This window comes from Cohnella rhizosphaerae (genome assembly GCF_029525575.1).
Classification (GTDB): Bacteria; Bacillota; Bacilli; order Paenibacillales; family Paenibacillaceae; genus Cohnella; species Cohnella rhizosphaerae.
On record NZ_JAPDIA010000001.1, the window covers coordinates 634386 to 747835 of the forward strand.

The 113450-nt window shown below is 56.5% G+C and carries 91 protein-coding genes, 15 tRNA genes, 3 rRNA genes and 11 pseudogenes (1 of these 120 only partly in view); 15 read left to right on the top strand and 105 right to left on the bottom strand.

Going from position 1 to position 113450, the window contains the following annotated elements; translation table 11 throughout:
- From ltrA to OMP40_RS03035, 5 genes are all read right to left on the bottom strand, one after another.
- Positions 1 to 615 carry the 5' end (the start) of a group II intron reverse transcriptase/maturase gene (gene ltrA / locus OMP40_RS03015; protein WP_277529006.1) on the bottom strand. The gene continues 690 nt to the left of window position 1, outside the view, so 615 of the gene's 1305 nt are visible here — the first part of the coding sequence; its start codon is at positions 613 to 615; its stop codon lies beyond the left edge, outside the window.
- Positions 616 to 1261: 646 nt separating this feature from the next.
- Positions 1262 to 1843 (bottom strand): hypothetical protein, encoded by a 582-nt coding sequence (locus OMP40_RS03020; RefSeq protein WP_277529007.1) that lies wholly within the window; start codon positions 1841 to 1843, stop codon positions 1262 to 1264.
- Positions 1840 to 2667 carry a hypothetical protein gene (locus tag OMP40_RS03025; RefSeq protein ID WP_277529009.1) on the bottom strand — a complete coding sequence of 276 codons (828 nt, stop codon included), beginning with the start codon at positions 2665 to 2667 and terminating at the stop codon, positions 1840 to 1842. Before OMP40_RS03025 ends, OMP40_RS03020 begins: the two co-directional genes overlap by 4 nt.
- A gap of 51 nt (positions 2668 to 2718) precedes the next feature.
- The gene (locus OMP40_RS03030; protein WP_277529011.1) at positions 2719 to 3570 is read right to left on the bottom strand and encodes a GNAT family N-acetyltransferase; all 852 of its coding nucleotides are present in this window, start codon (positions 3568 to 3570) and stop codon (positions 2719 to 2721) included.
- Positions 3571 to 3889: 319 nt separating this feature from the next.
- Positions 3890 to 4249: a winged helix-turn-helix transcriptional regulator gene (locus tag OMP40_RS03035; protein WP_277529013.1), complete on the bottom strand. Its 360-nt coding sequence runs from the start codon at positions 4247 to 4249 to the stop codon at positions 3890 to 3892.
- 134 nt (positions 4250 to 4383) lie between these two features.
- Between OMP40_RS03035 and OMP40_RS03040 the strand changes: the two genes are divergently transcribed.
- Positions 4384 to 5016, top strand: coding sequence for an FMN-dependent NADH-azoreductase (locus OMP40_RS03040; RefSeq protein WP_277529015.1), 633 nt, complete (start codon positions 4384 to 4386; stop codon positions 5014 to 5016).
- Positions 5017 to 5139: 123 nt separating this feature from the next.
- Here the strand turns inward: OMP40_RS03040 and OMP40_RS03045 are convergent, their stop codons facing one another.
- From OMP40_RS03045 to OMP40_RS03145, 22 genes and pseudogenes are all read right to left on the bottom strand, one after another.
- On the bottom strand, positions 5140 to 6258 hold the full coding sequence (locus OMP40_RS03045) for a GerAB/ArcD/ProY family transporter (protein ID WP_277529016.1): 1119 nt from the start codon (positions 6256 to 6258) through the stop codon (positions 5140 to 5142).
- Between the two features lie 20 nt (positions 6259 to 6278).
- Positions 6279 to 6755, bottom strand: coding sequence for a Ger(x)C family spore germination C-terminal domain-containing protein (locus tag OMP40_RS03050; protein WP_277529019.1), 477 nt, complete (start codon positions 6753 to 6755; stop codon positions 6279 to 6281).
- On the bottom strand, positions 6752 to 7378 hold the full coding sequence (locus OMP40_RS03055) for a Ger(x)C family spore germination protein (RefSeq protein WP_277529021.1): 627 nt from the start codon (positions 7376 to 7378) through the stop codon (positions 6752 to 6754). Before OMP40_RS03055 ends, OMP40_RS03050 begins: the two co-directional genes overlap by 4 nt.
- Before the next feature lie 6 nt (positions 7379 to 7384).
- The gene (locus OMP40_RS03060) at positions 7385 to 8029 is read right to left on the bottom strand and encodes a spore germination protein (RefSeq protein WP_277529233.1); all 645 of its coding nucleotides are present in this window, start codon (positions 8027 to 8029) and stop codon (positions 7385 to 7387) included.
- Positions 8030 to 8093: 64 nt separating this feature from the next.
- Positions 8094 to 9323, bottom strand: a pseudogene (locus OMP40_RS39705) (spore germination protein); the annotation flags it as partial.
- 559 nt (positions 9324 to 9882) lie between these two features.
- Positions 9883 to 11625, bottom strand: a complete 1743-nt coding sequence (locus OMP40_RS03070) for an S-layer homology domain-containing protein (RefSeq protein WP_277529023.1) — start codon at positions 11623 to 11625, stop codon at positions 9883 to 9885.
- Positions 11507 to 14692, bottom strand: a complete 3186-nt coding sequence (locus OMP40_RS03075; protein ID WP_277529025.1) for an Ig-like domain-containing protein — start codon at positions 14690 to 14692, stop codon at positions 11507 to 11509. The genes OMP40_RS03070 and OMP40_RS03075 overlap by 119 nt, the downstream gene beginning before the upstream one ends.
- A 91-nt stretch (positions 14693 to 14783) precedes the next feature.
- A complete protein-coding gene (locus OMP40_RS03080; protein WP_277529027.1) occupies positions 14784 to 15263 on the bottom strand; it encodes a hypothetical protein in 480 nt (159 codons plus the stop codon).
- A 552-nt stretch (positions 15264 to 15815) separates the two neighbouring features.
- Positions 15816 to 18230, bottom strand: coding sequence for a glycoside hydrolase family 31 protein (locus OMP40_RS03085; protein WP_277529029.1), 2415 nt, complete (start codon positions 18228 to 18230; stop codon positions 15816 to 15818).
- A gap of 85 nt (positions 18231 to 18315) precedes the next feature.
- Positions 18316 to 19200 carry a carbohydrate ABC transporter permease gene (locus tag OMP40_RS03090; protein ID WP_277529234.1) on the bottom strand — a complete coding sequence of 295 codons (885 nt, stop codon included), beginning with the start codon at positions 19198 to 19200 and terminating at the stop codon, positions 18316 to 18318.
- Positions 19201 to 19218: 18 nt separating this feature from the next.
- Positions 19219 to 20110: pseudogene (locus OMP40_RS03095) on the bottom strand (ABC transporter permease).
- Between the two features lie 63 nt (positions 20111 to 20173).
- The gene (locus OMP40_RS03100) at positions 20174 to 20365 is read right to left on the bottom strand and encodes a hypothetical protein (protein WP_277529030.1); all 192 of its coding nucleotides are present in this window, start codon (positions 20363 to 20365) and stop codon (positions 20174 to 20176) included.
- A gap of 100 nt (positions 20366 to 20465) precedes the next feature.
- On the bottom strand, positions 20466 to 21878 hold the full coding sequence (locus tag OMP40_RS03105; RefSeq protein WP_277529031.1) for an extracellular solute-binding protein: 1413 nt from the start codon (positions 21876 to 21878) through the stop codon (positions 20466 to 20468).
- Positions 21879 to 22079: 201 nt separating this feature from the next.
- Entirely contained in the window at positions 22080 to 22724 is a 645-nt protein-coding gene (locus tag OMP40_RS41135; RefSeq protein ID WP_420871891.1) for a helix-turn-helix domain-containing protein, read from the bottom strand.
- A 46-nt stretch (positions 22725 to 22770) separates the two neighbouring features.
- A complete protein-coding gene (locus OMP40_RS41140) occupies positions 22771 to 23436 on the bottom strand; it encodes a response regulator (RefSeq protein ID WP_420871877.1) in 666 nt (221 codons plus the stop codon).
- The gene (locus tag OMP40_RS03115) at positions 23433 to 24362 is read right to left on the bottom strand and encodes a sensor histidine kinase (RefSeq protein ID WP_277529033.1); all 930 of its coding nucleotides are present in this window, start codon (positions 24360 to 24362) and stop codon (positions 23433 to 23435) included. The genes OMP40_RS41140 and OMP40_RS03115 overlap by 4 nt, the downstream gene beginning before the upstream one ends.
- A gap of 28 nt (positions 24363 to 24390) precedes the next feature.
- Positions 24391 to 25242 carry a hypothetical protein gene (locus tag OMP40_RS03120; RefSeq protein WP_277529035.1) on the bottom strand — a complete coding sequence of 284 codons (852 nt, stop codon included), beginning with the start codon at positions 25240 to 25242 and terminating at the stop codon, positions 24391 to 24393.
- 47 nt (positions 25243 to 25289) lie between these two features.
- Positions 25290 to 30263 carry an InlB B-repeat-containing protein gene (locus tag OMP40_RS03125; RefSeq protein ID WP_277529037.1) on the bottom strand — a complete coding sequence of 1658 codons (4974 nt, stop codon included), beginning with the start codon at positions 30261 to 30263 and terminating at the stop codon, positions 25290 to 25292.
- A gap of 468 nt (positions 30264 to 30731) precedes the next feature.
- Positions 30732 to 32513, bottom strand: a complete 1782-nt coding sequence (locus OMP40_RS03130) for an S-layer homology domain-containing protein (RefSeq protein ID WP_277529039.1) — start codon at positions 32511 to 32513, stop codon at positions 30732 to 30734.
- A 137-nt stretch (positions 32514 to 32650) separates the two neighbouring features.
- On the bottom strand, positions 32651 to 36631 hold the full coding sequence (locus OMP40_RS03135; RefSeq protein ID WP_277529040.1) for a cohesin domain-containing protein: 3981 nt from the start codon (positions 36629 to 36631) through the stop codon (positions 32651 to 32653).
- On the bottom strand, positions 36525 to 37814 hold the full coding sequence (locus tag OMP40_RS03140; RefSeq protein WP_277529042.1) for a hypothetical protein: 1290 nt from the start codon (positions 37812 to 37814) through the stop codon (positions 36525 to 36527). Before OMP40_RS03140 ends, OMP40_RS03135 begins: the two co-directional genes overlap by 107 nt.
- A 726-nt stretch (positions 37815 to 38540) precedes the next feature.
- A complete protein-coding gene (locus tag OMP40_RS03145; protein WP_277529235.1) occupies positions 38541 to 41261 on the bottom strand; it encodes a carbohydrate binding domain-containing protein in 2721 nt (906 codons plus the stop codon).
- 308 nt (positions 41262 to 41569) lie between these two features.
- Here OMP40_RS03145 and OMP40_RS03150 point away from each other — a divergent pair, with 308 nt between their 5' ends.
- The 3 genes from OMP40_RS03150 (at position 41570) to OMP40_RS03160 (ending at position 44788) form a co-directional block, all read left to right on the top strand.
- Entirely contained in the window at positions 41570 to 42148 is a 579-nt protein-coding gene (locus tag OMP40_RS03150; RefSeq protein WP_277529045.1) for a hypothetical protein, read from the top strand.
- A gap of 13 nt (positions 42149 to 42161) precedes the next feature.
- Positions 42162 to 43523, top strand: coding sequence for a glycosyl hydrolase (locus tag OMP40_RS03155; RefSeq protein ID WP_277529047.1), 1362 nt, complete (start codon positions 42162 to 42164; stop codon positions 43521 to 43523).
- A 275-nt stretch (positions 43524 to 43798) separates the two neighbouring features.
- A complete protein-coding gene (locus OMP40_RS03160) occupies positions 43799 to 44788 on the top strand; it encodes a hypothetical protein (protein ID WP_277529049.1) in 990 nt (329 codons plus the stop codon).
- 327 nt (positions 44789 to 45115) lie between these two features.
- Here OMP40_RS03160 and OMP40_RS03165 read toward each other — a convergent pair whose 3' ends face one another.
- From OMP40_RS03165 to OMP40_RS03205, 9 genes are all read right to left on the bottom strand, one after another.
- Entirely contained in the window at positions 45116 to 45952 is an 837-nt protein-coding gene (locus tag OMP40_RS03165) for an SMP-30/gluconolactonase/LRE family protein (protein ID WP_277529051.1), read from the bottom strand.
- A complete protein-coding gene (locus OMP40_RS03170; RefSeq protein ID WP_277529052.1) occupies positions 45952 to 47496 on the bottom strand; it encodes an FAD-dependent oxidoreductase in 1545 nt (514 codons plus the stop codon). Before OMP40_RS03170 ends, OMP40_RS03165 begins: the two co-directional genes overlap by 1 nt.
- A gap of 6 nt (positions 47497 to 47502) precedes the next feature.
- A complete protein-coding gene (locus tag OMP40_RS03175; RefSeq protein WP_277529054.1) occupies positions 47503 to 47901 on the bottom strand; it encodes a RidA family protein in 399 nt (132 codons plus the stop codon).
- 21 nt (positions 47902 to 47922) lie between these two features.
- Positions 47923 to 49056: a hypothetical protein gene (locus tag OMP40_RS03180; protein WP_277529056.1), complete on the bottom strand. Its 1134-nt coding sequence runs from the start codon at positions 49054 to 49056 to the stop codon at positions 47923 to 47925.
- A complete protein-coding gene (locus OMP40_RS03185) occupies positions 49056 to 49832 on the bottom strand; it encodes a creatininase family protein (protein ID WP_277529058.1) in 777 nt (258 codons plus the stop codon). Before OMP40_RS03185 ends, OMP40_RS03180 begins: the two co-directional genes overlap by 1 nt.
- Entirely contained in the window at positions 49829 to 50578 is a 750-nt protein-coding gene (locus OMP40_RS03190) for an SDR family NAD(P)-dependent oxidoreductase (RefSeq protein WP_277529060.1), read from the bottom strand. The genes OMP40_RS03185 and OMP40_RS03190 overlap by 4 nt, the downstream gene beginning before the upstream one ends.
- Before the next feature lie 27 nt (positions 50579 to 50605).
- Complete coding sequence (locus OMP40_RS03195) at positions 50606 to 51316, bottom strand: carbohydrate ABC transporter permease (protein ID WP_277529061.1); 711 nt, start codon at positions 51314 to 51316, stop codon at positions 50606 to 50608.
- Positions 51317 to 51429: 113 nt separating this feature from the next.
- Positions 51430 to 52191 carry a carbohydrate ABC transporter permease gene (locus tag OMP40_RS03200; RefSeq protein WP_277529062.1) on the bottom strand — a complete coding sequence of 254 codons (762 nt, stop codon included), beginning with the start codon at positions 52189 to 52191 and terminating at the stop codon, positions 51430 to 51432.
- 254 nt (positions 52192 to 52445) lie between these two features.
- A complete protein-coding gene (locus OMP40_RS03205; RefSeq protein ID WP_277529064.1) occupies positions 52446 to 53408 on the bottom strand; it encodes an ABC transporter substrate-binding protein in 963 nt (320 codons plus the stop codon).
- A 41-nt stretch (positions 53409 to 53449) separates the two neighbouring features.
- On the opposite strand from OMP40_RS03205, the gene OMP40_RS03210 reads away from it, so the two are divergent.
- A complete protein-coding gene (locus OMP40_RS03210) occupies positions 53450 to 53728 on the top strand; it encodes a hypothetical protein (protein WP_277529066.1) in 279 nt (92 codons plus the stop codon).
- A 107-nt stretch (positions 53729 to 53835) separates the two neighbouring features.
- Here OMP40_RS03210 and OMP40_RS03215 read toward each other — a convergent pair whose 3' ends face one another.
- The 13 genes and pseudogenes from OMP40_RS03215 to OMP40_RS03270 form a co-directional block, all read right to left on the bottom strand.
- Positions 53836 to 54600, bottom strand: a complete 765-nt coding sequence (locus OMP40_RS03215; protein ID WP_277529067.1) for an IclR family transcriptional regulator — start codon at positions 54598 to 54600, stop codon at positions 53836 to 53838.
- 232 nt (positions 54601 to 54832) lie between these two features.
- Positions 54833 to 55333: an SGNH/GDSL hydrolase family protein gene (locus tag OMP40_RS39710; protein WP_338131003.1), complete on the bottom strand. Its 501-nt coding sequence runs from the start codon at positions 55331 to 55333 to the stop codon at positions 54833 to 54835.
- 148 nt (positions 55334 to 55481) lie between these two features.
- Positions 55482 to 55892 (bottom strand): annotated as a pseudogene (locus OMP40_RS39715) (SGNH/GDSL hydrolase N-terminal domain-containing protein); the annotation flags it as partial.
- A gap of 380 nt (positions 55893 to 56272) precedes the next feature.
- The gene (locus OMP40_RS03225; protein ID WP_277529069.1) at positions 56273 to 56623 is read right to left on the bottom strand and encodes a hypothetical protein; all 351 of its coding nucleotides are present in this window, start codon (positions 56621 to 56623) and stop codon (positions 56273 to 56275) included.
- Positions 56624 to 56748: 125 nt separating this feature from the next.
- Positions 56749 to 57309 (bottom strand): hypothetical protein, encoded by a 561-nt coding sequence (locus OMP40_RS03230; protein ID WP_277529070.1) that lies wholly within the window; start codon positions 57307 to 57309, stop codon positions 56749 to 56751.
- A 117-nt stretch (positions 57310 to 57426) separates the two neighbouring features.
- Positions 57427 to 57666, bottom strand: a complete 240-nt coding sequence (locus OMP40_RS03235; RefSeq protein WP_277529071.1) for a hypothetical protein — start codon at positions 57664 to 57666, stop codon at positions 57427 to 57429.
- Complete coding sequence (locus OMP40_RS03240) at positions 57653 to 58051, bottom strand: hypothetical protein (protein WP_420871878.1); 399 nt, start codon at positions 58049 to 58051, stop codon at positions 57653 to 57655. Before OMP40_RS03240 ends, OMP40_RS03235 begins: the two co-directional genes overlap by 14 nt.
- Positions 58052 to 58266: 215 nt before the next feature.
- Positions 58267 to 59244: a Cthe_2314 family HEPN domain-containing protein gene (locus OMP40_RS03245; protein ID WP_277529072.1), complete on the bottom strand. Its 978-nt coding sequence runs from the start codon at positions 59242 to 59244 to the stop codon at positions 58267 to 58269.
- Between the two features lie 10 nt (positions 59245 to 59254).
- Positions 59255 to 59590, bottom strand: coding sequence for a hypothetical protein (locus OMP40_RS03250; RefSeq protein WP_277529073.1), 336 nt, complete (start codon positions 59588 to 59590; stop codon positions 59255 to 59257).
- Positions 59591 to 59890: 300 nt separating this feature from the next.
- Positions 59891 to 60829, bottom strand: coding sequence for an ImmA/IrrE family metallo-endopeptidase (locus OMP40_RS03255; protein WP_277529074.1), 939 nt, complete (start codon positions 60827 to 60829; stop codon positions 59891 to 59893).
- Positions 60816 to 61109 carry a helix-turn-helix domain-containing protein gene (locus tag OMP40_RS03260; protein ID WP_277529075.1) on the bottom strand — a complete coding sequence of 98 codons (294 nt, stop codon included), beginning with the start codon at positions 61107 to 61109 and terminating at the stop codon, positions 60816 to 60818. Before OMP40_RS03260 ends, OMP40_RS03255 begins: the two co-directional genes overlap by 14 nt.
- A gap of 21 nt (positions 61110 to 61130) precedes the next feature.
- Positions 61131 to 61490, bottom strand: coding sequence for a hypothetical protein (locus tag OMP40_RS03265; RefSeq protein ID WP_277529076.1), 360 nt, complete (start codon positions 61488 to 61490; stop codon positions 61131 to 61133).
- Positions 61468 to 61881, bottom strand: a complete 414-nt coding sequence (locus tag OMP40_RS03270; protein WP_277529077.1) for a hypothetical protein — start codon at positions 61879 to 61881, stop codon at positions 61468 to 61470. The genes OMP40_RS03265 and OMP40_RS03270 overlap by 23 nt, the downstream gene beginning before the upstream one ends.
- 315 nt (positions 61882 to 62196) lie before the next feature.
- On the opposite strand from OMP40_RS03270, the gene OMP40_RS03275 reads away from it, so the two are divergent.
- Entirely contained in the window at positions 62197 to 62331 is a 135-nt protein-coding gene (locus OMP40_RS03275) for a hypothetical protein (RefSeq protein ID WP_277529078.1), read from the top strand.
- On the top strand, positions 62300 to 62947 hold the full coding sequence (locus OMP40_RS03280) for a hypothetical protein (RefSeq protein WP_277529079.1): 648 nt from the start codon (positions 62300 to 62302) through the stop codon (positions 62945 to 62947). The genes OMP40_RS03275 and OMP40_RS03280 overlap by 32 nt, the downstream gene beginning before the upstream one ends.
- A 571-nt stretch (positions 62948 to 63518) precedes the next feature.
- Here the strand turns inward: OMP40_RS03280 and OMP40_RS03285 are convergent.
- The 3 genes and pseudogenes from OMP40_RS03285 to OMP40_RS03290 all read right to left on the bottom strand — a co-directional run bounded on the left by OMP40_RS03285 (position 63519) and on the right by OMP40_RS03290 (position 65102).
- Entirely contained in the window at positions 63519 to 64079 is a 561-nt protein-coding gene (locus OMP40_RS03285) for a TrmH family RNA methyltransferase (RefSeq protein WP_420871879.1), read from the bottom strand.
- A 98-nt stretch (positions 64080 to 64177) separates the two neighbouring features.
- A pseudogene (locus tag OMP40_RS41145) lies at positions 64178 to 64441 on the bottom strand (TrmH family RNA methyltransferase); the annotation flags it as partial.
- Positions 64428 to 65102 (bottom strand): potassium channel family protein, encoded by a 675-nt coding sequence (locus tag OMP40_RS03290; RefSeq protein ID WP_277529081.1) that lies wholly within the window; start codon positions 65100 to 65102, stop codon positions 64428 to 64430. The gene OMP40_RS03290 and the pseudogene OMP40_RS41145, both read right to left, overlap by 14 nt.
- Before the next feature lie 290 nt (positions 65103 to 65392).
- Here OMP40_RS03290 and OMP40_RS03300 point away from each other — a divergent pair, with 290 nt between their 5' ends.
- A complete protein-coding gene (locus OMP40_RS03300) occupies positions 65393 to 65515 on the top strand; it encodes a hypothetical protein (protein ID WP_277529082.1) in 123 nt (40 codons plus the stop codon).
- Positions 65516 to 65521: 6 nt separating this feature from the next.
- Here the strand turns inward: OMP40_RS03300 and OMP40_RS03305 are convergent, their stop codons facing one another.
- From OMP40_RS03305 to OMP40_RS03325, 5 genes and pseudogenes are all read right to left on the bottom strand, one after another.
- Positions 65522 to 66685 carry an alpha-D-ribose 1-methylphosphonate 5-triphosphate diphosphatase gene (locus OMP40_RS03305; protein ID WP_277529083.1) on the bottom strand — a complete coding sequence of 388 codons (1164 nt, stop codon included), beginning with the start codon at positions 66683 to 66685 and terminating at the stop codon, positions 65522 to 65524.
- Positions 66686 to 66911: 226 nt separating this feature from the next.
- Positions 66912 to 67397: an Imm51 family immunity protein gene (locus tag OMP40_RS03310; protein WP_277529084.1), complete on the bottom strand. Its 486-nt coding sequence runs from the start codon at positions 67395 to 67397 to the stop codon at positions 66912 to 66914.
- Positions 67321 to 68172, bottom strand: coding sequence for an SMI1/KNR4 family protein (locus OMP40_RS03315; protein ID WP_277529086.1), 852 nt, complete (start codon positions 68170 to 68172; stop codon positions 67321 to 67323). The genes OMP40_RS03310 and OMP40_RS03315 overlap by 77 nt, the downstream gene beginning before the upstream one ends.
- 193 nt (positions 68173 to 68365) lie before the next feature.
- Positions 68366 to 68632, bottom strand: a pseudogene (locus OMP40_RS03320) (tetratricopeptide repeat protein); the annotation flags it as partial.
- 191 nt (positions 68633 to 68823) lie between these two features.
- A complete protein-coding gene (locus OMP40_RS03325) occupies positions 68824 to 69915 on the bottom strand; it encodes a Gfo/Idh/MocA family protein (protein WP_277529088.1) in 1092 nt (363 codons plus the stop codon).
- Between the two features lie 186 nt (positions 69916 to 70101).
- Here OMP40_RS03325 and OMP40_RS03330 point away from each other — a divergent pair.
- Positions 70102 to 71035, top strand: a pseudogene (locus OMP40_RS03330) (NAD(P)/FAD-dependent oxidoreductase).
- A 177-nt stretch (positions 71036 to 71212) separates the two neighbouring features.
- Here the strand turns inward: OMP40_RS03330 and OMP40_RS03335 are convergent.
- The 15 genes and pseudogenes from OMP40_RS03335 to zwf all read right to left on the bottom strand — a co-directional run bounded on the left by OMP40_RS03335 (position 71213) and on the right by zwf (position 92116).
- On the bottom strand, positions 71213 to 73804 hold the full coding sequence (locus OMP40_RS03335; protein WP_338131019.1) for an S-layer homology domain-containing protein: 2592 nt from the start codon (positions 73802 to 73804) through the stop codon (positions 71213 to 71215).
- 403 nt (positions 73805 to 74207) lie between these two features.
- Positions 74208 to 75656 (bottom strand): hypothetical protein, encoded by a 1449-nt coding sequence (locus tag OMP40_RS03340; protein WP_277529089.1) that lies wholly within the window; start codon positions 75654 to 75656, stop codon positions 74208 to 74210.
- 395 nt (positions 75657 to 76051) lie between these two features.
- On the bottom strand, positions 76052 to 77461 hold the full coding sequence (locus OMP40_RS03345; RefSeq protein ID WP_277529091.1) for an ABC transporter substrate-binding protein: 1410 nt from the start codon (positions 77459 to 77461) through the stop codon (positions 76052 to 76054).
- A gap of 71 nt (positions 77462 to 77532) precedes the next feature.
- On the bottom strand, positions 77533 to 79254 hold the full coding sequence (locus OMP40_RS03350) for an ABC transporter permease (protein WP_277529092.1): 1722 nt from the start codon (positions 79252 to 79254) through the stop codon (positions 77533 to 77535).
- Complete coding sequence (locus OMP40_RS03355; protein ID WP_277529093.1) at positions 79251 to 80381, bottom strand: Gfo/Idh/MocA family protein; 1131 nt, start codon at positions 80379 to 80381, stop codon at positions 79251 to 79253. The genes OMP40_RS03350 and OMP40_RS03355 overlap by 4 nt, the downstream gene beginning before the upstream one ends.
- A 374-nt stretch (positions 80382 to 80755) precedes the next feature.
- Complete coding sequence (locus OMP40_RS03360; RefSeq protein WP_277529095.1) at positions 80756 to 81790, bottom strand: LacI family DNA-binding transcriptional regulator; 1035 nt, start codon at positions 81788 to 81790, stop codon at positions 80756 to 80758.
- Positions 81791 to 81939: 149 nt separating this feature from the next.
- A complete protein-coding gene (locus tag OMP40_RS03365) occupies positions 81940 to 82137 on the bottom strand; it encodes a hypothetical protein (protein WP_277529097.1) in 198 nt (65 codons plus the stop codon).
- A gap of 270 nt (positions 82138 to 82407) precedes the next feature.
- A complete protein-coding gene (locus tag OMP40_RS03370; protein WP_277529099.1) occupies positions 82408 to 83994 on the bottom strand; it encodes a peptide chain release factor 3 in 1587 nt (528 codons plus the stop codon).
- 370 nt (positions 83995 to 84364) lie between these two features.
- Positions 84365 to 85897, bottom strand: a complete 1533-nt coding sequence (locus tag OMP40_RS03375; RefSeq protein ID WP_277529100.1) for an MDR family MFS transporter — start codon at positions 85895 to 85897, stop codon at positions 84365 to 84367.
- Between the two features lie 153 nt (positions 85898 to 86050).
- Positions 86051 to 87587 (bottom strand): annotated as a pseudogene (locus OMP40_RS03380) (MDR family MFS transporter).
- A 31-nt stretch (positions 87588 to 87618) separates the two neighbouring features.
- A complete protein-coding gene (locus OMP40_RS03385; RefSeq protein WP_277529103.1) occupies positions 87619 to 88047 on the bottom strand; it encodes a cell shape determination protein CcmA in 429 nt (142 codons plus the stop codon).
- A 168-nt stretch (positions 88048 to 88215) separates the two neighbouring features.
- Entirely contained in the window at positions 88216 to 88971 is a 756-nt protein-coding gene (locus OMP40_RS03390) for a hypothetical protein (RefSeq protein WP_277529104.1), read from the bottom strand.
- A gap of 19 nt (positions 88972 to 88990) precedes the next feature.
- On the bottom strand, positions 88991 to 89620 hold the full coding sequence (locus tag OMP40_RS03395; protein ID WP_277529105.1) for a YhbD family protein: 630 nt from the start codon (positions 89618 to 89620) through the stop codon (positions 88991 to 88993).
- A 262-nt stretch (positions 89621 to 89882) separates the two neighbouring features.
- Positions 89883 to 90507, bottom strand: a pseudogene (locus tag OMP40_RS03400) (cyclase family protein).
- Between the two features lie 54 nt (positions 90508 to 90561).
- A pseudogene (gene zwf / locus OMP40_RS03405) lies at positions 90562 to 92116 on the bottom strand (glucose-6-phosphate dehydrogenase).
- 266 nt (positions 92117 to 92382) lie between these two features.
- Here zwf and OMP40_RS03410 point away from each other — a divergent pair.
- Positions 92383 to 92916 carry a hypothetical protein gene (locus OMP40_RS03410; protein ID WP_277529108.1) on the top strand — a complete coding sequence of 178 codons (534 nt, stop codon included), beginning with the start codon at positions 92383 to 92385 and terminating at the stop codon, positions 92914 to 92916.
- Positions 92917 to 93256: 340 nt separating this feature from the next.
- Here the strand turns inward: OMP40_RS03410 and OMP40_RS03415 are convergent, their stop codons facing one another.
- The 6 genes from OMP40_RS03415 to OMP40_RS03440 all read right to left on the bottom strand — a co-directional run bounded on the left by OMP40_RS03415 (position 93257) and on the right by OMP40_RS03440 (position 97589).
- A complete protein-coding gene (locus OMP40_RS03415) occupies positions 93257 to 94255 on the bottom strand; it encodes an EAL domain-containing protein (protein ID WP_277529110.1) in 999 nt (332 codons plus the stop codon).
- A 43-nt stretch (positions 94256 to 94298) separates the two neighbouring features.
- Entirely contained in the window at positions 94299 to 94448 is a 150-nt protein-coding gene (locus tag OMP40_RS03420) for a hypothetical protein (RefSeq protein ID WP_277529112.1), read from the bottom strand.
- A gap of 22 nt (positions 94449 to 94470) precedes the next feature.
- Positions 94471 to 94635, bottom strand: a complete 165-nt coding sequence (locus OMP40_RS03425; RefSeq protein WP_277529114.1) for a hypothetical protein — start codon at positions 94633 to 94635, stop codon at positions 94471 to 94473.
- Complete coding sequence (locus tag OMP40_RS03430; protein ID WP_277529117.1) at positions 94632 to 95960, bottom strand: diguanylate cyclase domain-containing protein; 1329 nt, start codon at positions 95958 to 95960, stop codon at positions 94632 to 94634. Before OMP40_RS03430 ends, OMP40_RS03425 begins: the two co-directional genes overlap by 4 nt.
- Positions 95961 to 96160: 200 nt before the next feature.
- Positions 96161 to 96814, bottom strand: a complete 654-nt coding sequence (locus OMP40_RS03435; protein WP_277529121.1) for a response regulator — start codon at positions 96812 to 96814, stop codon at positions 96161 to 96163.
- Complete coding sequence (locus OMP40_RS03440) at positions 96774 to 97589, bottom strand: sensor histidine kinase (protein ID WP_277529123.1); 816 nt, start codon at positions 97587 to 97589, stop codon at positions 96774 to 96776. The genes OMP40_RS03435 and OMP40_RS03440 overlap by 41 nt, the downstream gene beginning before the upstream one ends.
- Positions 97590 to 97620: 31 nt before the next feature.
- On the opposite strand from OMP40_RS03440, the gene OMP40_RS03445 reads away from it, so the two are divergent.
- Positions 97621 to 97869, top strand: coding sequence for a hypothetical protein (locus OMP40_RS03445; RefSeq protein ID WP_277529126.1), 249 nt, complete (start codon positions 97621 to 97623; stop codon positions 97867 to 97869).
- Here OMP40_RS03445 and liaF read toward each other — a convergent pair.
- The 5 genes from liaF to OMP40_RS03470 form a co-directional block, all read right to left on the bottom strand.
- A complete protein-coding gene (liaF, locus tag OMP40_RS03450; RefSeq protein ID WP_277529128.1) occupies positions 97856 to 98503 on the bottom strand; it encodes a cell wall-active antibiotics response protein LiaF in 648 nt (215 codons plus the stop codon). The genes OMP40_RS03445 and liaF overlap by 14 nt on opposite strands.
- Before the next feature lie 163 nt (positions 98504 to 98666).
- Positions 98667 to 99362: a PspA/IM30 family protein gene (locus tag OMP40_RS03455; RefSeq protein WP_277529129.1), complete on the bottom strand. Its 696-nt coding sequence runs from the start codon at positions 99360 to 99362 to the stop codon at positions 98667 to 98669.
- A gap of 26 nt (positions 99363 to 99388) precedes the next feature.
- Entirely contained in the window at positions 99389 to 99883 is a 495-nt protein-coding gene (locus tag OMP40_RS03460; protein WP_277529131.1) for a PspC domain-containing protein, read from the bottom strand.
- 3 nt (positions 99884 to 99886) lie between these two features.
- Positions 99887 to 100555, bottom strand: coding sequence for a PspA/IM30 family protein (locus OMP40_RS03465; RefSeq protein ID WP_277529133.1), 669 nt, complete (start codon positions 100553 to 100555; stop codon positions 99887 to 99889).
- 22 nt (positions 100556 to 100577) lie between these two features.
- A complete protein-coding gene (locus OMP40_RS03470) occupies positions 100578 to 100880 on the bottom strand; it encodes a hypothetical protein (protein WP_277529135.1) in 303 nt (100 codons plus the stop codon).
- 421 nt (positions 100881 to 101301) lie between these two features.
- Here OMP40_RS03470 and OMP40_RS03475 point away from each other — a divergent pair.
- Positions 101302 to 101397, top strand: a pseudogene (locus tag OMP40_RS03475) (hypothetical protein); the annotation flags it as partial.
- Between the two features lie 106 nt (positions 101398 to 101503).
- Positions 101504 to 101710 carry an NlpC/P60 family protein gene (locus OMP40_RS03480; protein WP_277529137.1) on the top strand — a complete coding sequence of 69 codons (207 nt, stop codon included), beginning with the start codon at positions 101504 to 101506 and terminating at the stop codon, positions 101708 to 101710.
- A gap of 55 nt (positions 101711 to 101765) precedes the next feature.
- Here the strand turns inward: OMP40_RS03480 and OMP40_RS03485 are convergent, their stop codons facing one another.
- Positions 101766 to 102224, bottom strand: coding sequence for an MEKHLA domain-containing protein (locus tag OMP40_RS03485; protein WP_277529139.1), 459 nt, complete (start codon positions 102222 to 102224; stop codon positions 101766 to 101768).
- A 175-nt stretch (positions 102225 to 102399) separates the two neighbouring features.
- Here OMP40_RS03485 and OMP40_RS03490 point away from each other — a divergent pair.
- A pseudogene (locus OMP40_RS03490) lies at positions 102400 to 102742 on the top strand (DUF3243 family protein).
- A gap of 108 nt (positions 102743 to 102850) precedes the next feature.
- Positions 102851 to 103780: a YihY/virulence factor BrkB family protein gene (locus tag OMP40_RS03495; protein WP_277529239.1), complete on the top strand. Its 930-nt coding sequence runs from the start codon at positions 102851 to 102853 to the stop codon at positions 103778 to 103780.
- Positions 103781 to 104011: 231 nt separating this feature from the next.
- Here OMP40_RS03495 and OMP40_RS03500 read toward each other — a convergent pair whose 3' ends face one another.
- From OMP40_RS03500 to OMP40_RS03600, 21 genes are all read right to left on the bottom strand, one after another.
- Complete coding sequence (locus tag OMP40_RS03500) at positions 104012 to 104518, bottom strand: formate/nitrite transporter family protein (RefSeq protein ID WP_277529140.1); 507 nt, start codon at positions 104516 to 104518, stop codon at positions 104012 to 104014.
- Between the two features lie 22 nt (positions 104519 to 104540).
- Complete coding sequence (locus OMP40_RS03505; protein WP_277529141.1) at positions 104541 to 104813, bottom strand: formate/nitrite transporter family protein; 273 nt, start codon at positions 104811 to 104813, stop codon at positions 104541 to 104543.
- Positions 104814 to 104931: 118 nt separating this feature from the next.
- Positions 104932 to 106374 carry a serine hydrolase domain-containing protein gene (locus OMP40_RS03510; RefSeq protein ID WP_277529142.1) on the bottom strand — a complete coding sequence of 481 codons (1443 nt, stop codon included), beginning with the start codon at positions 106372 to 106374 and terminating at the stop codon, positions 104932 to 104934.
- Positions 106375 to 106649: 275 nt separating this feature from the next.
- Positions 106650 to 106736: transfer RNA gene (locus OMP40_RS03515), tRNA-Leu, on the bottom strand.
- A gap of 26 nt (positions 106737 to 106762) precedes the next feature.
- Positions 106763 to 106839: transfer RNA gene (locus OMP40_RS03520), tRNA-Arg, on the bottom strand.
- An 11-nt stretch (positions 106840 to 106850) separates the two neighbouring features.
- Positions 106851 to 106924 (bottom strand) — tRNA-Cys (locus OMP40_RS03525).
- A 12-nt stretch (positions 106925 to 106936) separates the two neighbouring features.
- Positions 106937 to 107011, bottom strand: a tRNA-Gly gene (locus tag OMP40_RS03530).
- A gap of 8 nt (positions 107012 to 107019) precedes the next feature.
- Positions 107020 to 107094 (bottom strand) — tRNA-Gln (locus OMP40_RS03535).
- Between the two features lie 10 nt (positions 107095 to 107104).
- A tRNA-His gene (locus OMP40_RS03540) sits at positions 107105 to 107180 on the bottom strand.
- A gap of 18 nt (positions 107181 to 107198) precedes the next feature.
- Positions 107199 to 107272: transfer RNA gene (locus tag OMP40_RS03545), tRNA-Trp, on the bottom strand.
- 18 nt (positions 107273 to 107290) lie between these two features.
- Positions 107291 to 107374: transfer RNA gene (locus tag OMP40_RS03550), tRNA-Tyr, on the bottom strand.
- A gap of 15 nt (positions 107375 to 107389) precedes the next feature.
- Positions 107390 to 107466: transfer RNA gene (locus OMP40_RS03555), tRNA-Thr, on the bottom strand.
- A 23-nt stretch (positions 107467 to 107489) separates the two neighbouring features.
- Positions 107490 to 107565: transfer RNA gene (locus OMP40_RS03560), tRNA-Phe, on the bottom strand.
- 26 nt (positions 107566 to 107591) lie between these two features.
- A tRNA-Asp gene (locus OMP40_RS03565) sits at positions 107592 to 107668 on the bottom strand.
- A 33-nt stretch (positions 107669 to 107701) separates the two neighbouring features.
- Positions 107702 to 107778: transfer RNA gene (locus OMP40_RS03570), tRNA-Met, on the bottom strand.
- Positions 107779 to 107884: 106 nt separating this feature from the next.
- Positions 107885 to 107961, bottom strand: a tRNA-Glu gene (locus tag OMP40_RS03575).
- Between the two features lie 19 nt (positions 107962 to 107980).
- Positions 107981 to 108073 (bottom strand) — tRNA-Ser (locus OMP40_RS03580).
- A 4-nt stretch (positions 108074 to 108077) separates the two neighbouring features.
- A tRNA-Asn gene (locus tag OMP40_RS03585) sits at positions 108078 to 108153 on the bottom strand.
- A gap of 25 nt (positions 108154 to 108178) precedes the next feature.
- Positions 108179 to 108295, bottom strand: a 5S ribosomal RNA gene (gene rrf, locus OMP40_RS03590).
- A gap of 182 nt (positions 108296 to 108477) precedes the next feature.
- A 23S ribosomal RNA gene (locus tag OMP40_RS03595) occupies positions 108478 to 111435 on the bottom strand.
- Between the two features lie 289 nt (positions 111436 to 111724).
- Positions 111725 to 113278: ribosomal RNA gene (locus OMP40_RS03600) — 16S ribosomal RNA — on the bottom strand.
- The 16S, 23S and 5S rRNA genes sit together here with 15 tRNA genes alongside, the layout of an rRNA operon.
- Between the last annotated feature and the right edge of the window lie 172 nt (positions 113279 to 113450).

Below are 113450 nucleotides of genomic sequence, written 5' to 3' on the forward strand. Positions count from 1 at the left end.
CTGTCGGATCAGCTTCAGTACCCTTCGGTCACTGATCCGCTGCTCCACCAGTTGCATCAGTTTGTCATGGGCAATGTTGTCAAAGTAGCCGCGAATGTCGATGTCGACCACCCAGTAGACGCCCTTCTTCACCGCTCGGCGGATATGCCGAATCGCCCCATGCTGGCTGCGCTTGGGTCTGAATCCGTATGAGCAGTCTTTGAAGTCCGCTTCGGAGATCGGTTCCACCACGATTTTCGTCGCCATTTGCACGACTCTGTCCCGGATCGCCGGAATGCCCAGCGGCCGCATCTTGCCGTCCGCTTTCGGAATCTCCTTGCGCCTTGCCGGTAGTGGGCGATATTCTCCGTTCCTGAGTGTCGTCTGGATTTCGTCCACAAATCGTTCTTCGCCGATGACTTTCACGATGTGGTCGATGGTCATTCCATCCACCCCACCGCTTCCGCCGTTTCCCTTGACTCTCTTCCATGCTTCCCATAGGATGTCGCTGCGGTGTATCTTGTCGTATAACGCATGAAATCGCCGCCGCGGATTTTCCTTGGCTGCAAGGCTTAGTGCTTGTTGGAGTTTTTGAGCTTTAGCTTTGGCGTCGTTAGCAGGTTGACCTGCATTCACTGACTCTTACCTCCTCCAAGTACATGAACAAAGCAGGGGCCCTTCCCTCCATGAGGTTTTGTTGTCCTCACTTCATCGGTACTATGGCCCCCCTCCGACTCCCTTCCCGCAGCTCGCCACTTCACCTTTTGGACTTATAGGTCTGCTCCTTACGAAAAAAGAAAATTTCGTGCGGGGGGGGAGGGTCTCCCTAGTTCCAGACACAACTTTCTCGGCATGCCGTTCCCCGTACACCGGAGAGTTCTTCCGCGCTGCGCTTCCAAGGGCTTCACGCGTTCCATGGCCTTCGCCCATGTGACCGGGGCTCGACTCTCTCTTGTCCCTTTCGGGTCTTTTTTTTGACGATGCGGCAGGATTCACTTCATGTTACGGCCTGTCGATTTGCTCGCACTCCGCAGAGTTACTTTGTCACGGGGCTTCAACCTTAGGATCTCTCCACCAGTTGCCCGTCAGCTACGAGGCGACTTGGCTCTTACCTCGACCGGACTTCCACCGGCTAGTTGTGCCTAGCTTGGCTAGGCGCGCTTCGCATAAAAAAAGCCACGCGTCCTTTTGGACGCATGACTTTTCAACGTTCTATGCCTTTCGTTGACACTTTTCTCGTTGACGCTTTTCGCTCGGTACCGTTCCCTCTCCCGCTTCTTACTTACATTTCCCCGGCCCTTGCCGCCGCATACTCGCGACCGAACCTACTTACCCGCATGACCAGCCAAATCCCCGCCACGAACTGGCCGAGGCCCGCCAGCACTGCAATTCCGGTCACCAATCCGTGCCATCCGTTCAAGCTGAAGGGCAGCACGAACAGCATGACGGCGCCCATGGCGAGACTTGTATTCCACACGGCGCGGAACGCTCGGGCCGAATCGAAGAGACCAATCGAGGCAGCCGTGCGCTCGAATCCCTCGCAAATGCCGTATAGCAGCGCAAGCAAACCAAGCAGCGAAAGCCCGATCGGAAGCAAAGCGGGCAGCGAGTAATATCGATTCACCTGTGCGATCGTCGCGGCTACCGGCATAACGCCCGCAAGCTCGGCGATCGCCCCGATGAGCAGAATGACTGCCGCGATTTTCGCGATCCCGAACGCCGGCTGACGAACCGGCTGATTGGCGAGGCCAATCAGAATTAATATAAAGCCAAGCGCGTCCGGCAGCAGGTCGAAATTATTCAACCGAAAGTCGAACAGCATCAGTCCCAGTCCCCAAGCGATCTGCGAGCAAGCGGTCCTCATTCCGTCGCTCCCCTCTGTGCTTTGACGTACGCACGAATGGCCGCCTCCGACGGATAGGGCTGCCGCTCCAGCGGAATCATTTGAACGCGCTCGGTGCCATCCGCATCCGAATATTCAAGCCGGAGCCGCATCGAGACGGGCTGCAGGTAAAGCTGCGAATCCGCCGGAACGTGAAAATTTGAGATGAACGATATCGACTCGTCAGCCTCGACCGCTTGCGGAAAGACGACGGCCTCTTTTCCCGCATGCAGTTCATACGTAAAGGTGGAGCCCAGCTCGTTCAAAAAAGCGGAGCTGAAGCCGTTGAGAGTGACAGGTTTATCCACCTGAAAGGCGGCCGTCTGCGTCCCGTTCGAAGATGAAGAACTGTTCGTCTGGCTGATCGAACCGCCGCTCGCCCAATCCCCCCGGTACACGATCATCTCGCCGATATCCGCTTTTCCCCGCGTGCCATCGCTGTAGTATACGTCGACCGAATGGATCGTAAGCGGCGGCGCCTTCCCGAACGGCGTATCGTCCGAATCCCCGTTGAAATGCCCGATCAACCGATATATCCTCTGATTCCGGAACGTCATATATTCCGAGACCGGATAAAACTGCAGCGCCGACAGCCCCTCGATCGAGACCGACAGGGGCAGCCGCTTGTCGTCATTGTTCGTGATGTAATACAGCCAGAAAGCGTCCCCGGGCGAAGCGGTCGCCTCGATGCGATGCGATAAGAAGCGACCTTCCGGCAGCCGGTTCGTTTGATGCGAATAAAGGTTGTAGCCCCAGCTTGCGACAATAAGGACGACGACGATCCATACAACGTACGACTTCCGCAAACGATCTCCCCTTTCCCATTCACCGTTCCCCTTGCCTATTATCCGACGCGCTCAACCGTCCAGCCGCGTCCAGGTTGTCCGCACGTATCCAAGCTTCATCCCGGCCCGCTCCATATTCCGATGGCTCTGGGACAAGTACGCGCATTGGCTCGCTGCGATCCCGCACCCTCTCCGGTGCGCCTCGTCGATTCTGGCGTCCAGCAACCGCCGGTGAAGCCCTCTGTTCCTGTATTCCGGCAGAACGGCCGCGAAGGTGAACGAGGCTTTGTCGCCTTGGGTAAAAAGAACGCCGGCGGCGGCAGCGACGCCATCCGCATAGGCAAGATAAAACTGCCAGCCCGGGCGCCCGTACAGCACGCGATTATTCGCCGCGACAGGCGGAATTCCCGCCTCCGGCAGGCCGGTCGCCCTGCAGTGAATGGCCGCGTACAGCTCCATTTGACCTTCCCGGAGCGCTTCGATCGAGATCGTGCCCGAACCCGCGTCCGAATCCTGAGCCGAGCCCGCCCCCGCCCGTCTCTCTTCTCTTCGCTCGGGCCGCATATACATAGAAGTATGAGTGCCGGAGGGATAAAATCCCGCTTCGGTCAGCTTCCTGAGCAGATTCGGGCTCGCCAGGGCAGGCACCGCTTCGAATTGAACGGCGCGCTCCCTTTCTTCATAGAACGCAACGATCGATTCAATCTCGTCCGCATCCGCCTCGGAGAGTCCTTTTACCGTGTTAAAGGCAGGCCAAGGCATCGTCTTGCTGTAAAAGCCTACGGCATTTCCGAATCGCGCGATCTCCACGCCTTCGGGGTTGCCCGGCCTGCCTTGAATCGCCCGCATGCGATCCGTCATAAATTCGATCTCCGACGCTTCGATATCGCGGACGAGCGCGAGCGACGGCAGTAATCCGTTCATAGAGAATGCCTCCAGGAATAAGATTCATCCCCTGATTTTACCACTCTCTGTTCGCGAATGACTACAGGATCTCGCTCTTGAATGAAATGTCTGCTGAATTTGCGCGGAACTAAAATTGTTTAAACAACGGGAGACGTACCACAAGTAACGGCAAGTTTTTAGGGAAAAATCTCGAAGGAGCCTTCAATAACACGTTGACCGGCATGGGGTGGGCAAGGGCTGCGCTCAACGGAAATTCGGCGCAAACGGGCTTGTGCGAGGTTTTTGGGCTTGCGCTTTTCTAGACATGCCTCATAAAACGGACTAGCGTAATGCCGCGCTAGTGCGTTTCTGTTTGTTCATTATTCTCCTCTTTGAGCCGCTTTCGCTCCACATGGGACGCTCCCCATTGATGTAAGACTTCCAGAATTGGAGACAGGCTCATGCCGTATTCCGTGATGGAGTATTCCACTTTCGGCGGGATCTGCGGATAAATGACTCGTTTAACGAGCTCTTCCTCCTCCAATTCGCGCAGATGGAGCGTAAGCATCCTTTGCGTGATATCAGGCAGTAATCTTCTTAGCTCATTGAACCGCAGCGGTTTGCCTTGAAGCAAATGGTAAAGAATCATCGGTTTCCACTTGCCGACGATCGAATCCAGCGCCGCAACGAATTGACATGGGACAGGGTTCCTTTGCATGTGTTGGCCTCCGTTACAGTACTCTTTTTCATACTATACCACATTATTGTGCCTACTATAAATAAGTAAGTACATAATATATGATCAGTCTTGAAAGTGTACTTGATTTTATTACAGAAAGGAAGTTTTGATTCATGGCAACTGTATTGTACATCACCGCACATCCCCTCGATCCTCAGGAATCTTTTAGCCTCGCGGTAGGTAAAGAATTTATTGAAGCGTACCGCGAAGCTAATCCAACAGATGAAGTCGTTCATTTGGATCTGTACAAAGAGAATATTCCGCAAATCGATGCAGATGTTTTGCATGGTTGGGAAAAGCTTCGGTCGGGTTCGTCTCTCGATCAACTGTCCGAAGCCGAGCAATCAAAAGTAGTTCGGCTTGACGCGATTGTCGATCAATACGTGGCTGCCGATAAGTACGTGTACGTTTCTCCAATGTGGAATTTCTCGATCCCGCCGGTTTTGAAAGCATACACGGATACGACTTCAATTCCGGGCAAGACATTCAAATATACCAAGAATGGTCCTGTAGGTCTGTTGTCCGGCAAGAAAGCCTTGCACATTCAAGCTAGCGGTTCCGTTTATTCGGAAGGTCCTCTTGCTGAAGTTGAAATGGGATACAGCTATCTGAAAAAGATTTTGCAGTTCTATGGGATTCAATCTTTAGAGGCCATTTTTGCTGAAGGAACGGCATCGTCAGAGCGGGCTCCAGTGATTAAAGAAGAAGCAATTGCGCATGCTAAGGAGGTTGCCAAACGTTTCTAATAACTCCTGAGTCCGGTACTCGCCGATCAATAAAGCCACGCAGCTTTCCGGCTGCGTGGCTTCGTTCGATAACGCGATTTCTAACGATCACGTGACTTCGTTCAATATTTTACCACTCCCTGCTCACGAATGACGATATGCGCCGTTCAACCCGGCTTCGCCGAAAAACGCGAGATGACGAAGACGAGCGTGATGTACGCGAACACCAGAAACTCGCCTGTCTTCGCATACATGTCGATCAGTTTCCTCGTAACTCCGGGATCTTTGTCCAAAAAAAAATAAAATCAAGAATAACGCCAGCGCGCCGGCCAGCGCATATCTCGGTCTCACCCGCAGTTGCTGCTTTAGGCTATGGCAGGCGGCCCAGAGGCCGAGCGAGATGTTCGACACCATTTTGAGCAGCCATAAATTGAGAACGACGTATTCGAGACGCTGCATGAGCGGCACGTGAATGATAGAGACGATGCTTAGCGTCGGCCAGACGGTCTCCTTCAACTGCTGCGGGCTGAAAAACATGATCGCGATCAGCAGCATGACGATATAGATGAAGGCGGCCGCGCCTGCGGACAGGTAAGCCCATTTGGCGGAGCGGGCGCCGTCCTTCATGTACGGATACACGGCCATAAGCGCCACGCAGCCCAAAAATTGCTGGGCCATCAGCCTGGTCGAGCCGAAGATCGCGGCTGCGCCGTGATCGATCGCCGGCATCAGATTTTGCGGATGCAAAAATGGAAAGACGAGCACCGTCTGCGGCAGCACGAACAAAAAGATGCTGAGCGTCCCCCAGAAGCATATGCCGGCAACCGTCTGAATCCCGCCAGACACCGTATAGTACAGCAAAATGAAGATGCAGAGCACGAGCGGCCACTGATTCATTTCCGGAAATATCCACACCTCGATCACCTGCAAATAAAAGCGAAGCGTCAAAAACGCGCCCCACAAAAAATACAAGACGAAGCACAGATTCAAAGCCGCGCCGACTACAGGTCCGAAATACCGCTTGTTGACGGCCACAAGATTGGCCCCGGCGGCTTCCTGACGCGCGAGGATGCCGTACATCATCCAGATCATAAAGACAATGAACAGCGACGCCGCCAACACGGCGATCCACGTATCCTGCTCCGACAGCGCCGCGACATGCCGCTGAAAATCCATAAGTCCCGCTCCGACAAGGCTGACGTAAAGCAAGAAAAACAGATGGATGGCCGACAGCGTATACTTGTCGCTTTTCGTCGTGTCCAAGAACGCCCCTCCTCGCTGCTTTAATCGATCGTCCCGCTCTGCATCAGCTTCGCGCGCACGCGCACTTCGGTTTTCATCGACGGATAGGACGCATAGAACGCCTCTCTGTCCCAATGCCGCCGATGCGTCCGGGCGTAATCGCCGAAGCCGGCCGGATCGATGCGCAGCTTTTGACACTTTGCAATAAAATCGGATAAGCCTGTCTGGATGAACCGTTCGATCGTACGCTCCATCTGCTCGGCTTGCGATGCATCCTCGATGCTCACCGATTCCGAGATGCTCTTGATGCCGACGGTCATCTGCAGCGCGATCTTGAAGGAAGGCGCCGGGCCGTTCGTGCGGAGCGTCCAGGAGGGACGGGAATTCAAAATGCGCAGCAGCAAAAACTGATCCTCGCCCTCCTTCTCCCCGAGCGAAACGAGCAGCATGCCGGCGCGCGTCCTCTCGGATAGCAGCTTCAAATACAGCATTTCCGCACCTTTGGCGACGGCGATCATCCGATCCTCCTTGAACAGGGCGACCCCTCCCGCCTGCGGCCGATGGCGGCTGTCCATCGTGATATAGGGCAAGAAAAATCGCGGCCTTCGCCGTAATAGCTGTACATCACCTCCTGCAGATTTTTCCCCGGCAGCTCGGCCGTTCTCGAATTCTGCTCGATCATGCTCGTAAGAAACAGCGTATCGTCGGAGTCGGCGGTCGCCGCCATCGTCTCTCTCGCGGACGTATCCGCGACGGCCAGCAAACAGCGGTTCTGAACCTTCACGTCGCGGGACAGCATCTTCAGCACATGCGCGATGCCATGCTCGGCATACGCTTTGCCGAAGAGCATGAGCTTCATCTGGCCGTATTCGATCGGCTTGTTGGTCTGACGATTCAGCAGCGGCACCATATCGAAGCTGTTGTACGACGCCGTCTCGAGCAGCTTGAGCTTGGTCTTGTCCTGCTCGGTATACTCCCCGACCAGCATGCTCGTCACGATCTTTCCGTCCTGCCTGTCGTAGCCCGCCGTCTGGACGAGCGAGATCCGGTCCACGATCTGCGAGCTGCCGCAGCCGCACAGGGCGAGCGTCAGCAACGACAGCGCAGCAGCCCGACGGACCTTTTTCCATGTTGCCCGCATCCATGCTCACTCCTCGTCAAAGTCGTTGGATCTCCGCTCGGGCTTCGGCTTGTAACGCAGCTTCGAAGACGGCTTCAGGTAGGAAGGCCGCGAGCCAGTAACGGAATAAGAGGATCGCACCAGGCTGTCCTTCAAATCTTTGGCCCGGACGGGGAAAAACGGGACGGTATACGGATACCCGAGCGATCGGAGCCTGGACAGATGCACGAGCAGGAAGCAGACGCCCATCGCGATGCCCAGACTGCCCCACGCCGCTGCGAGCAGGATGATGGGAAAACGCAAAAAGCGGATCGCGTTGGACATTTTGTAGATCGGCGTGACAAAGGATGTGAGCGCGGACAGCGACACGATGATGATCAAAATGTTGCTGGTGAGCGAAGCCTCGACCGCCGCCTGGCCGAGAATGACGCCGCCGACGATGCCGAGCGACTGCCCGATGCGGCTTGGCAGGCGCGCGCCGGCTTCGCGGAGGAACTCGACGGTGATCTCCAGGAAGAGCACCTCGAGAAACGGCGCGAACGGCACGTTTTCCCGGGAGTAGATCAGCCGGCCGAGCAGCTCCTTCGGAATGACTTCGTAATGGTACGTCATCAGCGCCACATAGAAGGAGGAGGCGAACAACGAAAAAATAACGCCGAAAATGCGAATCATCCGGAAAAAAAGAACCTAAAACCCAAGGCAGAAAATAGTCTTCCGGCGAAAGGAAAAAATCGAACAGCGTGGACGGACCGGTGATGAAGTACGGCGAGCCTTCGCTGATCACGGCCACCTGTCCCGTGATCAGCGCGTAGACGACCCGGTCCCGGCGCTCGGTCGTCGTGAACAGCGGGAACGGCGTCCTTGAATTGTCCGCGATGATCTGGTCGAGCTGCGAGGTGTCGAAAACGACGTCGAAGTCGATGTCGCGCAGACGCTTCTCCATCTTCGCGACATTCTCGTCGTTCGCGATGCCGTCGATATACAGCATGGCGACTCTCGAGCGGGAGACGCTGCCCACGACGATCTCCTTGAGCAGCAGATCCGGCGTGTTCAACTGCGCGCGCAGCAGATGGATGTTTGTATCGAGGTCCTCGATGAAGCCGATCTTCGGACCGACGACGCTGAACTCCATGTCGGTCTCGTTGCTCGCACGCAGCCCTTTCTTGGCCGGCAGCGGGACGAGGGCGCATTCGCCCTCCGGATCGTTGCCGGGATAGGCGAGCAGATAGCCCTTGAAAATAAGCTTGCGTAACCGCTCCGGGTCGGGATCGGTCTCGACGCCGTCCATCGGGACATGCGCGAGCAGCGACTTCAGATCGCTGCTCTCCTTCGCCTGCGTCGAGGCTTGCAGCGCATGCAGAAGATGGCCGAGCGCCTCCTCGTCGATCAGCGTTTTATAGTAAGAGAAGCTGAAGCTGATTTTCCCGGTCGTTAAAGGCGTCGTCACAAAATCTACGGAGCGCTTGCAGCTGTCGAGGACGGCCGTCCTGGTGTCCCATTGTTGTTCCGGCATAAGCATCCCTCCGTTGGCCGGCTGCTCCCGCCTTTTCCAGTAGTATCCGGTTATCGGGGGGGCTTTATGCACGGGGCCGATCCGCAAAAAGCTCCGCCGGCAGGCTGGGCCTGAGGGCGGAGCTTTTTTGGATGAACCTTGTTTTATTCGACCAGCCGGACCGCGAGCTGCACGTTGGCGCCAGGATCGGGAAACATCAACGTTCGATCGCCGATGTCGCCGCGCCATGCCGGGGCGCGTACCGCCGTCGTTTACGTTTTTGGTACCGGTTCCGCCCTTCTGGGCGTTGTATCTCCGGGAGATGCCGCCTACGGACAGATTCGAGATCTGCCCCATATTGGCGACGTTAAATTTTGAAATTCTCGCAGCATAGTTGCGCTGCACGAACCGAATGTCTACCGACAGCACGTTGATGAGGCGATCGTCGTCATGCAGATCCAGCATGACCGGCATATTGATCGCCGCCTGGAAGCCTGCAGCGCAACGGCATCGATCATGCCCGATTTATAAAGGTTGGAGCGAAGGTTGGCTTCGCGGTCTTCCATCGAAGTTGAAGCATTATTGGGACTTTGCCCATTGGCTTGCGGACTGTTGTCGCTCGCATATCGTCGCTCGCATATCGTCGCCCACGCCCGCCCACGCCGCCTATTTGCAGAAATGCCTGCAAATTTACATCTTTATTTGCCGATGTCAGCTCTTTTAGACTGAAAAGATGCAAATTTACATTTATTTTTCTTCAGCTGCCGCATTTCCGGCTTGTGCTTTGAATTTACCTGCACATTTGCATCTTTTTCATCGCGCGTTGTTGATCCGAAAAAAAATACCTGTATGAATGCAGTTTTATCGACCTGCAACACGACCGAGAAGAGCCGGCACCCCAAATGCGCGCTTACCTGCCCGCAAACCGCCGCCGAATTTTTGAGGAGCCGGCCAAATTGCTCGATGATGGGGAACGGCCGCCGAACGCAAAGAGAGCGGATCGCTCCGCTCTCGCTTGTTGTATAACGTATTTTTACAGCCGCTCGATCATTCTCATGATCAGCACGGCCGCTTCCGCCCGCGTGACAGAAGCGAGGGGCGAAAATTGGTTCCCCTCTTGCCCCTTCATTAGCCCGGCTTGCTGCGCGGATGCCACCGCCGCCTTCGCCCACGCCGGAATGGCGTTCGCATCCGCGAACGAGAGCGCCGTCTCCGACGTTTCCGGCAATTGCAGCGCACGCGCCGCGATCGCCGCAAGCTCCGCCCGGCTCATAAGCGCTCCCGGCCGGAACGTACCGTCCACGAAGCCCTGAATCAGCCCTTTCGCCGTCGCTTCCGCAACGGACGAACGCGCCCATGCCGGAATGCCTGCCGCATCCGTGAATGTCGTCGGCTCCGCGCTAACAGCTGCGCCGCCGCTCAGCTTCAGTGCGCGGCTGAGCATGACCGTGAATTCCACGCGCGACACCTGCTGGTTCGGACGGAAGGTGCCGTCTTGATACCCTGTCAGGATGCCTTTACCGACCGCCGCTTCGATCTCCGTCTTCGCCCAATGACCGGTTACGTCGCTAAGCTGGATAGCAGGCTTTTCCGGCGGCGTAGTCTGTTCGACAACAGAGAGGACGGCGAACGCAGCAAATCGGCTGGTTTGAGCGCTAAAGACATCTCCATTCAGGCTTCCGTCCATTTCTGTCCACTGATCTGCTGCTTCGTCGTACGCGAACAGGGCGACTCTGCGGTCTTCGCCGATCGTTGCGGAATCGAGTCTGATTTGCAGCGACATCTGCAGTTGGAGCGTATCCTCGATATTTTTGCTTAAACGGAAAACCATGCTCAGCGCCCGTGCATCGCCGGGCAGGCGCAGTTCGTTCGCATCAAGCCTTTCTAACGTCAGTGAAAAGGAGCGGCTCGCCGCTTGGACCAATACAGAAACGTTGCCCTTGTCTCCTATACTTGCCGCGCACACGCCGATTCCGCAGTTGACTACGATGCGTGAGGGATCCGATGGTGTCGGAATCGGAGCGTAATCTACATGAACATTCACGCTCGCCGTCTTGTTATTCGGGTTCGTCGAACCCGTCGGCGCCGTCAGCGTACCGACGAACGCATACGTGCCCGGCTTCGACCCGTCGTACGCTGGCGTGCCGCCGTTCCACGTCACCGTCGCCGACTTCGTTTCCCCGCTGCTCAACGTCACACTCACCACGGACGACAGACCCGCAGCACCTAACGTCGTGCCATACGGCACATGAATATCCGACAGCGTCCCTACCGTCGACACCGTCGGCAGTTCCACCACCACATTCACGCTCGCCGTCCTGCCATCCGGATTCGTCGATCCCGTCGGCGCTGTCAGCGTACCGACAAACGCATACGTGCCCGGCTTCGTTCCGTCGTACGCCGGCGTGCCGTCGTTCCATGTCACCGCCGCCGATTTGGTATCCCCGCTGCTCAGGGTTACGTCTACCGCAGCTGGCAGTACCACGTCTTCCAGTTTCGTGCCATAGGGCACGCGGATGTCGGTTAGCGTGCCCACCGACAATACGGTCGGCAGTTCCACGATAACGTTGATGCTCGCCGTCTTGGCGTCCGGGTTCGTCGAGCCTGCTGGTGTCGTCAGCGTACCGACGAACGCATACGTGCCCGGCTTCGTCTTGTCATACGCCGGTGTACCAGCGTTCCAACTCACCGTCGCAGACTTGGTATCCCCGCTGCTCAGGGTTACGCCTACCGCAGCAGGTAGTCCCGCGTCTTCCAGTTTCGTGCCATAGGGCACTCGGATGTCGGCTCAGGGCGCCCACCGACGATACGGTCGGCAGTTCCACGATAACGTTGATGCTCGCCGTCTTGTTATCCGGGTTCGTCGAAGCCGTCGGCACCATCAGCGTACCGACGAACGCATACGTACCGGGCTTCGTTCCGTCGTACGCCGGCGTGCCGTCGTTCCATGTCACAGCCGCCGACTTGGTATCCCCGCTGCTCAGGGTTACGTCTATCGCAGCAGGTAGTCCCGCGTCTTCCAACTTCGTGCCGTATGGCACATGAAGATCGGTAATCGTGCCTACCGACGATACCGTTGGCAGCTCCACCACTACATTCACGCTCGCCGTCCTGCCATCCGGGTTCGTCGATCCCGTCGGCGCTGTCAGCGTACCGACAAACGCATACGTACCCGGCTTCGTTCCGTCGTACGCCGGCGTGCCGTCGTTCCATGTCACAGCCGCCGACTTGGTATCCCCGCTGCTCAGGGTTACGTCTATCGCAGCAGGTAGTCCCGCGTCTACCAGTTTCGTGCCGTATGGCACATGGATGTCGGCTAGCGTATCTACCGACGATACGGTCGGCAACGCGACGATAACGTTGATGCTCGCCGTCTTGTCATCCAGGTTGGTCGAACCTGCTGGTGCAGTCAGCGTACCGACGAACGCATACGTGCCCGGTTTCGTCTTGTCATACGCCGGTGTACCAGCGTTCCAACTCACCATCGCAGACTTGGTGTCCCCGCTACTCAGGGTTACGTCTACCGCAGTAGGCAGTCCCGCGTCTTCCAACTTCGTGCCGTATGGCACATGAAGATCGGTAATCGTGCCTACCGACGATACCGTTGGCAGCTCCACCACTACATTCACGCTCGCCGTCCTGCCATCCGGGTTGGTCGAACCAGTCGGCGCTGTCAGCGTACCGACAAACGCATACGTACCCGGCTTCGTTCCGTCGTACGCCGGCGTGCCGTCGTTCCATGTCACCGCCGCCGACTTGGTATCCCCGCTGCTCAGGGTTACGTCTATCGCAGCAGGCAGTCCCGCGTCTTCCAATTTCGTGCCATAAGGCACGCGGATGTCGGCTAGGGTGCCCACCGACGATACGGTCGGCAGTTCCACGATAACGTTAATACTCGCCGTCTTGTCATCCAGATTGGTCGAACCTGCTGGTGCAGTCAGCGTACCGACGAACGCATACGTGCCCGGCTTCGTCTTGTCATACGCCGGTGTACCAGCGTTCCAACTCACCATCGCAGACTTGGTGTCCCCGCTGCTCAGGGTTACGTCTATCGCAGCAGGCAGTCCGGCATCTTCCAGCTTCGTGCCGTATGGCACATGAAGATCCGTCAGCGTACCTACCGACGATACGATCGGCAACGCGACGATAACGTTGACACTCGCCGTCTTGCCATCAGGATTCGTTGAACCAATCGGCGCCGTCAGCGTACCGACAAACGCATACGTGCCCGGCTTCGTCCCGTCGTACGTCGGCGTGCCGTCGTTCCACGTCACCGCCGCCGACTTCGTTTCCCCGCTGCTCAGGGTTACGCCTACCGCAGCAGGCAGTCCCGCGTCTTCCAGCTTGGTGCCGTATGGCACATGAAGATCGGTAATCGTGCCTACCGACGATACCGTTGGCAGCTCCACCACCACATTCACGCTCGCCGTCTTGCTGTCCGGGTTGGTCGAACCCGTCGGTGCCGTCAGCGTACCGACGAACGCATACGTGCCCGGCTTCGTCCCGTCGTACGCAGGCGTGCCGCCGTTCCACGTCACCGCCGCAGACTTGGTATCCCCGCTGCTCAGGGTTACGCCTACCGCAGCAGGTAGACCCGCGTCTTCCAGTCTCGTGCCGTATGGCACATGGATGTCGGCTAGGGCGCTCACCGACGATACGGTCGGCAGTTCCACGATAAGGTTGATGCTCGCCGTCTTGTCATCCAGGTTGGTCGAGCCTGCTGGTGCAGTCAGCGTACCGACAAACGCATACGTGCCCGGCTTCGTCCCGTCGTACGCCGGCGTGCCGTCGTTCCACGTCACCGCCGCCGACTTCGTTTCCCCACTGCTCAGGGTTACGCCTACCGCAGCAGGCAGTCCCGCGTCTTCCAGCTTGGTGCCGTATGGCACATGAAGATCGGTAATCGTGCCTACCGACGATACCGTTGGCAGCTCCACCACCACATTCACGCTCGCCGTCTTGCTGTCCGGGTTGGTCGAACCCGTCGGTGCCGTCAGCGTACCGACAAACGCATACGTGCCCGGCTTCGTCCCGTCATAAGACGGCGTGCCGCCGTTCCAACTCACCATCGCCGACTTCGTTTCCCCGCTGCTCAGCGTTACACTCACCGTAGCAGGCAGTCCCGCGGCACCTAACGTCGTACCGTACGGCACATGAATATCCGTCAGCGTGCCGACCGTCGACACCGTCGGCAGCTCTACGACAACATTGACGCTCGCCGTCATGCCGTCCGGATTGACCGTGCCTGATGGCGCCGTCAGCGTCCCGGTAAAAACATAGGTGCCCGGCTGCGTGCGGTCGTATGCCGGAGCGCCTCCATCCCATGTTATAGCCGCCGACTTCGACGTTCCGTTGCTAAGCGACATGTTGACGTTGCTCGGCAGTCCGAGCCCGCTCGGCATCGTACCATAGGGCACGCGAATATCCGTCAACGAGGCGACGGATAAAATATTGATCACCTTCCAGTGGGCATAAAGCGTCGCGCTGCTCGTGTTCGTAATCGAGTTAATCGGCGTCGTATCCGTAAACGGTACGCCGTCAAGCGTATACCATCCGTCAAACTCGTAGCCCGCAGGACTGGGGCTCGTCAAGCTCGACCCTGCGGCCTGCACCGTCGAGGACAATACGTGCAGCGAGGCCGGCGGCGTGCCCGGCGCGCCATTCAGGTTAAACGATAGATCGTAGGCATTGCCGCTGACCGTCACGCCAGTAACCGGGCTGCTGATCGTTCCGGTATTCTGGATGGTGCCGTCGCCGCTAAGCGAACCGGCGCCCTCAATCGTTCCCGAATTCTCGAACGTAATTCCTGCGGGGATAACCAGCTTTTGACCGTTCGGTATCACGATCTTGCCGCTGTTGCTCAAAGAACCGAAAGTGGAGTTGGTCGAGCCGGGACCAATCGCAGAGAAACCAGAGACATTGCCGGTTGAAGGCTTAACGATGCCCCCCGGTAATCGTCACCGCCGCGCCGGACGCACCGTATCCGCCGCCGATTCCAGATCCGCCATTATTGCCGGTCGCATTGACGGTCCCGCCGTTGATCGTCACCGTACCGCCTGCGCCTTGCAATCCGCCGCCGATGCCTGAACCGCCGTTTCTGCCGGTCGCATAGACGGTCCCGCCGCTGATCGTCACCGTACCGCCTGCGCCTTGCAATCCGCCGCCGATGCCGGCCGAGCCGTTGGCAGCTCCCATTGCATTAATGGTGCCGCCATTGATAATGATGGTTCCGGCAGCTTCCAGATAAGCCGATCCGATGCCGGCACCGTAGCCGCCCGAGCCTCCCGTCGCATTCAACGTTCCGCTGCCAAGCGTATCAGTAATCGTGAGCGTCGTACCGGCAATAACCCCGAGCGCAGCCTGATCGCTTGATACGGGTGCCGTAATCGACAGCGTATTTCCTTTCAGATCCAACGTTAGACTTTTCCCCGATGGCAAAGCGATCGTACCCGACGTTTGTATAATATTGTCGCCTAACACGATCGTATCGCCGCTCGGTGCATTTGCAAATGCATCGGACAGTTCGCTCCACGAGGCTACCGTCCTGTCGGCTGCGTATGTTGGCCCGGGACCGATTGCAAGGACGCCGCCGAACAACAGCATGAGGCACAGACTGCCGAGGAGCCATCTCCTTGAGATCCTGGAAAATGTCGACCGTCTTCCCGTTCGATTCATCATCTTCTTCCTTTCATTGCAAAAAATAATAGAGAATATGCTGATAGATGGGTGTAATTTCAAAGCGCCCCGGGCGAAACTACCGGAACCCTGTCCATTCTCGTTTTTGTCAGACACTCGCAGTATATTCTACCATTCATTTAAGAGCTGCGTTATAATATGAACGATAAGTTTCAAAACTGGACTTCTTTCCATATAAAAGAACCCTTTCGAGACACTTCATGTGCCTCTGAAAGGGTCCATCCGAACCGCTGCAAGCCCGGAACCGATTCTCCGATCCTCTCCCGCTCTTTAATTAGAAGGCGCGAGCTTCTGCGTCCCTAGAATGACGAGTTCCATCTCATTAAATGTATTCGGCACTTGCAAGCTGAGCGCCCTCAGCGCTTCGTCATAAGACCAGCTCCCGCCGGATTCCTCTAAACTCATTTTCCCAATAAAAATGGCTTTTGGTGCGAAATTCATCGCTTTGACTTGAAGCTGAAGAAGCCGGCGCTCGTTGTTCATCCCTTTGGACAGATAAGCAAGCTTCAACATCAGCGTATCTTCATTAAATACGGCCGTTGACTGTAATAGGTTGTAAACGCCGCTTTCATAAGCGTAAGTACGCGCATCATCCTCATACCACTGATCGATAGACGTCGAACCCGGCGCTCCGGCATAGATGCTCAGCGTTACGTCCGCCGACTCGTTCATGGCCGGCTTCCATTCATCGTCCGCAAGCTCCGGCAGCAAACTTCCCGCCTTCACATACAGCGGCAGCACGTCCATCGGGGCATGCGCCAGAATGGTGCGGCCGCCTTCATGGCGTTCGCCTGTCCAATAATCGATCCATTCACCTGCCGGCAAATAAACCGGACGATACTCCGTGCTTGGACGCAGGATCGGCGCAACAAGCAAGCTCGTCCCGACCAGGAACTGATCGCATAGATTATACACGCTTCGGTCGTCCGGATACTCCAGAATGAGCGGACGCATGATCGGCAGACCGGTCTTATGCGCTTCATAAAATTGCGTATACAGATAAGGAAGCAGCTTATAGCGCAAACGAATATACTTGCGACAGATGTCCTCGATCTCCGGGCCGAACGACCACGGCTCCTGGCGGATCGACTCCAGCACGCTGTGGTTGCGGCAATACGGGAAGAAAACGCCCGCCTGCGTCCAACGCGCCAGCAGCTCCGGCGTGGTATTGTGGGCAAAGCCGCCGATATCCGGTCCGGAGAAAGGCTGACCGGACAAGCCGAGGTTGAGCACCATCGGGATCGCCATGGCCAAATGCTCCCAAAAGCTGCGATTGTCGCCGGTCCAGGTGGCCGCGTATTTTTGGACGCCAGCATAACCTGCGCGCGTCAGCACGAACGGCCGCTCACCGTCCAGCTGCTTCTTCAAGCCTTGCTGGGTCGCCATGGACATCAGCATGCCGTACAGGTTATGAAGCTCGCGATGCGTTTTCATATCGCCGTCGTTGCCGTGAACGACATCCAGATCCATCGTTTTCGAAGCGTTGAACACGGCCGGCTCGTTCATGTCGTTCCAAATGCCGTGAATGCCGAGCTCCGTATAATATCGGTGCTGCTCGCCCCACCACGAACGCACTTGCTCTTCCGTAAAATCGGGGAACGCGCTCTCTCCCGGCCACACTTTGCCGATAAACACTTCGCCTTCCAGCTTGCGGCAGAAATAATCCTTCTTGGTTCCTTCTATATAAGGCGCGTATTCTGGGTCCTTCTTGACGCCCGGGTCTACGATCGGAACGATCTTGATGCCCATCTCGCCCAGCTCGTCGATCATCTTTTTCGGATTGGGGAACCGCACCGGGTCGAACGTGAACACGCGGTACTCGTCCATGTAGTGAATGTCCAGGTAAATGACGTCGCAAGGAATGTTCTTGCTGCGGAAGTTTCGCGCGAGCATCATGACCTCTTCCTGGTCCATATAGCTGTAGCGGGATTGGTGATACCCGATGGCCCATGCGGGCGGAAGCTCCATTCGCCCCGTTAAGCCGCTGTAACGCCGTACGACATCCTTCAATTCCGGCCCGTACACAAAGTAATAATCGATCGTTCCCGCATGAACCTGGACCGTGTAGGCAATCTCGCTTGTGTGCATATCGAACGTGGAACGCCCCGGATTGTCGAGAAAAATACCGTAAGCCGGCCGATCGTAGCGGAAATGGACGAAAAACGGGATCGACACATACAAGCATTGGATCTCCGGCACATGGGGATCGAACACGTCAGAATTCCACATGTCGTACTTCTCGCCTTTTTTTGTCCAGAAAGCTCGTCTTCTCCCCAGACCGTAAATGTGGGAGTCCTTCTCCATCGCTTTACGGAAGCCGTATTCGCCTCTTCCCGCCCTGTACAGCTCTTGTTCTCTGGAGATTAATTCGCCGTCCGCATCGTAAAAATCGATTCGGGCATTCGCTTTGTGCACGACGACCGCAAGCGCGGGCAGCACCAGCTTGTACTGCTCCGGCTCCTCTTCCAATCGCGCGTCAACCTTGACGTAAGCCTCCCGTTGAACCGCGATCGTCGACTTCAAATCGAGCGCATGGTCGAGCAGCAGCTTCACGCGAACAATGTGATCGTTGACCGGCTGCAGCATAAGCGACGCGTGCGCGCCGCGGAATACATAGACGCCTTGCTCTTTTTTGAACCGACTGAATCGCGCCGATATGCCAATCAGCCTTGGGAGCTTCCTCATGTTCGATTTTATCGGGGTGGATCGTTTCGCTAGTTTGCACGACGATATCTCCTATCCTGTCTAATCATTCTGGTCTGAATTTCCCTTAGCCTTTAACCGAACCGAGCGTGATGCCTTTGACGAAATACTTTTGGAAGAAAGGATAAATGAGCAGCAGCGGCAGCATGGAAATGAAGATTTTCGCCGCATTTAACGTCTGGTTCGACATGGTCGCAAGCCGCTTGGCCGACTCCGCATCGATCTTGGCAGGATTAAGCACGATCGTCACTTGGCGGATATACGATTGCAGCGGATAATTTTCGTTTTTCGTCATTAACACGAGCGCCTGGAAAAACTCGTTCCAATGTCCGACGATCGTAAATACGAGAATGGTCGCCATAACCGGCGTCGATAGCGGCAGGAAAATCCCGAACAGGATGCGCCACGGGCCCGCACCGTCGATCAAAGCGGATTCTTCCATTTCCTTCGGCAGATTTCGGAAGAAATTCATGACGAGAATGACGTTGAAGACAGGCAGCCCGCCGCCCAGCACCAGTCCCCAAATGTTATTGATCATGCCCAGCGACTTCATCGTCATGTACCAGGGCACGAGTCCTCCGCTGAACAGCATGCAAAAGATCAACAGCCACATGAGGATATTTCTAGGCTTGAATTCCTTGGCGGTCTTCGATAGCGGATAGGCCATGAGCAGCACGACGAAGAACGCGATGATCGCCCCGAGGACGACCCGCTCGACCGAGATGAAGAACGACCTGAAAAACTGTCCGTCCTCGACGATGGTTGCGTACGAATTGAACGTTAAGCCTTGAGGCCAGAAAAACACGTCTCCGCCCGCTACGGCCGCCCTGTCGCTCAGGGATACGACGAGCGTATACCAGACCGGCAGGATACATAGAAGCGTGATTAAGATCAGCAGAACTTTATTGACTCCGTTAAAGAGCCTGGCGACAGCGGAACGATCCTCTACCATAGTGATCACGTCTTTCTGTTAGAAAATTCTGTAGTTTGCAAAACGGTAGGCCAGCGTATACGAAACCGAGATGAGAACCAAACCCACAACCGATTTAAGCAAGCCGACCGCCGTCGCAAGTCCGTATTGCATATCGATGAGACCCGCCCGGTAAACCCAGGTGTCGATAATGTCGCCGGTAGAATAAACCGTTGGATTATACAGATTGAATATTTGATCGAAGCCGGCATTTAAAATATTTCCTAGACTTAACGTACCAAGCAAAACGGCGACCGGTAAAATACTCGGAAGCGTAATACGCGTCAACCGTTTAAACTGGGAGGCGCCGTCAATGGCAGCCGCTTCGTACATTTCAGGGTTGATGGAAGTTAAAGCAGCAAAGAAAATGATAGCCGCGAATCCGAATTCCTTCCAGATGTCGCTGAAAACAACCATCCAGGGGAATAGATTAGGATTTGCGAAAAATAGCATCGGCTCGGCGCCGAACATGGAGAGAACCTGATTAATCGGGCCGGCGTAGGAAAAGATATCCAGCATGATGCCCGCGATAATAACCCAGGACAAAAAGTGCGGCAGGTACACGATCGTTTGAACCGACCGGGTAAACAGTCTGTTCTTCACTTCGTTTAACATAAGCGCGAAAACTAAAGGCACGATCAGGTTGCCGAGCATTTTAAACAGCGCGATCACGATCGTATTTTTGAATATGACTTTGCTGTCGTCGAGCTGGAACATGTACTCGAAGTTGTCCAGACCGATCCACTCCGATTTGAATATGCCGAGTCCCGGATTAAAGTCCTTAAAGGCCATCAGCACGCCATACATAGGAAGCACGTTATAAAGCGCGAGCCATATCAAACCGGGGGAGGAGCATCAAAAAATAATGTTTAGAAACGCCTCGGTTAAGCATATCCATTCTCCTTAACAGGATCATCAAGGCGAGTGCAGCTTCCACTCGCCTTGACCCGATCCTTTATTTCAGTTCGTTGACTTCTGCGGTGATCTCGTCTCCGCCTTGCTGCTTCCATTTCGTGACGAAGGTATCGAATTCGTCGACCGGCGCGATTCCCATAATGATTTTCAGGAAGGTCTCGTCTTCGAGCTTCTTCAGGTTGGTCCACTTCGTTTGCATCGTTTTCGTTTGAGCCGTGGCGATGCTCTTCACATAGTTGACGTTTGCATCTACGAACGTAGATCCGCCGTTCAGATGCGCGTAGACGTGGGCGAAGAAGTCCGGATCCGTCTTTTGATCCCAATATTGGATATCATAGTTGTCGAACGGCTCTTTTTTTGATGTTCTTCACGTGCGAGGCAAGCTCATACGTAAAGCCATAGTTCGCTTTGTCGACTTCTTCAAGCTTCATTTCGCCCGTAAGCACCTTTTGCGTCGTCTTTACGGCGTACTGCAGTTGATCGCCGAAGCCCATGATCAGGAATAACGGAATTTCCTGGGAGGTCATTTCTTTTCCAACGGCCGTCTTGTAGCTTTCCGGCTTTTCGGATACGTGCAGATTCAGCATTTTAATGATGGCTTCCGGATGCTCGTATTTCTTGTTCACGACGATGAAGTTGCTTCCCGTCGCCTGGTTGGAGTTGAATACGCCCGCATCGTCAAGTGGCGCGGCATAAGGTCTCCAGTTGGCTTCCGGATTGCTCTTGATCGAATCCTGCAGATCGTACGGCGACCACCAAGGTCCGAAGAAGATGCCCGCTTGCCCGCTCGTCAGCGCTTCTTTCGTGCTCTTTCTCAGGCCGATTTCTTTGTCGAGGATCCCTTTGGCGTACCAGTCGCGCATCAGTGCCAACGATTTCTTGGTCTCGGCCGTCGTCGAGCCATACACGGCATTGCCGCTGTCATCCTTCACCCAAATGCCTGGGTAGGCGTCGTTCGCGAAGAACAACGGAGAGAAATTCATGAAGTGGTCGCCGGACGACAGGAACGTGGAGTATAACGAACCGCCCTGCTGCGTACCTACGATACCGAGCGTATTTTCTCCGCCCATCTTGTTATCCTTGAAGGCTTTGGCAATATTCTCGAGGTCCTGCAGCGTCTTCGGCGCTTCGAGTCCGAGCTTGTCGAGCCAGTCTTTGCGGATCCAGGTCATCGGCGCCGAAGGCAGCGTCGTCTCAGGCAGCGCGTACAGCTTGCCGTCGAACGTGACGCCTTCAAGCAGGCCCGGGTTTGTCTTGTAAATCTGCTTCAACCGTTCAGCGCCGTACTTGTCGTATACTTCCGTCAAGTCGGCCAGCTGTCCGGCCTTCACCATTTGTCTCAGCTGCGTTTCGTTAACGAGCATCGCATCCGGCAGGTTGTTGCTCGCGATCGCCAAGCTTACCTTTTGGCCGTAATCGGCAGGAGCGGCTTCCCATTCGTGCTTCACGACGATGTTGTAGGAATCCTTCAGCCAGCGGGTATAGATGTTGTCCTCCGCCGTGTCATTGCCTTCGTATTTGTAGGTAGGATCGACACCTCTGCCGAGCGTTACTTCGACAGGCTCCGCGAACTTGCCCATCGGATCGACGGCCGCCTCCGACGGTGCGGCGCTGCTCGAGCTGCTGCTTGCCGCTGGGCTCGCGCTGCCGGCTGCGTTGTTGTCCGCGTTGTTGTTGCTAGCGCATGCGCCCAAGCTGAACGCAACGGTCAGACCGACTGCCAAGGTTTTGAAACTCTTATTCATTTTCTTTCCCCCAGATGGTTTAAGATGGTTTATTCACTTCGCATCCTTGCAGATTTATTATAGTTTGTCAGGCCCATGGGCCGCGTTAGAAGATCCTTGCCAATGAGGATGACAATCCGATGAAGATCATAAAAATAAAAAATCCGTCCGAAAACTGTCTAACCTGTTTTCGGACGAATTTCTACTTCGCTTGCGCCTGCTTCAACTGTGCTTGTCGTGCATGCTCGCTTGCCGATAGTCGCTTGGCAGCACGCCGACATGCTCCCTGAACAGACGGCTAAAATATTTATCGTCGTTATAGCCGACTTGTTCCGCGATCCATTGGATGGTTCTGGCCGTGTTCTTTAAATAATGCTTGGCCCGCTCCATGCGAACGTCCCTTAAATAATCGGTGTACGTTTTCCCTACGATTTGCTTGAAGCATTGGCTGAAGTAGCTGCTGCTCATATTGACCATTTGCGCCATTTCGCCTGCCGTCAAAGACTGGTTCATCATCGTTTGGGCCAGATTCGTCGCCTTCGCGATGCTGTTCTGAATCTCGAGCGAAAACTGCGGCTTGATATTCGCCTGCCGGATCGCGTCCCTTGCGCCGCTTAACCACGCTCCGAATTGCAGGAAGTAATGAAACGAATCCTCCATAACGACAGGGCTTCCCATAGCCTGCCCGTACAGCCGGTTCCACTCGTCCGTCAGCGAGAAGAACAATCGGGTCAATCGGATCGGCGGCAGCTTGATGGCCTTGAGTTCCTGCAGCATCTGCCCGAAAATACGGTCGTCGTAGAGCCAATCCGGGGACAGCCACTTGCTTTTCAATTCATTCAGATCATGACCGCTGTCCTTGCCCATGTTCACGATCTCGTCCCGACGGATATCGAGAAGCGTGCGTGCAGGATCATAATCGTAAAAAAAAGCCGTTTCTGCGGTAAGTCCGAATGAGCTGCACGATCGCCTTGCGGTCCAGCTCCTTCAGGTCGCTAAAGCATACAAGTGCATGGCCGGCGCTCGAAGTCCAAGCGCCCGGGGGCATATCGTGCCAGTACCATACGCCCATTTCGACCTCAACGGCGTCCTGGGGCACGGAGGCATCCCATTTCGGATCGTCGCTATGCTGATTTAACCGGTAGACGACATACACCCGATCGACTTGACTTCTTTCCGTTTGTTGAACGCCAAGCTTTTTCTTATCCAACAAAGAGGCGATTCTCCCCAGCACATCCTCGAATTGTTCCTTCTCGAGCTGCGTTTTGGCAATATAATCGATGGCGCCAAGCCGCAGCGCCTCCTGCACGTATTCGAAATCGGTATGCAGCGTCAACACGACGACCTGGATATGCGGGTGATGCTTGCTGACCTCCTTCATAAGTTCAATGCCGGACATGACCGGCATCGAAAGGTCCGTCAGCAGCAAATCTACCTTGTTATTCTCGATAAACTTCAGCGCATTCTCGCCATTATTGGCTTCTCCCACGACTTCCATTCCGAATTCTTTCCAAGGCATGAAGTTGACCAGACCGATTCGAACCATTTTTTCGTCGTCGACGACCAGGACGCGAATCATGATGAGTGTTCACCTCTATACACAGGCAAGCTTAAGGAAACGATCGTTCCGCTGCCAATCTCGCTTTTAATCGTAAACATCGCCCGATCGCCATAGTTTGATTCCAATATTCGGATCACGTACTTCATGCCGATTCCCATTCCTACCTTCTGTCCGTCCGGCGGATCGTCGTTCAACAGCTGCTGGATTTTCTCCGGCGTCATCCCGATCCCGTTATCCTGGACCTTGATTTCCAGCTCTTCATTTAACCGAATGTCGACATGAACGTAACCGTCGTCGCTAACGCCATGATAGAGCGCGTTTTCCACGAGCGGCTGAAGAATGAACCGCGGAATCTCCAGCTGCATCGCTTCCTCGTCCACGTCGATATCGACGTCGAACTGGAAGTCGTATCTGATTTTTTGAAGCTGCAAATATTCCTTCAGCGCTTCGATCTCGCCTTGGATCGTCGTGCCTCCGCCCATTTTTCCCAAATTGTATTGCAGCAGTTTATTGAGGGAGAGCGTCAGCTTGTCGATTTCCTCCTGCCCGTTCATCATCGCGAGCCAATGCACGGTATCGAGCGTATTCATCAGAAAATGCGGATTGATCTGGTACAGCAGTTTCTCTACCTCTAAATCCGCTCTTCTTTTTTCTTTCTGTTCGATTTCTCCGTACAGCTCCCATACCTTTTTCTTCATCACGCGAATCTTGAACAGAAGATAATCGAATTCGGGAATATTCGTTAATTCGGTATTGTCCTTGGCATTGGATTGCACCAAATTTTTAATTTCCATGTTAAAGCGTTCGAGCGGCTTATAGACCATTCTTGACAAGAAGAGGGCGAGTCCGATCGCGGCCAATTCGAATAATAAGAAATATAGCGCGATTTGCAAAAACCACTGGTTTTTCTCCCGGTTCAATTCCTTCTCGGGCACGACCGACACGAGACTCCAACCCTGGTTGCTCGTTTCTTTATGCCATACGGAATGTCCGTGTACGCCCGACGCTACTTTTTTTGTCGCTTGCAGGAAAGAGACTGTTCAGCGGGAAATGCGCTTCATCCTGGGTGTACGTAATTCTGCCTTCATTGTTGAGAATGAGGAGATTGCGCGATCTGCTGTCCGAGGATTTGGATTCCAATAGCTTCTGAGCCGTATTAAAGCCTGTCTCTACGTACAATTGTATGTCCTGATTGGCCACGTTTACCTTGCGCATGATGCTGAAAACCAATTGGTTCGACGACCTATTATAGCTTTTATGCGGACCGAAATAAGTAATTTCCGGATAGCTTTCCATAATTGGAAGTGACTTTGGACTAAAGGATTCTCTGACCATGAAATTTTCAAAATCGTATTCGCCCGTCTCTTGATTGTAATACAGCGTCAAGCCGACATTCGGGTTTGAAAAGGTAACGACGTTCAGCTCGTATTTCATCTCGTTCCGAAGTCTTATAATTTCGAATCGGCTCGTCTCCTCCTGCAGCTGCTCCAGGATCCTGTTCGTCCCTCCGCCGAAAGCGAGCTGCTGGGATACGTGATTCAAGTTGTTTAACGTATTGTCCAAAATGAGCAAATCTTGCTTGAGGTTGCTCTGAAGAGAGGTCCCGACCTTATTGGCGAGGATGGAGTTGATGGTAAAAAGAGAAGCCAATCCCAGACATACAAAGGGGATCAGAACGATCAGGAAAAAGATTGAAATAATCCGGTGTTTAAACGTGAATTGCCGAAAGCGCCTGGATATAAAACCTAATTTCACGATCTCCCCCTCCCGATCTCCCCTTATATTATCACGGATAGCGCTTTTTGCTTGCATCATGATAAGCAAGCCATAAACCCCGTACCTTTCGGCATTGGGGCTTATGGCTGCGATCATTAGCTATTCATAAGGGTGTAGACGATCTGCGCGGCTTCTGCCCGCGTCAGGGAAGCTTGCGGCATGAAGACGTTTGCGCCCTTGCCTTTCAAGAGACCCAGCGCGTTCGCCTGCGACACGGCATCCTGCGCCCATGCGCTGATCTTCGCCTGATCCGAGAATGCGGCGCCTGCCGCCGGAACGTCGCGGTTCCCGCTTTGGAACGCATAGGCGCGCATCAGCATCACGGCAGCTTCTTGCCTGGTAATCGTCTTGGCCGGTTCAAACGTCTGCGGGTCGCGGCCGGTTACGATTCCCGCTTCGTATACGGCCGCCACTGCATCCGCATACCACGCGTCTTTTTTAACATCGTTGAACGGATTCGAGCCCGTCGATCGGAGACCGAGCGCTCTCGTCAGCAGCGCCGCGAATTCCGCTCTCGACACGGAGCGATTCGGCGTGAATTCCGTCTCGGTCGTTCCGTTTACGATTTGCTTCGCGGCAAGCGACTTGATGGCCGGAGAAGCCCAGTTCGATTCGCTTACGTCGCTGAAGCGCTTGTCGATTTCCAATACGGCGTAGGTGCTGAAATGACGAACCTGCGCGGCAATAACGTTGTTTTCGAGCTTGCCGCCCGCGTATTGCAGCTCATTTTGGCCGCCGATGAAGTAGACGCCCGTCAGATCCGGATTGACGGCTCCCTCCACCGCAAACCGAAGCGTAAGCGGCTTTGCGAATTCGCCGATCTTCGTCGCTTCGTTGCCATCGGTCGTGACGGACAGCGAGAATTCGTACATTTGTCCGACGACCTTGACGGCAGCGCGGTTGATAAGACCGGCATTTTGGATTTGCTCCGCTCTCGCTTGCGAGACCGGCGCAACCTCCAGCGCGATCTTCGTCTTGTCTGCCGGCCGACCTGCTGCGCTCGATTGCGCTGCGCTGAGCACTTCTGCAGGGAGCTCGACGGAGACGGCGTTAAACTGGATCCGGATCGGCTTGTTGCCTGTCAGGTCGGCTGCCTGGATCGGAAGCAGAACCTGCGTCGCGTCCTTCGCTGCGCTTAGAACCTGATCGCCGCTTAACCGCTTCAGATCTTCGTCGTTAAAGGTCGTAACGACCTTTTTGTCGCCGGCAGGCGTCGGCGTTGGGGTTGGCGTCGACGTTGGCGTAGGTGTCGGCGTTGCCGGATCAGGTGTGATGACCGGACCTTGCGTAATGACGGCCTTCTTGAACGTATCAGCCGCCGATGCCACAGCTGTCAGCGCATCGTCCAATTGCTGCGCAGTTGCGGCCTTATTGCCGTATACCGTCTCTGCTGCTGCGATGGCTGCTTGCAGCACGGCCTTGGAGCCTGCCGGATATTGTCCCGGGTTTACGCCCTCGACCGCTCCGTCTTGCAAGGCTTGCGCCGCATCGATCGCTTGTCGGAGCGTCGTCCGGTCTTCGATCGTCAGCGACTTGACGACGACCGTGAAGGTTTTCTTGTCGGTCGCTTCGCCCTTCGTCAACGTCGCGGTCAGAACCACGGCAGCATCCGGCTCGCCTGCCGCAGGACGCACGACTGCGCCAGCCGCGCTGATGACCTCCGGCTTGTCGCTCGACCAGGTGACGGAGACATCGCCCGCCGCCGCCGTCGGCAGCGTCACGTTGCCCGTGACGAGCGCCGCATCGTTGCCTTCGGCGTAGCCCACTTCAAGAGCCGCGACAGCAGCCTTTACCGTTTCGGCGTCCAGATCCCCCTGGAGAACCCAGTGTGCGTTAAAGCTGGTGACCGATTCGGTCGACCATGTGCCCTCGAACACGCGGACGCCGTTGCTGTTGTAGTACTGCTGGCCTTTTCCGTCCGTGTTTTCATAGTAGCCTCTGAACACGTAGCCGGCTCTTTCCGGCGCGGCGATGCCGATCGGCAGCTTGCCGCCATGGGAGACCGATACGCTCGCCGTACCGCCCGACCCGCTCTGCGGATCCAGCGCGACATTGTAGCGGTTCGCATCGAAGCGGGCGTACAGCGTCAGATCGCCTACGGAGCCCTCCGCGATGCCGGTAAGCTTGGAGCTCGGCTTAAACTGCGGATCGGTGAACCAGCCGACGAAGGTATAGCCTTCCTTCGGGCTCGGCGCGATCAGGTCGAGCGCCGGCGTTACGATCGAATAGGCGGCCGGTTCGGTGCCCGGCATGACGGCAGAGCCTGCGCCATCCTTATAAGCGATCGCATAGGATACCAGGTTCCACTTGGCGAACAGCGTCGTCGACGCCGCTACCGTATCCGCGCCGAAGTTCCATTCGTTCTTGAACTCCGCATCCTTGTACCAGCCGCCGAACGTATATCCGTTTCGGATCGGCGGCTGCGGCGCCGCGATCTTGGTGCCGTATACGACGTTGGCAACGGACATGACCGGACTGCCGCCCTGGGTGTTGAAATCGACCAAGGCTTTGTCCGCATCCAGCTTGATCCATCCGGCATAAAGCGTCATGGCGTAAATTTGATCTTCGCCGAGGGCGTTGACCACCGGCTTGTCGAAATCGTAGACCTGCGTCATCGCCGCATCGGCGTACCATTTTCCGTCGAACAGATAACCGCCGCGCGTAGGATCCGTCGCCGGCCGGGTCGCTTTTGCGCCGTCCCGGACGTATTGATTGGCGACCGCGCTGCCGCCCGACGTATTGAACATCACGCCGTTGCGTCCCGGCGGGAATACGCCGCTGGCTGCGTAGCCGATGTTGTTGCCCGCGGCAAACGCCGTGTCCCAGTTGGCGCGTGCGTTGTTGCCCGTATCGGACGAGCCGTTGATGTTATAGTTCGTCAGCGTATTGCTGGTACCGTAGAAATACAGCTGCTCATTGTTAAGCATGGAGGCGGTGATCGCCGGTTGATTGGATTGCTGTTGAACGTCCGCGTTGGTGCGGGTGTTGAAGATAATCCCGCCGACGGCAGCCCGCGGCATCTTAATCATGTACCAGTGGGTGTCGGCGCCGTTGTATTTCATTCTCGTCATCGTGCCGCCCGGCCATCCGCCGAACAGCTCGGGGTTAAAGGTATAAGCCCTTACGCCGTAGGTGTAGGTGCCCCAAGCCTGGTAGTTCGCATGGCGGTTGATGGAGAAGTAAACGTTGACGTGCGTCGGCTCCGCGACCGGCGGCGCGGTCGCTTTTTCGGGTTCAACCCGCGTGTAGGTAAATTCCCGGGTCATCCAATTGCCGCCGGATGCCCGGCCCATCAACGTGACGGTGAGCGGGTCGTTGTAGTTGGCGCTCACGGTGATGATGTCGTCGTTGGCAAAGCTCGCGGCGACGCCGTTGTTGACGGCATACATCGCTTCGGTCACATGGACCGCCGACAGTCTGAGCTTCAGCTCATTGCCGGTGAAGCTATTGCCCGCGATGACGTCGTCGTCGCTCGGCATGGCCGCCAGAATGGCTGGCGTTGCGCTCTCGCGGTCCATCAGCACCACGAGGCCCGGATTCGGATTGGTGTCGGTATTCGATACTTTGGCAGGGTTGCCGGGAAGGGTCCCGCTGATTCTGCCGTTCGCTACGGTGAACACGTCGCTCGGGTTCAGCGCGTTGACATAGAAGCCGTCCTTCAGGAACTTCACCGGCACGCTGCCCAGCACGCGGTCGGTCTTGCTCGTGTTGACCAGCACCGCGCCGCCGCCGGCTTCATTCGTGCCGCGCTCGATCATGACGGCATTGTTGCCGAGGCTGACCAGGTTCTCGTCGCGTCCCGCCATCGCGTTGTGGAACTTGTTGACGGCCACGACTTCGGGATGCGTCCATTGCGGACGGCTGTTGGCGACGTTGTCCGAGGTGCGCACGTTGGCTCTCTGCGTGCCGTCGGCATTAATGTTGCGGGCAAAGAACAGGGGCGATGCGTCCTTGCGGGCCGCGATCATCGCCCAGCCCTGTCTGATCTGCTTCGGGCTGAAGCTCAGGGACTCGCCTTCGTTGTTGTAGGTGTCATGGGATTCGACCCAAGGCACCAGCCGGTCGGGCGTCAGGCCTTCGGCGCCGTAATCCGCCCATTTGTCGAGACGACCGATATCCCCGACTTCGAGGACACTCCGCACATCATGCCCGTACTTGGAAGCGGTCAGGTCGACATACTTGGAATAGCCTTGCATTCTGTCCATGTCGGGGTTACCCCCTTGGAGCACCTCGCCGTACTGGAAGTTGACTCTGCCCTTCTCTTCCAGGTACGCCTTGGCGGCGCCGGTGACGTTTTTAATGTAATCGCTGGCGAACTGCCCGTCCGCATATTTCGGATTCGTGGCGCCCGCGGCGATACTCGCCGGGGAGGGCACGTCGTCGTCCAGCTCGATATGCTTGATGGCGTCGTAGCGGAACCCGCTCGCGCCGGCATCGATGATGTCCTTCAGATAAGCGATGTAGGAATCCTGAACGAACTTGGCGTGCGTGTCCAGATCCCGCAGCCCGCTGATCATCTCCGGCTGGGTCAGAAGGAAACGGTCATTGTAGCCTACGTTGCCGGTCACATTGTGGAAATACGTGCTGTCGTTCCACGGGGCATCCGAGTTGGCGGCGGCGCCCATGTGGTTCGCGATCACGTCGACGATGACCTTGATGCCGAGCGCGTTGGCCGCGGTGGTCAGGCTCACGAACGCGTCCCTGTCGCCGAATTTGTTGCCGTTGCCGCCGGCGACCATGTTGCGGGGCGTATAGGAAGAAGCCCAGCCGGTCCCCCCGGAGGAGCTGCCCATGATCGGCGACGTCTGGATCGCCGTGAAGCCTGCGTCGGCGATCGCCTGCAGGTTCTCCTGGATGACGCTTAAATTCCAATCAAAGGCGTGTAAAATAACGCCGTCCCGAATGCGATCCGGCGTGCCGCTGCCCGCAGCGGCTGCCGTCGCCGTCGCCGGCGCTTCGATCGGCTCTTCTGCGAACGCCGGATTTGATGTCGTGACAAACGGGAACGAAACGACTGCCATGCACCATACGAGCGCATGAGCCAAAACCTTATTCCATTTCCTGCTCAAATCCATTCCCCTTCCAATCTTTTTATATTGCCCCGTAAATATATCACCTCCTCTTTTTTTGCGAGGTAGAGATCGATTGCGAATGTAGACGATTATTAAGCGATTACAAAAAAAGCGCCGCGAAATCTTTCTATCCTGTTTTCGTCGAATTGCCTAACCATAGACTTTAGCGAACGGACCGAGGAGCCCTTATTTTTGTTCCTGTCGCGATAAGCGGCCCGCTCGCGGACCCGGGCGCCGCTATTGCCGGTTGGTTGGCGTTTTTTTAGCCTTGATCCGGAAGAATAACGCCTCTCCAGTCCGGTACGATCCTCATTGGACCGTTTTTTAAGGAATTAGCGTCTCCTGAGTCCGTTGCGCTCTGCCTGGCGGCTTGCCGTTCGACTAATCCCGCAAACGAGCAAGAAGAGGCCCCGCCGCTTCAACGCGGACGAGGCCTCTCCTTGCTCGTAATCTTGCTATTTGCCGTTAGTTATAAAAATAGTTGTACAGGCGCTGCATCAGCACGGCCGTTTCCGCCCGCGTCGTCCACGCCTTCGGATGGATCTGCTGATTCGACCCGTTCACCAGGCCCGCATCAATCAGTCCGGCGACGCTGTCGCGCGCGTACGCTGCCACGCTGCCGGCATCGGTGAATCCGCTCAGCGGTTCGGCAGGCGCAGGCACGGCTTTGTCGGCGTACGCCAACGCCTTCGCGATCAGCACCATCATGTCCTGTCTCGCGATGGCATCGCCCGGGCGGAACTTATTGTCGCCGGAGCCCGTGGCGATGCCCATGCCGCGCAGCACGGCCACCGCGTCGGCATAATACGCGTCCGCCGCCACATCGGAAAACGCCTCGCCCGCCTCGCCCTGAAGGTCCATCGTTCGGACGAGCAGCAGCGCAAAATCCGCCCGGCTCACGGAAGCCCCCGGCCTGAATTCGGTCGCGGTGACGCCGTTGACGATGCCTTTGGAAGCCATCGCTTCAATCGCCGATTTCGCCCAAGCGACTTTGCCGAGGTCATTGAACGTTTTTTGCACGAAGGCGACGGCGTATTGGCTTAAATGCGTCACCTGGAACTGAACGGTCTCCGATGCCGAATCGTACCGGCCGCTCGGTACCGCGGTCGCCTTGCCTTGTCCGTCAATATACCAGACCGTAATATGATCCGGCGCTGCCAGCTCCTCCGCCGTCGGACGGTAAGGCACGCTGATCGTCACCGGCGCCTTCGGATTGCTCCAGGAAATCTTCTGTCCGCCGCTGAACACGCTCACGTCGATAACGGGACGATCCCCGATTTGCGCGCGCTGTTGTTCGTTCAATCCGCCGATATCGGCTTGCTCGATGCGGAATTCGATATCGCCCGCCGGCACCCCGCCGTCCCGGAACATATGGCTTTGCACCGTGACCGTGGCCAGCGGCGTGGAAATTTCGACAAGCAACGCCTCTGCGGAAGCGCGAAACGCCAAAGCCGGCAGCTCGAGCGCGTAAGATTTGGCGCCGGGCGCTTCGGACAATGCCAATCGAATCTTTTTGAGTTCGCCGCCGCCTGCCACCGTCTTGGCGACGGCCTTCAGCCAGGTCGGCTCGTCGATTTTCGATACGGCCCGGCCCGTGGCGGCATCGACCTTCGGCGTCGGCGTGATCACGACTTTGCCGCCTTCGCCGTCCACGACGACAGGCGTATCTCCGCCGGAGCCGTTCCCGCTTCCCGTGTCGGTGCCCGGGCCCGGATCGTTCGGCGCCGTGACCACCGTCACGCTCGCGGTCGTGTTCGCGTCGATATCGGCGACTTTCATCGCGCTGTCCACCGTTTTTACTTTTTTCAGCTCGATCGTGCCGCTGCCGAGCGCCTTCGCTTCAAATACCAATTCCGCCAACACGGCCGTCCCGGATTCACCGGGGATCGGTCCGACTTTCGTAAACGCCAGTACGATTTGGCCGCCGTTCACGGAAGGCGTCACGGCATATCCGAATCGGGCGCTGGTTGCGCTTTTGAAACGCAAATGATCGGCGTCGAACGTCGCTTGCAGCTCTGCCGCATACACGTCGTTCAGCTCCTGGCCAACCACCTGGACGCTCACTTCGCGGCCGACGATCGGCTGACTGTCCGAGACGGACAACGTGAACCCCGAGGCGGCGTACGCGACCGAAGTCGCCGACGCAAGAAGGCTTAACAGAAAAGCGCTGGCCAGCAAATGACTCAAGCAGAAGATTTGGAGCTTTCTCAGCATGGAGGAATAGCCGACTCTCTTGGTTTGCCTCATTCGCCAACTTCCTTTCCAAATGGATGGGGGGAGGAAGGCGCCAAAGCGCCTCCTCCCGACCAATTCGCCTAAGTTTAATTTTAGATGCGATTCGATTACTGCGAATTTCCCCTGATGCGTTAGTTGCCCATGATAAGTTAGTTGCCCATGATGCGTTGCGCGACCGCGGCCAGATCCTGAATCCCGATCGGACGCGGCGTCGCAATGCCGAGCGCCTTGTACAGCGTCCAATTGGCATCCGCGCCGCTTTGCCCGTAATGTTTGGCGACGACCGCCAAATCCCCGATGGTCAGCGCGCTCGATCCTGCCAGCGTTTTTAATGCGCCGCCGAAAGCGGACGTCGCGTCCGTCAACTTCGTGGCCGCTTCTTGAATGCCGGCTTGGGACAGATCAGGATCGGCCAGTGCGTCTCTGGCGGCCGTCAGCTCCGCTTGCAGCAGCGCTTTGGAGCCTGGCGCGTATTGGCCGAGGAACGAGCCTTCCATGGCGCCGGTCAAGAGGTTGTCGGCAGCGGCAATAGCCGCGTTAAGCCCCGATTTATCGTTCAGCGCGATCGCCACATTATGGCTGGCGGCGCTTACCGGCGTCTCCGTGACGCCGTCGGAGATGACGACGTTTTCGGCCGTGATGGCATTGGTCTCGACAGCCGCGCCGACGGTTTTGGCCTTGAAGCTCAGCTCCAGCAGTTTATCCGTATTGGAGATGGCCTGGCCCGTGCCTGCCCCAAGGAATCGGATGTTCGCCTCGCCGCCCGAAGTCCCCGCCTGATCCAGCACGATCGAGAAGCCTTCTACCAGCGATACGCCCGACACGTATTCCACCTTAGAAGCGTCGTAACGCACTTTCAGGTCGATCGCATACACATCCGACGTCAGGTTGTTCAAGCCGAAGTTCAACTTGAAGGCTTCGCCCGCCAAGACGGAAGTCGGTCCGCTCAGCAACGCGCCTTCTTGACCGCTGATCGCGATCAGCACGCTGCCGGTCAAGCTGGACCCGCTGGCTTTCGCCGTTACCTTGACGACGCCGTTCATTTTAGCCGTCAGCAAGCCCGTCTCGCCGATGATCGCCGCTTGCGTCTCCGAACCGTCCTCTGCGGTTACGGACCATACGGCGGGCACGCCTGCCGACATTTGCAGCGTACCGTTTTTCGTCGTGATGGAGGTCGCTCCGCCCTCGCCGGTGACGACCAGCTCCGTGTACGGCTGAAGCGCTTTGATCGCGCCGCGCAGCGCGTAGTATGCATCGTCCGCCGCATCCTGCCCGATCGCGCCGTTCGAGACGGCCGCTTGGGCTGTCGTTAAAGCGTTTGCGAATACATTCCAAGAGTCGGCCGTGTACTTCGTTTGGTCCAGGTTGTCTACGGTCCCGATCAAGCCGTTCAGAAGCGTTTTGTCAACCGCCGCCGGTACGCTTGGGTTCGCGGCGCCGCCGCGGCCCGCTTTGACTTCGCTAAAGTAGGTTTCGATTTTCGCAACTTCGTCGGCCGTCAACACCCGGTCGTAGATGAGAACCTGCAGCACTCTGCCCATGAAACGGTAAGGCGTCGCAGCCGCCATCGTGTAACCGATGCCGAGATCCGATCTGTTCCCTGTCAGAGCCTTGGCGTTGGTACCCGTGCCGATGGAAGCGTTGTTCACAAACACGGCTCTATTGGTTCCGTCCAACTGCGCCCGGACGCTGACCAGGTCGTTCGTGGCCGAGGTGGCGATCGACTGCCCGCCGCCGGATACGCTGCCGTCCGCGTTGCCGAAGCGAACGTTGACTCTGTTCGTTCCTACGCCGAGATTAATGCCGCTCCACCCGTCGTTGGCCGCCCAGGTTTGGTAAGCTTCGTTTAATCCGAAATAAACGAGACCGCTTTGATCGCTGGAGTTGTTGGCCGTGGCGGTCGGTTTAACAAGCGTGTAGATCGTCATCTTCGTGCTGCCGTTGTAGTTTTTGAATCCGGCAGCTTTAAGCGGCCTTGAATTCGCCGCGAAATCCACATAATCGTATACGTCTTTCTTAATCGTGGGATTGCCGGTCGGCGTCCCCAGACCATCGCCGCCGCTGCCGGGGACGTTCGCCGGCACGAGCTTCGCCGGTACGCTGCCCATATTCGTCCACCCGGTCACGTTGCCGCTGCCGTCTCTTTCCACGCCCTCGTCGGCCTTAAGCCATAAGTCGAGACCCTCCCGAGGAATGTCGGCCAGCGTCGTATCCGTCACCACGACGCGAGCGTGCGACTGGCTGAGCACTTCGCCGTCTGCCGCCAGTACATAAATGATGTACGGCCCGGGCAGCGCAGGCGCCGTCATCCCGACCTTGTCGCCGGTGGTCACCGTCTCGTCGTCGCCGCCGTCGAAGTGTCCGCCGCTCGACGAGGAGATCCATATCTTTTTCGTCGGGTCGTTCAAGTCGAGCGCAAATCTGACTTGGCCGCCGGGAGCGACCGACACGTCGGCCGGAAGCAGTCTGTTGGCCACCGATACCGTGGTGGTGAACGTGATGTTGATCGCATTCGGCTCTGTCTGCGTGCTGCCGATCAAATTCCACGTTCCTTCGGTAGCGATCTTGTATCCGCTCGACACGGGACTGCCGTTGAGCTTAAAGGTGTAGCCTGTGCCCAACGTCAGTTCAAGCGGACGCACCGCCGATACTTCATATTGATCTCCGTCGTTTACATTCATCGCGGCCGCGCTCTGATCGACGTATACCGTATATTTGGAAGTGGCCGTCGCTCTGCCGTCTCCGTATTGGATATACAGCTTGTATTCTCCTGCGGCATTCGGCGCTTTAATTGAATTGACGTTGCCGGCAGCCTTTGTCATCGTATTGCCTTCATTAAACGTCGTCGTGTTCGCAGGCGCGAGCCAGACGGTGTCTTGCGCTGTGAGCAGACCTCTGCGGTTCAGCTTCTCGCCTTTGCCCATGATGACGTTGGAAGCCAGCTCGAACTCGGTATCGGCAATGAGGCTTCTCGGGATCATGTGCGTATATTCGTTGGCAAGGCCCGCGTTCAACACGATCTCGTTGCCCTTGACCGGCCAGATGCGGGCTTCACTCTTGAAATTGTTGTTCACGATCCGGGGAGCGCCGTTCTGATTGTTGTTCCCGTCCACGTAACCGTCGACGGCAATCATATCGCTCTTGCGCTTCCAGTTGTTGAACTCGAACAGTCGGCTCTGTCCGGGGGCATGGGAGAGCTTCGACTGCACGACGTTGCCGATCATCTTAATGAACGTGCTGCCTTCGTCGGGATGGAATCCGTTTGTCCAGTTGTTGGAGGTCGTCGGTTTGTCGGTCGGATTCGGGTTCAGGAAGTTGTAGTTCATCTCGGTAAAATTCGTCCAGTTGTCGGGATTCCAGTTGCTGTTTTTATCGGTGACGGGGTCGTTGGTCAAATTGTTGACGGTGTCCCACGTCCCGCCTCCCGGCAGATTGCCCGGATCGCCCTGCCTGCCCAGGGAGTAAATGGCGCCGGAATCGTTAACGACCGTACAAATTTCTTCGATCCGGTTATAGTTGATTTTGTTATTCCGCGAGGTTGTCGTAATGTCCGGAGACCTGGCGATGCTCGTTTCGTTCGTACCATGGTAAGGCCCGCCGGTCTTGTTGGTGCCTTGGGCGGTGAAGCCGAAGCCGTCGTATTCGTCCCAGCCCCAGCCGATGCTCATGGCGCCGTAAGTCGTATCGTAAATATAGTTGTGCAGCACCTGCATGTTCGTCGTGTAGAACGAGGCCAGCGCGTTGGCGCCGGGGAACCCATAGCAGGTTCTGTACAGGAAGTTGTTCGTAATATAAATGTTTTCCGGCACGGCTTCCGTACCCGCCTTAAACTTCTCCTTATCGACGCCGGCCCAGTTCCGGATCGGCGTGCCGGAGACCGAGACGCTCGATTCATGCTTGATCGCCTGATCGTTTTCGTAGATATGCTGCGGATGTCCGACGACAATGCCGGAAGCGAGCGTATCGACGATATAGTTGCCCGTCACTTCGATATCCTTGACATCGTTTTCAATATGGATGCCGTTAAATCCGGCAAGCCCGATCTCGCCGTTCAGTACTTTGATGTTTCTTGCTGCGTTGATCATGACCACCGCAGGCGGTATGTCGTACCCGCGATAAAAAAGTTTCATGCCAGTTGATGCTGCTCGGGAAGTAAACTTTATTTACGATGGAGCCCTGAACGGACGCATAGCCGCGCGAAGTGGTCGTGACCGGACCCGTTCCGTCGCTGTATGTATAAGTGCCCGTCAGTTCGAACAGTTTGTAATCGGTATGGGCAAACTTCAGCCCGTTGAAGGTGATGTTTTTGACGCGTCCGTCATCCGAGCCCGCAATCGGGTTCAGCCGGTCTCCCACAGGGATGCCCCGGATGTCGACGACCGTCTCCAGCCTTGGAATGACCACCTCGGCGGTATTAATATCCTCGCCTTCGAGCGGGATGTAATAGAGCGTGCTCGCCGCCTGGTCGAAGTAGAAGTCGCCGCGCTTGTTGAGAAACTCGAAGGCGTTGCGGATGACTTGATTGTTGCCCGGATTGTATTGCGTATTGTTGCCCAAAGACTGGGAGATCGCGCCATACGGCATCTGGAAGCGGAGCATGACGCCGCCGGTCTTGCCGCTGGCTGCCGGCGCCTGTTCGATCGACGCGAAGGTGACGAAAGGTCTCGCCCATCTGGCGGTCGAGCCGCCCATGCTTTCGGCTTCGATGTTCTGCGGGTTTTTCGTGTCCGTCGTCAGCCCTACGCTGGCATCGAATACGATGCCGCCCCGGATGTTGCTGCCGTTCTGCCATGCCCAAGGATTGTCGGCCGAAGTGAAGCTGACCGTAGGCGTGCCGGTGACCGTTCTGTTGCCCGATGCGATTTGCGGACTCGTCGTCATGTTGGCCCGCTTGTCGTTAACGTAGATCGCGCGCAGCTTGTCGCTTCGGTTCAAGGTCGTTTTGTACGCCTTGAGGCCGTTCGTCTGCGTCAGTCCGACCGCTTCCGTCCATACGCCTTTCTCCAGCATCTGACCGGCGCTGACGACCGGCTGCGCGCCCGGCGCCGCCTCGTAGCGAATCGTGCTGGTAGCGCTTCCGGAATCCTCCTTCGTGAATACGAGGGTTTCATCCAGCGAATAAAATCCGTCCGCGATTTGAACGACGATATCGCCGCCCGTCTTGGGCAATGTCCTGACGACCGCCTTGGCCTTGCCAATCGTTTTGTACGGCTTCGCTTGCGTGCCGTTGCCCGTATCGTCGTTGCCGGTTGGAGCGACATAGATCGTAATGCTCGGCGTGCCGCCGTCGGCCGCGGCTTGCCGCCCCTGCAAACGGCAGCATGGAAAATGCCATAACCAGAGTCATCATCCAAACGAATGCTCTTTTTCTCACTTTCCTGAAACCTCCTTGAAAAAATGTATACACATTACCGCCGTAAGCGGTATTAGTGCCGATGTTCGGCGATGCAGGAACGCGTATGCGGCCAAAGATAAAAGCGCTTTCAATTCCTTGCTGTGAACGAACCGGATGGAGAGGATTCAGGAAGTCTGTGAATTTACAATCCTTATACTAGATCGGCGTCCCCTTTTATTGAAGGGAATATTGTTAGGGGACAAGTAAAATCATCGGTGATATGGTGTCGACGGAGCGATTTGTTGTAAGCGCATTCAACTCGCCGCGTTTTTATTATAGATGAGCCCTGTTTAGGCCTCCATGCATATCCTTGTGCGTTTGTTTGCATTAATTTTCCGCGGACCGGGGGAGCCCTTATTGTTGTTCCGATCCCTGTCCACGGCCCGCTCGCGGACTCAGTGGCCGTTATTACGGGATTATCGGCCTTTTTTGGGCCTCGATCCGGATCCATAACGTCCTTCCAGTCCGATAAGATCGCCATTTCGACCGATTATTAAGAAATAGCGACTCCTGAGTCCGATGCCCAAGCCCGTCTCGAATGTCACTGCTGCACGCAGCTCTCGTTTGCCGCCAATAAAAAAGACTGGAGACCGCCCGGGATGATATCCCGTGCAATCTCCAGTCCTGTCGGTTCGACTAACCAACTAACTTTCCAATTGATAGATGTGAACCATATAAGGCGAGAAGGTGTCCGTGTAGGCGCCGCCGCTTACGGCCACGCTCCTGCTTTCGTAAACAGGCGAAGCGGACGCGATGCCCGTCAGACCCGCGCCAGAAAACGTGGATGTAACGGGGTGACCCGTCGTATTGACCGCAAACAAGTAACGGACGCCATCGTATTCCCGCACCTTGATATCGAGCTCCGAAGCGGAGGACGCGATATTTTGCGCGACGTCCGGTGCCGCGATCACATCCTTCAGCGTTTCAAGCTCCTGATTCATGATTTTATACATGGCCCACAGCGAAGGACTATCGGTTTTCAGGAACCACTGAGGCGATACGTCGTAGGCATAAAATCCGGTAGATTTGGCGCCATGATTGATCGCCAGATAAGTCATGGCACGCGTCTCCTCCGGAAGCGGCGCCCGGTTGGTCAAGCCGTACGATTGCATGACCATATTCACCGGCTTGCCGGTCGCCGCTACGGCATCGGTCATATCGCGTACATCCGTAATATCGAAGTCGGGAACCGGGTACGAGTCGGCGGACAGGATGTCCGTTGCGTTCGTATAGGTCCCCGCCTGGACGACGTTTTTGGTGGACATGTTGACGTATACGGGGTGATTGGGATCGATGCTTTTAATCGTGTCGTACGCTTGCTGCATGGCTGCCGCGGATATCCCATGACCGTCTGGCTCGTCGTTCAGCACCCAGTAGAGCAGCGCCGGATCGTCTTTGTACGTATTTACCCTGCTCGAGATGTACGTAAGGTCGACCACGTTATTGTTGAGATATAAAGCGGCCGCGGCTTTTAAACCGAAGGATTTAATGTCGGCGAAAGCCGTAGCGAAAGTAATGCCGCCTCTTTCTCCAATGAGCACCGTATTGAAGCCTTGCGCTTTAAGATCCGCATACTCCGTCGTATTGGAGGTTACGACCGAATACATAATCCGCGGCATAAACGTGTCTCCGTTCAGCAGCACTGCCTTGTAGACGTCGGTCGTGACGCTGACGGTGTCGGGCATCGCCGGGTACGTCAGCTTGTCCGCCTTCAAAACTTCCTGAACCTCTGTATCCTTGACGAATCCGTCGCTCTTCCTTATCAAATGCGCTTTGTAAATCGAATACCCCATCGGAAGCGTAGATACGTTAAACGTGTCCGCAAAGTTCGGCGAGAGGGTCGTATACTCTTTGGTGAAGACAGGGGTCGTCCCGCCAAAATCATACCTTTCGAGCTTCACTTTATAATCCGATAAATTTTCGTCGGTCAAGCTTAATGCGAAACGGGTCGTTACGGTGGATTCCGTGCCCCATACATGCTTTTCCGTCATGCTAAAAATAAACGGGGTGGGCGCGCTGCTTAGTACGACATTGTCGATCCACACGGACCCCGCCGCATCCGGGCTCAGCGCATAATAAACCTGCATAAACGCCGCGTCCGCGGGGGCAGTGAACACATCGCCCGCCTTGCTCCAAGCGCTCGTTAACGGAGCGTCGATGAGCGCATCCGACAGTACGGTAGTCCCGTCCTTTTGAAAAAAGCGCAGCCCCGCTTTTAATCCGCCTGCCGTGAGACTGCTCTTCACGTAGGATTGAACCTTATAGCTCTCTCCCGGGCTTACCGACACCAAATGTCCGCCAAGCGTATTCGCCCCTGCCGAGCCGCTGCCGGTTAACTTGAAGGAATTCGTTCCCTGATACGCATTGCTCGTATCTACGACGCCGGTCGTCGTGTTCCAATCGGTCATGCCGCTTTCAAAACCCGGATTCAGTTCAAGATTTTGCGATTCAAGGACAACATCGTCCACCCACACGGACCCGACCGCGTTTTGCGACAGCCACAGGTAGATCTGGACGTACTTCGTTCCGGCGGGCGTCTTCATCGCGGGCGTGACGGTCTGGTGCCAATTCGCGCCGTTGGCCGCCGTCGTAAAGCTGTAGGCGCCCACTGAATTTCCAGCGTCATCGATATACCTCAATCCGATACGGAAGGTACCTGACGTCAGCGTGTCTTTGGAAAACAGCTTCAAAACGTAATCCTGGCTTTCGTTGCTGGCAATGTGTACGGCCGGATCTGTAGCGATGACGTTCCAGGCGCTTGCAGAACCGGTGATTTTGCCCGACTTGGCGCCCGTTCGGAAGGTCGTCGAATCGTAGCTGAATTCGGGGCCGCTGCCTCTCCAGCTTCCGTTATTCAGTTCAAAGCCGGCATCCAGCGCCAGATTGTCCGAAGTGAGCGTGAGATCGTCCAACCAGACGGTGCCTATGGAATATTGAGGCATGACTACGTAGACTTGAACCTTTGCCGTATTGGCAGGAGCTACGAACGTGCCGCCCGATCTGGTCCAGCTGCTTGAATTTTTAATCGTATAAAATTGGTAACCGATGGTGCTCCCGGCCGTACTGATCCACCTTACGCCGATTTGGTATCTGCCTTGCGTCAGGCTCGTCTTGGCATAGGCGTCCAGACGAAAGCTTTGGCCGTCGACGGCATTCCAAGTGCTGCTCGTGGCGACGGCATTCCACTTGTTCGTGGCATCGGATACATGCTTAAGACTCTTCGATCCGCTGTGGGAGGTCGTGGAATCGACGCTTTTCGTCGTACTGCTTCCTCCCCACCCCGACAGATTGGTTTCAAATCCGCTGTTCACGATCAAGTTGTTGTACGATTGCGCCGACGCGGACTGCTGCAGGGCAGGGATCATGTACAAAGACATTAAAGCCAGGGATGCGATCAAACCGCACAACATCAACTTTCTTAAACTTTTTATCATCGCAGACTCCTCCTCATGATTCGGAAAATTGGAAGCGCTAACATAAAGAAGTTCCGGAAAGCGGCATTGAAGCCTACCCTATTCTATTTTTATCCATCATATCCCTCCCGACCGAAACTCGTAATCGCTGACAGTAATCGATTTCTGAAATTAACATATCACGACTTTATTTTTCACGTCAATGAATTTATTCTTATATATAAATATAATCATGTTAAATTGAAGTTTATTTTTAATTTATGAAGTTATTATTCAAAATTCTATTTTTTCATGAATGTAAAACTTATATAAAAATGATTGACACCCCTCCGTTTCACCCTATAAGATTTATGATTGAAAACAAAAGTACGAACGCCTGTTTTAGATGGATTTTCCAGCGGAATGGAGTGTCCAAGATGCTACAAAAATGTTTTCAAAATCCTCCGGCGAGCTATCGGATTGTCCCCTTCTGGTTTTGGAACGGGGACATGAGCGAAGCCGCGATCGAGCTGCAAATTGGGGAGATGGCGGATAAAGGCGTCGGCGGCTTCTTCATTTGCGCCCGTCAAGGGCTGACGGTGCCTTACTTGTCGCAAGTCTGGTTCGATCGCGTTCGCTTCGCCGTAGAAACGGCCAAAACCTTCGGCCTGGAAGTATGGATCTATGACGAATATCCCTATCCCAGCGGAATGGCCGGCGGCGAGGTGACCCTTGAGCACCCCGACGCCAAGCATCATACGTTATGGAGCTTGCGGGAAACGCGGGAAGGAAATCGGCCAATCCATCTGGAGCTCCCCCTGGGCCAAGGTGCTAATGGCCGCCGCAGTGCCCTACGATGAGGCCGGGCACACTTTGCTATGGAATCGGTCCATCGACATTTCCTCTCATATCGGGAGCCTGCAGAACGAGCATATCTACCAACAAAGCGGGTTAACCGCCTACAATGCCAGTCGATACTTCACGGCGCATCCCCGGAAGCATTTGCGCTGGACGCCTCCTTCGGGCAAGTGGGAATTGACGATCGCGATGCAGACCGAAGTGCAGGACTTTAAATACTTCGGGCACTATATGGACCCGTGTCATACCAAAGCGGTCCGGACGTTTATTCAATTGACCCACGAACGCTACAAGCGAGAAATAGGCGCCTATTTCGGCGATGTGGTGAAGGGCGTTTTTTCGGACGAGGTAGGCTTGCTGGGCAACTTTCCCTGGTCCGCCGCGTTGCCGCCTTTTTTCGCGGAATCGCAAGGCTACGACTTGCTCCGGCGCGACAACCTTTTGGCGCTGCTTCATGAAACTTCGGAAAACACCCCGCGGATTCGATACGGCTATTTCCAGTCGCTGCACCTTTTACTCCGGGAATCATACCATGCGCAGCTGCAGCGATGGGCGCAGCGCAACAAGCTGAGCTATGTGACGGAAGTCAATAGCATCCGCGCGGCCACGCAGCGCCTCAGCACGATCCCCGGCGGAGACAGCGGGCATGAGAAGCTGGGCAGGCCGCTCGCGTGGATCCTTTCCAAAAACGCCTTCAGCTTTCGCTACAACCCCAAAATGATCTCCTCCATCGCGCGGCAAACGGGCAAGGGGCGGGCGCTGATCGAATGCTTCCATAGCGTGGGGTGGTCGATGACGCTGCAGGATGCCAAGTGGATGCTGGACCGGTTCGCCGCGATGGGCATCAACATGTTCAACTTTCATGCCTTCTTCTTTTCCATTGACGGGTTAAAAAAGCACGATGCGCCACCCTCTCAGTTTTTGCAAAATCCATATTGGCGTCATTTCCGTCAGCTTGCGGATTATGCCGCGCGGCTTAGTTATTTAATGAGCGAAGGCACAGCGGCGATCTCGGTTGCCGTGCTCGATCCTACCACAACCTTGTGGACGCACCTGGGCAATCCGATTCATGAGTTCGAATACATGGGCGACGATGCCTACGAGAAGGCGCGGCTCGAAGCGCTCAAAGCCGATTGGGCCGCCATTTGCCGGGAATTGCTGCTTCATCAGATCGATTTTGATCATCTGGATCCCGAGCTGCTAACGGAGGCAACGGTGGAATCAGGGAAGCTTCGTATCGGTCATGCCGCCTATTCCATCCTCGTCATTCCGCCGATCGCGAATCTCGAGACAGGGGCTTGGCGCCAGATTGAAGCTTTCTTTGCAAACGGGGGGGACGGTCCTCGCGCTCGGTTTGCTTCCCTATCAGTCAATTGAAGCCGGCATCGACGTAGGTATGGAGATGAGAAAGCGTTTTGGCCTCGAGCGCGATCCGCAGCACGATTATTGGTCAACGCCGTCATCCTCGTCAAGCCCGGGAACCAGCTGGTTCACGCATGGCGGCGGTCACTTTTTTATCGACCCAAGGCACCTTGGTTGCCGCCGACGGAATCCAACCCTTGTTGGAACGATTGGCATCGCTGCAGCCGCCTTCTATCCGTCTACGCTGCGCGACCGGGGACACGTCTTCATTTTTAATGCAGCATCGCAGCATGGAGGACCACTCGCATCTGATCTTTATCGCCCATCAGCAATCCGGCGAACGACGCGTCGAGCTGCATTCGGCCCTCCCCATACAGTCGCATGCGGTAGAGCGTCTGCACCTGGATACCGGCGAGGTCGCGTCATTGGAAGTGTCGCAGCATGCCGACGGCTGGCACCTTCCATTAAAGTTCGCCGCCTACGAGTCTTGTTGCTTGCGCATCCGCCAAGTTTCAACCGAGGCGCTCTCGGTAAAAGCACAAGCTTCAGCGGAAGAAGCCTGGACGCTGAACGTCGATGCCGAATCCGCATGGGAGGTCGAAGCGCTGCAGAGCAACGTCCTAAGACTCGGCAGCTTCGGCTTTGCGCCGGCCCCGGGCGACATGGGGCGGGAACAGGGCTGGACGACAGGCGAGGCTGCCGGAGAATGGCCGCAGGTTGAGGTCAAAACGGTCATCGATCAATGCGCGGAACTGGCCGATCGGAAGCAGCTTCCCTTAGCCTTCCGGCAAGCCTTCGGAACGCCGGTTAAGTTAACCGTGCAGTATCCGCTTGTCTGCTGGTATCGTACAGCGTTCGCGATCAACAAGCTATCCGACGAGATCTCGCTCTTCATGGAGCCCGGCGCCATATCGGGACCTTTTACGATCTATGTCAACGGCCAACCGCTCGCTCGCGACGATTTTCATGCGGAGGTTTACAACAACCAGGATTATTTGAGCTGCAAGGTGGATCGCTTGTTAACGGAGGGTCGCAATGAGCTCGTTATTCGCGTAGAAGCGCAAAACGATTGGGACGGGATCGTGAGCCCGCTTTATGTGGCCGGCCCTTTCGGCGTTTATTTTTCAGCGGATGGCGAAGCCGTTATCGACGCCCTGCCCAAATCCGCTCCCATTCGTTCCGGCCCCTTGGAAGGGTTCCCTTATTATGCGGGCACATGGCGTCTAACAAAAAAAGATCAGCCTGGACGAGCTGCCGGAAGACGAAAAAGGAACCTTTGAAGTGAACTTTCAAGGGTGGGACGCGCAGCTGCATGATAGCGTAGAAGTCGAAGTGAACGGATTTCCTTTTGGGCGTGCGCTGCTGGAGCCCTTATCGTTGGTCGGGCAAGCGGGAGCAGCTGCGAGCCGGAGCGAATGAGATTGTCGTTCGGCTGACGAATACGCTTTCCGGCATGCTGGACGGCACTTATTTCGACGACGGCAGTCATACTTTAAAAAAAGGTACGGGACGCGTTACGAAAATAAAAAAAGGGTTGTCTTTCCGGTCCGTGTTAACGACCTTTCGAGACAACCCTTTTGTGCATCATTTCCGCATCTTGGAGACGATTAACGAAATAAAGCCCAACAGCGGCCGGGAAATTCGGATCGGAACGACTCGATGTTGCCCCGATCGGCCATCGTCACGTAACAGGTGCGGCCGTCGGCACCGCCGAAGGTCAGGTTGGTGCAGTTTTTCCCGTGCAACGGAATTTCCCGCATCACCTCGCCCCGGGGATTAATCTGGGCCACGCACCCTTTCCCGATGCGGGTCACGTACAGATTGCCGGCCATATCGCATCGCATGCCGTCCATGCCGAAGTCGGGAAATGCAATGAACAGACGTTTGTTCCCGATCTCTTTGGACGCGGACAGATCGTACGCCCAAATTTTCCGCTGCACCGTTTCGTTGACATAAAGCGTCTTCTCGTCCGGACTTATTTCGATGCCGTTGGTCGTTCCCATATCGGCTTCCAGCAGCGAGACTTTACCGTCGGTATGAATTTTCCACAGCTGACCGGTGGACGTTTTCCAATCCGGATCGCTGGCGAATAGAATGCCGTCCGCCGCGATCGCCAGATCGTTGGGCTGGTTCATCAAGGGCTCGTGCGCGTATATGGCTGTTTCCTTCGTGCGCATATCGACTTTAAGGATATGGTGACCCGTATGATCCGCGATCAGCAGATCCCCGTCGCGGTTAAACCGCATCCCGCATCCGGTGCTGCCCCCGTCCAATTCGAGAAACAAGCTGCCGGCCCCATCGGGCGTTATTTTCCCAACCGTGTGTCGACGCTCATAATTGACGGCATACAGGTTGCCCGCTTTATCGCAAGCCGGTCCTTCGATCGCCGACGTAAAACGATGCGGCTCCGTGAAAGGCCGGCTGACATAACATTTTTCCGTCATCAGCTATCCAATACTTGCCGGTCCTCGATCAGACGCTCGCGCAATTCGGCATAATCGACATCCTGAACCGATGTGCCGCGCCGGATCGCCAGCGCCGCCGCGGTGGCGGCCGATTGTCCGAGGCACATGAACACCGGCTCCATCCGGATCGAGCCGTACGCGATATGCGAGGAGGAGAGACAGACGGGTACCAGCAGATTGAGGCATTGTTCGCCCTTCGGAATGATCGCCCGGTACGAGATCGGATAGGGACCGCTCGGCGCAACCTCCACGTTGCCTTCGTTGATGCAGCGGCCGTCGATGACGATGCGCCGGCTGTTGTGCGCGTCCATCCGATAGGCGGCCAGCCCCACCGGATCGGACACTTTGCGATAGCCGCGGCAATCGTGCTCGGTCATCACTACATCAGAGATCATTCTGCGCGCTTCGCGGATATAGAGCTGCGGCGTCCAGCCTCCGAATTCGACGTATTCGTCGGCCGGCAAGCCCCATTGCCGCGCCTCCTGACGAACGGCCTCGGGCACGCGCCCGTCGTTGCACAGGAAATAGAGCATGCCCAAGTTATAAGTTAGGTGGTTTTGAAAAATTTGCTCTCGTCTTGCATAGCTTCCTTCGGCCCATTCATCGTTCATGCCGATATAATCGGTCGATACGCCGCCGAAATTGTTCAGGTCCGTCTTGCCGTTCGGCATCGACGAGTGAAGCCGGAGGGCGTCCCATACGCCCGCTTCGATATAACGGGCCAGCAGGGTGAACAGCTCGGGATCGTAATTCGGCGGCTCCGGAAAGGGCATGCGGTTCGCGGGATCGTTGGTCAGACAGATGCGGAAATTGTAGGCCTGCACGCTGCGATCCCCTTGACCCTGGTAGCCCGGCGCCGCGTCGGATACGCCGTGCAGCAGGCCGCTGTCCGGTTTGCCCGGAATGACGTACGGATCGATCCATGCTTTGAAATTATGATGCGGATCGCCGAAATGAACGCCGTTTAACGTTTCCTTGTAGACCGAATTCGCCTCGCGGCCCACATGATAGGTGACGCCGGCCGCGGCCAGCAGGTCTCCCTCGTAGGTGGCGTCGATAAACATGTCCGCTTCAATCCGAACGCCGCTCTCCATCGCAATGCTTGCGATCTTGCCTTGCGACTTATGTACGGTCGACAAACGCTGGCCGTACAGCACGGTGATCCCCTCTTGCCCGGCCCACTCCTGGAAAATGCGATCCGCTACGCGAGGCTCGAAGACCCACTGCGAGCCGTCTCCTTCGGTGCAGCCGTAATGGCGCCCCACCGCTTGATAGAACTCGCGCGAGATGCCTCCGATCGCAGCTTTGTTGCCGATATCGGTGGCGCCAAGTCCGCCGGAGGACAAGCCGCCGAGCTTGCGGCCGAATTCCGCGAGCACGACCGTCAGCCCCATGCGTTTGGCTTGTACTGCCGCAGCTACGCCCGCGGAGCTGCCGCCGTATATGCACAGATCGGCCTTGTAGGCCGCGTCGGACGACGGCGCCTCTGGTTCGTAATATTTGATTTTGCTGAAATCCAGCATCTCGAATCACCTCGTCGCAAGGGTGGAATTGCCGTTTCTTCGAACCGCGATCACATCGATCTCGACAAGAAGTCCGTAGTTCAGATCGCAATAGATGGCCGTACGGCTCGGGTAAGGCGGGGAAAAGTATCTTCGATAAATCTCGTTGAATTCGTCGTACAGCTTGCGGTCGCTTAAATAAATGTTCGCTTTGACCACGTCATTAAACGTCAATCCCGTCGCTTTTAGCACTTCTTCAATGTTGGCCATCGTCTGAACCGTTTGCGATTCCAGATCGTCGCCCACGATCTTCCCTGTCTCGAGGTTCAGTCCGCCCGATCCGGATACGAACACCATCGATTCGGTCTGGATACCTGCGGAAAAAGGCCTGTTGCTGCTTGGGCCGACTTTAATTTCCGTGCGCATGGCGATTCCTCCCTATCAAATTTATATGAACGAGAGCGTGTTGGCGTTTGCATTACGGTTCGTAGGAAAGCAGCAAGCCGCGGTGCCGGCACGGCCGATCGCAAGAAAAGAGACGCCATCGCATAATCGATCATGCAGGTGGTAAACAGCGTCCGTTCGATGCGGCAGGGCGCTTGCCCGGTTAAAATGAGATGTTCGATATGCCTGGTTAACGTACCGAAATGCGAGAAAGGTCGATCCGTATCGAGCTCGCATGCGGCCGCGATGCGTTGACCGGAATTCAGACGAACCGCATAGGACCAAGTCGATACGTAATCTTGCAATTGTGCGACATAGCCCTTCGTGCCGTCCCGGTAGGTGACGATAAACAACACAGGCGCAGCGCATGCGTCGCGCGGATGCACACGATTGGGCTGGGGCTGGGCTTGCAAAGCCATCGCAAGCAAATCCTCGGGCCATTCCCCCCCGATCTGCCGCCGCCCACATCTCGGGACCCGACAGCGCTTGGACCGAATCAACCCCGGTCTCCCCGCCCGATCTTCTCTCTGCCAGACTTTGCAGCACCTCCATCGCATGAAACCCGTACGACTCGTTGCCGCCCCAACTGACGACGAACGCTTCCTTCAAGTCTCCGAGCAGCGCTCGGTCATACGCCGGCCTGGCAGCTGTATAGGGAACGGACGATCCCGCAAGGAAGGGAATGTCCCTCCGCTTGATCTGCTTATATATCCAGAACGCGTCATCGATATCGTAGGACAGCTGCTTATCCAGGAAAATCGGCACGCGAACGTTGCGGCGATCCATCGCATGCAGCGCTTCCTCGATGAACCGACGCCGCGGGTACTCCTTCTGTCCCTCCGCGTTAATCGGATAATCGCCGTGCTCGCCGATCAGGACCAGGCCGTCCGCATGGTCGACCGAGCCGCCGAAGGTGAACGCTTCTTCGATCGTATCGAAAATCGGAACGCCGTGCTTGGCGGCCATCTCGCGGCTCATATCGTTCGGCGGCACCTGGTCGGTATACATCGCGGCCACCTGCACTTGCGGCTCGTACCCGAGCTCGCCCAGCAGCCTGCCCACGATCAGCTCGGCATGGGAATTGCGGCGATATTCGGTGATGACGGCCGCAATCCTCGGCTTGTCTCCGGCCGGCATCAGACGCCTCCATCCATCGTCTCGCATACGCGCGCGAGCCATTCCGACACCGATTGAACGATCGTATCCAAATAAAGCTTTCCTTTATCGCGATCCGCAAGCGCCGCCGAATCGGTATAGCCGTCGAATCCGGTAAGCAGGTGATGGCGTCCAAGGAACGTTCCCGCCGGACCTGCGGCTACCCAGGGAAGCGTCGGGTGATCGGACTCGATTCGCTCCCGGTTCACCAGGTCGGCGTCAAGCGACAGGACGAGCGAGGTTTCGAAGCCGCCCGCATGGCCCGGCACTTTGCCGGTTTCCGAGGCTTTGACCGCAGCGAGCGCATCGCGGGCGATGCTCCAATAGGAGGCCGATGCGGTCCACACCGGGTGCTCGACGGCAAGATCCTGCGCGGCTTGATGCATGGCCAGCTCGTTGCCGCCATGTCCGTTCAGGAAGATGATCTTCCGGAAGCCGCTTGCAATCGCGCTCTTCCCGATTTCCTTCAGCATCAGCGCATAGGTGGCGGAGGAGAACGACAGCGTCCCGCCAAAAGCCGTATGATGGTCGGAGCAGCCGATCGGCAGCATCGGAGCCAGCAGAAGCTTGGCATAGGCGGACGCCTGTTCCACCGCATGATAGCTGATATGCTCGCAGACGAGACTATCCGTATACACGGTCAGATGCGGACCGTGCTGTTCGGTCGCCGCAAGGGGCACCACGACGGCATATCCGTCGTATGCGAGCTGCGACAGTTCGTCGCGCGTATGATGATGGAATAAAAACGTTTTTTTCATAGTCGAAACCCTCCGTCGATGACATAGGAAGCTCCGGTAACATAGGCAGCGGAATCGGACAAAAGATAGGCGGCCAGCTGCGCAACCTCGTCCGGCGTCCCGCTTCGCCCGATCAAGGTGATCTCCTTCATCTTCTCGACGTACGCGGCGGAAACGTTCGGGTCGGGCTCTTTAATGTCGCCCGGCAGCAGGCAATTGGCGCGAATGTTGGAGGCGCCGTATTCGAGCGCCAGCACCTTGGTCATCTGGTTGATCGCCGCCTTGGAAGCGCTGTAGGCTGCGCTATGGGCTTGCGGCCGTTCCGATATAATGGATGACGTATTCAGAATGGCGCCGCCGCCCGAAGCCAGCATCATCTTCACCGCATGTTTGCTGACGAGAAAAGCGGACGTCAGCGTGCCGCGCACGACGCGCTCCCATTCTTCGAGCGTATAATCCGCAAATGGCCTGTGCAGCTGAGCGAAGGCATTATGAAAGCAACCGTCAAGCCTTCCAAACCGATCGTTGATCTCGTTCATCAGGGCCATGACCTGCGATTCGTCGCACGCATCCGATTGCACGGTCAGCAGGCGCCGCTCCCCGAACCGCTCGGTCAGCTCCCCGAAAAGCGGCTGCGAAGCTGCCGGGATCAGATCCGAAGCTACGACGGTAGCGCCATTTTCTAAAAACAAACGGACGGAAGCCTTGCCGATCCTGCCGCAAGCGCCGGTAATCAGAATCACTTTATCGTGCAGAGAAAACGCCATCTCCCGAATTCCTCCCTGTTTCCCGCGCTAGCCCTTCAAGCCCGTCGAAGCGATCCCTTCGACGAATTGCTTCTGCGCGAATAAAAACACGACGACGACCGGCACGGTGACAATGACGGCGGCAGCCATCAGAATCTGCTGCTCCATGCCGACATCGCTTCGCAGGAAGAGCAGACCGAGCGGCAGCGTGAACAGCTCCTTGTCCTGCAAATACAGCAGCGGTCCGATCGTATTGCTCCACGCGCCCATGAACGTAAAGACGGCAAGCGCCGACAATACCGCGCGCGATAGCGGAAAATATATTTTCCAAAGGACGGTCCAAGGCCCGCAGCCATCGATCGTAGCAGCCTCGTACAATTCCTTCGTGGTGCTCTTATAAAATTGATGCAGAAGAAAGATGCCGAAAGAGCCGCCCAGGAAGCTTGGAACGATGAGGGGATAATAAGTGTTGAGCGCTCCGAAAGACGTCCATATGAAATACCCGGGGATCATCGTCACCTGAAATGGCAGCATAAGCGTGGCCAGCATGCCGAAGTATAAAAACTTCTTCAACTTAAAGTTGAACATCGCCATCCCGAAGGCAACCATGGAGCAGGAGAGCAGCATGCCGACAATGTCGCCGGCGACGATCAGAAAACTATTCAGCGTATATCTCGCAAAGTCGACCTTTAACCATACCTCCGAAAAATTGCTCCATACGAACGGAGAGGGAATCCATTGCGGCGGCAGCTTCGCCACATTGGCGCCGGTCTTCAGAGAGGTCGAGACCATCCAATAAAAAAGGAAGGAGCATAGCCGTACTGCCGGCGATCAGCAGGACATGAATAATCAAATTCTTAAATAAGAATTTACTACCCATAGTGAACCCACCTTTTCTCGAAGCGTTTCTGCACCAGCGTCACCGCCATGATCACGATAAACAGCGCCCAGGACATCGCGGAAGCGTAGCCCATCTTGGTCGTGAGGAAGGCGTCCTTGTAAATTAAGATGTTCGGGGTCACCTTCGAATCCGGCACGATATTCGGCGCATTGAACATCACGAGGAATACATCGAAAGCCTGGAACGCCGATATCGTCGACAAAATGAGAACGAGGAATATCATCGGGGACACGATCGGAAATACGATATGCCAGAACATCGACCAGCGACTCGCGCCTTCAAGCGAAGAGGCCTCGTACAAATCTTTGGGCACGCCCTGAATGGCGGCCAGCAAGATAATCATGGAGGAGCCGACGCCCTTCCACACATTAACCAGCGCCACGCTCGTGATCGGGAGCACCCAATGCTTGCTGTCCAGCCAATCTACGGGCGGCAGAGACATGAGTCCGAGCATGTAATTGGCCAAGCCGTACGTCTTATTCATCATCCATCCCCACATCGTGCCGCCGGCAAGCCAAGGCGTAACGACCGGCAGGAAGTAGATGACCCGGTAGAACGATTTGGCGCGAATGGACTGATTGAGAAAAAAGGCGAGCACGAGGGCGAGAATCGTCTGCAGCGGCACAAAGATGAGGGCGAAAAGCAGGATATTCCTCAAGGAGCTCCAGAACGAGCGATCGTCGAGCAGTCTGACCCAGTTTTTGCCGCCGATCCAGGCCGGCGCATTAAACATGTCCCACTGCGTAAAGGTTAAATAGAGGGAAAAGAAAAACGGAAAGGCAAAAAAAAACGAGTAAATGCACGGTAAAAGGCAACGTTAGTATGTAGCCCCAGCGAGCTTCCCTACGCAATTCGATTCCTCCTTCGTCCCCGCCAAAACGGCGGATGGCGGGGTCCGCTCGGGTCCGCCCGCCATCTCGTTTCCCCATTTATCGATTTTGATCCAGGATGTCTTGAACCTTCTGCTGAATCTGCTTCGCACCCGCTTCAGGCGAGAGCTTTTGTCCGTAAATATCCGCAAAGATCGGCTGCGCCGCCAAACGCCATTCTTGCCAGGACGGATTTTCGTCCGTCGTGACGCCGCCCTCGGCGATCCCGTCGCTGAACGCCTTTTTTATTTTTCGGATTCGTATTCACGTCAAGCTCCGTAATCGCATTTTTCTGCACAGGGATGGCGGTGCCGCTCTTCGCGAGTACCATCTGCGACTCCGCGGATAGGTAGTACTTGAGGAATTCCCAAGCTGCGTCTTTAGAATCTTGCTTGGCCTTGGAGAAAATAACCCAGCTATTCGTAACGATCGGCACGATACGTTTGCCGTCCATGCTTTTCGGCATCATGACCGTATCGTAGTCCAGATCCGCAAATTCCTTGTTGATGATCGTCTGGTTGCTGTACTGCATGAAGTACATCGCGACCTTGCCCGCCCCGAACGCCTTCCAATCGCCGCCTGCGACCTTGAGGAAATCGGCATCCGGACTGATGCCGTCCTTCACCAGATTCGCCCACGCCTGGATGCCTTCGATCGATTTAGGATCGGTAAACATCGCTTTCGTTTTCGTCTCATCGAGTACTTGTCCGCCATAGGAACGGGTCCAGGGGTACCAGCCTTGCGTGATGCCTTGCGAAATAGCGAAGCCGTATTGATCCGGCTTGCCGTCGCCGTTCGTGTCCTTCGTGAGCTTCTTGGCGGCTTCGATCATATCCGCATAAGTCCAGTCGTCGGTCGGAAGCGCGACGCCGGCGTCCGCGAACATTTTCTTGTTGTAGGCGAGCGCTACCGGATTGATCCCGTGCGGAATGCCGTAAACTTTGCCGTCCGGTGTCTTCGAGGCATACAGCCCCGATATGTAATCGGCATCGTTCAAATCTCTCTTGATATAAGGGGCCAGGTCTTCCGCAACGCCGCGGTTCCCGTATCCGAGGACGATCGCGTTCTCTTGAACCCACACGTCGGGCGCCGTGCCCCCCTGCGATCTCGGCAGTGATCTTCGTGGCGAAGTCCGCCCACGGCACTTCGACGATCTCCGTTTTGATGTTCGGAAACTTGGCGATGAAGCCGTCGACAATTTCTTTTTTGGTGACATCGTACGCGCCGGGAAGACCGATGGTCAGCTTCATTTCTTTAGGCGCTGCCGAAGATGCCGGCGGCTGGTCAGCGCTTGAAGGCGAGCTGCTGTTGCCGTTGCCTTCATCTCCATTATTTCCGCAAGCCGCTAATGAGATCGCCAGCAAAGAAACCAGGGAAAGCTTGAATCCGCTTTTCAATTGAACCCCTCCTGTTTTTGTTTTTGCTCACCTCGATTGTATTATGGCATCTTTTTCATGTCAATGAATAAATTCATATATATAAATTATTATGCTGAAGGCCTTGGGTTTTTACCCAAAGGCCTTGATGCTGATTTCCTCGCTCGCTCTTTTGACGCAATCGTGAACTTTGCCCCACACCTCGCCCGTAATTCGCACGACCGGGATCGAAATGCTGATGGCGGCCACGACTCTTTTCTCCGCGTCGTAGATCGCCCTGGACACGCAATGAACGCCTTCCACCGTTTCCCCCATGTTGTAGCCGAACTTTTCCTTTCTCACTTTGGCAAGCTCCTTGAGCAAATCCGAATACGACGATATCGTTTTTTCCGTCACTTTCTCCAGCGCGTCGTTCGGGTATATTTTGCGCAGCTCCTCTTCCGCCAGCTCCGCGAGCAATACTTTGCCTGAAGCCGTCGCATGCAGGTGAGCCGTCTGGCCCGTGATCGAATTAAAGCGCAACAGGTGCGTACTGGACTTTTCGCCCACGTAGAGCAGCATGTTTTCCATGCGTACGGCAAGATGAACGGTCTCGTTCAAATCGTTAAAAATTTTGTCCGCGACGTTAATGAAGGCTTCGGACAAATTTCCGGATTTCATCCGTTTGTTGCGAATGGAGAACAGCTTGTAACCGAGCTGATACTGCTTGCCGGTTTTATCAGTTTCCAGATACCCTCGTTCCAGCATGTTCTGCAGCAAGTTATAGGTGCTGCTCGGCGGCATATTTAATATTTTGGAGATTTCCGACAAGCTGTACGACTCTGTCTCCCCTTCGTACAGCTCGAATATATCCAATACGCGATCGGCGGATTTTACCTTGTTTTTTTGCAGCTCCATTTGATCAGCTCTCCCTTTTTTTATCATTCTTTCACAAATGTGAAATATACAATCATATTATCGCATTGTTCCGAAGCTGTCGATACCAATCGAGGGACAATCGCGAACGGACATATGGCCGACCCGCTTAAACGCAAAAAAAACCGCCCGCTCCTAAAGGAGCGGCGGTCGGCTTCAAGCACTTGCGCTGTCGTTTCATTCGTTAACGATTGCAGGACCGGACGCTTCGCGCTCACGCGCCGATGAGCTTCCGAATGACCGGCGCCAAGGATTTGGCCATGCGCAGGAAGCCCAGATCGGTCGGATGGACGCCGTCGACCGTGCATTCCTCGGCATCCTCATCGCCCAGAAGCGTGCCGCCGTCGAGGAAATGGACGTTCGCATCGCCTTCGCTTCGCAGCCTTTCGACGGTCGATCGCTGGACGTGCTTGCGGTCGTGCAGCAGCTGCCGCATTTCCTCATAGAATCGTTCGCCTGCGCTGCGGATCTTGGATACGACCAGAATCGGCACCTCGGGGTGACGTTCGCGCAAAATGCGGATAAACGCGGGCAACGTCTCCGCCATCCGCTCCGCCGTTCCCACATTCGCTTCGTAATCGAGGACAAACATGGCCGGGTCCGCGATGCCCGCGATCGTTCGGGCGACTTCCGGTTCCCCTTTGCCGTTGCCGGAGAAGCCGAGATTGATGAACTCGTAGGGAAGATATCGGCTTAACAGATTCGGATACGCCATGCCGGGACGCGTGGCGCAGCCCCCCTTGCGTAATCGACGTGCCGTACAGGACGACCGGTTTGCCGCTGGCGTATGGGGCAGGCGCACTGATCGTCGCGTCTTCGTCGACGCCGATCCATACTTCCTCGACGCCCTGGTACAGCGGGAAATTCAAAGTCACATGCAGCGGTCGCTTCACCTTCCAATCGTAGAAGGAAACCTCGTACGCCGTTTCTGTTCGGTCAAAGCGGGTCGTGCTCAAATAGCGCTGCTCCCCCGGCTCGCCCAAGTAGCAGTCGAACCCGCATTGTCCGGTCGCAGGCATATGGTACATGTTGGCCGGGCCGGTCAGCTTGACGCGGATGGACAGCTGCGAGGCGTCGGTACGGAAGCGAATTTGGCCGCCCGCCGTGCAATTCGCGAGTACGTCGACCGCCTGCGGCAGCGCGTCGGCGGGGGCGGACGGCAACCGGCGGTAGCGGCGTTCCTGCGCGAACCACGCGAAGCCGGCGATATGGAACGGCGGCTCAAGCGGCGACAGCCATTTCAACGAATCGCCGCGTACCGTTTCGACGGTCATGTTGCGGTCCAGCTTGACGACGTCGATCGGTGTGGATGGGGACTGTTCGGACAAGAAGACTCACTCCCGGTGTTTTGAAAGTGTTAAACGAGCTTTGGATTACAAAAAAAATTGCTGTCTCTAAAACCTGGGGAAAGAGCTCAAGTATCCCTTAGCCCCTTGAACAACTTGGTTTTTTGCTTGAATAATAATGTAGTCCCTTTGCGTAATGAGTTAGTTAATCTTCTCTCTCATCATTTTCCAAGCTTCTCCCCTATTCCTTTGCCCTTTAATGATTTGGGAAATAGGCTGGGGAATCATTGGGGAGATACGAGTTTATTTTCCGTGTAATGAGTTTATTTACTTTGTGATGTGTTTATTTTCGGTGAATATAGTAGGGCTTATATAAATATTTGTGCGGTTACTTTACTTTTTTTAAACTCATACCCATTGAATTCTTCGTTCTCAAACTCGTCTATTACTTCATATACACGATCTGCGAACCACAATTCAACTTCTTCAATCATTTCTATTTTCATTAATTTATCAAAGATATAACTACCTATATAGTTACTTTCATTCACAATTAGTAGGGCTTTCCGATATTTGAGATCACTATAGGATTTGAACTTTTTCTTTGTTTGAAGAAGAACTTTTGAGATATACTCGTCAAACAATACTTTTGATGGCTTTAAATCAGATGTTGAACCTAATCTTATCTTACCGCCAATATAAATACTTCCAGTTCTCACGTTATACTCTCTAGCACTTTCTGCATCCAATATTAGAAAGCGGAATCCAACACCATCTACTTCAAAGTCCTCCCAGCACTCGGGGGGAATTTACGAACCCATTATTAACAATCCTTTGTATATGTTCAACCACTTTGTGAATATTTCTTCTTTTCTGATTCCCATGCTTCCCCCCACCTAATATCACTGTCCATAAGCAACCCATACGGATATTGTTGAAGTTGAGTAATATTCTGATTTATATAATAAGACATGTACATAGCAAATTCATTAAACGATTTGTCATCTTTATTTCTCTGGTTATCCAATTCATGAATTGATTTAACTTCAATAACAAATTCTTCATTAGGACCATCATCATTTACAAGTCTTGCATCCGGCTCTGAATCGTTTTGCCCGTTAGGTTCTTTATCTGGACACAATACTAATTTATATTTTTTTGATTCATTTTTATTAATGTAAGCAATATGTTGCTCTACAATTAAGATCCATTCGCATTTATGTACAGATGAGCAAGTTTTGTATACCGTTTTCCCTGAGAACCAATCATGATCTTTATGACCGCTACAACAAGGGAAAATATATGTTTCTAAACCTTGCTCTTCAATTATTCTCCTAGCAATTTCGCTTTCCACAACATATCCTCCACCAATCATTCTGGGTATTCTTAATTTTTCAAATTTCAATTATATAATCTCTAATAACGGAAAGCATATAATCAGCGCTCGCCGGAGTATATCCTGGAGACTGACAAAACACAACATAATCATATGGTGCACTGTTCTGAAAGACACCTCCATCTATTAAAGTGTACGGTACTCTGGATCTAATTTAACTGGTTTAATTTTTGCAAGCCTATCCATTTGCATCACAATGTCGAGCTCTTTACTATATGCTTTGAATTGAAATGCACCGCTAGAATCCGATAGATCCTTTAGATGTAAATGCATAAAATCATTTTCCCATTTAGGATGAAGAACGAATTCTACTTGGCTTACCCAGCCTAAAGCCATTGCAAACGCTAGAAAATTAGCATAATTCACTTTTTTTGATATTCAAATTACTTAATCGTTCATTTATTGGATAGTGCAATAGATCTTTCATAATATATACGTAATTTGCATCACCTAATCCTGTATCTGAGTGAGCATCAATGTGGGTAAGTTCAAATGGGACTTGTAACTGACAACGTTGAATTAGTTCTTTCCAAAAGTGAAATGCTTCGTCATGATGCACCACTACTCTTCCAGGTATAGGATTATGTCTGGATAAACCACAGTTTTGTTCCAAGAATCTTCTAAATTCCAATTCCCTCCATGCTTTGAAATACTCATCATCTAATCGTTGATTGTCTGTTACCCAATGAGCAATATCACTTAGGAAGAAGTCCATATCAACATCAAGTATCCGCTGCAACATTTCATTCACGACCTTTATCAAATATATTCAATCATTTTCGTTTTCATTTTTTTGAAAAGATATTCCTAATATTATAAAATTAATAATCTGCTTTAAGAATCACTGTAATTCTCTCCAAAAAAAAGCTTAGAGAGTTATCGAAATGTTCGATTATCCCCAAGCTTTCAGTTAATAGCGGTCAGCTATACTTAATTTGATTCATACATAACAATCACAATAACCTTCTAAGTCTTTGTATTCTGATGATATGTACCAATTCGATGGAAATGCACAAGTGCGATATCAAGACTATCGATTAGTTCATAAATCATCTTACAATTATCAATAATGGCAATCATAAGTTCAGTGTCAAGAACTTCCTTATATCGAGGGTTCATAAAGTCCTGCATAACCAACAGGTGGAAAAAGTCTTGCCTAGAATCATACAACTTTTTATATGAAGCTGTGCTTAAAATACGGTTGCATATCTTCAAGGGAGGCAATGAATTAAGATAACGATCCTCCCCATCTGTAACTCGTAGATGTTCAATAACAGCTTCAAAAGTGACATCGCCTAGCTCAACTTCAAATATATCTTGTATAACCATCCCTAGCTTATCATAGACTCCATAAATTCTTAATAACGCACTATGAATAAAGTAACGATAGTTCATACCATCGAATTTCACCCAATGTTTATCCAAATCAACATAATTAAAATTCACTGCCTCTGCAAAAAGTTCAGCAGAATACCCCAGACTTCTAGCACTCTCGTGTAGCCTTGAAGCAACGTCTATCAGCCTGTAATAAATTGATGCCATAGGAGGATGTGAATACCTTACTTTCCAACTAACCACTTCATCCATCCTATTGTTTGCCCACCCTATATATCGCACTGAAAGTTGATTTATTTTCTGTATGTCCTGGTGACTAAACTTAGATTTTATTTTCAAAGCTTTCTTCTTAAATACTTTTTCATTCTCTTCAATTTTATTAATCAGGCCAAAGTCCGCATTAAATTTTTTTGTAGTCAATCGCGTTCGATTTGGCAACAGTTCTAGAGCTTCTTCTATTCCATTATAGAGAGCATTCGTATTGTCTAATATCATTTTTGCCAACTCTGCGAGTTCTAAATATTTTTTTCCACCCAAATGATGGGATACGTTATGGTCATTATTCTTTCTTGCATTATCTATTTCTCCGAAACTATTAATACTCTTCAAATTAATAAATTCACTGTATAACTTTGTTTTTTTTAAACTCTGTTTTGTTCATTTTCTTTTGCAGCCGACTTAAAGAGTTGTTTTTGGGTTCCCGATCCAATTGAACTTCAAAATATAAACAATGAAACCTCAACAGTTTCTCCCAAGCACCAATCGTTTTAATAACACTATTAGTTAGAAAGTATCGATCGGAGAAGAACATATGATCAGCACTTTCAAACATGTCACAAAACAAATGACATTCAAATGTTGCATGATAAGCAAAGCGATGAACTTCTTCAAGCAAAGAAAACATATACTCTCTTGCTTGATGTGAACCACTTAAATAAAACGAATGATTATCCATATGTTTGAGAATCTCTTCATTTTCAACAAAATAATCAAACTTATCATTTAGTAATTTGTTCCGAATAATGATTTCAAGAGAACTATGCCTGATTTCAGAAAATCTCTTTTTTTAATGTTTTGGTACAATCAATACAAACATATTGGCCTGGTGTATTTGTGAATATTTCAAATGGAATGGAAGTATCTAATTTCTTCCCACATCCAATGCAAAATCCAATATCATTATCCAAGCAGTATCCACCTTTTTCGATAAAATGAAAACGAATTGTACACCGCACAACACGTTGTCAGAAATGAATTAACGTCCGTTGCTTTCATTCTCAAACTCTTTAAAATGCAAAAGTGACTCCATGCTCACCTTCTCCGACTTCTCATTGAGCATGCCCTTCTTTAAATTGAGCAAATACTCAACCATGTCTTGCGAGAGCTTAAATCCGTTTGCTTCAATTATGTCTCTTGGTTTTAATATATTGTTATCCAACAACATTTCAACAGCCTTGCTTATAAGTATCGGCTGAGGTACCGCAAGAATATCATCTAATGGCTCTTTCTTTCTAAGCCCCTTTTGATTCATTTGCTTCATAAGATATGTGTACTGATTGTAGTTGATGATCTCAAGATGAAACGCCCTTACTATCATCGCCTGAATGGACACTTTCCACTTTTTCTTAAGCTCAATATAGAAGCTTAAGTTATTGGGATAATGGAGGTCTTTCTTAAAAGCATCTCTCGGTAATAAAAATGCTCCTGCAAAAGCATCTGCTTGTTGCTCAATAAGTCGATGCTCTTCAAGGTATATATCATTAAAATCTGTATTCCAATTATGAAGTACCATGTGACCTAACTCATGAGCAGTGTCGAACTGCCTTCTGCTTGCGGATTGTTTGCCATCCCCAAGTACAATTATATATCTCTCTTTATTGCGAACCATTTGTCTTTGGCTAAAGGCATCTATTTTTTCTGTATCAGTAGCTAACGATGTCATAATAAAACCGTTTTTCTCCAACAAAAATACAATATTGGTGATAGGTTCTTCCCCTAACCCCCAAAAATTACGTAAAGATAGTGCAATCTGTTCGATATGATCACGTTCAAGTAGCTTAGGATTATCAAGATAAGGCTCCGGTAATTCAATTAAATCTTTTACACTCGGCAAATTCATTTGAGGAAAATCTATATAATTCTCGAGAAAATCACAAATTTTTGAAAAGTATTTTGTTTTCTCAACTTGCGACAATCGTTCTTTTTTTTGATGTACTAACTAAAGATCTAAAAAAAGTATTACCAACTTGAACTTCTTCAATATTATCCTTCTCGTAAAAATATTCTCTAGGAAATTTCAAAACAAACATTAGTCTCATAAGAGTTTCTAATGTCGGCTTTGTTTTCCCATTCTCAAATTGAGAAATTGCTTGCTTGGACACTCCTGATGCATCGGCGAGTTCAGATATCGTAAGCCCCATGAAAATTCTTGCTGACTTTAATCTATTTTGGTTAAAGGCATTTACGACAGCCATAATTTATCCCTCTCAAAATCTTTATTTTTCACTGTTGTCTTTTTCTTGACCCTTCAGCTTCAGCAGCCCTGTAATAATTTGTTTTTGCATTTCATCCGTAAGGTCAGTATGCTCAACCTTAACAGTAGAGCCGACTGTTTCATCTTGATTATCATATGTTACGATAAATTCACTCATATCTTCTTCATTAATTGGCTTTTGTTTTAGATTGGAACTTGGAATTCTTGACTTAACAAAGAGCAAATTACCTCGAACCACATCATAAGTAATGATGTGAACAAGTTCAACATCAATATTTCTGATTACATCTTTGACCTTCTGCTCAACTAAGTATTCCTTCTGAGTTCCAACTTTATTGTTATCTTCTCCAAAAAAGGACAAGCTGTCCAGTCAGCTCAACTGGTGTTTTGGATAAGTGTCTATTTATATAGGCATAAGCCTTTAAATAATGAACGGCAAGCGATTCATCTTCCTTGGATTCGACTTGTTCTTTGTATGTGCCTTCTCTAATAAGTACATATAAATGTTTATCTTCTTTGTTATACATACGGATATGTTCAAATCCATTTTCTGCGTAAACATCGATCATATAGCTATCCTTAAAATTATCGCAAACAACTTGATTAACTTCATCAGAGGTTCCATTTCTATATTTGTTTTTGGTTATCCCGTTATCCGCATTCTTTTTTTCATAATTCAGCATTGCACCAATAGACAATGATTCAACAAACTTCCTTTTTTCTTCTAAACTACGAAAAGTATTCAACGTCAACGGGATCATCCTCTCCAACTCATCTTGTACATAATTTTACTATTTGCTTATGTTTTTGTCTAGTGAATTGTTAAATTATAGATCTTTCATACATACTAACGACCGAACGCCTCATCTTTATCTACTAAATATTAATGTAAAGATCTATCTCTTCTCTTCATTTTTTTTAGATAAAAGGCTTCACTCTTTATTAAAATTGGATCAGATAAACATTAAGCTAAACTGGCTGATCTCATAAGCATGGTTAGTTATTAACGAGGAACCACCAGAAATTTCTTATCCAAAGTAAAGTTTCAATGAAGGAGATCAATATAAATGTCTGAGAATAGATTAAAAACCATCATTGGCAAGGAGTATACCGACAACCCTATCGTCAATTTTTTAAAATACTTGATGCATGATCCTAAGCGACCAGGTTATGGTGGTGAAGAATGGCGTAAAAAAGAATGATTTGGATGTTGTGTGGTTAGATGGGGACTTGCATGCCGATACGATATTTTCTGTATGGTTTCCCTTGAAGATGAGTTTACAGTGCGTTGCAGGGGATACCTTTAGCTATCAAGGGATGAGAGGAACACCTCATAAGGGCATTGATTGCTATAACGGTATCATAGAGAACATTGATCGCTATTTGCCTTTTGAAAATGTTTTAGTTAAAGAGTTGTATCAATTTGCTGAATTATCTTCAACAAGAGCAAATGTAATGCGATTGCCTGAAAGACAAATGCAAAGACGTGGCATTTTCTATCGCGATCAAATGCCGAAAACCCTTTATGAATGCTTTGGGAGAGGAAGGTTTAATAAATATTTCGGAAGCGATGAATCGGTAACAAGGTGGATCGAAGAAGAGGATTTGGAAATGTTCTTTGAAGACAACTCGATTTCAAGGGATAACATTAAGCCTTTAATCCCTCGAATGCAAGCTTCTGAAACCGAGTGGCTAAAAGAGAGTAAAGACATCTTAGAGATGCTTGTCCAATATAATAAGATTCTACTTCAAAGAAGCGAAGCCTTACAGGCTAAGGGTGTAGGAGAGTTTTATGGCGTTTATTTATTCGATGAGTGACATACATGGTGAAATCGACATTTTCTTCGAATGCCTAACATTTTAACTTAAACGCCTTCCCTATCTCCTTCTCCTTTTATTCCTGCTACTTTGTAATCTGCAAAAAATAAGTGTCCCGAAACTTGCCCTAATCCAACACGCCAAATCCCTTACTCCCCCCAAGCCCTCTCCCCCTATTTTTGGGAAAAAGATTCGTGTCCCATCATGACAGCTAATTAAGGTGAGAATTTGGAAGATAACTAGTTCAAATGTGAACGAAACCGAATAAAAATTGATGTCCAAAATGCAGTAAACGACAGGAGAAAGACAGAAAAAATAGACAGAGAAAAGCGAAGTCAGGATTAAACACCTGGGAAAAGGCTTGGGGGAAAACCGAGAAAAGCCTTGATAGGCTTGGGTTCTTGCTTGAGAAAACACCAGAAAAGGCTTGAGAAAAATCTTAATAAATAGAGAAAAAGACTGGGGAGTTGGTTGGGTGAAGCTCTACCAGCATCCAGTCTTTAGTGATTTAGAGACAGTTGTTTTTATTCAGGGACAGTTATTTGGGGATTGGACAGGAATTGTTTGTTGGTCACATAAGCCGCTGGCGCTGCGCCTCGAACAGCAGCACCGTCGCCGCCATCGCAACGTTCAGCGACTCGGCGTAGCCGGTCATCGGAATGATGACCGGGCGGTCGATCATCGCCTGGACGGCCGGCGACAAGCCGGCGCCTTCGTTGCCGAACAGCAGCCAGACGCCGCTGCCGGTCAGATCGAGGTCATAGCAGGAGAATTCCGCCTGCAAGCTCGTGCCGTACAGCACGGCGCCGCGCGCCTTGGCTTCGGGCAACAGCTCGGTCAAATCGGCCTCGATCGTCGGCACGCGGAAGAGCGAGCCCATCGTGGCGCGCAGCGTCTTGGCGTTGTACAAGTCGGCCGTGCCCTTGCCGAGCACGACGGCCGACGCGCCGCTCGCCGCGGCGCAGCGCACGATCGTGCCGACGTTGCCGGGATCCTGCACGCCGTCCAGCACGACGATGGGCCCGCGCGCGCGCGAAGGGGCCGCGCCGCCCGGTCCGACGCCTTCGGCTTGAGCCGCTTCCCCCGCGGGCTGAAGGTCGGGCGCGATGTGCGTCGGCACCTGCTTCTGCATAAAGCGCCGCCGGATCGAAGCCCTTTTTTAAGCGCGACCGCGAACACCGGCTGCGGCGCCTCGGTCTCGCTGCACTTCGCGATAATGTCCGGCGATGCGGGAATCCACTCGGGACCCGCGCTGCGCCGGTCGCCCGCAGAAGCCCGCTCCGCATACGGCAGCAGCTCCTGCGGCAGTCCGAAGCTCTCGTCGAAGACGACGGCCTCGAGCGGCCAGCCCGCAGCTAGCGCCTCTACGACCAGATGGACGCCCTCCAGCTTGAAGCGCCCGCTCTGCTGCCGGTATTTGCGCTCCGACAGCTTGGCCCATCCCTTCACGCGCGGATTGGCGAGCGAGGTGAGCGCGGGTTCAAAGATTGGCATAGGCTTGCTCCAATTGCAGCAGTTGGCCGTTGTTGCCCACAATAACGAGCACGTCTGCGCGCTGCAGCGGCTTGTCCGCTCGCGGCGTGACGTCCATTTTTTCCCCGCCGTGCTTGATCGCCATCACGTTGCATCCGAACCTCACGCGAAAATCGAGCTCCCGCAGCGTCTTGCCCGCCATGTTCGAAGGCACCTGCAGCTCGACGATGCTGTAGTCCGGAGAAAGCTCGATATGCTCGATAATGTTCGGGGAGATCAGGTGATGCGCGACCCGCAGTCCCATATCCCGTTCGGGGAATACGACCTTGTCTGCGCCGATCTTGCTGAGCACCTTGCCGTGAAGCTCGTTCTGCGCCTTGACGATAATTTTCGGTACGCCAAGGTCCTTCAGGATCAGCGTCGTCAGAATACTCGCCTGGATATCCTGACCGATCGCGACGACCACGACGTCCAGATTGCGGATGCCGAGCGCCTTCAGCGCTTCCTCGTCGGTCGAATCCGCGGAGACGGCGTGCGTGACGACGTTCGCCATATCCTGCACGCGCTCCTGACTCTCGTCGACCGCGAGCACCTCGTAGCCCATTTTCGCCAAATATTGCGCGACGCTCGAGCCGAACCGCCCGAGTCCGATGACGGCGAACTGCTTTTTGCCCTTGGCCATGCCGAAGGTTCCTCCTCGTTGTTGCCTTGCCGGCTTCGCTTTTCGTGTTTTCCATTATAACACGGACCCGGGCGCCGGATAACCGCCATTGCGGACGGAGACGCTATATTCGCGGCAGGCCCGGTCATGCCGGCGCCTGCGGACGACCGCTTCGAGGAGGATCCGAACCGTGAACATCACCCTGCGAGAAGCCATCTTCAAACGCGTCGAAGGCAAAAGCAAAGCAGAGCTGCGCGCGACGATCGACGAGTCGATCGGCAATGCCGAGGCGACGCTCCCCCGGTATCGGCGTGCTCTTCGAGACAATCTGGGCGCACAGCGCCGAAGCGACGCGCGAGCAGCTCGTCGACACCCTGCATGCCCAGCTTGCGGCGCGAACCCAGGAGACGGACGACGTACCCTCGCCCTCCTGATCGCCCTTACATCCGGTAATCCCGCGTCTGCGACACGACCGCGCCTTCGACGATCGTATCGGTGACGACCGGCACGCCGCCGATCGTTCGGACAACGAGCAAATCCGCCAGCTTGCCCGGCTCGATCGAACCGATCCGCGCCGCTTGTCCGAGCGCCGAAGCCGGTTCGAGCGTGGCCATCCGCACGGCCTCATGGAGCGGAATACCGTCCGCATGCATGCCGAACAACGATTGAAGCAGCGACGCCGGATGATAATCGGAGCAAACGATGTCGGCGGCGCCGACCCTGACGGCATCCATCGCCGTCAGGTTTTTGTCGTGGGAGCCGCCGCGCACGATGTTCGGCGCGCCGAGGCATATTTTCATTCCGCGTCCCGTTGCGTATGCGGCCGTCTCCAGATTCAGCGGAAATTCGCTGATCGACGCGCCGAACGCCATCGACCGGTCGGCCTGCTCCGGCGTATCGTCGTCATGCGACGCGACGGCGATGCCGTGCTGCCTGGCAAGGCCGGTGAGCCGGCGCAGCTTGTCCCAATCGATCAACGCCCGGCGCGCCTGCAGCTCCTCGACGATCCGCTCGCATTCCTCCGCGTCGACGCCCTGATTTTTCATCACATAACGCTGAAAGGCGCCCGGCCGACGGTACTGGCCCTGCCCCGGCGCATGGTCCATCAACGACAAATACTCGATCTGACCCTCGCGAATGAGACGTTCGGCAAGCGGAAAGCCCGTCAGATGCGACACCTCGTAGCGCAGATGGACGCGATGGCGAATCATCGACCTCGCTGCGGCGAGCCGCCGAATCGTACCGATCATCTCCGACACGAGATGCTCGCCCCGAAGGCTGAGGCCCACGCCGAGCGACAGCGAATGATACATCGTCGTAATCCCGTGCCCCGCAAGCTTGCGCTCGAACTGCAGGAACGCCATTTCCATCGGAAAAAGCGTGTTCGGCCGCGGCTCGACCTCCTTCTCGATCGCGTCGCAATGAATGTCGACGAGCCCCGGCAGCACATAGGCGCCCTCCGCGTCGATCGACCGCACGTTCCCGCTCGGGGCAGCGCCGCCGCCTATACCGGCGATCCGTCCGTTTTCGACGAAAATATCGGCCTGCTCCACTCCATCTGGCAGCACCACGCTGCCGTTTCGAATCCATAGCCTGCTTTCCATCGTTCCGCTCTCCCCCGGCCAAGCCTTTTCGATAAACCTAGTATTCCACAAACGCCCTTGGGGGAGCAACCGGACTTTGGGGCGGGGGGGAGTTGTACGTTTTTTCCGTGTTAATTTGCTACCTGAAGGCGGTTCCTGCACGAGTTGCGCGGTTTTTCCGCGCTACGCCTCCACCAACGGCGATTTCTACGCGAGTTGCACGGTTTTTCCGTGCTGCTCCGATGCGTCAGTCAAGCTCGGCCCGGGAAAACAAGTCCTGGATCAACGCGTCGTCCTCGCAGGCCGCCTTAAAAGCGCGGGCGAAGCGGACGATCGCCTCACGGTCGTCGGCGTAGGCGCAGAACATGCTGCCTTCGGGATCCAACTTTACGACGCCGGACAGCTCCGGCATCCGCTCCTTGAGGAATACGGCAGCAAGCGACGCCCAATCGTAGCCGCTGCCTTCAAAGCCCTCGTCCTCCCGCGACCGGAACAGCGCTTCCTTATATTCGCCGACATTCAAAATGACAGACGCGCCGTTGTCGTGCACAATGAGCTTGAACGGCGCCAGCGCTTCTTCTGGCGCGCTGTCGTCGCCGCCTCGCCCATCCGCCGCGGCCTCCGATTGAAGCTGTGCGATCACTTCTGCCGCCGCTTCATCGGTGAACCGCAAACCGCCGTTTTCCGATACGATCAGCCCCTGTTCCAGCCGTTCGTCCAGCCAATCCGACACGAAATCCGGCGCATAGCCGTTCGTGGCGAACCCCCGCGCCGAACACGAGCATCTCCGGATAGCGCGCCAGGTAGGCCCCACGGTCCGTCCGCGGATACGTCTTCGTATATAGCCAGAACTGCACGTCGTACATCAGCTTCGACAACTTGTCGGCATGGAGAGAAAAGTATCCTTTCTCCTCCACGACTTTTTTGCACACGGCGCGGATGAGTCGCCCGACCGTCTCGACTTCCGTCGCATTGCCGCACAGCTCCGCCAGCAACGGCGTGAACTGGCCGTCGGTCACCCGCAGCAGATCCTGTTCCGCATCCGACGCCGACGTGTCGAACGCCTCTTCGTCCACCAGTCCGCGAACAAAGTCCTCGAAGCTAGAGGCCAGGAAGGTGATTCGATAATCCTGCTCCTGATCGACATGGACGACCTGAGGCTCGCCCTGCGGACCGCAAGCGCGGTAATCGAGCATGACGACGTCATGGCCGGCGGAAGGGCAATCGCAAAATACGACGCCGATGTCGGGATAGCCCCACTCCTCGATCATGAACCGGCTCCCGAGCGACCCGCACAGCGAATAGTCTTTGTCCTTGCCGATGCCCATGATGCCTTCAATCGCGATATGGTCGTCCGCCCAGGAAGTCGGCACCTCCGTCGGAAAACAAGTATTGCGCGGAATACCGCCGTTTTGAAGCTTCATCAAGCGAATGTATGCGGCAGGAAGCTTGTAGCCGAGCGCCTCCTCGACTTCGGCGATCAGCGCGTCCGACGGCGGATCGGACACGTAGGCGTCGCGCGCATAATCGCTGTCTGCCCAAAAATCCGAAAAGTCCGATTGCCCCAACGGAACCTCGGAGGGGGAAGCGGGACGGCGCCGGCTTGGCGACAATCCGTCCGGCTTCCTTGCGGCTCGCGCTCAGCAGCGTCAACGTCAGCTCGTCCGAGGGATCGAGACGGTCAGCCAGATCGAATGCCGCGATCGCTTCCTCATACCGATTCAGATAATAGTAGGCGTACCCGGTCCGAAAATGCCAGAGCGGGTCCTCGGCGCCCTGCTCAGCGACCGACTGCAGCAGTACCAGCGCCTCCTCGTATCGGTTAAGGTTGTTGTAGGCTCTGGCCAGGTGGCTGGTAAGCGTATAATCCCGCTCGCCCGCGGGAATCCCCTCGACCTTCTCGACGATCTTGCCGTAGCTGCTCTTGCGATGCCAGTCGGTCAATTGCCCGATCAAGTCTTTAGCCATGGTCCGCCTCCGATGATGTATAAATTGGGGATTTCAAAAATAATCCAATTAAATTTACCCCATATTCACGCATCGTTCAACAGCGTCGACCGACGCGGCGGCGGGCAATCTGCGCAAGGCAATCGCGACAAAGCCCGGACGGCCTCCGGCCGTCCGGGCTTGCGCAAAAACTGGGTAAAACCGGGCCTGCCTTACTCGAAGCCGCCCTCCGGCATGATCGCCGGGCGCTCCGCCAGCGCTTCGAGCGGGATATGACGGTCCTCGGCAGAGGCCTGGAGCAGTCCGTTCATCGTCTCGAGCACGTGCAGCGCCAGCTGTCCGGACGCCCGGTGCGGGCGGCCTTCGGCGATCGCGCGCGCCATGTCGATGACGCCGATGCCGCGCATATTGTCGTCGTAGCCGAACGAGAGCGGCACATCCTCATAGTCGCCGCCCGGCTTGCGGAGCTTGACCGGACCGCCGAACGTATTCGGATCCGGTACGCGCAGCGTGCCTTCGGTGCCGTGAATCTCGATCATGTTGGTCAGATTCGTGCCGGCCGCGACGTCGAAGCTCGTGATCAGCGTGCCGACGGCGCCGGATGCGAAGTCCAGTACGCCCGCGATATGCGTCGGCGTCTCGACCGGAATGCGCTCGCCCTTCTTGGCGCCGCTGCCGACGACGCGCTCCGGCAGCGAGATCGCGGCGGAAGCGGTGACGCGGCGGATGCCGCCGAGCAGGAAGATGAACGCGGTCAGATAATACGGGCCCATATCGAACAGCGGGCCGCCGCCCTTTTGGTAGAAGAAAATCGGATCCGGATGCCAGGCTTCGGGGCCGCTGCCCATCATGAAGCCCGTCGCCGCGACCGGCCGGCCGATCGCGCCTTCGTCGATCAGCTTGCGGCAGGTCTGGATGCCGCCGCCCAGGAACGTCTCCGGCGCGCAGGCGATGCGCAAGCCCTTGGACTCGGCCAGCGCGACGACGTCGCGGCCATCCTGGAGTTCGACCGCAAGCGGCTTTTCCAGATAGACGTGCTTGCCCGCTTCGAGCGCGCGGCGGCTGATCTCGGCATGCGAAGCCGGGATCGTCAAGTTGACGACGATGTCGATCTCCGGATCCGCGAGCAGCTCCTCGACGGTGCATGCCTTCGGCACGCCGAACTCCTGCGCCCGCGAACGCGCGCGCTCGACGTCGATGTCCGCGCATGCGACGACCCGCACGTCGGATGAAGCCGTCAGGTTTTTCAAATAAATGGCGCTGATATTGCCGCAGCCGATCAAACCGATCCGGTTGTTGCTCACGTTTATCATCATACTCCTTCGCTTTTGGGTTAATCGCTTTCATTATAACGCTTGCCGTCCACGCATTGTTGTCCGTTTCTTGTTCGATTTTGGGTACGCGCGCGAAAACCGATTGCATAACGCGAAGCCTATCCGCTATAATCGTGGATATAAAGAATCTATAATATCACTAAAAGGAGCGAGTACATGGAACAGTTATTGGATGCGGCGATCATCGGAGGCGGGCCGGCGGGACTGAATGCGGCGCTCGTGCTGGGGGAGAGCCAGAAAAAACGTAATCGTAATCGACGAGGGGCTTCCCCGCAATCGCGTCACGCACGAGTCGCACGGCTTTCTGACGAGAGACGGGATCAAGCCCGACGAATTCAGACGCATCGCCGTCGAGCAGATCCGCGCATACCCTTCCGTCCGGTTCGCAGCGGATATCGCCATCGAGATCGGCGGAGCGGACGGCGACTTCAAGATCGCGACCAAGAAGGGCGATACCTACCTCGCTAAAAAGCTGCTGTTCGCCGTCGGCAAAAAGGATCGGCTGCCCGAAATCGAAGGCTTGACCGACGTATACGGAAAAAGCGCGTTCGTCTGCCCTTATTGCGACGGCTGGGAGCTGCGCGATCGGCAGCTTGCCGTCATCGCCAAAGGAGAACGCGCGTTTCATTTCGCCAAGACGATCCTTGGCTGGTCGGAACGTATCGCCTTGTTCACCAACGGTCCGGACGAGCTGTCGGACGCGCAGCGCGAAGAGCTGCGCGTACGGAACATTCCGCTGCATGACGCGCCGATCCGCCGGATCGTCTCCGAGGACGGCATGGTTAACCAGGTCGAGCTCGAAGACGGTTCCTCCATTCCCTGCACCGGAATCTTTTTCGCGCCGACGCTGGCGGCCGGCTCCGACCTGCCCCAGGCGCTCGGCTGCGAGCTGACCCCGACCGGCAGCGTGACGGCGACCGATGCGCTGGGCAAGTCGAGCATACCCGGCGTATACGTCGCCGGCGACATCGCGACCGAGATGAACCAGCTCATTCAGGCCGCGGCGATGGGCGCGATGGCCGGCGCCGGCATCAATTCGGAGCTGCTGGCGGAAGCCTGGGAGGCGCGGGGACAAGGGACGCAAAGCTGATCAATGCAGTTGTTTGAGATAGCGGCTGGGGGTAAAAATCCTGCACTTTTGCGCGGTAGACAAGCCGATCGAAGGTGAGCCCGCCTCGATCGAGTGCTTTTACACGATAGTCGGTCCGCCTTTTTCGCAAAAATAAAAGAGCCGTACCGCGGAGGTACGGCTCTTCGGCTTACGCTTTTAAATCGACAGCCACCGCGCGAGCATGGCGGCCGCCTGCGCCCGGCTGACGATGCCCGCCGGCGCGAGTCCGACGCCCGGCAGCCCGTTCAACAGGCCGCGGTCGATCGCGAACAAGGCCGCCTGCTCCGCCCAAGGCGCAATCTGTCCGGCTTCAACGAACGCGGACCCGTCCAGGGTTGACGCCGGGACCGCCTCGCCGGGATGCGCCGCTTCGTAGGCGCGAAGCAGCATGACCGCCGCTTCCTGGCGGGTGATCGGATCGGAAGGCCCGAAGCGGCCGTCGTCTCTGCCCCGGAGGATGCCGAGCGCGGCAGCCGCGCGGACCGCGAACGCATAGTAGGCTTCTGCCGGAATGTCCGGGAAGGCCGGCGCGTCCGCCGTTGCCGCAAGGCCCGCCGCTTGGACGAGCATCGTCGCGAACTCGGCCCGCGTCACCGCGCGGAGCGGCTCGAACCGGTTGTTGCCGACACCTTGGACGATATGCTTCGCCGACAGCGACTTGATGCCGCCCGCGGCCCAATGTCCGGCGGGCACGTCGTCGTAAATGCGGTCGAAAACCAGCACGGCGTACACGCTAAAATGGTTGACCGTCGCCGTGACGACATCGCCTTTGGCCTCGCCGCCAACGTAATCAGGCACTCCGACGCCAGGCATCGCGTAGATGCCCGCCAGCGCCCGATCCGCCCCTTCGGCCAGCTTCAGGGTCAGCTTCAGCCCTTCGTCGAATTGGTGAAGCGGCTTCTTGACGCCGGCAGCGCTCCTTACGCCGAGCTCCAGCTCGTACGCGTCTCCGGCCTGGCGATAGACCGCGGTCGCCGTCGAAGCGGCCGACAGCGTCTTCGCCGCCGCTTCGACCCCCGGCCGCCTGACGACATAAAGCTCGCCGCCCTGCCAGCCGCCGGCCGCGCGAAGCGCGGCAAGCTGCTTCAATACGCCCGGGTGCAGCTCGAGCGAAAAGCCGCCGTCCGCGAAAACGAGCGATTCGCCGAGCCCGAACGCCGCATCCGCCGGCACCCGCACCTCGGTCTTGCCGGCTGCGATCGCGACCGTCGACTTGCCGCCGGCCGGCGCAGGCAGCGAAGCGACCTGCTGCACCTCATCCGCAGCCGGCGTCGGCTGCGGCGATCCGGGCGGCGACGTCGGCACCGCCGTTCCCGCGATCCGGATCGTATCCAGCGCCGACCAGTCGTCGCCCCGGTCGCCCTCGATCGCGAGCTTGATGCCCGGCTTCCCGGTATCCGGGTCGAGGATGCCGACCAGCACCCGGTATTCGCCGCTCGCGAGCCCCGTCGGGATATCCAGCGGCAGCGTCGCTTCATAGTCGCCGGGCAGCCAGCCGCGAATATCGACGCCGCTCGCCTTCGTGACGCTCGACGCGACGACCCGTCCGTCCGCATCCGCCAGCGCGACGGCGACCGGCCAGTCGTAATAGAAAGGCGCGACGCCTTTGTTCGTCCACTGCGTCTTCACTTCGATCTGGTCGCCCGCGGCCGCCTCGCCGTCGTGCTTCACGGCATTCAATACGTACCGGTAGCCGATCGTCTTGCGGAACGTGTCCATGTTCTCTTGAATGTCCTGCGTGATCCCGCCCTTGCCCACCTCATAGTCCGCCGGCGCGGACGGTCCCAGCCAGGACGTATGGGACAGCCGCGCTTCCCGCAGCGACTCGACGATGCTGCCGTCGGCGAGCGAGAGCAGCGGATTGCCGCTCGTGAATTCGCCGCCGGAGAAGCTCGTTTTCCAGAAATCCGGCATCTTGGACGCCGCCTGCGCTTCGGCCGCGCTCTCGCCCGGTTCGATATACAGGCCGATGTCCGACCAGCCGTCGCGAATCCAGCTTAGCCAGGATTCCGTCGAGCCCTTATCGCCGAACACGTCGTTGAACAGCCCGAGGCCGCTTGCCGCCGCGATCGGGAACGGCTTGCGCATGCCGAGCAGCTTGTGCTTGAAGCCGTCCAGATAGTGCTGCACGTACCGGTCGGATACGGCGACGTTCGGGAACTTGCCCGACAGCGGCTCCGGGTAGTTGTGGAATTCGCCCCAGTGGCCGAGCGAACCGATCTGGACGTAGGCGATGCGCGGGTCCTCGTCGTAGCGGGCGGCGAGCGCCCCGATCATCCGCTCGTGCGCCTCGAGCAGCACGGGGAGATTGTAGTTCGGCGCGAAGCCCGCGCCGATCTCGGACGAGTCGTACCATTTGCCCGCGCCGTCCGCGGAGCCCGCCGCCTCGACCAGCTCGTCGTACAGCCAGTCGGGAATGTCTTTGTGCGCCGGGTCCGACGTCGGCGTATCCATCACGATACGAAGATTGATTTTTTTGCCGAGACTCGCCCAGTAAGCGAACTGGTACTTTTCCTCGATGCCCGCCCAATCGAACTCGCCCTTGACCGGTTCGAGCTCGCGCCAGCTGATGCCGGCATATACCATGCTGTGCGACTGCGCATAAGGCTCGCCGAGCGCCTTCTTCGGCACGTCCCGGGCCCAGGCGACCCAGCCGGTGTACGGGTTGTTCAGCACGTCGAACGATTCGCGCGGGTAGTAGACGCCCGCCTCGAACGGCTGCTCGACCAGCGCCTGCACCGTCAGCATCGGCCGGCCGAAGCCGGGCAGCGTCAGAACGTTTTTCGCCGCATAAGCGACCTTAAGCCCGCTATCCGTCGTTGCCCCGATCTGATCCAGATAAAGGTAGACGAGGTCGCTCGCCGCATCCGACACGTTCTGCACCTTGCCCGATGCCGTCCAGCCGGCGCCGGCGCCGTCATATCGATAAAGCGTGTTGCGCGACACTTTGTAATCGATGCCGCCGCCCGGCCAGCGCGCATCCTGCAGCCCGGTCGCGCCGTCCCCGTCTGCATCGATGAAGTATTCGTTCTGCGTATTCAGACCGCTGCCCTGCGCCAGCAAATACAGCTTCTCCCGGTCGCGAAGCGCGCGCAGCCGAATCGAGCCGCCGCTCGACGCCGCCTTGTTGTCGACGTCCGACCAGTCGCCGTCACGGCCGTCGACCGCGATCTGCGCGCCCCGTTCGGACAGGGCGGCCGGATAGCGCGCTGCACCGGATGCCGCCGGCGCATAGTCGGCGCCGACGCCCAGCGCGACCCGCACCGTCGAACTCGCCTCCCAGCCGCTCATGCCGACGACCGTCTCCAGCACGCTTTCGCCGGACGGCGCATACACGCTCGACACGACGCTCTCCGCCGCGCCAAGCGCTGCCCAGCTCCAGCCGCTGCCCGTGCTCTTGTATACCGTGCCGTTCTGCACCAGATAGTCGGCGCCGGTAGAGGCATATTGCCAGCCCTGATGGCCGGTCTCCGGATCGTTGTCCGCGTCGATGAACAGGTTTTTCTCGCCCGACAGGTCGTAGCCGTGCGCGAGCACGTACAGCCTGTCGTTTTTCACGAACGCCGACAGGTCCCGGATATTGCCGGTGCCCGTCGCGATCGGACGGATGCTTGACCACTCGGCGTCGTTGCCGTCCACCGTCACGCGAGGCAGCGAAGGCACGATCTTCGCCGCCTGGGCGGCCGGCGCCGGCGCGTACACCTCGCCGACGTTGAAGCCGATATATAGCGGCGCGGGGGGCTGTCATTCCGAGCTCCCCGAGCGGGGCGGACATCTCGATGACTTTGTCGTTGCCCGAACCGGACTCCGCGTACTGGATATCTTCCGCGGCGAGCTGACTCCAGCCCCAGCCGCTGCCGGTGCTGGCATACAGCGCGCCGTTTTCCATCATATAGTCGAAGCCGTAATCCGGCCACAGCCAGTTCGTCGTGAAGCCGGTGTCCTTGCTATGGTCCGTGTCGATAAAGACGTCGTTCCAGTCGCCCATTTTGCCGCTTACCATGACGCTCAGCGTGTCGCCGTTCGCCGCGGCGTACAGCTTCGTGAGTCCGTCCGCGGACACGGCGACCGGCTCGGAGCCGGACCAATCCGCCGGATCGCCGTCGACCGCGATGTCCGGGTCGGGTCCGAAGGCGGCCGCTTCGGCCTCGACGGCCAACATCGGCTTGCCCGCATCCGGCAGGAACGCGTTGGCCGCCGGCTCGGCATACGCCGCCTTCAACGGTGCCGACGCGGTCAAGCCAAGCAACCCGATATCGACCGCCGCCTCGGCGATCGTGCCCGAATTGGCGTACGCAGCCGTGCCGGCCGGCGTCCAAGCTCCGTCCGCATAGCGCTGCACCTGCGTGCCGACGATCCGGTAATCGATGCCGGTCGCATCGCTCCACGCCGGTTCCTGCGCGCCGGTCGCCGGATCGCCGTCCGCGTCGATCAAGAAGACGCCGCCCGGATCGACGGCAGTCCCCTCGGCCAGCAAGTACAGCATGCCCCCTCGCTGCACGGCCTTCAGCAGGCTGAGCGAGCCTCCGCCCACCGCCTCGTCCGCCGCGACCGCATCCCATTCGGACGGCGCGCCCGTGAATCGGGCCGGCGCTGCCAACGCCGACGCCTCCCCCCTTCCCCGCTTCCGCCGCCGTCGCCTCTCCGACCGTCGGCGCCAGGCCGGCGGCCAACGTCAGAGCCAGCCCCGCCGACAGCCACCTCTTCAGATGAGAGCGCTTACCTTTATTGCCTTTGCTCACCTTCAATCCATCGCTCACCTTCATTCCACCATCCAATTTCATTATTTCATCCACTTTCATTCCCCCATCCTCCTTCATCCCTTCGGCCAATCGCTTTAAAAGGCAAAAGAAAAGACAATGGGTTCTGCAGGCTTTGACGGACTGAATCAAAGTTAAATGCGGTTCCCATTGTCTTCTGCGCTATTCTTGTTGTTCGATCGATGCCGTTCGCGCCGGCGGACTTCGCGTCAAACGCCCGCCGGCGCTTCTTCGCTTATTTGCCGTAAAGCGACCCGATCTCCTTAACTACACCGTCAAGCTCGCCTTTGCCCGACAGCGCCGGCGCGAGCTTCTGCGGAATGATTTCCCACAGCAGCTTTTCCTTGCCGTCGAAGAACGGCGCGGAGATCGCGTATTTTTGCGCATCGATGAACGTCTGCTTGTTGTAGCCCTCGTCCTTGGCGAGGTAAGTCTCCGCGGCAGCCTTGTTGGCCGGGATCGACTGGCCCTGCTGCGCGAGCGCGATCTGTCCGTCCGGACCGCCCAGCCAGCTCAGCAGCGCCCAAGCCGCCTGCTCGTTTTTGCTGTATGGGCTCATTGCGTTGCCCGCCACCTGCACGACCGTCTTCGTTTCCTTGAACTTCGGCGGCAGCACCGTGTCGAACTTGATGTTCGCCTTGATGAATTCGCTGGCGGACCAGGAGCCCGCGAAGCTCATCGCGACCTTGCCCGTCGTCATCGTCAGGAACGGCTCCTTGGCGAGCGACTGGCTCTGGCTGAAGGTCGGCGTCACGTGATGCTTGGTGATCAGATCCCGGTAGAACTCCAGCACTTGCTTGGCTTCCGGCGATTCGAGACCGAGCGACTTGTCGTCGTTCACGAGCTTGCCGCCGTTGGACTCGATCTGAGGCTCGAGCACGGAGTCGGCGGAGCCGGCGGCATCTACGGTCAGACCCCATTGCACGATGTTTTTGGCGTCGAAGTCCGCATCCGCGGCCGTCTTGCCTTTACGATCGAGCGTCATCTTCTTGGCGATGTCAAGCGCCTGGTCCCAGGTCAGCTCGCCGGCAGGATAAGCGGCGCCGGCCGGATTCGTCTTGGGGTCGTCGAACAGCCCTTTATTATAGTAGAGGACGATCGTGTTGGCGTCGCGCGGCAGCGATACTTGCTTGCCGTCGACCTGGTGGGCGGCCAGCACCCCGGGCTCGAAGTTGCTCGTATCGAAGCCCGTCGAGGCGATCAGATCGGTCAAGTCCTTCATCGCGCCGATCTTGGCGTATTTATCCACATAGGCGTAACTGATCTTGTAAACGTCGGGCAGATCCTTGGCCGCGGCCTGCGCCGTCAGCGCCGTCCAGTAAGTGCCCCAGTCCTTGCTGACGACTTCGACCTCGACGTTCGGATACTTCTCGCTGAAGCCCTTGAGCAATTCCTTCGTCTGCTCGGTCTCCACGTTCGTTCCCCATTGCGCATACGTTACCTTGCCGGAGATATCGGCAGCGCTGGCCGGAGCCGATGCCGATCCGGACGCCGGCGCCGATGCGCTCGCCGAAGCGCCTGCCGAACCGCTGGATGCGGGAGACGAAGACGCGCCTTCATTGTTGTTGCTGCCGCATGCCGCCAGACTCATCGTTCCGATCAGACTCAGTACCGCGAGCTGCGCGATCCGTTTCTTTGTTTGCATGTTGAGCCCTCCTTGTACGTGGATGAATGATTGACCTGCCCCTCGATGCGCTCTCACGGGTGTCCCCGGGATTACTTGATCCCGGTCATGACCACCCCCTCGATGAAGTAGCGCTGGGCGAAGAAATAGATGACGCCGATCGGCAGCAGCGCGAGGAACGAACCGGCCGCGAGCACCGGGAAGTCGTGCGAAGTCTGGCCCATGATCATCTGGAGGCCGACGCTGAGCGTCTGCAGCTTTTCCGATTGAATGAAGATGAGCGGGGAAAAGAAGTCCGTCCACGAAAAGACGAAGGAGAAGATGAAGCCGCTCACGAGAATCGGGCTGGACAGCGGCAGGATAACCCTGGAGTAGATCGTCCAGTACCCGCCTCCGTCGACGTAGGTCGCTTCGTCCAGCTCCCGCGGGATCGTGAGGAAAAACTGCCTGAACAAAAAGATGAAGTACGGATTGCCGAGTACGTGCGGAACGATGAGCGGCAGCCACGTATCGTACCAGCCGATGTTCCGGTACAGCAGATACAGCGGGATCAGCGTCACCTGCGCCGGAATCATGAGCGTGGCCAGCACGATGGCGAACAGGAACTTGCGCGAACGCGCCTTCGTGCGGGCGAACCCGAACGCGATCAGCGAGGAGAACAGAATCGTGCCGAGACCGACGGAGCCCGCGATCGCGAACGAGTTGCCCATCCAGCGGCCCATGAGCGGCATCGATTCGAAGAGCCGCCCGAACGCGCTTAGCGTAAGCGGGTGCGGGAGAAACTCCGGCGGATATCTGAACGTCTGCTCCTGCGTCTTGAGCATCGTGGACAGCAGCCAGAACAGCGGGCCGGCGAAGATGAACAGGCCGACGAGCAGCGCGACGTATTGCAGCGGCGTTTTGAATCGGTAAGTCATGCCTATGCGTCGCCCCCCTTTATCGCTCTCGTAGTAGACCCATCGGTTCGACGTTTTCATCACGATCCAGGTCAGGATCAGGATGATGACGAACAGAATCCAGGACTGCGCCATCGCATAGCCGAACTTCATGTCGCGGAATGCGGTATTGTAGGTATTCAGCATGTAGGTCGACGAGGAGTAGTCCGGCCCCCCGTTGTTCAGCAGGCGGGATTCGGTGAACATCTGGAAATAATAAATCATCTGCAGCACCAGCGAGAAAAGAATCGTCGGCGAGATCATCGGCAGCGTGATGGTGAAAAATTGGCGGACCCGGCTGGCGCCGTCGATGCGTGCCGCCTCGTAGAGCTGGGCGGGCACGCCCTTGAGCGCGGCGAGGAAGATCAAGACCGGTCCGCCCGAGCTCCAGATGCCGATCGTCACGATCAGCGGCTTGCTCCATCCCTCGGAGCCGAACCAGTCTACCTTCGGGATGCCGACGGCCTCGAGGAGCTGATTGACGAAGCCGCCGTCCGTGCCGAACAGCAGCAGCCAGATGATGACCGTCGCGACGGGCGGCACCAGGTAGGGCAAGTAATAGATCGTGCGGAAAAAGCGAATGCCCTTGATCTCGACGTTCAGCACGACGGAGATCAGAATTTGGAACATGACCGTGATCGGCACGGCGATAAAAACGAAATACAGCGTGTTGCCGAAGCTTTTCAAATAAATCTGATCTTTGAACAAGTCCCGGTAGTTGTCGAACCCGATCCACTGCGGCGGCGTCACCGAGTTGTAATCCGCGAAGCTGTAGATCATGCTCAGCGCGGCCGGTCCGACGAAAAACACGAGAAAACCTACGATCCAAGGAAGGATGAACAACAAAAACGCGCCTTCCTCTTTCCACCTCGAGGTCATGCGGACTCCCCCCTGTCTGTCGGCCTTAGCTCAGCTCGCTGATGTAGACGTATCGTTCTTCCTTGATGGAACGTTCGGCGGCAAGCGCGACGAGCAGCGCATCCCGGCCGATCCGGCCGTTGGCATAGGGCGCTTCGCCCGTGGCGACGGAATTCAGGAAGGCATGCCGCTGCCGCTGGCTGCCGGTATGTCCGCCGTTCACCGAATCGGATTCGTGGTCCAGATCGATGTGGTCGCGGCTCCTGTCCTCGGGACCGAAGATGTCGATCGTCTTGTCCTTTTTTGGCGATCATCTGGCCGCCGTTGCTGCCGAGCAGGCCGATCTCGAGCCCTTCGTCCATCAGGTTCCTCGGCTTCAGATACATGCAGAGGCCGAGATTCGCCTTGCTGCCGTTCTCGTATTCGACGATGACCCAGGCATGGTCGACGATCGAAGTGCTCGTGAGCGTACGGGTCTCGTAATGCGTATAGGAGTTGGTGATGACGTTTGGCTGACCGTCCTTCAGCACGTGCTGACCGCCGGACGCGAACACGCGGCGCGGCTTCGAATCGATCATCCAGTTGAAAATATCGAAGTGGTGGCAATCCTTCTCGATGAGCGCGCCGCCCGACTTGGAAGCGTCATAAAACCAGTCCACCGGCGGGAACGGATCGCGGAATTCCTTGCACCACATCATGGCGACGTCTCCCAGCCGCCCGGCATCCAGCTCCCTGCGCATCCGGCGATAGATGTTCGAGTAACGGTAAGTGAGGCCGATCTGCAGGATCACGCCGGCAGCTTCCGCCTTGGCGATGATCTCGTCGCATTCGCCGAGCGTCGGCGCGACCGGTTTTTCCAGAAACACATGCTTGCCGCGTTCGATAAACGGTACCGCCGCATCGCGATGCATATAGTTGGGCAGCGAGATGACGACGGCGTCGAAGCTGTCGATGTGCTCCAACAATTCCATGTAACTCGCAACGATGCCGGGTTTGTTTCTTCTTATGTAAGGCATCGCCCTCGCCAAGTTGAATTCGCTCGGATCCGCGATCCAGACGATTTCGCAGTTTTCGATTTGATCGAACCCCATCGCATGGCCGGTGCCCATATCGCCTACGCCGATCAATGCCAGCCGGATTTTGCTCATCGTATGTTGTATCCCCCAACCCTGATGTTTTTTTTGCGCCAAACTTTGTTTTTTTTGGATTACAAACTAAATATTATTCGAATATCAGAGAACCGTCAAGGATTTTTAATGAAATTTGGATAGTTTTTCCCCCATGTTTTTGGGTTATATTTGGCGTAAATATTCGTAAAACACGACAGATTAGGATGGCGGCACAATTAAACATTCGGAAATTAACGATCTAAGCGCTTGCAATGCGCTTCAATTGTTAAAAGTAAACAAACATTTTTTCACGCAAAAACTTCGATAATTTTGCCGCAAATAACCCAATTACCTTTGGAAAACAAAAATACCCTGCACCGCATAAACGGGCAGGGCATACGAATCGTGCCGTATCATGTCGATTGTCTGGCCATTAACTCGAACGGCAGCGTAATCTTGACGGGCAGCGGGTATTTGTTCTGTCTGACATCGACGAGCGTCTTGGCGGCCACCCAGCCGATCTCGAACTTCGGAATATGTACGGAGGTCAGCGGCGGCGTCGCATACTCGGCGAAGTCGATATTGTCGATGGAGGCGATGGCGACGTCCTGCGGAATGCGCAGGCCGCTCTCGAATACGGCGCGCATGGCGGAGATCGCCATCATGTCGCTGGCGGCCAAAAATGCGGACGGCAGCTTGGTCGTCTTCTCGAGCGTCCGCTTCATCAACGTATAGCTTTTTTCCGCGTTCCATTCCGTATCGAGGATCCAGTCCTTATGCAGCGCGAGTCCGGCTTCGTCCATCGCCTCTTTGTAGCCGCGGTACCTTTTTTCCTTGGTGATGTCGAGCGACCTGCCGGAGCCGCCGAGGAAGCCGATATGCCGATGCCCCCGCGAGATCAGGTGCTGCACCGCATGCTTCGCCGCCATCAATCGGTCGTAGCCGACGCTCGGGATCGACGGATCGGATACGTCGATGCCGACAACGCAAGGGATATGGCGCTTGATCGCGTCATAGACGACCGGATCGATGCTCTCGACGACGATGATGCCGTCCACCCCGCCATCCTGGATCACCTTTTGCAGCATCTCGGGAGATTTGAGATCTTCGCCGTTGTGGATATACGCCAACTCTCCGCCGTGTTCCTGAATGCCCCGCTCGATGCCCTCGAGGATCGGGGAGAAGTACGGATGGTTGTACTTGTTCTGATTGACCGCCACGATGCAGCCGATCTTGCCGATATCGGACTGGCGCGCGGCCGTCCCGCGCTTCGAGCCCGCGCCGTCCCTGGCCGTCTTGCCGGGGTTGTAGCCGAGCTGCGCGACCGCGTCCCAGATGCGCTGCCGTGTGTCGGCATTGACGGAACGGCTCGTATCGTTGTTGACGACTCTGGACACCGTGGAGATCGATACGCCCACTTGATCCGCGATATCCTTTAAAGTAGCCAATTCGGTCCGCTCCTTTGCCTTGATTTGCCCCAAACTTGTATATGATTTTCATTATAGCGAAAAGGCACCGCGCGAACAATAAACAAAGTAGCGGCTGCTGCGCCGCGTACGCCCGCCTGTACCCGCCTCTCCCGCCGCGAGTACCCGGATCATGCACATGATTTGTGCATGTCCCCTCCCCCCGCGCCGCCTTCGCCCGCGAGTACCCGGATCATGCACATGATTTGTGCATGATTCCCTCCCCCCGCGCCGCCTTCGTTCGCGAGTACCCGGATCATGCACATGATTTGTGCATGGTTCCCTCCCCCCGCACCGCCTTCGCTCGCGAGTACCCGGATCATGCACATGATTTGTGCATGATTCCCTCCCCCGCGCCGCCTTCGCTCGCGAGTACCCGGATCATGCACATGATTTGTGCATGATTCCCTCCCCCGCGCCGCCTTCGCTCGCGAGTACCCGGATCATGCACATGATTCGTGCATGATTCCCTCCCCCCGCGCCGCCTTCGCCCGCGAGTACCCGGATCATGCACATGATTTGTGCATGCACGTCCGCGCGCGCAGCAAAGCCCCGGCCGCAGGCGGCCGGGGCTTCCTTTACGCACGCATTCGCTGCCTTCAGGGCGCCGTCTCCAGAAACTGTACGTCGGGCATGCGCTCCACGGCGGTACGCATCGCGTACTCGTTTTCGAACAGCGCGACGTTATTGTCGTTCTTGTCCTTGACGAGCGTCGAGTTGATGCGGAACTTCGAAGCGTCGAGCTTGTCGGCGACGATCCAGCGGGCGAACTGGAACTGCGTGCGCGCGAGCTGGATATCGACGCCGTACTCGTTTTTCATGCGGTACTCGAAGACATCGAATTGAAGCTGACCGACGACGCCGAGATACGTATCCTCGAACGGGCCGATCGACCGGAACACCTGCACCATGCCCTCTTCGGTCAGTTGATCGAGGCCTTTGAGATACTGCTTCTGCTTGAGCGCGTTTTTGACCGACACCTTGGCGAAGATCTCGGGCGAGAACGTCGGCAGCTCGTCGAACGTAATGTTCGCGCCCTGGGCGAGGCTGTCGCCGATGCGGAAAATGCCCGGATCGAACAAACCGATAATATCGCCCGGATAGGCGGTATCGACGATGTCGCGATCCTGCGCCAGGAACTGCTGCGGCTGGGACAGCTTAATGTCCTTGCCCGCGCGCACATGCTTGACGGACATCCCACGTTCGAACTTGCCGGAGCAGATGCGCAGGAAAGCGATGCGGTCGCGGTGAGCGGGGTTCATGTTGGCTTGGATCTTGAAAATGTAACCGGAGAACTTCTCGTCGTCCGGTTCGACTTCTCCCTCCGTCGTACGGCGCGAAGTCGGCGCCGGAGCCAGCTGAAGGAAGTTCTCGAGGAACGTCTGCACCCCGAAGTTGTTGACGGCGCTGCCGAAGAAGACCGGCGTCAGCTCGCCCGCGCGCACCTTCTCGTAGTCGAACGGGTCGCCCGCGACGTCGAGCAGCTCGAGATCCTGGGCCAATTGGTCGGCGAGATAATCGCCCGCCATCTCGCGGATCGCCGGATCGTTGTAGTCGGCGGCCGGGCGGACCTCGATCGTGGAGTGGTCGTTGCCCTGGAACAGCTCGACCTGCTTCTTCATGCGGTCGTAAACGCCGCACAGCTCGCGGCCCATGCCGATCGGCCAGTTCATCGGCACCGAGCGGATGCCGAGCACGCGCTCGATCTCCTCGAGCAGCTCGAACGGATTCTGTCCCTCGCGGTCGAGCTTGTTAATGAAGGTGAAAATCGGAATGCCCCGCTTGCGGCATACCTGGAACAGCTTGATCGTCTGCGCCTCGACGCCTTTGGCGACGTCGATGAGCATGACCGCGCTGTCGGCGGCGGTCAGCGTGCGGTACGTGTCTTCGCTGAAGTCCTGGTGACCCGGGGTGTCCAGGATGTTCACGTTTTTGCCGGCATACTGGAACTGCATGACCGACGAAGTGACGGAGATCCCCCGCTGCTTCTCGATCTCCATCCAGTCGCTGGTCGCGTGGCGGGCGGCTTTGCGCGCCTTGACCGAGCCGGCGATATGAATCGCGCCCCCGTACAGCAGCAGCTTTTCGGTCAGCGTCGTTTTGCCCGCATCGGGGTGGGATATGATCGCGAAGGTGCGGCGCTTCGCCACTTCCTGCTTAAGTTCGTCGCGGATCGCTTTGCTCATGAATCACGGATTCCTCTCTTGGACAATATGGCAAACTACATTATAGCATATTGTGCCCGTTCCAGGACGTGAACTGCTGCGATCCAAGGGCATTCGGCGAGGATAGCGCATTTTTGCGCGATGGCGGCGGCGAGTGTGGCGCGAGCAAAGAGCACGCGGCGAGAATAGCGCATTTTTGCGCGATGGCGGCGGTGAGCGTGGCGCGAGCAACAAGCACGCGGCAAGGATAGCGCATTTTTGCGCTATGGCGGCGGCGAGCGTGCGTACAAGAGCGACACCTCCGGCAAGTCGCGCGGCCAGCACGTGTAAAAAAGCCGCATTGCACCCTGAAGTGCAACACGGCTCCCTGTCCTTAGTCTTTGACGAAAGCTCAATGCGCCAGCGGCGCGTCTCCGTCCTCCCGCTTTTGCAGCACTTCCTTCTTCAGGAACCAGCACAGCACGAAGGCGATGCAGACGAACACGATCGAGATGACGTAAAGATTGTGATACGCGCCGGAGAACGCGGTCTTGACGTGTTCGAGCAGGTCCGGCGCGAGTCCCTTCGGGATGCCGCCCGTCTGAATCTCGCCCGCGGTGCCCGCCGGCAATCGATCCGCGATTCCCTCGATGCCCTTCTTGATGTCCCCGGCCAGCAGCGAGCCGAACACGCTGAGACCGATCGACGCCCCGATCGACTGGAAGAGCTGCACGGTCGACAGCGCGATCCCGCTCTCCTCCTTGCTGACCGACTCCTGGACGATCAGATTGTCCCCGCCGAACAGCGCGCCGAGGCCGACGCCCATGATGACGAAGGCGACGACGACGAAGATGACGCTGACGTCGATGTCAAACTGCAGCATCAGCGCCAAAGCGACGATCGGCAGCGTAAACGAAAGAATAAAAATCGTGCGGTACGCGACTCGCGTGATCAAAAATCCGACCAGGATGCTGAACGGGATCGCCCCGCCCATGAACGCCAGGTTCAAATATCCCGAAGCTCTCGGCGACAGGCCCATGACGTTTTGCGCGAAAAAAGGGAAGTTGGCGAACGTGCCCATCACGCCGAGCATGAGGATAAACACGATGCTGGACAATACGACGACGTTGCGGTTGCGGAACAGGTGAAGCGGGATGATCGGCTCCTCCACGCGTCGTTCGATCCAGATCAGCAGCGCCGTCAGCACGACGAACAGGATGAGCATGCCGATAATTAGCGGCGAGCTCCACGACAGCCCCTGCGTCTCGATGAGCACCGGCGCGAGCAGCAGGGACAGCAGCGCGAGCATGAGCGTCGCGGCGCCGAGCCAGTCGATCCGCTTCTTTTCTTCGCCCCTCTTTTCGACCATCCCGAACCACATGACGGCCGCGGTCAGGATGCCGAACGGAAGGTTGATCAGGAAAATCCAATGCCAGTTCACGTGCGAGATGAGCTCGCCGCTGATTGTCGGTCCGAGCAGCTGCGGGAGGATCATCAGCGGTCCGAACAGCGCTTGCAGCTTGGCGCGTTGCTCGAGCTCGTACGTATCGCCCAGAATGACCATGGCGAGCGGCATCAGACCGCCTGCGCCGATCCCTTGAATGCCCCGGCCGACGAGCAGCATCGGCATCGAATGCGCAAGCCCGCAGACGAACGAGCCCGCGATGAACAGGCCGATGCAAGCGAGATAGACGCGTTTGCGGCCGTACAGATCGGCCAACTTGCCGAGGATCGGCATGAACAGCGTCATGGCCAGCATATAGATGCCGGCTACCCAGCCCATCAGCGGCAGTCCGTGCAGATCCCGGATGATCGTCGGCATCGCGGTGGAGACGATCGTCTCGTCGAGCTCCGCGAAAATCAGGCCGAGCATCAGGCCCGTCAGGACGAGCGCTTTGTTGTTTTTGCGTCCGATCGCGGCTTGCGCGAGTGGAGCCATTGCCATTTGCGTTTGCACCCCTTTAAATCGGCGGAACCGCCGCCCTCCCGGACGGCATCCGCGTTTTGAACTGTCGCCATCTTACGACCGGTTTGTGAACTCAATATGAAATGGCGAGGCCGGCGTCATGCCCACGATGCCATGTCCCCGAACTGCCGTTCAATGCCCGCCCGCGGCCATTTCCGGCTTTTCCCCTTTCGCGGGAATCTCCAGCTTCGACCGGCCCATGAAAAAGACGGCGGCAAGCGCGAGGCCCGCGGGCACGAGCGACCACAGGAACATATGCGAGATCGAGGACGACAGCGCCTCGACGATCTTGTGCAGCGTTTGCTCGGGTATATTTGCGCGGTTTTCCGGCGTCAACGATTGCCGGATGTCGCCGAGCGCAGCGCCCTGCGCGTCGTTCGCGCCTGCGAACGCGTCCTTCATCTTATCCGCGAGCGAATTGCGCTGCATGATGCCAAAGACGGTCAGACCGACGGTCATGCCGAGCGAACGTACGAACGACATCGTCGAGCTCGCCGAGCCGCGCCGGTTGGCGCCGAAGCCGTGCATGCTCGCCATCCCGAGCACGGAGAACGAGAAGCCGACGCCGACGCCCGTGACGATCATGTACCAGACCAGCGTCGCCCGCGACGTGTCCGGCGTGATCGTCGACAGCAGCGCCGCCCCGATCACGAGGATGACGGCGGACAAGATCATGACGTTTCGATAAGACGTCTTCATCGCCAGAAACGCGCCGATCTGCGAAGATACGACCGAGCCGAGCGTCAGCGGGAGCAGGATGAGGCCCGAGTTCGTAGCGGAGCCGCCGTTCACGCCTTGTACGAAGATCGGAATGTACATCGCGAACGTGATGAACGCCGCGCCGTAGAACAAGCCCGCCACCGTGCTCGAGGCGAACAGCCGCTGCCGGAACATATCGTAAGAGATGATCGGATCCGCCGCATTCGTCTCCGCGTACAGGAACACCGCGAACAGCGCGAACGCCGCGGCGAACAGCGAGACGATCTGCGCGGAATCCCACGCGTACGTCCCCCCCGCCCAGCTCCAGCGCGAACATGAGGCTGACGACCGCGCCGACGAGCGTGGAAGCGCCCCACCAGTCGATCCGTTGTTTCATATGAACGCGGGACTCCTTGTAGCCGAAGACGATCAGCGCCAGCGCGACCAGACCGAGCGGAAGATTGATGTAAAAAATCCAGCGCCAGTGGACATGGTCGGTAATGTACGCGCCCAGCAGCGGTCCCGCAAGGCTCGAAGTGCCGAAGACGGCGCCGAAGATGCCGGACATGCCGCCGCGCTTCTCCACCGGAATGACGTCGAACAATATCGTGAAAGCGATCGGCACGAGCGCGCCGCCCCCGATGCCCTGGATGGCCCGGTAGACCGACAGCTCGGCGATGCTCGTCGCGGTTCCGCACAATACCGAGCCGAGCAGGAACATGATCATGCCGAAGATGAAAAACCGCTTGCGTCCGTACATGTCGGACAGCTTGCCGAAGATCGGCATGCCGGCCATCTCCGTAACGAGGTATGCCGACGTCACCCAGACGATCTTGTCGTAGTCGCCGAGCTCGGAGACGATCGTCGCCATGGCGGTGCCGACGATCGTATTGTCGATGGCCGCCACGAAGATGCCGAGCATCAGTCCGGCGAGGACGATGCCCAGCTTGTTGCCTTGCGAAGCGCTCATGATTAAACCTCCCTAAATAAACGATATTGGATTAAATGCGCACGCGCTGACCGACCTGGGCGCGCGAGTCCACGCGCAGCTCGCGGCTGTACTCGACGCGTCCGATCTTGCATCCGGGACCGATGACGACATTGCCGCCTTTTACGACGTCGGCTTCCGTATACTGCAGCTCGACCTGGTCGCCTTCGATCGTGCCGGCCTTCAGCGAAGCGGCTCCCCCGGACGACACCAGATTTTTCAGAGCACCCATTCGGCTACGCCGCACGCGCAGCCGGCCTCCCCCGAGCTCGCCTACGCTGCTGGGGCCGAACAGACCGAGCTCCAGCCGATCGGCGCTGAGCAGACCGCCGCACACGATCGCCCCGCGCAGCATGGCGTCGCCGAGCTCCGCGTCTTTGTCCACGGCAAGCTGGCCGTTGAGCCTCACTTTTTCGCTGCGCAAGCCGCCCTTTACCTTCAATTCGCCCGTTCCCCCCGATCTCCCCGCTCACAAGATCGGTCTCGACGCCGCAAGTGCCGGTGAGCTTGACCGCAGCCGCCGTCAGTCCCCCGCGCACGGCGACGCTGCCGGTGCAAGCCAGCCTGCCGCAATCCAGATCCCCGCGAAACTCGCACTCGCCCGTGATTTTCACTTGGCCGAAGACGCCTCCGTTCGAAGCGCTCGTTCCGACCAGTTTAAGCGCGGGCCGGCTTTGGTTATGCATTGGTTCTCGCCTCCTCGCCGATGCGGGCCGACGGATGCTTGCGAAGCTCGGTCCGATACTCTACGCGATCGATGACGCAGCCTTCGCCGATCGTCACCCGATCCCCTCGCACGACTTTGACCGTCGCATGATCCAGCTCGATCACATCGCCTTCGATCGTATCGGCGACGAGCTCCTGCGCGAAGCTCGGCATGATGTGCTGCCACAGCGATTGCCAGGCGCCGGTCCGTCCCTTGCCGATGCGGATCGCTTCGCCTCCGATCTCCCTGGCGGCGCCTCTGCCCTGCAGCTTCAGATCGATCGTGCCCGCATTCAGCAGCCCGCCGATCCTGAAGGCGCCTTCCCCCCTCGATGACGTCCATCTCGCAATCTTCGCCGACGGTCAGCATGCCGTTCAAGCGCAGCCGCCGCCCCGCATAGGTCCCCTTCACGGTAATCACGCCGTCGATCGCGGCCTCGCCGATGCTTGCGCCTCCCGCGATATCGAGCGTGCCGTCGAGGTCGAGCAAGGCAACCGTCAATCGTCCGTCCACGCGCACTCGGCCGTCCGCGTCGAACCTCTGCGCTTCCACTTCTCCGGCCACCTTGCAGACGCCGTTAAGCGCCACCATCTTGTAGACGCCGCCTGCCGCCGTGCCGATGCCGTCCATTTTCAGGTCGCCGATCATCTCGTTCGTCATCGCCGAATATCCTCCTTTTTTAATTCAGCTTGCTCCTCAACTGCTCCGCGAGCTCCGCCAGTTGGAGCCTGGCCACGATCTTGACGCCGGCATCGAAGTGCAGCGCGGACGGGACCGCCGCGAGCGCGAACATCGACACGCCCATCTTCCGCATGAACAGCAGCTCGCACGGCTTGCCCTCGTAGGAGGGAAAGTGATTCCGCAGCGTTTCCATCAACAAATCGCTCTCGATAAGGCTAATCTCGCCCGCGGACAGCAGCTGGTCCGTCGCGAAAAAATACAGCAGCAGCTCGAACGAATATGTCTCCTGACCGTTCAGTTGCGCAGGCGCGCTGTGCCGATTGATTGAAATCTCCGAAACAATGTTACGATCCATCAACTCGCGCTTGGACAATGACAGGTCGGTTTGATAAGGAGACAGCTTGCCGGCCAGTTCATCCAGGGACAAATCTTCCTTCATGTTCATGATCCGATCGATCCTTGCCAATATCATATCCTTCGGGAAAAACGTCTCCTGCCCGGTAAAAGTCGACTTGCGGATAAACCATTCCTCGGGAATGAGCTGCTTGCGCTTCCAGCGATACAATTGACCGTAAGAAATGCCCATCTGCTCCAACAGGTCTCTTTTGGATATCAATTCGCGCTCCATCGAACTCACCTCTGGCTTGAATGTAACATAACACTGTTACGTTGTAAATGGGCGAGATCGAGCATGCTGCGATTTTTATTGTAAACGCGTGGAAGGAAAATCGCTTCCGTCTGCGGTTGCCTTGCAGCCTCGGTCTTGAGACGGAGCGCAAAGCGATATTGAAGCAAGGAATCCAGGGCATGGCGTTGCGGTAAAAAAAAAATCGGGACGCTTGGCGTCCCGATTAAACCTCTAAACCTCGTTCATTCCAACACTCGCTCCATTAGTCCCCGATCAACAATGCTCTGGCCGGCGCGGCGTCGATGCCGGTCATCTTGAGCGGCGCGACGACCAGCCAGTAGGAGCCCGGCGCGACGTCCTTCAGGCGCACGCCTTCGACGATGACGACGCCTGCGCGCATCAGCGTGCGATGCGTCGGGTACTCCTCCTGCGCCCGCTCGATGCCTAGCGCGTCCGTGGCGGCGACCGCGATGCCGATCTCGGCCAGATAACGCGCTCCGTCTTCGCGCAGGAAGACGAAGTCCATCAGAAATTGTTCGCTGAACGAGCTGCTCGTCTTGAATAACAGGCGCTCGCCCTTCTGGATATTAAACGGTACGAGGTCATCCTTCGTGATCGAATCCTTAACGTGCGTCAAATCGAGCACGCGCGCCGGGCCGACCAGCTGCTCCAGGGAGATCGTCTCGATCGTAGCGCCGCCGGCCAGCATGTGCAGCGGCGCATCCACGTGCGTGCCCGTATGGACGTTCATCGTCAGCAAGCTTTCGTGCGGCTTGCCTTGATCGTGATTTTGAACGTTTTGAATGCTCGGCTTTTTTTGCTTCGTAATTTTTCCAGACTTGCATGCCTTCTTCGATCGTCATGCTGATGTCGTAAATCCGCGGCATCCGATATTCCTCCTCCGATTAAAGGCTGCCCGCGCAGGCGGGCAGCCTTCTACTTTACTTGCCGGTGTTCGTCACCCAAATGACGTTGTCCTCGTCCTGCCCGTTCACCGGCCACCAATGGAAGCCGTCCTGATGAAGCAGCTTGTGCGCCTGCTGCGGTCCCCATGCGCCGGCGGAGTAGTAAGCCAGGTCCGCGGCATGCTCCTGCCAGGCGGCCGCGATCGGATCGACCAGCTGCCAGGCGGCCGCCAGCTCGTCCCAGCGCGTGAAATACGTCGAATCGCCGCGCGCCGCGTCGAAGATCAAGCGCTCGTAGGCCTCGGGCGTGTTGATGCCGACCTGGCAGCTCTGGCAAAATTCCATCGCCACGGGCTGCACCGTCATCTCGTTGCCCGGCTTTTTTGGCGTTGATCCTAATATAGATGCCCTCCATCGGGTTAACCCGGATGACGAGCAGGTTCGGTTGGAGCTGCTGACGGCTTGCGAACAGCAGGTTGCCCGGCACGTTCTTGAACTCGACGACGATCTCGGTCGACTTGACCGGGAGCCGCTTGCCCGTGCGGACGTAGAACGGGACGCCGGCCCAGCGGAAGTTGTCCACGAACAGACGCGCAGCGAAAAAAGTCTCGGTCGTCGAATCCTGCGGCACCGAATCCTCCTCGCGGTAGCCCTTCAGCGCCTGGCCTCTCAGCTCGCCCGCTGTATATTGGCCGCGAATGACGCGCTCGCGCACCTCGTCGCCGGATTTGAAGTTGCGCAGGGAGCGAAGCACCTTGACCTTCTCGTCGCGGATCGCTTCGGGATCGAGATGGCTCGGGGGCTCCATCGCGATCATCGTCAGCATCTGCAGCATATGGTTCTGCACCATGTCGCGAAGCGCGCCGGACTTGTTGTAGTAGGCGCCGCGCTCCTCGACGCCGACCGTCTCGGACAGCGTGATCTGGACGTTCGCGATATGCTGCTTGTTCCAGAGCGGCTCGAAGAAGGCGTTCGCGAAGCGAATGACCTCAATGTTCTGCACCATTTCCTTGCCCAGGTAATGGTCGATCCGGAACACTTCTTCCTCCCGGAATACGTGCCGGATCTCCTCGTTCAGCTTGGACGCGGACGGATAGTCGTAGCCGAACGGCTTTTCGATGACCAGTCTGTGCCAGCCTGCGCTCTCCAGCATGCCGCCGTCGCGCAGGTTCCGGGAGACGGTGCCGAAAAGCTCCGGCGCGAGCGCCAGGTAAAACAGGCGATTGCCGGGAATGGAATAGCGCGCTTCAAGCGCCTCCGTCGACGCCTGGAGCTCGCGGAAGCCGTCCACGTTGCCGATGTCGAGCGAATGATACGTAAACCGCTCCGCGAAGCCCTGCCAGTCCTGGCCGTCTCCGATCTTGTATCGGCAAAATTCCTTGATCGATTCGAGGACGTCCTCGCGGAACTGCTCGTCCGTTCGCGGGCGCCGCGCGAGCCCCACGATCGCGAACTTGTCGCCGAGCTTGCCTTCCCGATAGAGGCTGTACAAAGCCGGGTACAGCTTGCGCCGCGCGAGATCGCCCGTCGCGCCGAAAATAAAGTAAACCGCGCCTTCGGCGGCTACGTTGTCGTTCTGTTGATCCGTCATGTGTTCGTCATCCCTCAATGCGGTAGGATAGCGCTCGCCCGAGGTACGGTCGGATCGCCGTAAACGCTCTCGGACTGCATCGCTTTAAAGCCCAATTTTTACCCGTACTCATGCACAGTAGTTTATCATAATTGACTTCCCTAAGCTATTATTTTGGAGGTTTTTTACAGCCCTCCCGCCCGTGTTTCAAGGGCATGCGCATCGGGTAATTCAGCATAACTTTGTAATAGGAAAAAACGGCCGAACGCCGAGGAGGTCAGCGATCCATGGCCATACGTTTCAACAGTCTGAACGGCTCCGCCCGTCTCACGTCCCGGGTATCCCCGATCAATCGCGTAACGCCGCTGTTGCCGTTTCAAGAGGTGCTCGACGAGGAATCGTACCGGTACGTGCGGGACGAAGACGATTCGAGACGTTCGCCTAAGCCCGCCCCGCTGCCTCCTCACGTCAAGCGCGCAGCCGAAGCCGCCTCGTCCGTCGTGCGGCAGGCGATCGAAGTGAATTACGCAGTGGACAGGGTGTACGCGAGTCCGTCCGAAGCCGCGATGACCGAGCTGCGGGACAAAGCCGAAAGCCTGAGCCGAAGACTCCAATCCGAGCAAGAGCTTCAGCTTGATCCGGGGATCGAAGAACGCCTCTCCGCCGCCTATTCGCCGATGGGCTGGCGCAGGGTCGCGGAGCCGCTGGCCGAGCAAGCCCCTTGGCGGATGATTCCCATCCGCGAAGCGATCTATACCGATCAGATGCAGCTGCAGTCGCTGTATCCGGATACCGGACTGCTGCTCAGCGCGGAAGTTTAAACGACATCATTGCAAGTCAACGGCCTGCGTCCCGTGGTTTATGGGATGCAGGCCGTTAGACGTTGGAGGGCTTTCGATATTTGAACAGTATCCCCTTCGTTCAGGAATGGCCCTTATGCGCAATGTTACGACATCGCCCTCGTTAGGGAAGCAAGCACTGCTTGAATTGTTCTCGAGAGCGGCGCTGTCTCTAGCTCAGACTCGTACGCCTCCTGTTCGAAGGGGATACCGTTCAAACGCATCGCCATACGGTTTAGGTCCCGCTCCTGACGCTATGGGATACTGTTCAAACGGCCGAGGGTACGCCGATTCTGCTTGCACGTTCACGAGCGGCACGCCATTAGCGCCGGCCGCCCTCCATCGGTCCCGGCCGTCCGAGCAAGTAGCCCTGGGCATAAGGCACGCCCATCGCAATGAGCTTGTCGAGCTCCAGCTGCGTCTCCACGCCCTCGGCGATCAGCCCGATGCCCATCCGGTCCGCGGCTTCGACGAGCGTGCCCAGCAGATGCTCTTTGAACGTATCCGCATGCAAGCCGCTGACGATCGAGCGGTCCACTTTGATATAATCCGGTCTCAGCTCGACGATCGACAGCAACGAGGAGTAGCCCGCGCCGACATCGTCGATGGCGATCTTGTAGCCCTGGCTTCGATAGTGGGCCAACACCCGCTGCACCGAACCGAAGTCGCTGATGCTCGAGCGCTCCGTGATCTCGAAGACGACCTGATCGGGCGTCAGACCGTGCGCCTTCAACAGCGCCAGCGTCTTCCAGGGCGCGAACTGCGGCGCGTCGATAATGCGCGGGGATAGATTCAGGAACAGCTTCTGTTCCTTCGCGAGGCCGGCGCTTCCCGAGATGGCCCGTTCCCTGGCAAGGCGGTCGAGCGCATAATCCTTGCCCGCGCGTTCCGCGAATTCGAACAACGGCAGGGGGCCGCTGAAAACGTCCGTATCCACCGGTCTCGACAATGCCTCGAAGCCCAGCGGACGATGCGCACGAATGTCGATGATCGGCTGATAGACGGAGCGCAGCGCCTGCTTTTCCAGCAACCGCTCCAATTCGCCGAGCCGGAGCGCGTCGTCCAGCGCATCCTCGCGCTGGCCGCTTTGCATCGCCTCCCGCGCCATCTCGTGCAGCTTGCGGCCGGTCGCCTCGCCTCGCTTAAACTCGCCGAACGCGCAGCCCGCGCGAAGCAACGGCTCGCCGGGCAGTTCCTCCCGCAGCGCAGGCTCGAGCAGCCGCTGCTTGTACGCCCTCGCGGATCGCATCAGCTCGCGTCTAAAGCGGCCAGGTTCCTCCTGCTTGGCCGTACAGAAAAAGAGCATCAGGTCGTTGTGCACCCATTTAGCAGCATACGGCCTGGCCGGTTCGGAAAAGCTTTCTTCAAGAAGCTCCTCCGCTCTCTTTTTCCACCTGGCTTCGATCAGGGAAGCCGCGCTTCCCCCCTGCGCCGCTCCAATAGAAATAAAGCAGGGCCGCCTCTCTATCCGCTACCCTGGATATGCCCGGCCCCGGATAAGTTCCCAACGCCATCGTGTCTCCTCCTCCAGCCGTCTTATGCCCGTTCCTCGACTGATGCAGCGAATGCCTCGGCGATGGCATAAGCGCTTCCCGGCAGTTCTTTGGCTTTTTTCTTGCATGCCGCCGCCAATCTCGACAATTCCTCGTGGCTGATGATCCCCGAGCCGTCCCAGCGGATGACCGCGATCGACAGCGTCACGCCGGGCTGCTCGATTGCGACGCCGTGTCTGTCCACGACCTTCGTCGGCCGGGCAGTACCGTACATCGGATCGACGCCGGCATGGAACCGGTCGATGAAGGTGCGGCAGCGAGCCTCGGGATCGGGGGAGGTCGCTGATCGAGATAAAGTCGTCTCCCCCCGATATGTCCAAGGAAATGATCGGCCCCGTCTTCCTGGCTCAGAACGTTGCCTAGCACCGATGCCGTATATCGGATCATGTCGTCTCCGGCGCTATAGCCGTAGCTGTCGTTAAACCATTTAAAATAATCCAGGTCCGCGTAATATACGCTGAACGGCTTTCGCATTTTAATGCGGGCTTCGATCTCCCGGCGAATGATATCCCCGCCGGGCAATCCCGTCAGCGGGTTGACGCGGCGAGCCGCTTCGGCTTGCAGCGACGCGAACGATTCAAGCAGCGCCTTCACGGTGACGCCGCCGACATACTTGCCCTGTTCGGTCACGATGACCGTGTCGTACAGCTGCGAATCCGGCCGGTCCATGGCCAGCCTGGCGACGGCTTCCACCTGCATGTCCGCATCCGCGACGAGCGGCGCGTTCTCCATGATCTTGTCGATGGTCCGGTTCCAATAGAGGGGCATGCCGAACTTGGACGCCAGCATCCGGTTCAGCCTGTCCCGCGTGATCAGGCCGCGCGGCTCGCCGGCGATCTCCACGACGATGCTGTGCGTATCGGGCTGCTGCTCGAACCACTCGGCGGCGGCCGAGACCGGGGTCTCCGGCGGCATCGCCGCCATGGCCGTCGCCAGGCGGCCGACCGTCAGTCCCGGTTCGCCCTCCGACCAGGGCCCCGTCGATTTGGCATCCGCGGTCTTTTTGATCGGCTTCGCAGCCGTTTCGGGAACGCTGACGTTGGCTTTGTCCAGCGCCTGGCAAGCGAGCGCGCCAGCTTCAAGCATGCCCTCCATCAGCAGCTGCTCGGCGTTTTGCCCCTGCGGCCTCGAACGCAGAAGAAACAATCCGAAGCCGATCGCGGCCGCGGCGGCCGCGGCGGCAGCGCCTTCTTCGACGATGCCGCGTAGCTGCGCCTCAAGCTCGGTTCGGACCGTCTGCCGGCGTCGTTCGTCCTCCGGCAGACGTAAGGCGAGCAGAAGCAGACGCTCGCCCTGCCAGCCCCACAGGATCTGAGAGCGGCTGTCCATCCATTGCTTCAGTTTTTTTCTCGGCCAAGCCGCACTGCCGGGCCCAAGCCGCGCTGCCAGCATGCCGACGCGCGCTTCACGGGAACCACCGGCGATCGTCCTGATGCATGCCGGATTCAGCAGACTTTTTACCCATTTACTCATGGTAGCCGCCTCCACTGACAACCTGCTTCTTACCTATTGTAATCTCGATTCGTTAACGGAAGGTAATATTTACCGTCAGAAAATAAAAAATTGTCGATAACGGTCGAACAACCGGGCGTAAACTCGCATTCGGGCATAAAAAAACCGCATGCGGCGCGGCGAAGCGCTCATGCGGCTGCTTTTTCGTTCAAAGCGCCGGGTTATTCGGCCAACCCGTTGCGGTGCGCGTAGATCGCCGCTTGGGTACGGTCTTCAACGCCGAGCTTGCTGAACATGTTGGTCAGATGGTACTTGACCGTCTTGATCCCGATGAACAGCTCGTCCGCGATCTCTTGATTGGACTTGCCCTGCGCGATCAGCTGCAGCACTTCCATCTCCCGCTCCGTCAGCTCCTCGTGCGGCTGCGCCTCGGTCTGCGCCGGGCGCCTGAACCGGTTCATCATCTTGGAGGCGACCTGCGACTCGAGTACCGATTGGCCGCGCGCGGCGGCCCGGATCGCGTCCGCGATCTCGCTCGCCCTCGATGTCTTGAGCAAATAGCTGAACGCGCCCGCTTCGATGACCGGGTACATCTTCTCGTCGTCGAGAAAACTCGTCAGCACGATGACGCGGCATTCCGGCTGCTGCTCGAGCAGACGGCGCGTGGTCTCGATGCCGTCCATGCCTTCCATGACCAGGTCCATCAGCACGACGTCCGGATCGTACGCTTTTGCGAGCCGCAGTCCGTCTTGACCGTTGCCCGCTTCCCCTACGACTTCGATGCCTTCCTCGGTCCCCAGCACGGCGGCCAGTCCGATTCTCACCATCTCGTGATCATCGACCAGCAGCACTTTGATCGGCTGTTGCTCCGTCATCTTCCCACCCTCTCTCTTCCGTCATGATCGGCACCCGGATCTCGATGCGCGTGCCCTTGCCCGGCGCGCTGGCAATATTCAGGGAACCGCCCAGCTCGTTCACCCGTTCTTCCATGCTGACGATCCCGTACGAAGCGTGCTTCTTCTCCTGCAGATCGAAGCCGACGCCGTCGTCCCGGATCGCCAGCCTGACGGTGTCTCCCCGTCTATGTAAGGCGATATCCATCTTGTTCGCCCGGGCATGCCGCAGCGTGTTGGACAATGCTTCCTGCACCATGCGGAACAGATGGTTCTCGATGCCTTTGTTCAACGGCAGGTCCTCGTCCATATCCAGCGAGATATCGATATCGACTTTGGCCTGCATCTCCTTCACCAGCTCCGGCACCGCCTGCGACAGCCGCTTGCCTTCCAGATGGACGGGACGCAGGTGAAGCAGCAGCGCGCGCATCTCGGACTGCGCGACCGACGACATCTCCTCGATGAGGGCGATCTGCCGCCTCGCCCGCTCGAAGTCCTGATCCATCGTCCGCCCGACGGCGGTTGCCGTCATGGAGATGGCGAACAGCTGCTGGCTGACAGCGTCGTGCAGCTCGCGGGCGAGCCGCTGCCGCTCCTCGACGACCGCGCTCATGCGCGCCTTGGCCGCAAGCTCGGTATTGTTGGTCGACAGCCGCTGAAGCGAGGCGACTTGCTCTTCCCACTTCCGGCTGAAACGGACGAGCTGTTCGGCGAGCAGCCCGATCTCGTCCTTGCCCATGTTCGGCTGCGGCTGCACCGGGCTCCCCCCGCTCCATCAGCAGCAGCGTATGGCGCATCTGCTCGATGCGGCTGCGCGTGGGCAGGCTTCTGAACAGACCGAAGCCGACGCCCGCCACGATGAGGACGCCGACTGCGGTAAGGCCGAAGGTGATGACGGTCGACCACGACTCGAACGGAGCCGCGAGTCCCTGGCTTTCCAACAGGTAAATGACGACGAAGCCGACCCCGAGGGAGAACAGAACAGCTTCGCCGATATGACGCCAGACCATTGTGCGCTCCTCCTCAGATCGGCCTGATGCGAATGTTGCCGACGATATAGTTGAATTGCAATCTGATCTGCTGATCCTGCCGCGCGAGGCCGGGCGAGCTCCACGACATGCGCCGCATCATGCCGCCGTCGCCTTGACCGTCGACCGTCACTTGGCCGAGCAGCACGTTCGCCTCGACCAGAACCCCGTAGTCCTCGGGGACGACGATCTCGATATCGCCGACGATGCCTTGCAAGACGACGTTCGTCGCGTTGTCCTCGGGCACCGCGCCGGTCAGGTCCAGCCTGACCTCGCCGTACAGATGCCAACAGCCCATCGAACGAAGCACCCAACCGGGCCGATCCTGCCTCATGTTAAGTATCAGCTTTGGCCTGCTGACGTACCCGACGCCCGGGGAAGGCCTCACCCGCAAATAATAGATCGCCGCGAGGATCAGACCGATCGCGAGCACGAGGCCGATCTGGTTGACGACCAGCACGATGGCGCTGACGGCGATGACAGCGACCGACAATCTGCTGCGGTCCTGCCTGTAGCGCTCGATGCCAAGCCACAGCAGGATGGCCGCGTTGATCGTGGCGAAGCCCGCTGCGGCGCCGACGGCCAGATAGAGTCCGGCGGCGATGAATACCAGCGACTTTTTGGACAAGTTCAGGTTTCTCATATCGGCCGCCTCCTCTCCGTACGATCGTCTGCGCTGCGGCCTATTGCCTTATTATCGCGGATAAAGCCATAACGGACGGGGATCGTCCGTTATGGCCTTCGGCGAGCATCCTTGCTAGCATACCACATGTTCCCTATGGCGTGAATGCCGCCAGTCGACTTCCTTATTCGGCGGACGCGGACGGAGGCGCGATGCGGCTCTTAAGCGCGGCCAGCTCCTGGTCGACCTTCATGGCTTTGGCCGGATCGACGGAGGACGGCGCGACGGATACGCCGCCGAAAGGCGCGCCGGGCAGGCGGGCGACATCGGCCTCGGCTTCCATCTGAAGGATCTTTTCCTCCATCCGGTAGAAGCCGCGGGAAGCGTTGCCGCTCTCGATCGTGTGCGTCTGGCTCGTTTGCGCCAGCTGCTTGCGCGCCTTGGCCATTTGGGCGCGGGCGGCCAGCTCGTTGCGCTTGTTGCGCAGCTTGTAGAACTCTTCCTTCATCTCGTGCAGCTGTCCGGTCAGCTCCGCGACCTGCGCGCTAGCTTGGCTGTGCAGCTCTTGCAGGCTGTTCGCCTGGCCTTCGTAGTAGACCTTCTCCTCGAGCAGCTTGCGGGCGATGCCTTCGTTGCCCGAGAGCAGCGCCTGTTCGGCCTGGCCGATGCGTTCCGCGGAGATGCGAACCGCCTCGTCGAGGCGCTGCTTCAGCCGGCGCTCGGCCGCCATCTGGCGCGCTACCGTCACTTCGGCGTCGCGAATCTCCACTTCCATGTCCCGAATATACTGGTTAAGCATTACGACCGGATCTTCCAGTTTGTCCAGCAGCTCGTGCACCGATGCCTTCGTCATGTCCTTCATTCGTTGAAATACGCCCATTGTATTATTCTCCCTTCGATTGTTGTTCAAATTTGGTGATGCGGGCTTTCAGTTCTTCGATTTCCTTCTTGAGCGCCTTCTTTTCGATATCCTCCATCATCGCGTCGAGCGTCGACGATGCCTGCGAGGAAGGTGCGGCCGTTTGCGGAGCGGGCCTGGCTGCCGGGGCGGCGGGTCCGGGACCGGGCCATGCGCCGCCGGTGCCGGCGTTCCAGGAGGAAGCGGGCGGTGCCGGCGGACGTTGTTGCGGAGGCGTCCAGCCGCCGTGCTGGGGAGGGGGGCGCCCAGCCGCCATGGCCGGCATGCGGACCGCCGAAGGCGCTGCCGCCGCCGAAGTCCGAATCGCGGGGAATGATGAACCCGGCGATGATGTAGACGAACAGCACGGTGCCGCCGGAGAAGACGGTCACGATGACCAGCAGGATTCGAAGCAGCGTCGCGTCCACGCCGAGATAATCGGCGAGTCCCGCGCACACCCCGAACAGCTTGCGGTCGCGGGTCGATCTATACAGCTTGCGCATCGTTTACCCTCCTCCTTGTTCCAGCTTGCGCTTCAAATTTTGCAGCTCGCGGTCCACGGCTTGAGAGACCACCGTGCCGGCCTGGTAGACGAGCTCCTGGCCCATGCGCCGCAAATCTCTGAGGCTCTTGGTCTCCAGCTCCATGTCCGTCAGCCGGTCGTCCACCTTGCGCAGCATCTGCGAAGGATCGGCGCTTCCCGGCGCGAAGCGGGCGTTCAGCCTTTGCTGCAGCTTCAGCGACTCCATGCGGGCGATGTAAAACTGTCTGCGGTCGTACACGCTGCGATATTCGTCCCGCAGCTCCTGAAGCAGTTGCTCCAGCTCCAGCAGCTCGCCGCGGCTTTGCTCGTACAAGCCTTGATAGCGCTCCGCCCGCTCTTCGTGGGCGACCTTGTCGGCGAGCGCCAGCTTCGCGGCGTTCTCCTCGCCCGCCTTCAACGCGGTGAGCGCCTGTTCTTCGCGGCGCTGCGCCCATAGCTGCGCGTCCTTCAACTGCTTGTGCATCTGATCGGTGTGAGCGGCGTATTGCCGCTGCAGCACCTCGCACTGACAAATCTCCTGATGCGTCGACCAGAGAAACTGATCGATCAATTTTACCGGGTCTTCCGCGTTGTCCAATCTTTCGTTCAGCGTTGCGATCGTGATATCCCGCACTCGTTTGACTACGCTCATTGTTATGGATAACCTCCTTTGCTTACCATCTGCGGGCGCGGCCCGTTTTGCCGCTTAGCATCGATATTCCCAGCACGATCAGCCCGATCGCCGCGACCCAGAAGATCACGACCGACAGCTTGCCCAGCAGCATGAAGCCGCCGATGATGCCGATGACGATGCCGATCAGCCTGTACCCGTTGCGCCATGCCATCACGCCCAGACCGATGATCGCGATCGGAATGAGCAGACCGATGATCCACCCGACCAAATGACCCAGCTTACCGAAGAGAAGAAGTACGCCAAGCGCGATCAGCACCACTGCCCAACCACTGTTCTTTTTCAACTCGTCTCACCCCTTTGCGTCGTTTCCTGTTTGCTTTACCTCACAAACTCATTGTAAACGTTCGGACGCCTTCGGATAACGGACCCGCGCACGGAATTGGCCCTGGACTGCAGTCGGGGGCCGGCACGGTCTCAAGGTGCCAACATTTGCGGGTACCTTTGGCCGACCGTCTATGTTAGCGTTATTTGTACCATGAACGGGAGGTGTTTGGATGTTGCGCAAACGCTTGATGGCGACGTCGGCCGGTCTGCTCGCGGCTTCTGCGATATGGACGTCTATGCCGGCTGCTTTCGCTTCCGCAGCCGACGCGACGGACATCGGCTCCGCCTGGACTTTCGAAGGCGAGAACCCGACGTCCGCAGCGTCCGCCGGCAGCTCGGCCGCTTCCTCATCCGACGTAGAAAAGATCATCGCGGAAGGCATGCGTTATATAGGAACGCCTTACGAATACGGTTCCGACCGGAGCACGGACGCGACGTTCGATTGCGCGGACTTCGTCAGATGGATTTTTTCCCGCGCGGCGGGAATCGAGCTGCCCTCGGATTCGCGGGGACAGGGAGATTACGTCAAAAATAAAGGCTCCGTTTCCGGCGATTGGCGGACGTTGAAGCGGGGGAGATTTGATGTTCTTCATGTCCTACCGCGGCGCTTCTTCTTCGGCATACGGCGACGCGGCCAAGTCGCATGCGGCAATCACGCATGTCGCGATTTACTTGGGGGACGGCAAGCTGCTGCAGACGTACTCCAAAGATAGCGGCGGCGTTCGGATCGATACGATCGAAGGGACGACTTGGGAAAAGCGCTTTTTGTTCGGCGGCAGCGCCCTCTGACGCTTCATGATTAAAGTTAAAGGCTCCGCTCCTCAACTGGGGCAGAGCCTTTTTTTCACAGCCAGGTCCAGCTCGGAAACATCGCCGCCTGGCCGCGATAAGCGCCTTTTTCGTCGATCAGGTTCCACACGACGGCTCGTTCGATTCGGAATCTGCCGCCGCCGCCCGATACCCTCACGCCTTCGTAGCCGTCCGAATATCCTTTTTGTCTGACGTCCTCCATAAAAGCCTCCCGAACCTCGCGCTGCATCGGCTCCGCCGTCAATCTGGAGGGCATTCGGGTAAACGTCTGCCAATCCATTTCCCATAACGTTTGCGCGGTCCGATTGCCGTAATTGAGCACCGGATCTTCCTCGGTCCCATGGGACAGCAGCGCGAACGGCGCTTCGTACAAAACGTCCGACGCGCGTCCCTCCGCTGCCGTTTCGATCAACGATTTTCCCGTTAATTTCCGGTAGCTGTCCATGAGCAACCGGCTGTGCCGCTCCAGCCATTCGGCATCCGCTACGTTCATCCGTTCCTCGCTCCTTTCCCATTTCCCCATTGTACTTCCGTTTCACCGGCGGTCAAGATGGACAATAGGAAGTAGTCCGGGCAGACGCCCTGGAGAGGGCTTTGGGTCGTCGGCATGGATAGAAAGTCCAATCGATGGCGCACAATGACATTAACTTTTAAAGGAGGAATTCAGAATGAGCGAGACCCCGCATATTATCGATAAAGAAGAGCGAATCGACACGTCCAAGGTGGGCGATACGATCTCTAGAATGGACGCTCCGAAAAAGGACGAGATCCTCAGCAACTTCGAATCGTTTAAAAGCTATTTGAACAAGCGTATCGCGCTTGGCGAATCGCTCGGGTTGTCCGAAGAGCAGCTCGCGCAGGTCGCGGAGAAGGTCGCGGACTATCTGGCCCAGCATGAAGATCCCCCGCAACGCGGAGGAAAACCTGCTGCAGGAGTTGTGGAAGGTCGGCGATCAGGAAGAACGCCACAAACTGGCGCATATGCTCGTGAAGCTGGCACAGAATTCCTGATCAGTTGCCGGCTGCGAAGCTGCGTTCGATCGCCGCGCGAGCGGCGGTCGATCTTTTACCGAGGCAAGGAGGAAAGGAAGATGGACAAAAAAAGCGAAAAAAAAGACGCTGCGCTTTGCCGAAAATTTATACTGCCGTTTTCAGGACGACGAAGTGCCCGCGATGGGCGCCCAGTTGACCTATTACTTAATTCTGGCGATATTCCCTTTTATGATCTTCCTCGTCGCCTTGATCGGCTTCACGCCGTTCACGACCTGGGACATGCTCGATGCCCTGCACAAGGTGCTGCCGCAGTCCAACAGCCAGGTGCTCGTAGATTGGATACAAAACGTACAAAACAATCGCAGCGGCGCGCTGCTGTCGTTCGGGATCATCGGTTCGCTTTGGTCGGCCTCGAATGGCATCAATGCGATCATCAGGGCGCTGAACAAAGCCTACGACGAGCCGGAGACCCGTCCCTTCTGGAAGGTCAAGGGCTTGTCGCTTGTCGTGACGATCGTCCTCACGCTCGTCATCGTCAGCAGCCTGGCCTTGCTCGTATTCGGACGTTGGCTCGGCGAGTGGATTTTCAAGACGTTCGCGCTGCCCGACTTCTTCGACGAAGTATGGTCCGTGGCTCAGTTCCTCATCCCGATCGTCATTATCGCGCTTGTGTTCACGGCCATGTACAAGTACGTACCCAACCGGCATTTGAAATTCAAAGAGGTGCTCCCGGGCGCCCTCGTGGCTACGATCGGCTGGATCGTCGCGTCGGGCCTGTTCGCTTTCTATGTCAGCAACTTCGCCAACTATACGAAAACGTACGGCAGTCTGGGCGGCGTCATCGTACTGCTCACCTGGCTGTACATCAGCAGCATCATCGTCGTGCTTGGCGGAGAGATTAACGCGACGCTCGCCTTCGACCGGGAAGGCAAGAGCAAACCGGAATGCAAAAAGTATACCCATTCCATCACGAACGCATGGCATAAAGTTAAAAATTGGCGTTCTCCCAAGCGCGGCGAAAAAGGGAAAAAGGTGCCGCCCCACGTGCATACGTAAAGTTTGAATTGTCCCGATTCAAATGCCTTAAGATTACGGAAAGCCGCCTTGCGACCGAACTCGGCTTAAGCCAGCCGCATCATAATGATGCTGATGCGGGCCAGCTTTCAAAGTTCCGAAGCAGGTTCCATATAAAAGGGCCGGAATTTGGATTCCGGCCCTTGTTCCGTATTCGGACGTCATGCGATATCGTTGTTCCTCATCTTCGCACGATCGCCGCCACACCCCTCATCAGCCGGCGATCGCAGCCTTCTGCCGATGAGCCAGATAGAACAGCAGCCCCGTAAATATCGCACCGCCCGCGAAGTTGCCCAGCAGGACGGGAACCCAATTCCACAGAAGCATGTCCGCGAACGAGTAATTCGCCCCGAGCATGAGTCCTGCTGGCAGAAGGAACATGTTGACGATCAAGTGCTCGAAGCCTTGTCCGAAAAACAGCAGCACCGGCATCCACATCGCCGCGATCTTGCCGATCGTCGAAGTGGAGGACAGGCTCATGACGGCGCCGAGCGCGACCATCCAGTTGCAGAGCGCCGCCTTGACGAAGGCCAGCATCCAGCCCTCGGCGCCGATATGCACATAGGCGATCGTCTTGCCCTCCGCCGCAGCGATGACCGCCTGCACGAGCGGGTTGCTCATATCGTGGCCCATTTTCGTAATGGTCATCGTATAGAATGCCGCGTACAGGCCTGCTCCGATCAAGTGACCGAGAAGCGCCCATCCGAAGCTGGAGACCATTTTTCCCGGACGCGTTCGTCTCTTAAGTACGGCCAGGGGGAAGCGCCGCGAAGCTGCCGGTTACGAGCTCCAGGCCCAACAGCAAAATCAGCACGAATCCGATCGGAAACAGAATGGCGCCTGCGATCGGCATATTCGTCTGTACGGACGCGGTATATGCTAGCGTCGTCGCGCATCCGAGTATCGCGCCGGCCATTCCGCTCCTCACGAGCTTTTGCGATACGGGTAACTGCGCCTTCGCTTCTCCCATCGCAATCAGGCTTTCCAGCATTTGTCCCGGCTTCACATAATCCATGCAACCGCCCCCTAAGCTGCTGCCGAACGACGGCGATCCCGCCCTTGCGCCGGCTTCTTCGCTTCATTATAGACGGGGGCATCCTGCCGTGCTGTGACTAACTTAACAGCGTAGGGACTTATCTGCTTACTTCCGTGACTGCCTTGCCTTCGAGCGTTAATTGCTTGGGGCCGAACAAGTCATACTCGGAATTATAATTGATGATGAGTGTGTCTCCTTCGAATCGGCAACGATACGTCTGCACGAAGGCGGTCTCGATCGGCCGAACGGCGAGCAAAAAGTTTTTTTCATCCGTCCAGCCGCCGCTGGCGGATATTTTTATGACGCCGTCCGGCGTCTTCCATTCATTTAACGTCCATGTCGTGCAGCTATAGTTCAAGATTCGCTCCTGCCCGATTTGCGTCCAAACGACGCATCCACCCTGCTCGTCTTCGCGCAGCTCCACTTCAGTCAGACCCAAAGGATTGTCTTCCAAGCGATAACGGACGCCCGAAGAATCGTCCCGTCGCCTGCCGGTGGAGACATCGGAAGGTACGGCGATATGAAGCGACGCCAGCCTGTCTGCAAGCGCTTGACTCGTCCCGGCACTAAGGTCGATCGCTTCTTTTTCTTGATTCAGCGCCGGCAGCAAACCCTCCCATATCGCACGCATGACGGACTGCATATCGTTGACGCCGCTCGTTATCGCAAGTACCGTATCTTGTTCGGGGAGTACGATGATGAATTGACCGAAAGCGCCATCCCCCCGATACGCTCCATACCGGCACTGCCAGAACTGATAGCCATAGCCTTGGTGCCAATCGCTATCCGGATCGCTGCCGTTCTCTATGCGTTTGCCGGTAGAGGCTTCGATCCACTGCTCGGATAGGATACGGCGGCCTTGCCAGGTTCCCTTATTAAGATACAGCTGCCCCAGTTTTGCAAAATGCTCCGTGTTCGCGCTTAGTCCCCATCCACCAACCGTTATCCCCTTCGGACAGGTCTCCCATGTGACGCCGTGAATGCCAAGGGGCTCGAACAATCGCGTCCTTGCGTATTCGAGCAAAGGCTGCCCCGTTAAACGCTGGACGATAGCGGATAGCATATACGTGGCGCCGCTGTTGTAGACGAAGACCGAGCCGGGCGTATGCTCGACCGGCAGCGACAGAAAGGCGCGTACCCAATCCTCCTCTGCCATCATGGCGGGCGACGTGTCCGTCTGGTGTCCGCTCGACATCGTGAGCAGGTGCTCTACCGTCATGGCTGCGAGGCGCTCGTCCGGTCGCTCCGGCGCATACTCGGGGAAAAACGAGAGCACTTTGTCCCGGACAGTCAGAAGTCCCTCGTCCGCTGCGATGCCTACGCAAGCCGACGTAAAACTTTTGCTGACCGAGTTGGCCAGCCTAAGGCGTTGGGGCGAATACGGCTTCCACCCGCCCTCTGCAATGACCGTTCCGCGACGTAGCAGCATGAACGTATGAATTTCGCCGCTGTCTTCCAAGCGATCCAGGAACGCAAGGAGATCGGCAGATCGGATTCCTTGCGCTTCCGGTGCGCTGCGCGGTAATGCGACATTGTCCATATTAAATCGTACTCCTTTCTGCTCCTTCGATTATTTCACAGTGATAAAGCTTCTACAGATCGAATCGATTCCCTGCTTAGCTTTGAACGAGCATGAAAAAGAGGCAGCCGCCGGCTGCCTCCAACACTTTTGTTTCGTTTATGTAACTGCCTGGGTGCGCTCCGATCCGATCAATAAGACAGAATTCCGCAAATGCGATCGCCTCTCCAGCTCTAAGGGTTTCTATGAAAATAAAAAAAACAAGAAATTAATAAAATTTCTTGAATTCGTAGTTATGGTGCCGGTGAAGGGACTCGAACCCCCCACTCCCTCTCGAGAAGCGGATTTTGAGTCCGCCGCGTCTGCCATTCCGCCACACCGGCATATTAAATTTTCTATAAATAAAAAATGGCGCGCCCTAAGAGATTCGAACTCCTGGCCTTTAGATTCGTAGTCTAACGCTCTATCCAGCTGAGCTAAGGGCGCGAGTATGAAGTTGGAGGCGCCACCCAGACTCGAACTGGGGGTAGAGCTTTTGCAGAGCTCTGCCTTACCACTTGGCTATGGCGCCAAGAAACTTAGATGGAGCGGAAAACGGGATTCGAACCCGCGACCTTCTCGTTGGCAACGAGATGCTCTACCACTGAGCTATTTCCGCACATACAATGGCTGGGGATCTAGGATTCGAACCTAGGAGTGACGGAGTCAAAGTCCGTTGCCTTACCGCTTGGCTAATCCCCAAAGGTAAAGATGGGGCGATCGAGGGGAATTGAACCCCCGAATGTCGGATCCACAAACCGATGCGTTAACCACTTCGCCACGATCGCCATATTACCAAGTTTCATTGGCAGGGGCAGCAGGAATTGAACCCACACTAACGGTTTTGGAGACCGCTGTTCTACCTTTAAACTATGCCCCTATAATGTTAAGGTAAAACTGGTGGAGGATGATGGATTTGAACCACCGAACCCGAAGGAACAGATTTACAGTCTGCCGCGTTTGGCCACTTCGCTAATCCTCCATGACTGTAAAACAATGGTGCCGTCGAGAGGACTTGAACCCCCCAACCTACTGATTACAAGTCAGTTGCTCTACCAATTGAGCTACAACGGCATATCCATAAGGCATTACTCAGATGGTGGCTCGGGACGGAATCGAACCGCCGACACGAGGATTTTCAGTCCTCTGCTCTACCAACTGAGCTACCGAGCCATTTTGCAATCTGTTGAGAAAGAAAATGGCGGAGCTGACGGGATTCGAACCCGCGGTCTCCTGCGTGACAGGCAGGCATGTTAGGCCTCTACACCACAGCTCCATGTGGGATCTCGGATCAAATCCGGGATAAAGTTGGTTGCGGGGGCAGGATTTGAACCTGCGGCCTTCGGGTTATGAGCCCGACGAGCTACCGGGCTGCTCCACCCCGCGTCGTTAGCAAGTCTTACTATTTTGGCGACGTTTCATATCATAACCGATATCGCCTTGTTCATGCAAGCCCTTTATCAAAATATTTTTGAATCGGACTTTATAAAGATGGTGACCCGTGGGGGGAATCGAACCCCCCGTTACCTCCGTGAAAGGGAGGTGTCTTAACCGCTTGACCAACGGGCCGCATACGTAAGTAAGTAACTGGCGGAGAGAGAGGGATTCGAACCCTCGAGACGCTTGTGACGCCTACACGATTTCCAATCGTGCTCCTTCGACCAAACTCGGACATCTCTCCATGATGGCTCCCCGAACAGGACTCGAACCTGTGACAACTCGATTAACAGTCGAGTGCTCTACCAACTGAGCTATCAGGGAATATATGAAATTGTGCTGCATCCCGGCCTGGCGACGTCCGACTCTCCCAGGACCCTGCGGTCCAAGTACCATTGGCGCTGGAGGGCTTAACGGTCGTGTTCGAGATGGGTACGCGTGGGACCCCTCCGCCATAATCACCAGACCTGTTGCGCAGCGAAGCGCGCAAAACGGTGTAGCCGGTTCAGGCTTAACCTCATGTTTGGCATAAGCCAACCAGCTTTGCAGCTTCACAGAGCTTGCGCCCTGAAAACCGGATGCGAAACGAAGATGCGCTAGAAATGCTCTTGCCTGTGCGGCTTGCCGTTTGTTCCTCGGAAGGAACGGTAGGATAAGCCCTCGACCGATTAGTACTCGTCAGCTACACATGTTGCCATGCTTACACCCCGAGCCTATCAACCTGGTGTTCTTCCAGGGGTCTTACATACTGGGAAATCTCATCTTGAGGCGGGCTTCGCGCTTAGATGCTTTCAGCGCTTATCCCTCCCGCACTTGGCTACCCAGCGATGCTCCTGGCGGAACAACTGGTACACCAGCGGTGCGTCCATCCCGGTCCTCTCGTACTAAGGACAGCCCCTCTCAAATTTCCTACGCCCGCGACAGATAGGGACCGAACTGTCTCACGACGTTCTGAACCCAGCTCGCGTACCGCTTTAATGGGCGAACAGCCCAACCCTTGGGACCTACTTCAGCCCCAGGATGCGATGAGCCGACATCGAGGTGCCAAACCTCCCCGTCGATGTGGACTCTTGGGGGAGATAAGCCTGTTATCCCCAGGGTAGCTTTTATCCGTTGAGCGATGGCCCTTCCATTCGGTACCACCGGATCACTAAGCCCGACTTTCGTCCCTGCTCGACTTGTAGGTCTCGCAGTCAAGCTCCCTTATGCCTTTGCACTCTTCGAATGATTTCCAACCATTCTGAGGGAACCTTGGGGCGCCTCCGTTACGCTTTAGGAGGCGACCGCCCCAGTCAAACTGTCCGCCTGACACGGTCCCTTCACCGGATTCACGGTGACAGGTTAGAACCTAGATACGATCAGGGTGGTATCCCAACGGCGCCTCCATTGAAGCTTGCGCTCCAACTTCTTAGGCTCCCACCTATCCTGTACAGACCGTACCCAAGTTCAATATCAAGCTACAGTAAAGCTCCATGGGGTCTTTCCGTCACGTCGCGGGTAACCTGCATCTTCACAGGTACTAAAATTTCACCGGATCTCTCGTTGAGACAGCGCCCAAGTCGTTACGCCATTCGTGCGGGTCAGAATTTACCTGACAAGGAATTTCGCTACCTTAGGACCGTTATAGTTACGGCCGCCGTTTACTGGGGCTTCGGTTCACAGCTTCGGGTTGCCCCTAACCGCTCCCCTTAACCTTCCAGCACCGGGCAGGCGTCAGCCCGTATACTTCGCCTTACGGCTTCGCACAGACCTGTGTTTTTGCTAAACAGTCGCTTGGGCCTATTCACTGCGGCCCCCTCGGGCTATTCACCCTACCGAGGCACCCCTTCTCCCGAAGTTACGGGGTCATTTTGCCGAGTTCCTTAACGAGAGTTCTTCCGCGCGCCTTAGAATTCTCTTCTCGCCTACCTGTGTCGGTTTGCGGTACGGGCACCTTCTCCTGGCTAGAGGCTTTTCTCGGCAGCGTGAGCACGGAACCTTCGGTACTGTAATTTTCCCTCCCCATCACAGCTCAAGGTTAAAGCATGCGGATTTGCCTACATGCACCCCTTACTGCTTGGACGAGCTATTCCATCAGCTCGCGTTCTTGCCCTCCTGCGTCCCCCCATCGCTCGTAACGGATTACGGTGGTACAGGAATTTCAACCTGTTGTCCTTCGACTACGCCTTTCGGCCTCGCCTTAGGTCCCGACTTACCCTGAGCGGACGAACCTTCCTCAGGAACCCTTAGGCTTTCGGCGGACAGGATTCTCACCTGTCTTTTCGTTACTCATACCGGCATTCTCACTTGAATGCAGTCCACCGGTCCTCTCGGTCCGACTTCTACCCGCATTCAACGCTCCCCTACCCAAGCGTTTCTCAAAAAAAAAAAAACCCAAAAAAAAAGAAACGCGAGCCATAGCTTCGGTGGTGTGTTTAGCCCCGTTACATTTTCGGCGCAGAGTCACTCGACCAGTGAGCTATTACGCACTCTTTAAATGGTGGCTGCTTCTAAGCCAACATCCTGGTTGTCTTCGCAACTCCACATCCTTTCCCACTTAACACACACTTGGGGACCTTAGCTGATGATCTGGGCTCTTTCCCTCTTGACGACGGATCTTAGCACTCGCCGTCTGACTCCCGAGCATACATCCATGGCATTCGGAGTTTGACTGGACTTGGTAACCCTTGGCGGGCCCCGCACCCAATCAGTGCTCTACCTCCATGATGCTAAATCTCGAGGCTAGCCCTAAAGCTATTTCGGGGGAGAACCAGCTATCTCCGAGTTCGATTGGAATTTCTCCCCTACCCCCACGTCATCCCAGAGCTTTTCAACGCTCACGAGTTCGGGCCTCCAGTAAGTGTTACCTCACCTTCACCCTGCACAGGGGTAGATCACCCGGTTTCGGGTCTACGACTACGTACTCAAGCGCCCTATTCAGACTCGCTTTCGCTGCGGCTCCGCTCTCCGCTTAACCTCGCACGTAAACGTAACTCGCCGGTTCATTCTACAAAAGGCACGCCATCACCCCTAGATCGGGCTCTGACTTCTTGTAAGCGCACGGTTTCAGGTTCTTTTTTCACTCCGCTCCCGCGGTGCTTTTCACCTTTCCCTCACGGTACTGCTTCACTATCGGTCGCCAGGGAGTATTTAGCCTTGGCAGATGGTCCTGCCGGATTCCCACGGGGTTTCTCGTGTCCCGCGGTACTCGGGATCCGTCTCGGAGGGAGCAGACTTTCGGCTACGGGGCTTTTACCCTCTATGCCGGGCCTTTCCAGACCTCTTCGCCTAACCTGCTCCTTTGTAACTCCATGTGAGACGTCCCACAACCCCTGAGAGCAAGCTCTCAGGTTTGGGCTAATCCGCTTTCGCTCGCCGCTACTGACGGAATCACTCTTGTTTTCTTCTCCTCCAGGTACTTAGATGTTTCAGTTCCCTGGGTGTGCCTTCTCATGAGCTATGTATTCACTCATGGATGACTGGGCATGACCCCAGCCGGGTTTCCCCATTCGGACATCCCCGGATCAAAGCCTGCTTACGGCTCCCCGAGGCAATTTCGCTGTTCGCCGCGTCCTTCTTAGGCTCCTGGCGCCTAGGCATCCTCCGTGCGCCCTTAATAGCTTAACCTAACGCTCCGAGTTGTCGATGTCACTGCGTTCTCCGATCAACCCGCCAACCTGCTTGCGCAGTCCGGCCGATCCTCGAAAGGCTGTTCCATTCGACATCTCTTCGCTCTCAGCAAAGTCTACACAAGGCATTGTAGAGAATTTCTAATTTGCGCATTTTCGTTTCGCTATCCGGTTTTCAAGGTGCAAGCAAGTGATCGTAAGACCAGCTTGCTGAAGGATTTCTCCTTCAAAACTGAACTCGAGCGTTAAAGCCACGGACTTTCGTATTGCCCCGAAGGGCTCCTTAGAAAGGAGGTGATCCAGCCGCACCTTCCGATACGGCTACCTTGTTACGACTTCACCCCAATCATCTACCCCACCTTCGACGGCTGGCTCCCTTGCGGGTTACCCCACCGGCTTCGGGTGTTGTAAACTCTCGTGGTGTGACGGGCGGTGTGTACAAGACCCGGGAACGTATTCACCGCGGCATGCTGATCCGCGATTACTAGCAATTCCGACTTCATGCAGGCGAGTTGCAGCCTGCAATCCGAACTGAGACCGGCTTTGGTAGGATTGGCTCCGTCTCGCGACTTCGCTGCCCGTTGTACCGGCCATTGTAGTACGTGTGTAGCCCAGGTCATAAGGGGCATGATGATTTGACGTCATCCCCGCCTTCCTCCGGTTTGTCACCGGCAGTCGATCTAGAGTGCCCACCCGAAGTGCTGGCAACTAAATCCAAGGGTTGCGCTCGTTGCGGGACTTAACCCAACATCTCACGACACGAGCTGACGACAACCATGCACCACCTGTCTCCTCTGTCCCGAAGGAAAGGCCTATCTCTAGACCGGTCAGAGGGATGTCAAGACCTGGTAAGGTTCTTCGCGTTGCTTCGAATTAAACCACATACTCCACTGCTTGTGCGGGTCCCCGTCAATTCCTTTGAGTTTCAGTCTTGCGACCGTACTCCCCAGGCGGAGTGCTTAATGTGTTAACTTCGGCACCGAGGGGTGGACCCCCCCCAACACCTAGCACTCATCGTTTACGGCGTGGACTACCAGGGTATCTAATCCTGTTTGCTCCCCACGCTTTCGCGCCTCAGCGTCAGTTACAGTCCAGAGAGCCGCCTTCGCCACTGGTGTTCCTCCACATCTCTACGCATTTCACCGCTACACGTGGAATTCCGCTCTCCTCTTCTGCACTCAAGTCTCCCAGTTTCCAGTGCATCACGGGGTTGAGCCCCGCACTTAGACACCAGACTTAAAAGACCGCCTGCGCGCGCTTTACGCCCAATAATTCCGGACAACGCTTGCCCCCTACGTATTACCGCGGCTGCTGGCACGTAGTTAGCCGGGGCTTTCTTCTCAGGTACCGTCATCGAACCAGCAGTTAACTGGCCCTTATTCTTCCCTGGCAACAGAGCTTTACGACCCGAAAGCCTTCCTCACTCACGCGGCGTTGCTCCATCAGGCTTGCGCCCATTGTGGAAGATTCCCTACTGCTGCCTCCCGTAGGAGTCTGGGCCGTGTCTCAGTCCCAGTGTGGCCGTTCACCCTCTCAGGTCGGCTACGCATCGTCGCCTTGGTGAGCCGTTACCCCACCAACTAGCTAATGCGCCGCAGGCCCATCCCAAAGCCACAGCTTGCACCGTGTTTCTCAGCAAGGCGATGCCGCCTCGCTGCCTATCCGGTCTTAGCATTCGTTTCCGAATGTTATCCCGGTCTTCAGGGCAGGTTGCCTACGTGTTACTCACCCGTCCGCCGCTAACCTCTTCAGGAGCAAGCTCCATCAGAGATCCGCTCGACTTGCATGTATTAGGCACGCCGCCAGCGTTCGTCCTGAGCCAGGATCAAACTCTCCATAAAGGGTAGTTCGACTTGCTCATGATAAAGCTGGTATAACTTTTGCCTCAGCCCCGAAAGGCTTCAGCGTCCGTTTGTTTTAACGCTCGATGTTCAGTTTTCAAGGAGCAATCTCGTCTTCGCTCATCGGCCTCTTGCTCGGCGGCCTCTCAGCGGCGACTTGAATAATATATCA

Excerpts from the sequence above, each read along its gene's own strand:
- OMP40_RS03035 (WP_277529013.1), bottom strand. The coding sequence starts at position 4,249 with ATGCAAAGGAACCCTGTCCCATGTCAATTCGTTGCGGCGCTGGATTCG.
- OMP40_RS03460 (WP_277529131.1), bottom strand. The coding sequence starts at position 99,883 with ATGCGCAAGCTGTATAGATCGACCCGCGACCGCAAGCTGTTCGGGGTG.
- OMP40_RS03275 (WP_277529078.1), top strand. The coding sequence starts at position 62,197 with ATGTCTGAGAATAGATTAAAAACCATCATTGGCAAGGAGTATACCGAC.
- OMP40_RS03395 (WP_277529105.1), bottom strand. The coding sequence starts at position 89,620 with ATGGAGCGCGAATTGATATCCAAAAGAGACCTGTTGGAGCAGATGGGC.
- OMP40_RS03305 (WP_277529083.1), bottom strand. The coding sequence starts at position 66,685 with ATGGAAAGCAGGCTATGGATTCGAAACGGCAGCGTGGTGCTGCCAGAT.
- OMP40_RS03445 (WP_277529126.1), top strand. The coding sequence starts at position 97,621 with ATGGCGCATCTGCTCGATGCGGCTGCGCGTGGGCAGGCTTCTGAACAG.
- OMP40_RS03130 (WP_277529039.1), bottom strand. The coding sequence starts at position 32,513 with ATGAGGCAAACCAAGAGAGTCGGCTATTCCTCCATGCTGAGAAAGCTC.
- liaF (WP_277529128.1), bottom strand. The coding sequence starts at position 98,503 with ATGAGAAACCTGAACTTGTCCAAAAAGTCGCTGGTATTCATCGCCGCC.
- OMP40_RS03365 (WP_277529097.1), bottom strand. The coding sequence starts at position 82,137 with ATGTGCATGATCCGGGTACTCGCGAGCGAAGGCGGTGCGGGGGGAGGG.
- OMP40_RS03435 (WP_277529121.1), bottom strand. The coding sequence starts at position 96,814 with ATGACGGAGCAACAGCCGATCAAAGTGCTGCTGGTCGATGATCACGAG.
- OMP40_RS03280 (WP_277529079.1), top strand. The coding sequence starts at position 62,300 with ATGGTGGTGAAGAATGGCGTAAAAAAGAATGATTTGGATGTTGTGTGG.
- OMP40_RS03345 (WP_277529091.1), bottom strand. The coding sequence starts at position 77,461 with ATGCAAACAAAGAAACGGATCGCGCAGCTCGCGGTACTGAGTCTGATC.
- OMP40_RS41135 (WP_420871891.1), bottom strand. The coding sequence starts at position 22,724 with ATGGGCAAGGACAGCGGTCATGATCTGAATGAATTGAAAAGCAAGTGG.
- OMP40_RS03410 (WP_277529108.1), top strand. The coding sequence starts at position 92,383 with ATGGCCATACGTTTCAACAGTCTGAACGGCTCCGCCCGTCTCACGTCC.
- OMP40_RS03055 (WP_277529021.1), bottom strand. The coding sequence starts at position 7,378 with ATGCGGGCAACATGGAAAAAGGTCCGTCGGGCTGCTGCGCTGTCGTTG.
- OMP40_RS03420 (WP_277529112.1), bottom strand. The coding sequence starts at position 94,448 with ATGGCGTTGGGAACTTATCCGGGGCCGGGCATATCCAGGGTAGCGGAT.
- OMP40_RS41140 (WP_420871877.1), bottom strand. The coding sequence starts at position 23,436 with ATGATTCGCGTCCTGGTCGTCGACGACGAAAAAATGGTTCGAATCGGT.
- OMP40_RS03160 (WP_277529049.1), top strand. The coding sequence starts at position 43,799 with ATGGAGGACCACTCGCATCTGATCTTTATCGCCCATCAGCAATCCGGC.
- OMP40_RS03455 (WP_277529129.1), bottom strand. The coding sequence starts at position 99,362 with ATGGGCGTATTTCAACGAATGAAGGACATGACGAAGGCATCGGTGCAC.
- OMP40_RS03510 (WP_277529142.1), bottom strand. The coding sequence starts at position 106,374 with ATGGACAATGTCGCATTACCGCGCAGCGCACCGGAAGCGCAAGGAATC.
- OMP40_RS03175 (WP_277529054.1), bottom strand. The coding sequence starts at position 47,901 with ATGCGCACGGAAATTAAAGTCGGCCCAAGCAGCAACAGGCCTTTTTCC.
- OMP40_RS03390 (WP_277529104.1), bottom strand. The coding sequence starts at position 88,971 with ATGACGAACGAGATGATCGGCGACCTGAAAATGGACGGCATCGGCACG.
- OMP40_RS03165 (WP_277529051.1), bottom strand. The coding sequence starts at position 45,952 with ATGACGGAAAAATGTTATGTCAGCCGGCCTTTCACGGAGCCGCATCGT.
- OMP40_RS03260 (WP_277529075.1), bottom strand. The coding sequence starts at position 61,109 with ATGGCTGTCGTAAATGCCTTTAACCAAAATAGATTAAAGTCAGCAAGA.
- OMP40_RS03355 (WP_277529093.1), bottom strand. The coding sequence starts at position 80,381 with ATGAGCAAAATCCGGCTGGCATTGATCGGCGTAGGCGATATGGGCACC.
- OMP40_RS03090 (WP_277529234.1), bottom strand. The coding sequence starts at position 19,200 with ATGGTAGAGGATCGTTCCGCTGTCGCCAGGCTCTTTAACGGAGTCAAT.
- OMP40_RS03285 (WP_420871879.1), bottom strand. The coding sequence starts at position 64,079 with ATGCAGAAGCAGGTGCCGACGCACATCGCGCCCGACCTTCAGCCCGCG.
- OMP40_RS03190 (WP_277529060.1), bottom strand. The coding sequence starts at position 50,578 with ATGGCGTTTTCTCTGCACGATAAAGTGATTCTGATTACCGGCGCTTGC.
- OMP40_RS03185 (WP_277529058.1), bottom strand. The coding sequence starts at position 49,832 with ATGAAAAAAACGTTTTTATTCCATCATCATACGCGCGACGAACTGTCG.
- OMP40_RS03480 (WP_277529137.1), top strand. The coding sequence starts at position 101,504 with ATGTTCTTCATGTCCTACCGCGGCGCTTCTTCTTCGGCATACGGCGAC.
- OMP40_RS03105 (WP_277529031.1), bottom strand. The coding sequence starts at position 21,878 with ATGAATAAGAGTTTCAAAACCTTGGCAGTCGGTCTGACCGTTGCGTTC.
- OMP40_RS03170 (WP_277529052.1), bottom strand. The coding sequence starts at position 47,496 with ATGCTGGATTTCAGCAAAATCAAATATTACGAACCAGAGGCGCCGTCG.
- OMP40_RS03465 (WP_277529133.1), bottom strand. The coding sequence starts at position 100,555 with ATGAGCGTAGTCAAACGAGTGCGGGATATCACGATCGCAACGCTGAAC.
- OMP40_RS03180 (WP_277529056.1), bottom strand. The coding sequence starts at position 49,056 with ATGCCGGCCGGAGACAAGCCGAGGATTGCGGCCGTCATCACCGAATAT.
- OMP40_RS03085 (WP_277529029.1), bottom strand. The coding sequence starts at position 18,230 with ATGAGGAAGCTCCCAAGGCTGATTGGCATATCGGCGCGATTCAGTCGG.
- OMP40_RS03135 (WP_277529040.1), bottom strand. The coding sequence starts at position 36,631 with ATGAAACTTTTTTATCGCGGGTACGACATACCGCCTGCGGTGGTCATG.
- OMP40_RS03030 (WP_277529011.1), bottom strand. The coding sequence starts at position 3,570 with ATGAACGGATTACTGCCGTCGCTCGCGCTCGTCCGCGATATCGAAGCG.
- OMP40_RS03350 (WP_277529092.1), bottom strand. The coding sequence starts at position 79,254 with ATGACCTCGAGGTGGAAAGAGGAAGGCGCGTTTTTGTTGTTCATCCTT.
- OMP40_RS03050 (WP_277529019.1), bottom strand. The coding sequence starts at position 6,755 with ATGATCGCCGTCGCCAAAGGTGCGGAAATGCTGTATTTGAAGCTGCTA.
- OMP40_RS03370 (WP_277529099.1), bottom strand. The coding sequence starts at position 83,994 with ATGAGCAAAGCGATCCGCGACGAACTTAAGCAGGAAGTGGCGAAGCGC.
- OMP40_RS03200 (WP_277529062.1), bottom strand. The coding sequence starts at position 52,191 with ATGTTTAATGCGCCGGCCTGGATCGGCGGCAAAAACTGGGTCAGACTG.
- OMP40_RS39710 (WP_338131003.1), bottom strand. The coding sequence starts at position 55,333 with ATGGCGTATCCGAATCTGTTAAGCCGATATCTTCCCTACGAGTTCATC.
- OMP40_RS03430 (WP_277529117.1), bottom strand. The coding sequence starts at position 95,960 with ATGAGTAAATGGGTAAAAAGTCTGCTGAATCCGGCATGCATCAGGACG.
- OMP40_RS03040 (WP_277529015.1), top strand. The coding sequence starts at position 4,384 with ATGGCAACTGTATTGTACATCACCGCACATCCCCTCGATCCTCAGGAA.
- OMP40_RS03020 (WP_277529007.1), bottom strand. The coding sequence starts at position 1,843 with ATGAGGACCGCTTGCTCGCAGATCGCTTGGGGACTGGGACTGATGCTG.
- OMP40_RS03290 (WP_277529081.1), bottom strand. The coding sequence starts at position 65,102 with ATGGCCAAGGGCAAAAAGCAGTTCGCCGTCATCGGACTCGGGCGGTTC.
- OMP40_RS03215 (WP_277529067.1), bottom strand. The coding sequence starts at position 54,600 with ATGGAGCTGCAAAAAAACAAGGTAAAATCCGCCGATCGCGTATTGGAT.
- OMP40_RS03335 (WP_338131019.1), bottom strand. The coding sequence starts at position 73,804 with ATGCTGACGGTGCAGGCGCTGGTCGAGCAGCCGTTCGAGGCGGGCGTC.
- OMP40_RS03375 (WP_277529100.1), bottom strand. The coding sequence starts at position 85,897 with ATGGCAATGGCTCCACTCGCGCAAGCCGCGATCGGACGCAAAAACAAC.
- OMP40_RS03150 (WP_277529045.1), top strand. The coding sequence starts at position 41,570 with ATGAAGTTATTATTCAAAATTCTATTTTTTCATGAATGTAAAACTTAT.
- OMP40_RS03250 (WP_277529073.1), bottom strand. The coding sequence starts at position 59,590 with ATGGATAATCATTCGTTTTATTTAAGTGGTTCACATCAAGCAAGAGAG.
- OMP40_RS03505 (WP_277529141.1), bottom strand. The coding sequence starts at position 104,813 with ATGGATTATGTGAAGCCGGGACAAATGCTGGAAAGCCTGATTGCGATG.
- OMP40_RS03060 (WP_277529233.1), bottom strand. The coding sequence starts at position 8,029 with ATGATTCGCATTTTCGGCGTTATTTTTTCGTTGTTCGCCTCCTCCTTC.
- OMP40_RS03500 (WP_277529140.1), bottom strand. The coding sequence starts at position 104,518 with ATGGTCTCCAGCTTCGGATGGGCGCTTCTCGGTCACTTGATCGGAGCA.
- OMP40_RS03485 (WP_277529139.1), bottom strand. The coding sequence starts at position 102,224 with ATGAACGTAGCGGATGCCGAATGGCTGGAGCGGCACAGCCGGTTGCTC.
- OMP40_RS03145 (WP_277529235.1), bottom strand. The coding sequence starts at position 41,261 with ATGATCCCTGCCCTGCAGCAGTCCGCGTCGGCGCAATCGTACAACAAC.